This is a genomic window from Stenotrophomonas sp. P5_A9, from assembly GCF_056400525.1.
This window is the reverse complement of sequence record NZ_JBFULC010000001.1, coordinates 1-112,527: the sequence shown is the minus strand read 5'-3', so window position 1 is coordinate 112,527 and position 112,527 is coordinate 1. Positions and strand designations below refer to the sequence as shown.

Annotated in this window: 107 protein-coding genes and 1 pseudogene (1 of these 108 only partly in view); 49 read left to right on the top strand and 59 right to left on the bottom strand. The window is 67.9% G+C overall.

Translation table 11 applies throughout. The annotated features are described in order from the left end of the window. Together AC1DR7_RS00540 and AC1DR7_RS00535 are read left to right on the top strand one after the other, a co-directional pair. Positions 1-224 carry the 3' end of a SapC family protein gene (locus tag AC1DR7_RS00540; protein ID WP_457319453.1) on the top strand. It extends 535 nt beyond the left edge of the window, so only the last 224 of its 759 coding nucleotides appear in the window; its start codon lies off the left edge, out of view; it ends in the stop codon at positions 222-224. Positions 225-404: 180 nt separating this feature from the next. Continuing rightward, positions 405-3,134 (top strand): TonB-dependent receptor, encoded by a 2,730-nt coding sequence (locus tag AC1DR7_RS00535; RefSeq protein ID WP_478052557.1) that lies wholly within the window; start codon positions 405-407, stop codon positions 3,132-3,134. 62 nt (positions 3,135-3,196) lie between these two features. On the opposite strand, the gene AC1DR7_RS00530 is transcribed toward AC1DR7_RS00535, so the two are convergent. Both AC1DR7_RS00530 and AC1DR7_RS00525 read right to left on the bottom strand, forming a co-directional pair. Continuing rightward, positions 3,197-3,853 carry a LysE family translocator gene (locus AC1DR7_RS00530; protein ID WP_478051500.1) on the bottom strand — a complete coding sequence of 219 codons (657 nt, stop codon included), beginning with the start codon at positions 3,851-3,853 and terminating at the stop codon, positions 3,197-3,199. Between the two features lie 78 nt (positions 3,854-3,931). Then, positions 3,932-4,744: a helix-turn-helix domain-containing protein gene (locus AC1DR7_RS00525; RefSeq protein ID WP_478051501.1), complete on the bottom strand. Its 813-nt coding sequence runs from the start codon at positions 4,742-4,744 to the stop codon at positions 3,932-3,934. 157 nt (positions 4,745-4,901) lie between these two features. On the opposite strand from AC1DR7_RS00525, the gene AC1DR7_RS00520 reads away from it, so the two are divergent. Together AC1DR7_RS00520 and AC1DR7_RS00515 are read left to right on the top strand one after the other, a co-directional pair. Continuing rightward, on the top strand, positions 4,902-5,357 hold the full coding sequence (locus AC1DR7_RS00520; protein WP_478051502.1) for an N-acetyltransferase family protein: 456 nt from the start codon (positions 4,902-4,904) through the stop codon (positions 5,355-5,357). A 239-nt stretch (positions 5,358-5,596) separates the two neighbouring features. Further along, positions 5,597-6,010: a hypothetical protein gene (locus AC1DR7_RS00515; protein WP_457319122.1), complete on the top strand. Its 414-nt coding sequence runs from the start codon at positions 5,597-5,599 to the stop codon at positions 6,008-6,010. A gap of 12 nt (positions 6,011-6,022) precedes the next feature. On the opposite strand, the gene AC1DR7_RS00510 is transcribed toward AC1DR7_RS00515, so the two are convergent. The 14 genes from AC1DR7_RS00510 to AC1DR7_RS00445 all read right to left on the bottom strand — a co-directional run bounded on the left by AC1DR7_RS00510 (position 6,023) and on the right by AC1DR7_RS00445 (position 19,052). Then, on the bottom strand, positions 6,023-6,196 hold the full coding sequence (locus tag AC1DR7_RS00510) for a hypothetical protein (RefSeq protein ID WP_457319123.1): 174 nt from the start codon (positions 6,194-6,196) through the stop codon (positions 6,023-6,025). 251 nt (positions 6,197-6,447) lie between these two features. After that, a complete protein-coding gene (locus AC1DR7_RS00505) occupies positions 6,448-7,086 on the bottom strand; it encodes a DUF2968 domain-containing protein (RefSeq protein ID WP_457319129.1) in 639 nt (212 codons plus the stop codon). A 184-nt stretch (positions 7,087-7,270) separates the two neighbouring features. After that, complete coding sequence (locus tag AC1DR7_RS00500; protein WP_457319124.1) at positions 7,271-9,421, bottom strand: TadG family pilus assembly protein; 2,151 nt, start codon at positions 9,419-9,421, stop codon at positions 7,271-7,273. A 4-nt stretch (positions 9,422-9,425) separates the two neighbouring features. Then, on the bottom strand, positions 9,426-9,860 hold the full coding sequence (locus AC1DR7_RS00495) for a DUF3613 domain-containing protein (RefSeq protein ID WP_256774208.1): 435 nt from the start codon (positions 9,858-9,860) through the stop codon (positions 9,426-9,428). Continuing rightward, positions 9,857-10,714 carry a tetratricopeptide repeat protein gene (locus AC1DR7_RS00490; protein WP_457319125.1) on the bottom strand — a complete coding sequence of 286 codons (858 nt, stop codon included), beginning with the start codon at positions 10,712-10,714 and terminating at the stop codon, positions 9,857-9,859. The genes AC1DR7_RS00495 and AC1DR7_RS00490 overlap by 4 nt, the downstream gene beginning before the upstream one ends. Before the next feature lie 5 nt (positions 10,715-10,719). Next, positions 10,720-11,679 (bottom strand): type II secretion system F family protein, encoded by a 960-nt coding sequence (locus AC1DR7_RS00485; protein WP_457319126.1) that lies wholly within the window; start codon positions 11,677-11,679, stop codon positions 10,720-10,722. After that, on the bottom strand, positions 11,676-12,626 hold the full coding sequence (locus tag AC1DR7_RS00480; protein ID WP_457319127.1) for a type II secretion system F family protein: 951 nt from the start codon (positions 12,624-12,626) through the stop codon (positions 11,676-11,678). The genes AC1DR7_RS00485 and AC1DR7_RS00480 overlap by 4 nt, the downstream gene beginning before the upstream one ends. A gap of 2 nt (positions 12,627-12,628) precedes the next feature. Continuing rightward, positions 12,629-13,981, bottom strand: a complete 1,353-nt coding sequence (locus AC1DR7_RS00475) for a TadA family conjugal transfer-associated ATPase (protein WP_256774212.1) — start codon at positions 13,979-13,981, stop codon at positions 12,629-12,631. Further along, positions 13,966-15,252, bottom strand: a complete 1,287-nt coding sequence (locus AC1DR7_RS00470) for a CpaE/TadZ family protein (RefSeq protein WP_478050983.1) — start codon at positions 15,250-15,252, stop codon at positions 13,966-13,968. Before AC1DR7_RS00470 ends, AC1DR7_RS00475 begins: the two co-directional genes overlap by 16 nt. Before the next feature lie 24 nt (positions 15,253-15,276). Beyond that, a complete protein-coding gene (locus tag AC1DR7_RS00465) occupies positions 15,277-16,629 on the bottom strand; it encodes a type II and III secretion system protein family protein (protein WP_478050984.1) in 1,353 nt (450 codons plus the stop codon). 18 nt (positions 16,630-16,647) lie between these two features. Beyond that, positions 16,648-17,682 (bottom strand): Flp pilus assembly protein CpaB, encoded by a 1,035-nt coding sequence (gene cpaB, locus AC1DR7_RS00460; RefSeq protein ID WP_256774214.1) that lies wholly within the window; start codon positions 17,680-17,682, stop codon positions 16,648-16,650. A gap of 28 nt (positions 17,683-17,710) precedes the next feature. Beyond that, positions 17,711-18,199, bottom strand: a complete 489-nt coding sequence (locus AC1DR7_RS00455; protein WP_256774215.1) for a TadE/TadG family type IV pilus assembly protein — start codon at positions 18,197-18,199, stop codon at positions 17,711-17,713. After that, positions 18,196-18,741, bottom strand: a complete 546-nt coding sequence (locus AC1DR7_RS00450; protein ID WP_256774216.1) for an A24 family peptidase — start codon at positions 18,739-18,741, stop codon at positions 18,196-18,198. Before AC1DR7_RS00450 ends, AC1DR7_RS00455 begins: the two co-directional genes overlap by 4 nt. Positions 18,742-18,851: 110 nt before the next feature. Beyond that, positions 18,852-19,052: a Flp family type IVb pilin gene (locus AC1DR7_RS00445; RefSeq protein ID WP_256774217.1), complete on the bottom strand. Its 201-nt coding sequence runs from the start codon at positions 19,050-19,052 to the stop codon at positions 18,852-18,854. Positions 19,053-19,838: 786 nt separating this feature from the next. Between AC1DR7_RS00445 and AC1DR7_RS00440 the strand changes: the two genes are divergently transcribed. The 3 genes and pseudogenes from AC1DR7_RS00440 to AC1DR7_RS00430 all read left to right on the top strand — a co-directional run bounded on the left by AC1DR7_RS00440 (position 19,839) and on the right by AC1DR7_RS00430 (position 26,595). Continuing rightward, a complete protein-coding gene (locus AC1DR7_RS00440) occupies positions 19,839-20,828 on the top strand; it encodes a helix-turn-helix domain-containing protein (protein WP_256774218.1) in 990 nt (329 codons plus the stop codon). Between the two features lie 226 nt (positions 20,829-21,054). Further along, entirely contained in the window at positions 21,055-25,638 is a 4,584-nt protein-coding gene (locus AC1DR7_RS00435) for a YadA-like family protein (protein WP_478052556.1), read from the top strand. A gap of 96 nt (positions 25,639-25,734) precedes the next feature. Then, positions 25,735-26,595: pseudogene (locus tag AC1DR7_RS00430) on the top strand (outer membrane protein assembly factor BamE). Between the two features lie 196 nt (positions 26,596-26,791). Here the strand turns inward: AC1DR7_RS00430 and AC1DR7_RS00425 are convergent. Both AC1DR7_RS00425 and AC1DR7_RS00420 read right to left on the bottom strand, forming a co-directional pair. Beyond that, the gene (locus AC1DR7_RS00425) at positions 26,792-27,307 is read right to left on the bottom strand and encodes a fasciclin domain-containing protein (RefSeq protein WP_457320082.1); all 516 of its coding nucleotides are present in this window, start codon (positions 27,305-27,307) and stop codon (positions 26,792-26,794) included. A 196-nt stretch (positions 27,308-27,503) separates the two neighbouring features. Further along, positions 27,504-27,899, bottom strand: coding sequence for an OsmC family protein (locus AC1DR7_RS00420; RefSeq protein WP_457320076.1), 396 nt, complete (start codon positions 27,897-27,899; stop codon positions 27,504-27,506). Between the two features lie 136 nt (positions 27,900-28,035). On the opposite strand from AC1DR7_RS00420, the gene AC1DR7_RS00415 reads away from it, so the two are divergent. Further along, complete coding sequence (locus AC1DR7_RS00415; protein WP_478076354.1) at positions 28,036-28,581, top strand: DUF4136 domain-containing protein; 546 nt, start codon at positions 28,036-28,038, stop codon at positions 28,579-28,581. Between the two features lie 23 nt (positions 28,582-28,604). Here the strand turns inward: AC1DR7_RS00415 and AC1DR7_RS00410 are convergent, their stop codons facing one another. Both AC1DR7_RS00410 and AC1DR7_RS00405 read right to left on the bottom strand, forming a co-directional pair. Beyond that, on the bottom strand, positions 28,605-30,491 hold the full coding sequence (locus AC1DR7_RS00410; RefSeq protein WP_478052555.1) for a DUF885 domain-containing protein: 1,887 nt from the start codon (positions 30,489-30,491) through the stop codon (positions 28,605-28,607). Between the two features lie 152 nt (positions 30,492-30,643). After that, on the bottom strand, positions 30,644-32,431 hold the full coding sequence (locus tag AC1DR7_RS00405) for an FAD-binding oxidoreductase (RefSeq protein WP_457319222.1): 1,788 nt from the start codon (positions 32,429-32,431) through the stop codon (positions 30,644-30,646). Positions 32,432-32,620: 189 nt separating this feature from the next. Here AC1DR7_RS00405 and AC1DR7_RS00400 point away from each other — a divergent pair, with 189 nt between their 5' ends. From AC1DR7_RS00400 to AC1DR7_RS00370, 7 genes are all read left to right on the top strand, one after another. Beyond that, positions 32,621-33,163 (top strand): hypothetical protein, encoded by a 543-nt coding sequence (locus AC1DR7_RS00400; protein WP_457319223.1) that lies wholly within the window; start codon positions 32,621-32,623, stop codon positions 33,161-33,163. 34 nt (positions 33,164-33,197) lie between these two features. Continuing rightward, entirely contained in the window at positions 33,198-34,685 is a 1,488-nt protein-coding gene (locus AC1DR7_RS00395; RefSeq protein WP_457319224.1) for a serine hydrolase domain-containing protein, read from the top strand. Between the two features lie 71 nt (positions 34,686-34,756). Further along, positions 34,757-35,269 (top strand): hypothetical protein, encoded by a 513-nt coding sequence (locus AC1DR7_RS00390; RefSeq protein WP_457319225.1) that lies wholly within the window; start codon positions 34,757-34,759, stop codon positions 35,267-35,269. A gap of 106 nt (positions 35,270-35,375) precedes the next feature. Further along, positions 35,376-36,209: an alpha/beta hydrolase gene (locus tag AC1DR7_RS00385; RefSeq protein ID WP_457319226.1), complete on the top strand. Its 834-nt coding sequence runs from the start codon at positions 35,376-35,378 to the stop codon at positions 36,207-36,209. Between the two features lie 62 nt (positions 36,210-36,271). Then, positions 36,272-36,688: a DUF2231 domain-containing protein gene (locus AC1DR7_RS00380; protein WP_457319227.1), complete on the top strand. Its 417-nt coding sequence runs from the start codon at positions 36,272-36,274 to the stop codon at positions 36,686-36,688. Further along, positions 36,685-38,001: a PQQ-dependent sugar dehydrogenase gene (locus AC1DR7_RS00375; RefSeq protein WP_457319228.1), complete on the top strand. Its 1,317-nt coding sequence runs from the start codon at positions 36,685-36,687 to the stop codon at positions 37,999-38,001. Before AC1DR7_RS00380 ends, AC1DR7_RS00375 begins: the two co-directional genes overlap by 4 nt. A gap of 287 nt (positions 38,002-38,288) precedes the next feature. Then, positions 38,289-41,099 carry a hybrid sensor histidine kinase/response regulator gene (locus AC1DR7_RS00370; protein ID WP_478050991.1) on the top strand — a complete coding sequence of 937 codons (2,811 nt, stop codon included), beginning with the start codon at positions 38,289-38,291 and terminating at the stop codon, positions 41,097-41,099. A gap of 4 nt (positions 41,100-41,103) precedes the next feature. Here AC1DR7_RS00370 and AC1DR7_RS00365 read toward each other — a convergent pair whose 3' ends face one another. Together AC1DR7_RS00365 and AC1DR7_RS00360 are read right to left on the bottom strand one after the other, a co-directional pair. After that, positions 41,104-41,448, bottom strand: a complete 345-nt coding sequence (locus AC1DR7_RS00365; protein WP_256774371.1) for a response regulator — start codon at positions 41,446-41,448, stop codon at positions 41,104-41,106. 194 nt (positions 41,449-41,642) lie between these two features. Then, entirely contained in the window at positions 41,643-44,198 is a 2,556-nt protein-coding gene (locus AC1DR7_RS00360; protein ID WP_478050988.1) for a TonB-dependent receptor plug domain-containing protein, read from the bottom strand. 308 nt (positions 44,199-44,506) lie between these two features. Here AC1DR7_RS00360 and AC1DR7_RS00355 point away from each other — a divergent pair, with 308 nt between their 5' ends. After that, positions 44,507-45,193: a class I SAM-dependent methyltransferase gene (locus AC1DR7_RS00355; protein WP_457321506.1), complete on the top strand. Its 687-nt coding sequence runs from the start codon at positions 44,507-44,509 to the stop codon at positions 45,191-45,193. On the opposite strand, the gene AC1DR7_RS00350 is transcribed toward AC1DR7_RS00355, so the two are convergent. Together AC1DR7_RS00350 and AC1DR7_RS00345 are read right to left on the bottom strand one after the other, a co-directional pair. After that, on the bottom strand, positions 45,181-45,606 hold the full coding sequence (locus tag AC1DR7_RS00350; RefSeq protein ID WP_478052554.1) for an H-NS family nucleoid-associated regulatory protein: 426 nt from the start codon (positions 45,604-45,606) through the stop codon (positions 45,181-45,183). The genes AC1DR7_RS00355 and AC1DR7_RS00350 overlap by 13 nt on opposite strands. A gap of 73 nt (positions 45,607-45,679) precedes the next feature. Then, positions 45,680-46,939, bottom strand: a complete 1,260-nt coding sequence (locus AC1DR7_RS00345) for an acetamidase/formamidase family protein (RefSeq protein ID WP_457319701.1) — start codon at positions 46,937-46,939, stop codon at positions 45,680-45,682. 219 nt (positions 46,940-47,158) lie between these two features. On the opposite strand from AC1DR7_RS00345, the gene AC1DR7_RS00340 reads away from it, so the two are divergent. Beyond that, the gene (locus AC1DR7_RS00340) at positions 47,159-49,150 is read left to right on the top strand and encodes a PEP/pyruvate-binding domain-containing protein (RefSeq protein WP_457319703.1); all 1,992 of its coding nucleotides are present in this window, start codon (positions 47,159-47,161) and stop codon (positions 49,148-49,150) included. Between the two features lie 4 nt (positions 49,151-49,154). Here the strand turns inward: AC1DR7_RS00340 and AC1DR7_RS00335 are convergent, their stop codons facing one another. The 3 genes from AC1DR7_RS00335 to AC1DR7_RS00325 form a co-directional block, all read right to left on the bottom strand. After that, positions 49,155-49,628: a lysozyme inhibitor LprI family protein gene (locus AC1DR7_RS00335; RefSeq protein ID WP_478051472.1), complete on the bottom strand. Its 474-nt coding sequence runs from the start codon at positions 49,626-49,628 to the stop codon at positions 49,155-49,157. Positions 49,629-49,665: 37 nt separating this feature from the next. Next, a complete protein-coding gene (locus tag AC1DR7_RS00330; RefSeq protein ID WP_256774238.1) occupies positions 49,666-49,971 on the bottom strand; it encodes a hypothetical protein in 306 nt (101 codons plus the stop codon). Between the two features lie 306 nt (positions 49,972-50,277). Continuing rightward, positions 50,278-51,741, bottom strand: coding sequence for an FAD-dependent oxidoreductase (locus AC1DR7_RS00325; RefSeq protein WP_478052568.1), 1,464 nt, complete (start codon positions 51,739-51,741; stop codon positions 50,278-50,280). Here AC1DR7_RS00325 and AC1DR7_RS00320 point away from each other — a divergent pair. Continuing rightward, on the top strand, positions 51,640-52,317 hold the full coding sequence (locus AC1DR7_RS00320; protein WP_478051473.1) for a MarR family winged helix-turn-helix transcriptional regulator: 678 nt from the start codon (positions 51,640-51,642) through the stop codon (positions 52,315-52,317). The two genes, AC1DR7_RS00325 and AC1DR7_RS00320, sit on opposite strands and share 102 nt — an antisense overlap. Positions 52,318-52,462: 145 nt before the next feature. Here AC1DR7_RS00320 and AC1DR7_RS00315 read toward each other — a convergent pair whose 3' ends face one another. Then, positions 52,463-53,155, bottom strand: a complete 693-nt coding sequence (locus tag AC1DR7_RS00315; RefSeq protein WP_457320056.1) for a type 1 glutamine amidotransferase domain-containing protein — start codon at positions 53,153-53,155, stop codon at positions 52,463-52,465. Positions 53,156-53,269: 114 nt separating this feature from the next. Beyond that, positions 53,270-53,875 carry a TetR/AcrR family transcriptional regulator gene (locus tag AC1DR7_RS00310; protein WP_457320054.1) on the bottom strand — a complete coding sequence of 202 codons (606 nt, stop codon included), beginning with the start codon at positions 53,873-53,875 and terminating at the stop codon, positions 53,270-53,272. A gap of 113 nt (positions 53,876-53,988) precedes the next feature. Here AC1DR7_RS00310 and acuI point away from each other — a divergent pair, with 113 nt between their 5' ends. Next, positions 53,989-54,975 (top strand): acrylyl-CoA reductase (NADPH), encoded by a 987-nt coding sequence (gene acuI / locus AC1DR7_RS00305; protein WP_478051474.1) that lies wholly within the window; start codon positions 53,989-53,991, stop codon positions 54,973-54,975. A 14-nt stretch (positions 54,976-54,989) separates the two neighbouring features. Here acuI and AC1DR7_RS00300 read toward each other — a convergent pair whose 3' ends face one another. Together AC1DR7_RS00300 and AC1DR7_RS00295 are read right to left on the bottom strand one after the other, a co-directional pair. Beyond that, positions 54,990-55,361 (bottom strand): response regulator, encoded by a 372-nt coding sequence (locus AC1DR7_RS00300; RefSeq protein WP_457320050.1) that lies wholly within the window; start codon positions 55,359-55,361, stop codon positions 54,990-54,992. Between the two features lie 123 nt (positions 55,362-55,484). Then, entirely contained in the window at positions 55,485-56,549 is a 1,065-nt protein-coding gene (locus AC1DR7_RS00295; protein ID WP_478076353.1) for an SDR family oxidoreductase, read from the bottom strand. A gap of 86 nt (positions 56,550-56,635) precedes the next feature. Here AC1DR7_RS00295 and AC1DR7_RS00290 point away from each other — a divergent pair, with 86 nt between their 5' ends. From AC1DR7_RS00290 to AC1DR7_RS00270, 5 genes are all read left to right on the top strand, one after another. Further along, the gene (locus AC1DR7_RS00290) at positions 56,636-57,016 is read left to right on the top strand and encodes a winged helix-turn-helix transcriptional regulator (protein ID WP_457320046.1); all 381 of its coding nucleotides are present in this window, start codon (positions 56,636-56,638) and stop codon (positions 57,014-57,016) included. A gap of 98 nt (positions 57,017-57,114) precedes the next feature. Continuing rightward, positions 57,115-57,384, top strand: a complete 270-nt coding sequence (locus tag AC1DR7_RS00285; protein ID WP_256774246.1) for a hypothetical protein — start codon at positions 57,115-57,117, stop codon at positions 57,382-57,384. A 223-nt stretch (positions 57,385-57,607) separates the two neighbouring features. Further along, the gene (locus AC1DR7_RS00280) at positions 57,608-57,946 is read left to right on the top strand and encodes a hypothetical protein (RefSeq protein WP_256774247.1); all 339 of its coding nucleotides are present in this window, start codon (positions 57,608-57,610) and stop codon (positions 57,944-57,946) included. Further along, a complete protein-coding gene (locus AC1DR7_RS00275) occupies positions 57,943-58,302 on the top strand; it encodes a hypothetical protein (protein WP_457319061.1) in 360 nt (119 codons plus the stop codon). The genes AC1DR7_RS00280 and AC1DR7_RS00275 overlap by 4 nt, the downstream gene beginning before the upstream one ends. After that, positions 58,289-58,714: a hypothetical protein gene (locus AC1DR7_RS00270; RefSeq protein WP_256774249.1), complete on the top strand. Its 426-nt coding sequence runs from the start codon at positions 58,289-58,291 to the stop codon at positions 58,712-58,714. The genes AC1DR7_RS00275 and AC1DR7_RS00270 overlap by 14 nt, the downstream gene beginning before the upstream one ends. Positions 58,715-58,724: 10 nt before the next feature. Here AC1DR7_RS00270 and AC1DR7_RS00265 read toward each other — a convergent pair whose 3' ends face one another. Then, a complete protein-coding gene (locus AC1DR7_RS00265) occupies positions 58,725-60,104 on the bottom strand; it encodes an aminotransferase-like domain-containing protein (protein ID WP_457319060.1) in 1,380 nt (459 codons plus the stop codon). Positions 60,105-60,294: 190 nt separating this feature from the next. Here AC1DR7_RS00265 and cyoA point away from each other — a divergent pair, with 190 nt between their 5' ends. Genes cyoA through AC1DR7_RS00235 form a run of 6 tightly spaced genes read left to right on the top strand, consistent with a single transcriptional unit; the run spans position 60,295 to position 65,293 of the window. Further along, positions 60,295-61,272 carry a ubiquinol oxidase subunit II gene (gene cyoA, locus AC1DR7_RS00260; protein ID WP_478052553.1) on the top strand — a complete coding sequence of 326 codons (978 nt, stop codon included), beginning with the start codon at positions 60,295-60,297 and terminating at the stop codon, positions 61,270-61,272. Positions 61,273-61,274: 2 nt separating this feature from the next. Beyond that, positions 61,275-63,254: a cytochrome o ubiquinol oxidase subunit I gene (gene cyoB / locus AC1DR7_RS00255; RefSeq protein WP_478051963.1), complete on the top strand. Its 1,980-nt coding sequence runs from the start codon at positions 61,275-61,277 to the stop codon at positions 63,252-63,254. Continuing rightward, a complete protein-coding gene (gene cyoC, locus AC1DR7_RS00250) occupies positions 63,251-63,889 on the top strand; it encodes a cytochrome o ubiquinol oxidase subunit III (protein WP_478076352.1) in 639 nt (212 codons plus the stop codon). The genes cyoB and cyoC overlap by 4 nt, the downstream gene beginning before the upstream one ends. Beyond that, entirely contained in the window at positions 63,886-64,227 is a 342-nt protein-coding gene (cyoD, locus tag AC1DR7_RS00245; RefSeq protein WP_478051962.1) for a cytochrome o ubiquinol oxidase subunit IV, read from the top strand. Before cyoC ends, cyoD begins: the two co-directional genes overlap by 4 nt. Positions 64,228-64,235: 8 nt before the next feature. Then, a complete protein-coding gene (locus AC1DR7_RS00240) occupies positions 64,236-64,727 on the top strand; it encodes a copper chaperone PCu(A)C (RefSeq protein ID WP_457319055.1) in 492 nt (163 codons plus the stop codon). Further along, positions 64,724-65,293, top strand: a complete 570-nt coding sequence (locus AC1DR7_RS00235) for an SCO family protein (RefSeq protein ID WP_457319054.1) — start codon at positions 64,724-64,726, stop codon at positions 65,291-65,293. The genes AC1DR7_RS00240 and AC1DR7_RS00235 overlap by 4 nt, the downstream gene beginning before the upstream one ends. A 58-nt stretch (positions 65,294-65,351) precedes the next feature. Here the strand turns inward: AC1DR7_RS00235 and AC1DR7_RS00230 are convergent, their stop codons facing one another. Then, positions 65,352-66,203 (bottom strand): class I SAM-dependent methyltransferase, encoded by an 852-nt coding sequence (locus AC1DR7_RS00230; protein WP_457319053.1) that lies wholly within the window; start codon positions 66,201-66,203, stop codon positions 65,352-65,354. Between the two features lie 76 nt (positions 66,204-66,279). Between AC1DR7_RS00230 and AC1DR7_RS00225 the strand changes: the two genes are divergently transcribed. After that, positions 66,280-66,693: a helix-turn-helix domain-containing protein gene (locus AC1DR7_RS00225; RefSeq protein WP_457319052.1), complete on the top strand. Its 414-nt coding sequence runs from the start codon at positions 66,280-66,282 to the stop codon at positions 66,691-66,693. On the opposite strand, the gene AC1DR7_RS00220 is transcribed toward AC1DR7_RS00225, so the two are convergent. Then, complete coding sequence (locus tag AC1DR7_RS00220; protein ID WP_478051301.1) at positions 66,659-68,002, bottom strand: Nramp family divalent metal transporter; 1,344 nt, start codon at positions 68,000-68,002, stop codon at positions 66,659-66,661. The genes AC1DR7_RS00225 and AC1DR7_RS00220 overlap by 35 nt on opposite strands. A gap of 146 nt (positions 68,003-68,148) precedes the next feature. Here AC1DR7_RS00220 and AC1DR7_RS00215 point away from each other — a divergent pair, with 146 nt between their 5' ends. Further along, positions 68,149-68,922 (top strand): hypothetical protein, encoded by a 774-nt coding sequence (locus tag AC1DR7_RS00215; protein WP_478052552.1) that lies wholly within the window; start codon positions 68,149-68,151, stop codon positions 68,920-68,922. Positions 68,923-69,071: 149 nt separating this feature from the next. Next, positions 69,072-70,049 (top strand): zinc-binding dehydrogenase, encoded by a 978-nt coding sequence (locus AC1DR7_RS00210; protein ID WP_478076351.1) that lies wholly within the window; start codon positions 69,072-69,074, stop codon positions 70,047-70,049. 107 nt (positions 70,050-70,156) lie between these two features. On the opposite strand, the gene AC1DR7_RS00205 is transcribed toward AC1DR7_RS00210, so the two are convergent. Beyond that, entirely contained in the window at positions 70,157-71,050 is an 894-nt protein-coding gene (locus AC1DR7_RS00205) for a LysR family transcriptional regulator (protein ID WP_457320131.1), read from the bottom strand. 222 nt (positions 71,051-71,272) lie between these two features. Between AC1DR7_RS00205 and AC1DR7_RS00200 the strand changes: the two genes are divergently transcribed. The 3 genes from AC1DR7_RS00200 to AC1DR7_RS00190 all read left to right on the top strand — a co-directional run bounded on the left by AC1DR7_RS00200 (position 71,273) and on the right by AC1DR7_RS00190 (position 73,443). Continuing rightward, entirely contained in the window at positions 71,273-71,737 is a 465-nt protein-coding gene (locus AC1DR7_RS00200; protein ID WP_457320133.1) for a (R)-mandelonitrile lyase, read from the top strand. Between the two features lie 96 nt (positions 71,738-71,833). Then, complete coding sequence (locus AC1DR7_RS00195; RefSeq protein ID WP_457320135.1) at positions 71,834-72,490, top strand: SDR family oxidoreductase; 657 nt, start codon at positions 71,834-71,836, stop codon at positions 72,488-72,490. Positions 72,491-72,522: 32 nt separating this feature from the next. Next, positions 72,523-73,443 carry a M14 family metallopeptidase gene (locus AC1DR7_RS00190; protein ID WP_457320137.1) on the top strand — a complete coding sequence of 307 codons (921 nt, stop codon included), beginning with the start codon at positions 72,523-72,525 and terminating at the stop codon, positions 73,441-73,443. A gap of 106 nt (positions 73,444-73,549) precedes the next feature. On the opposite strand, the gene AC1DR7_RS00185 is transcribed toward AC1DR7_RS00190, so the two are convergent. After that, positions 73,550-74,410, bottom strand: coding sequence for a LysR family transcriptional regulator (locus tag AC1DR7_RS00185; protein ID WP_478051298.1), 861 nt, complete (start codon positions 74,408-74,410; stop codon positions 73,550-73,552). Positions 74,411-74,653: 243 nt separating this feature from the next. Between AC1DR7_RS00185 and AC1DR7_RS00180 the strand changes: the two genes are divergently transcribed. Then, on the top strand, positions 74,654-75,025 hold the full coding sequence (locus AC1DR7_RS00180) for a DMT family transporter (RefSeq protein WP_457320139.1): 372 nt from the start codon (positions 74,654-74,656) through the stop codon (positions 75,023-75,025). Then, positions 75,022-75,342, top strand: coding sequence for a DMT family transporter (locus AC1DR7_RS00175; RefSeq protein WP_478051297.1), 321 nt, complete (start codon positions 75,022-75,024; stop codon positions 75,340-75,342). Before AC1DR7_RS00180 ends, AC1DR7_RS00175 begins: the two co-directional genes overlap by 4 nt. Before the next feature lie 7 nt (positions 75,343-75,349). Here AC1DR7_RS00175 and AC1DR7_RS00170 read toward each other — a convergent pair whose 3' ends face one another. Beyond that, positions 75,350-76,174, bottom strand: coding sequence for an isocitrate lyase/PEP mutase family protein (locus tag AC1DR7_RS00170; RefSeq protein ID WP_457321875.1), 825 nt, complete (start codon positions 76,172-76,174; stop codon positions 75,350-75,352). Between the two features lie 198 nt (positions 76,175-76,372). On the opposite strand from AC1DR7_RS00170, the gene AC1DR7_RS00165 reads away from it, so the two are divergent. Beyond that, positions 76,373-76,660 (top strand): EF-hand domain-containing protein, encoded by a 288-nt coding sequence (locus AC1DR7_RS00165; RefSeq protein ID WP_478052551.1) that lies wholly within the window; start codon positions 76,373-76,375, stop codon positions 76,658-76,660. 10 nt (positions 76,661-76,670) lie between these two features. On the opposite strand, the gene AC1DR7_RS00160 is transcribed toward AC1DR7_RS00165, so the two are convergent. The 3 genes from AC1DR7_RS00160 to AC1DR7_RS00150 form a co-directional block, all read right to left on the bottom strand. Then, entirely contained in the window at positions 76,671-77,819 is a 1,149-nt protein-coding gene (locus tag AC1DR7_RS00160) for an MFS transporter (RefSeq protein WP_478051295.1), read from the bottom strand. A gap of 11 nt (positions 77,820-77,830) precedes the next feature. Continuing rightward, complete coding sequence (locus AC1DR7_RS00155; protein ID WP_478051294.1) at positions 77,831-78,607, bottom strand: DeoR/GlpR family DNA-binding transcription regulator; 777 nt, start codon at positions 78,605-78,607, stop codon at positions 77,831-77,833. Positions 78,608-78,770: 163 nt separating this feature from the next. Beyond that, positions 78,771-79,679, bottom strand: coding sequence for a LysR family transcriptional regulator (locus tag AC1DR7_RS00150; protein WP_256774272.1), 909 nt, complete (start codon positions 79,677-79,679; stop codon positions 78,771-78,773). 101 nt (positions 79,680-79,780) lie between these two features. Between AC1DR7_RS00150 and AC1DR7_RS00145 the strand changes: the two genes are divergently transcribed. Beyond that, entirely contained in the window at positions 79,781-80,542 is a 762-nt protein-coding gene (locus tag AC1DR7_RS00145) for an SDR family NAD(P)-dependent oxidoreductase (protein ID WP_256774273.1), read from the top strand. A 135-nt stretch (positions 80,543-80,677) separates the two neighbouring features. Continuing rightward, entirely contained in the window at positions 80,678-80,989 is a 312-nt protein-coding gene (locus AC1DR7_RS00140; protein ID WP_256774376.1) for a DUF3817 domain-containing protein, read from the top strand. Positions 80,990-81,206: 217 nt separating this feature from the next. Here the strand turns inward: AC1DR7_RS00140 and AC1DR7_RS00135 are convergent, their stop codons facing one another. The 5 genes from AC1DR7_RS00135 to atpC form a co-directional block, all read right to left on the bottom strand. Next, positions 81,207-81,539: a thioredoxin family protein gene (locus AC1DR7_RS00135; RefSeq protein ID WP_478051292.1), complete on the bottom strand. Its 333-nt coding sequence runs from the start codon at positions 81,537-81,539 to the stop codon at positions 81,207-81,209. Beyond that, positions 81,511-81,993 (bottom strand): flavodoxin, encoded by a 483-nt coding sequence (locus AC1DR7_RS00130; protein WP_457322073.1) that lies wholly within the window; start codon positions 81,991-81,993, stop codon positions 81,511-81,513. Before AC1DR7_RS00130 ends, AC1DR7_RS00135 begins: the two co-directional genes overlap by 29 nt. A gap of 12 nt (positions 81,994-82,005) precedes the next feature. After that, a complete protein-coding gene (locus AC1DR7_RS00125; protein ID WP_256774276.1) occupies positions 82,006-83,046 on the bottom strand; it encodes a ribonucleotide-diphosphate reductase subunit beta in 1,041 nt (346 codons plus the stop codon). A gap of 213 nt (positions 83,047-83,259) precedes the next feature. Continuing rightward, positions 83,260-85,635, bottom strand: a complete 2,376-nt coding sequence (locus AC1DR7_RS00120) for a ribonucleoside-diphosphate reductase subunit alpha (protein ID WP_478051329.1) — start codon at positions 85,633-85,635, stop codon at positions 83,260-83,262. Positions 85,636-86,015: 380 nt separating this feature from the next. Further along, positions 86,016-86,477, bottom strand: coding sequence for an ATP synthase F1 subunit epsilon (atpC, locus tag AC1DR7_RS00115; protein WP_256774278.1), 462 nt, complete (start codon positions 86,475-86,477; stop codon positions 86,016-86,018). Between the two features lie 226 nt (positions 86,478-86,703). On the opposite strand from atpC, the gene AC1DR7_RS00110 reads away from it, so the two are divergent. From AC1DR7_RS00110 to AC1DR7_RS00080, 7 genes are read left to right on the top strand one after another with little or no spacing between them, the layout of a single operon-like run. Continuing rightward, positions 86,704-87,906: an MFS transporter gene (locus tag AC1DR7_RS00110; RefSeq protein ID WP_478076350.1), complete on the top strand. Its 1,203-nt coding sequence runs from the start codon at positions 86,704-86,706 to the stop codon at positions 87,904-87,906. Beyond that, positions 87,903-89,081 (top strand): isochorismate synthase, encoded by a 1,179-nt coding sequence (locus AC1DR7_RS00105; protein ID WP_457318481.1) that lies wholly within the window; start codon positions 87,903-87,905, stop codon positions 89,079-89,081. Before AC1DR7_RS00110 ends, AC1DR7_RS00105 begins: the two co-directional genes overlap by 4 nt. A 16-nt stretch (positions 89,082-89,097) precedes the next feature. After that, the gene (locus AC1DR7_RS00100; RefSeq protein WP_478051327.1) at positions 89,098-90,750 is read left to right on the top strand and encodes a (2,3-dihydroxybenzoyl)adenylate synthase; all 1,653 of its coding nucleotides are present in this window, start codon (positions 89,098-89,100) and stop codon (positions 90,748-90,750) included. Beyond that, positions 90,750-91,385: an isochorismatase family protein gene (locus tag AC1DR7_RS00095; RefSeq protein WP_457318479.1), complete on the top strand. Its 636-nt coding sequence runs from the start codon at positions 90,750-90,752 to the stop codon at positions 91,383-91,385. The genes AC1DR7_RS00100 and AC1DR7_RS00095 overlap by 1 nt, the downstream gene beginning before the upstream one ends. Next, positions 91,382-91,648, top strand: coding sequence for a phosphopantetheine-binding protein (locus AC1DR7_RS00090; RefSeq protein WP_457318478.1), 267 nt, complete (start codon positions 91,382-91,384; stop codon positions 91,646-91,648). Before AC1DR7_RS00095 ends, AC1DR7_RS00090 begins: the two co-directional genes overlap by 4 nt. 17 nt (positions 91,649-91,665) lie before the next feature. Next, the gene (locus AC1DR7_RS00085) at positions 91,666-95,580 is read left to right on the top strand and encodes an amino acid adenylation domain-containing protein (RefSeq protein WP_478054400.1); all 3,915 of its coding nucleotides are present in this window, start codon (positions 91,666-91,668) and stop codon (positions 95,578-95,580) included. Further along, the gene (locus AC1DR7_RS00080; RefSeq protein WP_457318477.1) at positions 95,577-96,338 is read left to right on the top strand and encodes a 2,3-dihydro-2,3-dihydroxybenzoate dehydrogenase; all 762 of its coding nucleotides are present in this window, start codon (positions 95,577-95,579) and stop codon (positions 96,336-96,338) included. Before AC1DR7_RS00085 ends, AC1DR7_RS00080 begins: the two co-directional genes overlap by 4 nt. A gap of 92 nt (positions 96,339-96,430) precedes the next feature. Here AC1DR7_RS00080 and AC1DR7_RS00075 read toward each other — a convergent pair whose 3' ends face one another. The 14 genes from AC1DR7_RS00075 to AC1DR7_RS00010 all read right to left on the bottom strand — a co-directional run bounded on the left by AC1DR7_RS00075 (position 96,431) and on the right by AC1DR7_RS00010 (position 111,598). Beyond that, positions 96,431-97,990, bottom strand: coding sequence for a thioredoxin family protein (locus AC1DR7_RS00075; protein ID WP_457318476.1), 1,560 nt, complete (start codon positions 97,988-97,990; stop codon positions 96,431-96,433). 121 nt (positions 97,991-98,111) lie between these two features. Continuing rightward, positions 98,112-98,747: a response regulator transcription factor gene (locus AC1DR7_RS00070; RefSeq protein ID WP_256774287.1), complete on the bottom strand. Its 636-nt coding sequence runs from the start codon at positions 98,745-98,747 to the stop codon at positions 98,112-98,114. Further along, on the bottom strand, positions 98,740-99,798 hold the full coding sequence (locus AC1DR7_RS00065; RefSeq protein ID WP_478052549.1) for a sensor histidine kinase: 1,059 nt from the start codon (positions 99,796-99,798) through the stop codon (positions 98,740-98,742). Before AC1DR7_RS00065 ends, AC1DR7_RS00070 begins: the two co-directional genes overlap by 8 nt. A gap of 83 nt (positions 99,799-99,881) precedes the next feature. After that, a complete protein-coding gene (locus AC1DR7_RS00060) occupies positions 99,882-100,619 on the bottom strand; it encodes an MgtC/SapB family protein (protein WP_457319299.1) in 738 nt (245 codons plus the stop codon). Next, positions 100,619-103,378 carry a magnesium-translocating P-type ATPase gene (mgtA, locus tag AC1DR7_RS00055; protein ID WP_457319300.1) on the bottom strand — a complete coding sequence of 920 codons (2,760 nt, stop codon included), beginning with the start codon at positions 103,376-103,378 and terminating at the stop codon, positions 100,619-100,621. The genes AC1DR7_RS00060 and mgtA overlap by 1 nt, the downstream gene beginning before the upstream one ends. Positions 103,379-103,388: 10 nt before the next feature. After that, complete coding sequence (locus AC1DR7_RS00050; RefSeq protein ID WP_457319301.1) at positions 103,389-103,688, bottom strand: hypothetical protein; 300 nt, start codon at positions 103,686-103,688, stop codon at positions 103,389-103,391. A gap of 298 nt (positions 103,689-103,986) precedes the next feature. Then, positions 103,987-104,619, bottom strand: a complete 633-nt coding sequence (locus AC1DR7_RS00045) for a DUF2894 domain-containing protein (protein ID WP_457319302.1) — start codon at positions 104,617-104,619, stop codon at positions 103,987-103,989. Further along, entirely contained in the window at positions 104,609-105,256 is a 648-nt protein-coding gene (locus AC1DR7_RS00040; protein ID WP_256774293.1) for an OmpA family protein, read from the bottom strand. Before AC1DR7_RS00040 ends, AC1DR7_RS00045 begins: the two co-directional genes overlap by 11 nt. Beyond that, complete coding sequence (locus AC1DR7_RS00035; protein WP_457319303.1) at positions 105,253-107,661, bottom strand: DUF802 domain-containing protein; 2,409 nt, start codon at positions 107,659-107,661, stop codon at positions 105,253-105,255. Before AC1DR7_RS00035 ends, AC1DR7_RS00040 begins: the two co-directional genes overlap by 4 nt. A 10-nt stretch (positions 107,662-107,671) precedes the next feature. After that, the gene (locus AC1DR7_RS00030) at positions 107,672-108,367 is read right to left on the bottom strand and encodes a DUF3348 domain-containing protein (protein WP_457319304.1); all 696 of its coding nucleotides are present in this window, start codon (positions 108,365-108,367) and stop codon (positions 107,672-107,674) included. Positions 108,368-108,452: 85 nt separating this feature from the next. After that, positions 108,453-109,064 (bottom strand): DNA-3-methyladenine glycosylase, encoded by a 612-nt coding sequence (locus AC1DR7_RS00025; protein WP_478052129.1) that lies wholly within the window; start codon positions 109,062-109,064, stop codon positions 108,453-108,455. A gap of 53 nt (positions 109,065-109,117) precedes the next feature. Next, positions 109,118-110,095 (bottom strand): prolyl aminopeptidase, encoded by a 978-nt coding sequence (gene pip, locus AC1DR7_RS00020; RefSeq protein ID WP_478052548.1) that lies wholly within the window; start codon positions 110,093-110,095, stop codon positions 109,118-109,120. Positions 110,096-110,153: 58 nt separating this feature from the next. Further along, complete coding sequence (locus tag AC1DR7_RS00015; RefSeq protein ID WP_457321893.1) at positions 110,154-110,837, bottom strand: hypothetical protein; 684 nt, start codon at positions 110,835-110,837, stop codon at positions 110,154-110,156. Between the two features lie 80 nt (positions 110,838-110,917). After that, a complete protein-coding gene (locus tag AC1DR7_RS00010) occupies positions 110,918-111,598 on the bottom strand; it encodes a response regulator (RefSeq protein ID WP_478051802.1) in 681 nt (226 codons plus the stop codon). Between the two features lie 382 nt (positions 111,599-111,980). Between AC1DR7_RS00010 and AC1DR7_RS00005 the strand changes: the two genes are divergently transcribed. After that, the coding region (locus AC1DR7_RS00005) for a hypothetical protein (RefSeq protein ID WP_478076349.1) at positions 111,981-112,527 on the top strand (547 nt) is incomplete at its 3' end.

The following is a 112,527-nucleotide window of genomic DNA, read 5'->3' as shown; positions in this document are numbered from 1 at the left end:
TGATCGAGCGCAGCATCGATGTCACCCTGAACACCGGTGAGCAGATGTCGGTCAACGGTTTCCACGTGGTCGACGTGGAAAAGCTGGCCAAGTTGCCCGACGACGTGGTGCTGGCCTGGCACCGCAACGGCTACCTTGCCCTGGTCCACCACCACCTGAGTTCGCTGGCCCGCTTCAATGCGCTGGTCCAGCGCCAGAGCCTGCAGAGCGCTGCCAAGGCCTGATTGCCGCAGCAACGTGGTGCAGAAAGAGACGGCGGCCGCAGGGCCGCCGTTTTCGTTATATGCATATCCCGGGCGGTCATTTCCCGGGCAGGTCCCCATTCAGCAGACTGGCCCGCCCTCCGGACCCCCTGCGGCAATGGCTTGCCCGCACCGGAGCGACTCTCCCAATCTGGAACCTGCATGTCTCTGCTCCGTCGTCCGTTGCGCCTGCGCCCCCTGGTCGTGTCCCTGTTGCCCCTGCTCGGAATCAGTCCGCTGGCGCTTGCCGCCGACGGCGCCGCCCCCACTGAACTGGAAGCGGTGAAGATCACCGGCTCGCGCATTCCGCGCGCCAGCGTGGAAGGGCCGTCGCCGGTCACCGTGATCACCCAGGAGCAGATCGAGGCGCAGGGCTACCGCAGTGCCTTCGAGGCGCTGAGCGCACTGACCGAAAACACCGGCAGCGTGCAGGGTGAGGATTTCGGCAACACCTTCACCCCGGCCGCCAACACCATCAACCTGCGCGGCCTTGGCCCCAACCGCACGCTGGTGCTGGTCAACGGCCGCCGGCAGTCCGACTACCCGCTGGCCTACGAAGGCTCGGTCAACGTGGTCAACCTGGCCAACATCCCCAGCGCGCTGATCGACCGCATCGAGGTGCTCACCGGCGGTGCGTCGGCGGTGTACGGCTCGGATGCGATTGCCGGCGTGGTCAACATCATCCTGAAGAAGTCCTACGAAGGTGTGGGCATCAACGTCAAGGCCGGCACCACCGAGCAGGGCGGCGGCGACAACCAGCGCCTGCAGGTGGTCGGCGGCAGCTCGACCGACCAGTGGGACGCGATCTTCGGCCTGGAGATCGCCAACCGCAAGGCGATCTACGGCTCGCAGCGCGACTTCATGGACTCGCTCACCGACGATCCGCGCGGCGTGACGCCGCTGGCCACGGCGGTGGCCTACCGTCGCAACGCCAGCACCGGCACCTACATCGATCCCGGCCTGGCGGGCTGCGATGCCAGTGCCGGGTTGTATGGCGGCAGCGTGTTCCGCGCGCAGAACCCGCGGCAGGGCGCGTACTGCGGCAGCAACGAGGCCGCGGCCACCTTCTGGACCGTGCAGACCGAGAAGCGCAACATCGATGCCTACAGCGCGCTGACCTGGCACCTCGACGACCGCCAGGAGCTGTTCGCCGACGTGGCCATCGGCACTGCGCGCATCTACAACAACACCCGCGCGCCCAGCTGGACCTCCTCGCGCAACTATTTCTACAACCAGAACAGCGGCCAGCTGGAAAGCTGGTATCGGCGTTTCGCGCCGGAAGAAATCGGTGGCGTGCAGCGCAATGCCAACCGGTTCCTGGAAACCTCATGGTCGTTCAACGTGGGCGCACGCGGCAGCCTGGGCGGCTCGGACTGGGACTACGAAGCGGCCTACAGCCGTTCGCGTTACGAAAACCGCACGCGCCGCCCGGTGCTGCTGGCCGGCATCAACGACTACCTGCTCGGGCCGAAGCTGGGCACCCGCAGCGGCGTGGACGTGTATGCCCCGGACCCGGCGCGGCTGTACCAGCCGTTGACCCCGAACGAATACGACGATTTGTCCACCACCCAGGAAAGCCGCAACGCCGCGTGGCTGCAGGCGGCCACCTTCAGCGTCAATGGCCAGCTGTTCGACCTGCCCGGCGGACGTGCCGCGCTGGCGGCGGTGCTGGAAGCAGGCAGCCAGGGTTACAACAACCGGCCGGACCCGCGCCTGGCCACTGGCGAGTTCTGGAACACCAGCGCCGGCATCCCGGCCGGCGGCGAGCGTGACCGCTATGCGGCCGGCGTGGAACTGCAGTTGCCGCTGCTGGAGCGCCTGACCGCTACCGTGGCCGGTCGTTACGACCAGTACCGCGCGGCCGGCGACCACATCGGCAAGGCTACCTGGAGTACCGGCCTGGAGTTCCGACCGTTCGACACCCTGCTGCTGCGCGCGAGCGCGGCGACCAGTTTCCGTGCGCCGGACATGAACTATGTCTTCGCCAGCGAAACCCGCGGTTACAACCCGGGCATGACCGACTACTGGCGCTGCCGCAGTGCCGGCCAGGCCTATGACGACTGCGACTACAGCGGCCTGTCCATCGACTACACCAGCGGTGCCAATCCGCAGCTGCAGCCGGAGACGGCCAAGTCCTACGGCGCGGGGTTTGTGTGGTCGCCCTCGCCGAATGTCGACTTCACCGCCGATTACTACGACATCCGCATCGACCAGGAAGTGACCAATCTGGATTCCTCGCGGATCCTGCGCGACGAAGCCGATTGCCGGCTTGGCCAGACCGTGGGCGGGGAAGCGCGCGACATCAACTCGGCACAGTGCCAGGACGCGCTGTCGCGGGTGATCCGCAACCCGGCCGACGCCGCGGTGCAGCCCAACCAGGTGGTGCGCGTGTTGATCAACCCGATCAACGCCGCGTCCGAGTCGGTGCGCGGCATCGACCTGAAGGCGAACACGCGCTGGGATGCCGGCCGATACGGCCAGTTCTCCGCGCGCCTGGCCTACTCGCTGGTGATCGATCACGAATACCGCCAGTTCGCCGAGGACGAGGCGACCGACCAGCGCAATTCGCTGGATTCCTACCAGTGGCGCAGCAAGGTCAACGGCAGCGTGACCTGGGCGATCAACGACTGGACCGCCACCCTGTACGGCATCCGCTACGGCTCGCTGCCCAAGACCGACGGCAGTGGTCGCATCGCGCCCTACATGACCTACAACGCCAGCGTGTACCGCAAGCTCAGCGACAACGCGAGCGTCGGCCTGATCGTCAACAACCTGCGCGACAGCCGTCCACCGGCAGACAGGAACGGCGGCGGCTGGCCGTTCTACCCGGTGGGCAACTACGATCCGTACGGTCGCCAGCTGTGGCTGGAGTTCGATTACCGGTTCCTGTGATCGAGGCCATGACGTAACCCCAGGAAAGGCCCGGCATCTGCCGGGCCTTTCTGCACGCAGGGTCAGCGCGGGTGCGCCAGCCATGGCCATCCCAGCGACACCAGGATCGACACCGACAGGGCGATCAGGACCACGCCGGTCGTCCGCTCCAGCCACGGCAGTGCGCGCGCGAACCGGCGCAGCACCGCCGGGTGCCCGATCACCGTAGCGACCAGCAGGTCCCACAGCAGCACGACGCTGAACATCCAGCCGGCATAGAACAGCTTTGCGCCGGTGCCGGTGGCCGGTCCCTGCAGCATCGCGGCGAGGGTGGCGTAGAACAACGCATTCTTCGGGTTCAACAGGGCCGAGAGCGCACCCAGTCCGGCGGCTTTCCACCAGCCGCCGGCAGAGGCGGTCGCGCCGGCCTGCGCCGTGCCACGCAACTGCACCAGCCCACTGCCGCCGGCATGTCGCAGAAACACCGCGCCCAGGTAGATCAGGAATGCGCAGCCCACCAGCTGCACCGCGATGAAGGCTGCGCTGTCGACGCGCAGGATGGCCAGGCCGGCGAACGCGGCACCGATGAACACGCCATTGCCCAGCGCGATGCCTGCGCAGGCACCGCTGGCCGTGCGCCAGCCGCGTGCGATGGCCGTGCGCGCGACCAGAAAAAAGTCCGGCCCGGGCGAGAGCAGGGCGAGGAAGTGCACGCTGGCGACAATCAGGAACTGTTCCATTCAATCCGGTACAGGCAGGCTACGGGCGGCCAGTGTGGTGTTCGCGGCCGGTCCGGTATTGAACGTAATTGCGCGTTCTCAGCGCCGATAGTGGCCGGGCGTGGTTGCCGCATGTGCCTTGAACACACGCTGGAAATGGCTCTGGTCGGCAAAGCCCAGGCCGTGGGCGACGCTGGCCATTGCTTCCCCGTCGCGCAGTTGCTGGCGCGCCTGCCGGATGCGCTGGTCCATCTGCCAGGCATGCGGGGTCAGGCCGGTGGCGCGGCGAAAGGCGCGGATCAGTTGATAGCGGCTCATGTGGACCGCGGTCGCCAGCTCGGCCAAGGGGGGCGTACGCGACAACTGCCCACGCAGCTGCGCCATCGCCGGCTGCAGGCGGTGATGCAGTGACGCCGCGTCGGACCCCAGAGCAACGGGCGTACCCGGTGGCTGCTCAAGATCGCCGACGAACGCGATCAGTGCGGCGTCCTTTTCTTCGACCGCCGCGTCGGAGAACAACAGGGTGTTGAGCGTGCAGTAGTCGCGATAGCGGCTACGGTCGTCCGAGACGTGGACCACCCCAAGGTGTCGGGTCGATGGCGGCGGCGATGATTCGTCGCGGAGACTGCCCAACCAGTCTGCATCGAGATGCAGCATCTGGTAACTCCAGGCATGGCCGGGCATCGGATTGCAGGCGTGCACACAGCCAGCGGGAACGGCGACCACGCTGCCCGCCTGCAGCACCCGGGAGCCACTGGACGCGCCGCTGAAGACGCTGCGCCCGGCATCCACCGCGCCGATGGAGAACGTGTCGTGGCTGTGTGGTCGATAGCAGGCGCGACTGTCGCAGGCGCGGCGGCTCTCGACATGGGGCAGTGACGGATCACGCCAGAATTCAGTGGTGGGACGCATGCGGGGTTCCGTGACGCGAGAGGGGCAGCCTGCTCAGGATGCCATGGCTGGCAGCGGCATCGCAGGCCCGCGCGCGGCGCATTGCGACAGTGAACCGGCTGGAACGCGTCATCTGCGCTATCGTCCGCGTTCGAATGACCCGCCAGGAGGCGCCAGCATGCCCATCACTTACCGCACCGCCGTCGCCGATGACGCTGCCCACTGCATCGACCTGCGCGGGCGCACCCGCGAGAACGCCTTCTCGGTCGCGCAGCTGGCCGCGTTGGGCATCACCGTGGAGAGCTGGGCGGACGGCATCGCGCAGGGTGCGTTCCCCGGCCACGTGGCCGAGGCCGATGGGCACATGGTCGGCTACTGCTTCGGCGATCGCGACACTGGCGAGATCATCGTGCTGGCGCTGCTGCCGGACTGGGAAGGCAAGGGCATCGGCAAGGCCTTGCTGGCACGAACGGTGGAGGACTTCCGCGGCTGGGGTTTCGAGCGCCTGTTCCTGGGGTGCGCGGCCGATCCGGCGGTGCGCTCGCACGGCTTCTATCGTCACCTGGGGTGGCGGCCGACCGGGGAAATCGATGATCTGGGCGATGAGGTGCTGGAGTACCGGGTCGCAGGGTGAGCGGCGCGATGTTCGACGTCGGGTAGTCCGCGTGTCGTGGTAGGTGCATGGCTTGCAGCGGATGGAATGCCACGTGGGTCGCGGTAGCTGCGGTGCGTGCGCAGGATGCTGGCGGCAGGTCAGGGAGACTGCCGATGCCATCGCGATCCACCGCACTACCGACGCTCTGTTTCTGGCTATGGGTGTCTGCCGTGACACCTGCTGGTGCAGCGACACCGGCGCCCACGCCCACGCCAGAGGTGCAGCAGATCCACAAATGCCGCGTCGATGGCGTGGCCACGTTCCAGCGCCATGCATGCGCCGCCGGCCAGGCCGAACAGGCGTGGGAGGTCGATGTGGTGCCAGCCGAACGCCGGCATGCGGCCCGGATCGAGGCGATCCGGCGCGAACTGCAGGCGCGCAAACGTGCACTGGACGCACAACGCGCACCGCCGCACCACCACCGCCATTCACGCACGCGGCACCGCGACGGTGCCGCGCCGAAGCGACGCGCGCGGGCACCGCCCGGCGCAGTCATCTCGCTGCATCATCGGCCGCAGGCCTGCGCAACTGCCCGACGCCAGCGCGAGACGGCGTATATCAGGGCGGGGATGAAACGCAGCTTCGCGCTGAGCCGGCGCATGGACGACCGCGTCTACCGCGCGTGCCGTTGAGCGGCCGCTTGCTCAGGGCGTGCGTTGCGCCGGCCGGGACATCAGGTAGTGCGCCAGCGCATCGAAGGCAGGCAGGGTCGTCGGATCATTGGCCGCGTTGCCTGCGATGGGGTGCGAGCCGAAGCGGGCAATCACCACCTTGGCGGCCGGGTCGGGCCAGGTCGCGAAGACCGGCGTTGAAGCCACCGCCGGCGAACGGCGTGCCGGTGGAATCGACCGTGTAGTAGGCGTCCTGCTCGGCGCCCAGGTGTTGCCAGATGCGCTCGGACAGCAGCGTGGAGACCGGCTTGCCGGTGCGCCGGGCGATGACCCAGCCGAGCGTGTCGGAACGGGCTGCATGGATAGGGTGTTGCAGGGGAAGGCGACGGACACGCGGGGAAACGCGGCAGTGGCGCGCGTTCGGGGCAGGCTCCCTGCGATGCAGGGAGCCGCCTGGCTTACGGGTTGCCGGTCTCGCCAGCCGGTGCCGGGGACACCGGGGCGCTGGCCTCCGGCGGCGGCAGCGACAGCTCCGGGTTGCCCTGCTGGGCCTGCAGTGCCTGGATGCGCTGGTTCAGGGCGTCCAACTGGCTGTGGGTGCTGCGCAGGTCGGTGCTGAGCGACACGGCCTGCTGCTTGGCCTGCTGGATCGAGCTGCTGACCTGCAGCGATTGCTGGCGCTGCAGATCGGCTTCCTGCTGCAGGCTGCGCAGGCGCTGTTCGTTGTAGGCGACCAGGTTTTCGGTGTAGCGCTTGCCGGCTTCGAGGCGGGTGGTGTCGATATACACCTGGGCCAGTTCCTCGGTCTGCTGCACGAAGGTGCGGTAGACCTTTTCGGCGTTGTCGACCGAGTCGGTCTTGATGACGCGCCAGAAATCCTTGTCGTGGAACAGCGCGGCGTAATACTGCAGCGTGGCGGTATTGAACAGCAGGCTCGCGCCGTAGCTGCCGTTGTAGGTGGTCCGCAGCTCGGTGAGCTGCTGCGAATCCATCAGCTGGCGCAGTTCGTCCACGCTGTTGCGCACCACCGGCGCGCTGCGCGCCGGTTCAGCGGGCTCACCCTTGGGCGCGCGCGCGGCCAGTGCCTGCGGCACCATGCTCAGCGACAGCAACACCAGACTGCCAGCCAGGATGGTCCGGCCGGTGGATACAACCCCTTTTCTCGCTCGCATCATCAGGCCGTCCAGAATGGCTCAATCGGTGAAAGTTCGTCTGTGAAATCCCAGTCCCCACAGAAGTCTAGCATGCAGCCCGTGCCGCGCCGACAGCGCTGCGCCAGGCTTAATAGACCAGCTGGGCCGGGTTGCACTGCACCGCCTGCAGGTGCACGTCGGTGCGTCCCAGTTCCAGGCCCAGCACCAACGCGAGGGTCTGGGTGAGGAGGGTACCGACGCCGTTGAGCAGCGGCTTGAGCAGGCCTTCCAGCACCGGCCGCAGCAGGGTGCACAGCAGGCCGCTGCAGGCCACCGCGTTGGTGCCCGGGTCGATGATGCTGCCGCTGCCCTGGTGGGCGTCGAGCATGCCGTTGGGCGCGGTTTGCAGGTAGGAGGCCAGGTTGCTCTTGAGGCAGTTGTTGTAGCTCAGCAACACGCTGACCAGGCCGCTGCAGCGGTTGATCGCCAGGCCACCGAGCAGCGTGCCGAGCAGACCGTCGAGCACCCCCAGGCCCTGTCCGGTCACCACCGCGCGATACCCGTCCCAGGCCGCGCCGTCTTTGTAGCAGGTGGTGAGACCCAGCGGTGGGCAGGCGTAGGGCACGCCCTTGGCGACCTGCCAGTCGCCGAAGGGCTCGATGCCCTGCGCAACCGAACCGTTGCGCAGCAGGGCGATGGTTTTGTCCACGTCATAGCGGGCATTGCCCGTATTGGCGGCCTTGAGAAACTGGTCGGCCAGCTGGGTGGCGGTATCGCCATTGCCCATGCCCTTGGCGGCCGGGTTGAGCATGCCGCTGAGCACGCGCAGCAACTCGCGCACCAGGTCGGTGACGGCATTGCCGATCTGCGCGCCGTTGATCCAGGTCGACCTGGTTTCGCCCGGCGACAGGGTCACGGTTTCATCATGGGTGAGGGCGTTGAGCTTGATCTGGTCGTTGATCAGCGGCGCGCCGAGCAGGGTGAGCAGTTGTTCGTTCTGCAGGCTGGCATCGCAGACATTGCGGGTGGAGAACCTGGCACTGTCGGCCACCTTGCCGACGCAGGCGCGCAGCACCGAGGATTCGACCCGGATGCTGGCGGTGACCGGCTGCGCGGCGCATTGCAGGCTGGTCAGGGTGCCCATTGCGTTGGTGACGTCGGCATATACGGGCAGGCGCAGGCGGATGCCGAGCAGGCCCAGCACCTTGCCGATGCCCAGCAGCAGATTGTTGCTGTCGATGTCCAGGTTGACCCGCACCTGCGCGTTGTAGGCGCGCGTGCCGACCCCGCCGATCGCGATCGACGGCGGCTCGATGATGGCGGCCTTGGCCTGGACCAGGCCGAGCACGTTGAGGTTGTTGACCGCTACGCCCTTGCCGCTGTTGGCGATGCTGATGCTGGTGGTGATCAGGTCCAGTGCGTTGACCTCGGCCTGCAGCGCGGCCGAGGCCGGGCCGTCCGGGGCGACGATGCTGCCGAACAGGCCGCTGCCCTCGGCGTTGCTGCCCAGCTGCAGGTTGAGCTGGTTGATATCCAGCTTGGCCGCCAGTGCGTCCTTGAGCGCGCGCAGGTCCACATGGGTCACCCCGCTCTGGCTGAGCACGCTGGCGGTGGCGTCGAGCAGTTGGCCCAGCGATACCTTGTGCGCGGCCAGCAGGGCGTTGAAGTCGCCGATGCTGATGTTGGCATCCACTGGAATGCCCAGTGCATTGAGCAGGCCGCCGGGGGTGATCCTGGCCTGGGCCAGGCCGTCGTAACCGAGCAGGGTGGTCTGGTCCAGATCGACGCCGACCAGTTTCAGGACGCCGCCCAGCGGGGTGTTGCCGTTGGCCCGCAGCAGCTGCGAGCCGACGCTGAACACCGCCAGCGGTGGCGCCCGCGTGGCGACCGCCTGCGCGCGCACCTGCGGCAATCCGCCGGTCTGGCCGAAGAACGGCAGCACCGGGCGTTCGGCACTGACCTTGACCGCGTTGACGGGCGCGCTGGCGGCGCTGTCGACGAAGTGGTCGGCGGTGGTGTGGGTGGGATTCCAGTCGCCGCAGCGCACGTTGAGCGTGCCGGGGAAGCGGTTGGCCTGCACGGCGTTGCTGCGCGCGGCGCTGTTGTCGGCGCGGTCGGCGCTGCACAGGTCCAGCCGCTGCGCGCCGGCCAGCGCGGAGAGGTCGGCGATTTTCTGCACATCGCGCTTGGCCCAGTACAGATAGCCGATTTCGACCAGGCCCAGCATCGTCACCAGGCCGAGCATCACCAGCATCATCGTCACCGACATGCCACCGCGCTGACGGGCGTGGGTATTCATGGGGTCACTCTCCGTTGCCGTCACCAGTGACCTGTTTGCGCACGCTGGTGTCGAGGAACTCCGGGATGGGGTGGGTGAAGCTCTGCAGGTAGCGTGCGTAGCTGAGCGAGGCCTGGTCGCCGAGCATCGGCAGGTGCGCGCCGGCATGGCTGCCACGCGCCTGCAGCTGCAGCAGCGCACGGGTGGTGTCGCCGATCTGCGGTCGATCCGGTATCGGCAGTGGCAGCGGGTCGGTCGGGGGCAGGGGCGGCAGCAGCGGTTCGTACGGGGGCGGTACCGGTGGTGCGGGCGGTGTCGCGGCCATCTCCGTGCGAGGCGGAGCGGTATCGCCCAGCATCTGACCGGTCAGCGGGCGTTGCTGGGCGCCGGCCACGGTACAGGCGAGCAGGCACGTAGCGGCCAGGGCGATACGCAGCGCAGGGGGAGCGAAGGCGGTCATGGCGTGCTCTCGGTGGCGAGGTCGATGCCGCCGAAGCGTTCCAGCATCGACGGGGCAAGGCGGGCATCGGCGCGTGGCGTGCGCGGTGCACCGGCGGCAACCGGTGTGCGCGTGCGCGGCACCTCGGCGATCGTGACCGGTGTTGCGGTGGCAGGCGGCGCACTGGCGATGGGTGCCATCCGCAACTGCTGGGCCAGACGCTGCACTTCGTCGCGTGCGCCCTGCGGCAGGGCAGCGCTGCGCATGATCTGCTCGGCCATCGCAGTGTCGTTGCGCAGCAGTGCCCATACCGCCAGGTTGGCGTTTGCTTTTACATTGCCCGGGGCCAGCTCGGCCGCCTTGGCCAGGGGCTCGCGCGCCTGCCCGAGCTGCCCGGCGCGCAGCCGTGCAAAGCCGAGGTCACCGAGGTAGTCGGTGTTGAGCGGTTGCAATTGCACGGCACGCGCCAGGCTTGTTTCGGCCTGGGCAGCATCACCGGCCCGTGCGGCGATCAGGCCCAGGCCGTGCCAGGCGGCGGCCCCCTGGGGACCATTGGTTAGGCTGGTATAGATGGCCCGTGCGGCCTCCACCTGCTGGGTTTCACGCAGGCCATCGGCCTGCAGCAGGCGCAATGCAGGCGTGTCGCCATAGCGTTGGCGGTAGGCGTCCACGTGCGCCAGCGAGGCGAAGTAGGCGCCCTGGCGCTGCATCTGGCCGATCAGGTCCAGGTACATGCGCTTGTCGTCCTGCGGGGGCGATTCCAGCGGTGCCAGACTGAGCGGATCGGGACGGTAGGCGTTGTGCGCCGAGCCGCAGGCGGTGCATGCAGCCAGCGTGATGAGCAGCAACCAGCAGTGACGCGGTTGGATCGGCATGGTCTTCATCCCAGACGGTTCACGGCATTGGCCAGGGCGATGATCGCCGGGCCGGACAACACCAGCATCAGTGCCGGCAGCAGGGTCAGCATCATCACCACGGTCATCTTGACCGAGAGCTTGCCGACCTTTTCCTTGAGCGTTGAACGGCGCTGTTCGCGCAGGCGCACGCTGAACTGGCGCAGCGGCTCCTGCACCGCGCCGCCGTGTTCGTGCACCTGCAGCATCAGCTGCACCAGGCTGCGCAGGTCTTCGTCATCAAACGACTCGGCCAGCCGCCGCAGCGATTGCTGACGTGTGCGCCCGTGCATGTAGGCGATATTGGCCTGGTGGATTTCGCGGCCGAGCACCGGGATGGCGCTGCGCAGTTTGTCGCCGAGGGTCTGCAGACTCTGGTCCATGCTGAAACCCACGCCCTGCAGCAGGCGCAGCAGGTCGATCAGCAACGGCAGCTCGGCCGACACGCGCTTGCGCAGGCGCGTGGCCCAGGCACGCAGCGCGAACTTGGGCAGCAGTACGCCGACTCCCAGCGCCACGATCATCACCACGATCCGGCTGAGGCCGTCGCCGCTGTAGAAGGCCATGGCCAGCAGCAGGCACAGCACGGCCAGCAGCAGGCGCAGCGCCAGGAAGGTGGCCGTGCCGGCGCGGGTATGCCAGCCGGCCTGGTCGAGCAGCAGGCGATCTTCCGGGGCCAGCAGGGCCGCTTCGAGGCGGCCACCGTTGAAGCGCTCGCCCAGCGTGGCCAGCCACGCCCAGCCGCGCGGACCGGTCTCCGGCGCGGGCGCCGCTGTGGTCGGGCTGGCGGGTTCACGCGGGCCGGCGTCGCGGTTGCGCAGTGCGCTCTGCAGCGTGGCGGCCGTGCGGTTCTGCTGGCCCGTGAGCCACAGCCCGGCCACGCCCAGCAGGCCCAGCCCGAGGGCGAGCAGCAGCAACGCGGCGATCAGCAAGGTGCCGGCGCTCATAGCGAACGGGCCAGGCGATACAGCAGGAAGCCGCCGATCAGTTCGAGCAGCAGGGCCGCACCGAGAATGCGGTGGCCCAGCGGCACCTGCAGCATCGGCTCGAAAAAGTCCGGACTGACAATGGCCATCAGCAGCGCCGACAGCGGCGGCAGCAGGCCGAGCACCCAGGCCGACATGCGCGTTTCGGACGTGGTGGCCATCAGCTCCTGGCGGGCCTGGTCCAGGTCGCGCATGAAGTCGCTCATGCGCTGCAGGATCTGGTCCGAGCGCCCGCCGATGCGGATGCTCACCCCGAGCACCACGGCGAGTACGTCCAGCACGTCCAGCCGGTAGGGCTGCGCGGCCTGGCTGAGGGCGCGGTCCAGGTCCAGGCCACTGCGGGTGCCGGACAGGGTGTCATCGAGCAGACCGCGCAGCGGCATCGGCACCTGCTGGCTGGCGGTCTGGAAGGACATCTGCAGGCTGTTGCCGAGCCCGGTCAGGCGCACCAGGTTGTCGAGGAAGTCCGGCAGCTGTCGCAGCAGGCGGCGTTGCAGGCCGAGGATGCGGCGCGACACCCACAGCCCCAGCAGCAGCGCATACAGGCCGAAGGCGATCGGCCACATCCAGGCGGTGCCGATGCGTGCTGCCGCCAACCAGGCCAGCGCGATGCCACCCAGCAGCCAGAGGATCGGCAGGCGCCAGCCCGGCCGCAGCCCGGCACGTTGCAGCAGCGCATCCCACGGCAGCGCGTCGGGTCGCGCGGTTACGGTCGGCAACGGCGCTGGGTTGGCCGGTCGCGTCGGCATGCCGGCCAGTACCGGCGTGGCCGGGTTGGCGGCCAGGCGCTGTTCGGTGTGCTGCAGCGAGGCGCGCTGGCGTTCGCGGCGGCCCGCGCCCCACCACAGCTCGACGGCTACCGCCACCAGCACCAGCGCCGCACTGCACAGCAGCAGCACCGTGACCATGCTCAGTAAGCTCCGTCCAGTGCTTCGCGCAACTGGCGCCGGAACGGCTCGAGCTTGTGCGAATGCGGATGGAAGCCCAGCCCGACCCAGCGGTCGTGTTCCTTGCCGTCGGCGTCGAGCTGGATTTCGTGGCGGAACATTTCCTGGGTGCTGATCAGGTTGTCGCTGACGCCGGTGATTTCCGTGATCGACACCAGCACGCGTCTACCGCTGCCGAGGCGGGAGATCTGCACGATGAAATCGATGGCGCTGGCAATCTGCCGGCGCAGGCTGTCCTCGCTGCCCTGGAAACCGGCGAAGCCGGCCAGCATCTCGATGCGGTACAGGCAGTCGCGCGGGGAGTTGGCGTGGATGGTGGCCATCGAACCGTCGTGGCCGGTGTTCATCGCCTGCAGCATTTCCAGCACTTCGGCCCCACGCACTTCGCCGACCACGATCCGGTCCGGGCGCATGCGCAGGCTGTTGCGGACCAGGTCGCGGATGCTCACCGCCCCCTGGCCATCGGCACCGCCGATACGGCTTTCCAGGCGCACCACGTGCGGGTGGTTGAGCGAGAGTTCGGCGGTGTCCTCGACGGTGATTACGCGCTCGTCGCCCGGTACGTAGCTGGCCAATGCGTTGAGCAGCGAGGTCTTGCCCGAACTGGTGCCGCCGGAGACCAGGATGTTGCAGCGGCCCAGCACCATCGCGTGCAGCAGCGCCTGCATCGGGCGGTCGAAGGTGCCCATGCGCAGCAGTTCGTCGGGAGTGAACGGATCCTTGCGGAACTTGCGGATGGACACCATCGGGCCATCCACCGCGAGCGGGGAGATGATCGCGTTGAGGCGGCCGCCGTTGGGCAGGCGCGCATCGACCATCGGGTTGGATTCGTCCAGCCGCCGCCCCAGCGGGGCGAGGATGCGGCGCAGGATGCGCAGCAGGTGGCTGTCATCGCTGAAGCGCTGGGTGGCGCGTACCAGGCGCCCGCCCTGGGAGACATGGATGTCCTTGTAGCCGTTGATCAGGATGTCTTCGATGCTCGGGTCATGCAGCAGGTCGTCGAGCGGACCGAAGCCGGTCAATTCCTTGACCAGTGCGCCGGCCACCACCTCCATCTCGGCCTCGTTGACCGGGATGCGCCACTCCTGCACGAAGATCGCGGTCTGGGTGTGCACGTAGCGCGCCACGGTGTCCGGGGCCCACGCATCGATGTCGATGCGCTCGTCCTCGATGCTGTTGAGCAGGTGCTCATGCGCGGCGACGAGCACTTTCTGGTACTCGTCGGACTGCGCGAACGGGGGCGGCGCCGTGTCCACCGGGGCGATGGCCTCGGCGCGYGCATGCAGGGGGGCGAACGGGGTCACTTTGTCTTCCATGGGAGACCACTCAGGCGGAGGACGAGTTTTTCCCGCCACCCGCGCGGCAGGGCGTCGGCAACGGCCGGGTCCAGTCGCGCCAGCAGGGGGGTGAGGGCACGCAGGTAAGGATCGCGCGGCGCATCCTGAAGGAGCAGGTGGCCGTGGTTGGCGCTGCTGCGCAGGCGGTGGCAGTCGGGCAGGGTGGCCAGCAGCGGCACGCCGAAGCGTTCTGCGATCTGCGCCGGTGCCAGCCCGCCGGCTTCGTCGTGGCGGTTGATCACCAGGTGCAGGCGACCATCGCGCGCGCCCAGCGCTTCGAGCTGCTTGAGCGCCAGGTCCAGCGACACCAGTGTGCCGATCGCCTGGTCGGCGACGAGCCAGATGTCATCGGCGCTGTTGAGCAGCGAGCGCGGGATCTGTCGCACGGGTGCGCCGCCAAGATCGCACAGCACCGTGTCGAACACGCCGCGCAGGCGCTGCACCAGCACGGCGGGATCGGCGATGGGGCCGGTATCGCTGCCGGCCGGTTGACCGAGCAACGCCAGCCCACCCGGATGTCGGGTCATCGCGGTGCGGGCGAGGGTGGCGTCGATGCGGTTGGCGTTGCGCAGCGCATCGTCGTAATGGAACTGGCTGTCCAGATTGAGGTACAGCGCCGCGTCGCCCGCCGGCTGGCCCAGGTCGAGCAGCAGCAGGCTGTTGTCGTGCTGCGACGGATCGGGGTCGGTACTGGACGTGGCGCCGGGATGGCCGAGCTGTTGCGCCAGCACGCCCACATGGGCGGCCAGGGTGCTGCTGCCCACGCCGGCGCGTACACCCAGCACCAGCACCAGCCGCGCCTTGTGCGCCGGTTCGGGCGCCACGCTGCGGACCGGCGCGCTGCCGCCGGCGCGGCGCAAGACGGCATCGATGTCGGCGGTGGACGCCTCCAGGTCGAGGATGTCGCGCACGCCTGCGCGCAGCGCGGCCACTACGCCATCCAGCTGGTCCGGGGCGGTGGAGCCAACCGCCACCAGTGACAGATCGGGCAGCGTGCGTTGCAGATGCCGGGTCAGATCGGTGGTTGCGGCCGCCTGTTCGCGGCGGAAATCCAGCAGCACGATGCAGGTGCCGTTGCGCCGATACACATCCAGCGCGAGCGTCGAGCCGCGGCTGTCTTCCCACTCCACGCGGGTGCCGACCGGCAGCTTGGCGCCGAGCGCTGCCAGCAGGTCACGGTTGGGGGCGACCAGCACCAGGGTCATCGGCGGCGCCATCGGGTGCAACAGCGGGATCGAGGCGGAGGACATGCGGGGCGGGCTCCTGGCATCGGCTCAGCGCGAGAAGCCGGGCAGCTGGTCGGACGAGGCCGGGCTGAGCAGCCAGGCACCCCACACCGGCAGGTTCGGCTTGGCTTCGCGGTCCCCCGGCAGCGGTACCACGGTGTCGCGGGCCAGCGGTTGCACCAGGCGCGGGGTGACGATGATCACCAGTTCCTTCTCCTCGCGTTTGTAGCTCAGGCTGCGGAAGAACGCGCCGATGATCGGCAGGTCGCCCAGCAGCGGAATCTTGTCGACGTTGGAGCTGACGGTGTTGCTGACCAGTCCACCGATCACGAAGGTCTCACCATCGCCCAGTTCCACGGTGGTGTCGGCGCGACGGGTGGTGATGGAGGGGATCTGCACACCGTTGTAGGAGACACCCGCAGCGTAATTGAGGTCGCTGGCTTCCGGGGCGACCTTCAGCGCGATCCGGTTCGGACCGAGCACGGTCGGGGTGACGGTCAGGCCGATGCCGAACGGCCTGAAGGTGACGGTGGTGGTGCCCAGACCCTGGGGTTCCAGGATCGGCAGCTCGCCACCGGCCAGGAAGCTGGCGCTCTGACCGGACAGGGCGACCAAGGTGGGTTCGGCCAGCACGCGCGCCATGCCGTTGCTCTGCAGCAGGTCGATGTTGGCATCCCAGCCATGGGTGAGCGACTTGAACACCAGCCCGAACGCAGAGGACAGCGGGTTGTTGACCACCGGCACGTCGGGGTCGGTGCCGACCGGGGCGACGCCGGGCAGGGTGCCGCCGGGCCGGGTGATGCCATAGAAGAAGCCATTGTTGCGGTTGGCAAAGCTCATCCCGATCTGCCGCAGCACCGACTTGTTGAACTCCACCACCTTGACCTCCACCTGGACCACACCGCCACTGGCAATCGTGGACGCATCGGCGAGCTGGCCGTCCTTGCCCAACGCCATGCTGGCGGCCTTGCGGGTCTGCTCATGGTCCAGCAGGTCTGCCGCACTCCCTTGCAGCAGACCCTGGCCATCCTGCAGCGTGAGCTGCAGGTCTTGCGACGGCGGCAGCGCCCCCTGGACCGCGCTGCGCACATCGATCTGCATCCGTTGCGGCTCGCTCTGCTGGCGGCGCCACACCAGCAGGGTGGTGGTGCCTGGCGCCTTGCCCACCAGCAGCGCCTGGCGCTTGCCGCTCAGCATCACCACGTCGGCCACGCTGGGATCGGCGATGGCCACCCGCTCCAGATCGGCCGGCAGCGTCCACGGCCGTTGCTCGCGCGTCTGCAGGACCACATCGGCGTTGGCCATGCCCAGCACCGGGCAGGTGCCCAGCAGCAGCGCCAGCAGCAGGCGCGCCGGCCAATGACGTGAGGTGCGGTACAGACGGGCATTGCAGGGCGTCATGGAGTCTCTCGGTCGGGCTCAGGGCGAGCGGCTGTGGGAGGAAACATCGCCGCGGATGATTTCGACACCGCGATCCAGGCGCGGGGTGGCCCGCGGTGCGCTGGCACGGACCGGCATCGGCGCGCGCGCGGCGTGCGTCGCGCGGCCGGCCAACGCGTCGCTGTCGATGCCGGCGTAGGCATCGTTCTCCGGCGACTGCAGCGCCAGGCGTTGTTCCGGGCTGAGCTCGCGTCGCGCGTCGAGTACGCCGCCGGGCTGGGCGAACAGGCTCTGGTCGGGCTGGCCGACATCGGCCGGATTGCGCAGTGCCAGGAACAACCGGCCCTGCTGCGCACCCAGCAACAGGCGGTTGGCCTCGGCCACCGGCACGGCCAGCACCGCGCTGCGGATGGGCGCGTTGGTGCTGTTGCCGCTGTTGCTGCCACTGGACGCGGACGCTCCCTGGATGTCCTGTGCGCGGCTGTCGTTGGCGCCCGGTGCGGCGTCGTTGGCCGCGGTGCTGGGCTGGCCAGGCGCGCTGTCGGCGGCGCCGTAGCTGAGCACGCGCAGCCGCGACAGCAGCAGCCGTGCCTGCGCCTGGCCGTCGGTGTTCATGCCCGGCGGCGCGCGCAGGTTGAGGAACACATCGACATAGTCACCGGGCAGGATGCGGTTGCCGGCGGCGACCAGTTCGTCCACCGGCACCGCCAGCGCGCGCTCACCCGGATTGAGCCGGAGGGCATAACCCTGCGCCATCAGCGCGCTGTTCAAGGCGGTGCCGGCGGCGATATCACGCACCGGCACCGCGCCGGAGGCGTCGGCGATGTTTGCGTAGCCACCGACCGGTGCCTGCGGGGCCGCGCCGATGCGCAGGTCCGATGCGGCGATCGGGCGGCCGGCGGGCAGGCGGGTAGCGGCTTCCACCACCGGCCAGTGCTGCGGCTGGCCATCCACCTGGGGCGCTGGCGCGGCCACGCTCTGCGCCGGACGCCGGCTGACCAGAAACGCCACCAGCGCCAGCACCAGCGCCAGCGCGATCAATGCGACAGCGGCGATGCGGGTCAACTTGAGCATGCAGACTCCGGGCAAGGGGCGCGTCGCATCACGGCGTGCCCAGGTCGAGCTGGGCCACCGCAGTACTGCGGATCGGCTGGGTGATCAGCCAGCCGTAGACGCGGCCGGTGCCGGGCAGGAAGGGTTTGCTGCTGTAGTCGTAGCTCACCGACACCTGGATACACTGCGCACTGGCCAGCCCTGCGCAGGGCGCCGGTGCGGAGACCACGATCGGCGGCGCGCCGGCGGTACTGCAGTTGGCCGGTTGGCCGGCGAAATTCAACAGCCACTGCATCGAGCGCTGTGCGGCCTGACAGGCGGCGACCCGGCGCTCGCTGGTGCTGGCATAGCGCAGCGAGGCGCGCGCGCCTTCGGCCGAGGCCAGGGCCAGGGTCTGCTGGGCGGCCATGATCATCACCCCGGTGTAGGTGAGCATCAGCAACGGCACCAGGCCCAGGATCAGCATGAAGGCGAATTCGATGGTGACCACGCCGCGCTGTCGCGCGCGGTCGGTGCGATGGAGGGTATGGCGGCTCATGGGCCTGCTCCGTAGGTGCTCCAGGCGATGAAGCCCAGCGTGGTGAAGGCAAGGTAGGCCGCGTACGGAATGCCGACCCGGCCCTGTCGCGAGGCGTGGATGCGGCGAGCCGTCGGGCGCGCCTGCCAGTGCTGCTGTGCGCGTGCATGCAGCCATTGCGCACGCAACGGCAGCGTGGCGCGCAGGCCGGGCGCGAGGAGCACGCACAACGCATGCGCACCGGCCATCAGGCTGCTGATCACCCAGATCGGCAGCAGCGCCGGGGCGCCCAGCAGCAGGCCAAGTACGGCGAAGTACTTCACGTCGCCGGCGCCCATCCAGCCCAGCAGGTAGAACGGCAGCAGCGCTGCCAGACCCACCACCAGGCCGGCCAGATGCGTGCCTGGGAACGTGCCCGCGCCGCTGCCCCATGTCCACAGCAGCCATCCCAGTGCGGTCGCGCCGACGCACGACAGCCAGCGGTTGGACACGCGCCGCGCATACAGGTCGCTGATCGCGACCTGTGCACTCAGCAGCAGGGCCAGGACGGGCAGCAGTGACATCCGATGGGTCCTCCGTGATAGCGCATCGAACCGGGGAACAGCGGTAAACCGTTGGCATCGCCGCAGGCGCACAGCCTGCAGTCGCAGTGCTTGCGGGAGCGCGGCGCCGATCAGCCGGTCGACGGGGCGCTGCCACCGCCGGCGCTTTCAACCAGTGTTTTGAGCTTGGCGAACAGCGAGGTGAACATATCGCTGAGGCCGGTCTTCGCGGCGACCACCAGGACGCCGGCGATCACGGCGGCGAGGATGCCGTATTCGAGCGCGGTGACGCCGTCTTCTTCGGCGAGGAAACTGCGGATGGAGGCTTTCATGACGGTCTACTCCCTGTTCCGGTCAATCAATGGGACTGCCTGCGTATGGATGGGGGATCTCCGGCTCCGCCGGATCCATCCTGTGGCCTGCGCGCTCCGTGCGCAGGAAGCGGCCGCGCCTGCGGCCGCAGGCCTACTTGGGCATTGCCAGGCAGGCCATGTGCGGGAAGGGCGGAGCAGGCAGCGTCGCACCGCGCGGCGTCTTCGCCAGCGCATGTTGATTTGGGAACAGCGTCACATCCCTGAGCGTCTGCATTGCTTCCCCCTGTCGTGCATACCCGGTTTCCGCCATGGAACTGCCGGGATGCGTGCCTGCCGGAAAGTCCGGCGCGATCAACAGTATTCAATTCAATCATAGGCAGCGATGCGTTCGACTTTAACCGCTGCGGCTCGCCCTTTATCCATGCGTGGGCGTTGACCAACATTTAATGTTTATAAAGTGAAAGAGGTGTGTTTATAGCGTGATGAGGGGGTGATGAGGGATTTCTGGCGCGTAGTTTAGACCGTTCCAAGCTGTTTCAAGGCGTTTTCTTCACGCGCAGAGCCCGCTGCGGCGGTGGGTTTACCTTCCGGCGAGTTCATGCATACTTGCCGAAAATGCGCATCGATAATCGGGCGTCGACCCGCGCGCAATATGCAGGAAGGACATTTCATTGTTTCCCGTTGCCGCGCTGGCGGCCGGTGGCGGGTTTATGCAGGGCATTGGCCGAGGACATTCAGGACGAAACGGGCGCAGCCGGTTTGACCGGCGTCGCGCGCATCCAGGCGCAAGGGGGCATCACTGTCATGGTAGATGGTGTAGTGGACGACAACGGCGACGGCGCGCTCAGGCCTTATGACCTGGCCACGCTGAGCGGCGTGCTGCGCGTCTGCGACCTGGAGATGGTCCTGCTGGACGGCAACGGTCCGCGCGCGAGCCTGCATTCGCGCGTGCACGACGAGGCCCTGTTCTGCACCGCGCAGTGCGGCTTCCATTTCCGTGGGCGCTTCATGCTGCCGCAGGACTGGTGCCTGCTGGGCTTCATCCACGCCACCGAGGAAGGTCAAAGCTGGTGCCACGGCATCCCACTCAGTGCTGGCATGGCCGTCACCGTGCTGCCGGAGGGCATCAGCGAGTTCACGCTTAGCGCGGGTACGCATCTGAGCCTGCTGCTGGCGCCGATGCAGCGCGTGCAGCGCAAGCTGACCGAACTCAGCCTGCGCAACACGTTGCCGTCGGGGCAGGCGCTGTCGCTGTTCAACGTGGATTGCGCACCTGGCGGGTCGGCGCTGCCGCAGCGCTATGCCGACCTGCACGAACACCTGGCCCAACCGGGCGGGCTGCTGCCTGCCGATGCGGTGGAATCGGTGTTGCACGCGCACATCCATGCACTGCTGGGCGCCGGCAGCGAGGACCGGCCATCCAATACGCGCGCCCGCCGTGCGCATTACCTGATCGCGCAGCGCGCCGAGAATTTCATGCGGCTCAACCTGCGTCGCTATATCTACATGCATGAAATCTGCGACGCCGCAGGCGTCAGTGAGCGCGCCCTGCGCTACGCTTTCGAGGACTTGTTCGGCACCTCGCCAAACCGCTATCTGTCGATGCTGCGCCTGTGCGCGGCCTGCCGTGGGTTGTCGATGGCAGACTCGAGCCGCAAGTCGGTCAAGGCGGTGGCGCTCAGCTGTGGCCTGTGGGATCTGTCGCGGTTTGCCGACAACTATCGGCGCGTGTTCGGCGAGCTGCCGCGCGACACGCTGATGCGTGCGCCGGCCCAGATCGGTAGCCCCGCCTGATCGTTTCACCCCTTTGCCTGCGCTGCCGCCGCCCGCCATGCACGTTTCCGGCAATCTGCCGGAATTGCGCATGCCGCTGCCGGTTATCGTTCTTGTCTTGCCGGAACGCACGCATGTGCTGCCGGAATGAAGTGCCCCGCCGATGACGTGGCGACTGTAATGACATCCAAGTGCCGCAAGGCATGGCTGATGCAGTCCACATCGTCCGTACACGGGGGAATACCTGATGAACCGTATTTTTCGACTGGTCTGGAGCCACCGGCTGAATGCCCTGGTGGTCGTCTCCGAAGTGGCCACCTCACGCGGCAGCCTGGTGGCCGGCCCCGTCGTGGTGCATCTGAAGGTCCCGCTCTCCCTGCTGTCGATGGGCCTGGCACTGGCCCTGTGCAGCGGCACGGCACTGGCCAGTGAAAGCCAGACCCGCAGCGACCTGGATGCCCTGACGGCCAAATACGCGCCGCTGCCGGTCAAGGTGGATGCGGACACCGCGCTGGCAGCGGTGGTGCGTACCCGCGACAGCTCCCCCGCGCTCAGCGCCGATGCCAATGTCAATCTGAACCTGGGACTCGGCAAGGCCGCCGGTGGGGCGAACGCGTTGTTGGGTGTGCAGGTTGGCAGCAGCGTGCAGGCGGCACTGCCGCGGCAGGTCGCCGTGCCGGGCGCGACGGCGACCGCCGCGACCGCGCTGGGGGTTTCGGTCGGCGGCACGCCGGTCCTGAAGCTCGACAACGGCGTCCATGCGGCGGTGGCGGTGGCGCCGAAGCCGTCGGTGCAGGCCAAGTCGACACTGACCACGAGCGCTACCGTGGACACGCTGAAGCTGGAGGACGCAGCGAGCGCTGGTGCGGCCGCGACGGTCGACGCCGGCACGGGTCATGCGCTGGCCGCGCAGGTCGATGGCAAGGCGCACGTGGACACGAGCGTGGCGATCGGCGCCCGCGAAACCGTCAGCGCTGGCGTGGACGACGCGGTCAACGCGACCCTGGTGACCGGCGTTGCCGGTGGCGTGAAGGTGGATGCGCTGGCGCATGCGGTGGTCGATGCCGACCGCAACCAGAAACTGGTGGATGCCAACGCGGGCCTGATGCAGACCAGCGCGTTGACGCTGTCGCCGACCGCAGCCTCCGGCGGTCTCCTCGGCGGGGTGGGCGACCTGCTCGGCGGCGTCGGCAACACGGTGGGCAATGTCGTGGGCGGGGTCACCGACACGCTCGGCAACGTCGTCGGCGGTGTCAGCAATACCGTCGGCAATGTGGTCGGTGGCGTGGGCAACACGGTCGGCAACATCGTCGGCGGCGTAGGCGGGGTGATCTTCCCGGCGCCGACCTCGCTGCCGCCGGGGCATCCCAAGGCACCGGCACCGGCCGATCCCAATGCCGGGCTGATCATCGGCACCGGCGGCCTGGTGGGCTCGCTGTCCAAGCTGGTCGGCCCCACCGCGCAGGGCCTGCTTGGTGGCGATGGCTACGTGCGCAACGGCAACCTGGCCGTCAACAGCGCCAATGTCATGCAGACCTATTCGGTGACCAACGTACTGGGTCTGCCGGTGGTGAACCTGACCCCAGCCGGCACGCTGCTGAACGGGCTGGGCGGCGCCGCCACCGGTGGCAGCTCGCACCTGACCCTGATCGGCGGTGTCACCTCCGACAGCTACATCTACAACATCAACAACGGCAATCCCAACGGCCTGCTCGGCCTGTTGCTGCCCGACCAGGCGCCGGGCTGGTCCAACAAGTGCGTGGACCTGCTGGTGGCCAGCATCGATTGCTGGGCGGTCAACGCCGCGCAGGATTACCAGGTGCTGGTCGGCGACGGCGCTTATGCCAATGGCTCGCGCGAAGTGGTGATCGGTGCGAATGCGCGCCACGAGCTGGCGCAGGTGGATGCCAACGTGGCCTTCCCCGGGGCGGGGCAGAACGATCCGAACGACCCCACCGGCGTGCCCACCGCCGACTACGCCGCGCGTATGGGCCACTCGGTGGTGGTCGGCGACAGCGCCAAGGGCACGGCCAACGGTCAGGTGCTGCTGGGCGCGGAGGCGACCTCCACCCAGGCCAACAGCGTGGCACTGGGCTACCGCACGGTGGCCAACCGCGGCGCGCAGGCCAGTTACAGCGCGTATGGCCTGAACACGCCGCAGATCTCCGCAGGCGAAGTCTCGGTCGGTTTTGCCGGGGGCGAGCGCCAGATCACCAACGTGGCGGCCGGCAGCCTGGCCACCGACGCGGTCAACGTCGGCCAGTTGCAGGGTGCGATCAACCAGATCGATGCGCTGGACGGCTTCGCGGTGACCTACGACGACGACGGCGCCGGTGGCGCCAACTACCGCCGCATCACGCTCGGCGGCGGCACCGGGACCACCACGCTGGGCAACCTGGCCCCGGGCGCGATCGGGGTGGCCAGTACCGAAGCGGTCAACGGCGCGCAGCTGTTCTCCAGCAACCAGGCGATCGTCGACTACTTCGGCGGGCTGACCGCGTTCGACCCGGCCACCGGCGCCTGGACCGCGCCGAGCTTTGCGATCACCACCGTGTCCAACGGCGGCGCGATCGCCCAGGGCGTGTACGACAACGCCACCGACGCGTTCTCGGCGGTGGACGGTTCGCTGGTCAACCTCAACAGCCAGATCACCGATATCCGCAACGGGGTCGGCAGCAAGTACCTCAAGGTCAATTCGATCGGGCTGGCCGCAGCTGCGGCCGGGCTGGACAGCATCGCGGTGGGGACGGGCGCCTCGGCGACGGCCGCCAACGCCATCGCCGTCGGTGCCGGTGCCGTGGCCGACCGCGTCGGTACGGTGTCCGTGGGCGCGGTGGGCAGTGAGCGCCAGGTGGTGAATGTCGCCGCCGGTACGCTGGCCACCGACGCGGCCAACATGGGCCAGTTGCAGGCATCCGAGCAGGGCGCACTGCGCTATGACGAAAACCCCGACGGCAGCGTCAATTACGCCAGTGCCACGCTCGGCAATGGCACCGGCACCACCCGTCTGGGCAATCTCAGCGCCGGTGCGGTGACTGCAGTAAGCACCGAGGCCATCAACGGCGCGCAGCTGTTCAATGCCAGCCAGGCGTTGGCCACGCATCTGGGCGGCGGCGCGGCGGTGGACGTCAACGGCGTGCTCAGCGCGCCCACCTACACGATCAACGCGGTGTCCAGCACGGGCCAGGTGACGGCGGGTGACTATAGCGATGTGGGTACGGCCTTCGACGCGGTCAGCCAGTCGCTGGCCAATGTCGCCGACCAGACCGACGCGGTGGACAAGCTGGCGGTGAAATACGACGTCGATGGCGCCGGCAACGCCACCGACACGGTCACCCTGACCGGCACCGGCGGCGGTGCGGCGGTGGCGCTGACCAACCTGGCCGACGGCAACGTGCTGGCCGGCAGCCGCGATGCGGTGACCGGCAACCAGCTGTTCCAGACCAACAACGCGATCATCGGCTACTTCGGCGGCACCACCAGCTTCGATCCCGCCACCAACCTGTGGACCGCGCCGACCTTCAGCATCTCCTCCATCGCCACCGATGGCAGCGTGCTGAGCAACGACTACAGCAACGTCACTGTTGCCTTTGCCGCCGTCGACGATTCGCTGGTCAGCCTCAACACCCGCATCAGCCAGATCCAGCCGGGCGCGGCCAACCCGTTCGTGCAGGTCAACTCGACCAAGACCGCTGCCAGCGCGACCGGCGCCAACAGCGTCGCCATCGGTCCGGTGGCCTCGGCCAGCGGCAGTGGCAGCACCGCCATCGGCGATGGCGCCAGCGCCAGTGCCGACAACAGCGTCGCGCTGGGCGCCGGCTCGATGGCCAGCGTGGGCGCGCAGAGCGGCTACACCGCTGCGTATGGCGCGGCCGGTGGCAGCAACTCGGCAGGTGAAGTGGCGGTGGGCAGCACCGGTGGCGAACGCAAGGTGACCCACGTGGCCGATGGCTCTGACCGCTACGACGCGGTCAACGTCGGCCAGCTGCAGAACGGCGTGACCTACGCCATCGACCAGTCCAAGGCCTACACCGACACGCAGATCAACAACATCAACAACGGCACCTCGGGCATGTTCCAGGTCAACAACAGCAACAACCTGGCCGCGCCGGCGGCGACCGGTGCCAACGCGGCCGCCGGTGGCGTCGGCTCGACCGCCGCCGGGGCCAACAGCACCGCATTGGGCAATGGTGCCAGCGCGCAGGCCAGCAACACGGTGGCGCTGGGCGCGGGATCGGTGGCCGATCGTGACAACACGGTCTCGGTCGGCAGCGCCGGTGCCGAGCGCCAGATCACCCACGTCGGCGATGGCAGCGCCGCCACCGACGCGGTCAACGTGCGCCAGCTGCAGGCCTCGCAGCAGGGCACGATCCGCTACGACACCACCGTCAACGGCGCCACCAACCTCAACAGCGTCACCCTGGGCAGCACCAGCACCGGGCCCACCACCGTGCGCAACGTCGCTGCCGGTACCGCCGGCACCGATGCGGTCAACGTGGACCAGCTGCGTGCGGGGATGAACCAGAGCCTGGACTGGTCCAAGGCCTATACCGACGAGCGCTTCGATTCGTTCGACCGCAACCTGCGCCGCACCGATGACCGTGCCTCGGCCGGCGTTGCCGCCGCGATGGCGGTGGCCGGGTTGCCGCAGCCCTATGAAGCCGGCCGCAGCATGGCCGCGGTCGCCGCCGGCAGCTACAACGGCGAATCGGGCGTGGCGGTGGGCATCTCGGGAGTGTCCGAAGGCGGTCGGTGGATCTACAAGGTGGCCGGTACCACCAACAGCCGCGGCGAAGGCGGTGTCTCGGTCGGCGCCGGCATCCAGTGGTGATGCCGGAATCGCGAGCACTCTGCAGTGATCGTTCCCGGTGACCGCCGTCGGCGGCGCCGGGGATTCCAGCGCGGCTCCGCGCACAAGGGGGAATCCATGTCCGCAGCATCCAACACCCATGACCCGGCGCCGTTGCTGCGGTCGCTGTGGTTGTGCCTGGCGGTGCTGCTGTTCAGCGCCTGCGCCAGCGGCGGCAAGCACAAGCAGGTGCTCAGCGCCGAGACGATGCCCGGCACGCAGGACGGCGAGGTGGCCTTCCCCGATCCGGGGCGCGCCACGCTCAAGGAAGGCCTATTTGTCGACCTGGACAACCTGCGCCTGTTCGCGCGCGGGATGAGCAAGCGCCAGCTCCACACGCTGTTGGGCACGCCGCATTTCGGCGAAGGAATGTGGGGCGTGCGCGAGTGGAACTATCTGTTCAACTTCCGCAGCACACCAGGTGGGGACTACTTCACCTGCCAGTTCCAGGTGCACTTCGACAGCAAGGGCATCGCCCAGGCCGGCTACTGGAAGCCGCAGGCCTGCGCGGCGCTGCTGCAACCGCCGGAACCCCCGCCGCCGCCGCGTCCGGCACCGATGTCGGCCGAGCCGGTGCGGCTATCGGCCGATGCGTTGTTCGGTTTTGATAGTGCGGTGCTGACCGATGTGGGTCGGCGTAGCGTGGAAGGATTGCTGCAGCAGGTGCGCAGCGCCAGCCAGACCCGGACCATCCAGGTGCTGGGCTACACCGATCGCATTGGCAGCGACAGCTAAAACCTGCTGCTGTCGCAACGGCGTGCAGATGCGGTTCGCGATGCGCTGGTGCAGGGCGGGGTGCCCGCTGCGGCGATCATTGCCGAAGGACGCGGCAAGTCCGACCCATTGGTGCAGTGCATGCAGGGCGACCGCCAGGCGGTGATCGCCTGCCTGGCACCGAATCGCCGTGTGGAAATTTCTGGTCTGGTGCAGCCCCGCTGAGCCGTTGCGCGGCCGGTGGCCGCGCGTCCTCCCCCCGTCTGGCTCCGGATGGATGCGGTTGGTCCGCATCGATCGGAGCGGCTTTTGACCTGGCTCGTCGCCCCCGCGGGATGTCTCCCCCGTCATCGCACTGGGGCGGCGGGCCAGGTCACCCTCTGGATGAACCTGCCCGAGCCCCCGTGCCGTTGCGTGACGGTTACGGCATCAGCACCTTGTCGATCACGTGGATCACGCCGTTGCTCTGACGCACATCGGCGATGGTGACGTGCGCGGTGTTGCCCTTGCTGTCGGTGACGGTGATGCCCTTGCCGACCTGGCGAGCGGTCAACGCTTCACCCTGCACGGTGGTCAACGACGCCTTGCCGCCGCCTTGCTTGATCTTGGCCAGAAGCGCGGTGCTGTCCACGTTGCCCGGCACGACGTGATAGGTGAGCACCTTGGTCAGGTCGGCCTTCATGTCCGGCTTGAGCAGGCCGTCGACGGTGCCCTTGGGCAGTGCGGCGAAGGCAGCGTTGGTCGGGGCGAACACGGTGAACGGGCCCGGGCCCTTCAGTGTTTCCACCAGTCCAGCGGCCTTCACTGCGGCGACCAGCGTGGTGTGGTCCTTGGAATTGACGGCGTTGTCGATGATGTCCTTGTTGGCGTACATCGCCGCACCACCGACCATCGGGTTGGCGGATTTGGTGGCCATCGTGGTAGCGGGCTTGGCCATCGGCGCCTGCGCGAACGCGAGCGGGGCGGTGGCGGTGGAAAGGCAGGCAAGCAGGAGCAGACCGGTGAACGAGGATTTCATGTGCTTCTTCCCGACAGTGGCGTCCAAGTGACGCATCGGTATCTACGCGGGGAGCGACGCACCGGATGCAGTGCCACGCACATTCTTTTTTGTGTGACGGGCAGGTGAGGGCGCTTCAGCCCTCACCACGTGCGCTGGTGATGGTGGCGCCTTCGCGCATCACCAGGGTCACCGGGGTCTTTTCGACCACCTCCAGCAGGCGCTGCCACTGCGCATCACTGAGTGTCGCGCTGGCATGCAGGATGCGATGCACCACCAGCTTGCCGGCCGCATCGCGCGCGGACGACAGCTCGGCGCGGAACTCGCCCAGCACCCAGCCTTTCTTTTCCGCATACATGCGCAGGGTGATCGCGGTGCACGCCGACAGCGCCGCCAGGTACAGATCGAATGGCGCCATGCCGGCGCCCTGGCCGCCGAGCGTGGCCGGCTCATCGGCGATCAGCTCATGGGCACCACTGTGGATGCGGTGGCGGTAGTTGCTGCCGTCGGTAACGATCTGGACCTGTGCCATGCGGGATGCCTGCCGGGAGCGGTGAGAGGCGCAGGATGGCATGAGCACGGCTCACGATGCCATCACGGCCCTGCTCGCATCGTCAGGCCGTTGCGACCGGTGTGAACCGTATCCTTTTCACCAAGGAGCCTGCGTCATGAAAGCGTTCGCCATTGCCGTCCTGGCCAGTTCACTGGTCGCCTGCGCCTCCACGCCGACGGTCAACACCGACTACGACAGTGCCGCTACCTTMGCCTCCTACACAACCTACTCGTGGGCGATCAAGCCCCAGGCCAGCTCACCGCTGGTGCAGCAGCGCGTGGTGGCGGGCATCAATGCCCGTCTGCAGGCCAAGGGCCTGCGCGAAACACCGCAGGGCGGTGACATCGCCCTCGCCGCGCACATCATGACGACGCAGCGGCAGACGTTGGACACGTTCTACACCGGCAGTGGCATGGGCGGTTGGGGCTGGCGCGGGGGCTGGGGCGGCGGCATGGGCAATGCGACCACCACCGTGCGCACCTATCAGGTAGGCACGCTGGTGGTAGACATGTTCGATACCCGCACCCAGCAGGCGGTGTGGCGCGGCACCGCCAGCGGCACCGTGCCCACTTCGCCGGCGAAGGTCAACGCGGCGATCGAAACCGGCCTGGACAAACTCTTTGCCGCCTATCCGCCAGGGGCGACGGCCCCGCGTCGATGACGGCGCGGTGGTCGGCCGCCGGACTACGGCGCCCGTTTGGGATCGCCGCCACCGGCGGCGATCCAGGCATCCACCGCCTGCGCCACCACGGTCATCGGCATCGCGCCGTTGCCGAGGATCAGATCGTGGAAGGCGCGGATGTCGAAGCGGTCGCCGAGTTGCGTACGCGCTTTCTCGCGCAGCGCAAGTAGCCGCAGCTGGCCCATCTTGTAGGACGAGGCCTGGCCCGGCTGGACCAGGTAACGGTTGATCTCCACGCGTACATCGCCGGGCGTCATGCCGGTCTTGTCCTGCAGGTAGGTGGCCGCCTGTTCGGGCGTCCAGCGCTTGCGGTGCAGGCCGGTATCCACCACCAGCCGCACCGAGCGGAACATTTCCGCCTGCAGGCGGCCCAGGTCGCCGGCCGGGTCATCCTTGTAGATCCCGGTCTCGGCCATCAGCTGCTCGGCATACAGCGCCCAGCCCTCGCTGAAGGCGCTGGGATTGAGGCTGCGGCGCAGCAGCGGCAGGTCGGTCAGCGTCTGCCCGATCGAAATCTGGAAGTGATGGCCCGGCGCGCCCTCGTGGTAGGTGAGGGTAGGGATGCTCCAGCGCGTGTTGGAGTCGATGTCGCCCAGGTTGATGAAGAACGTGCCCGGCCGCGAGCCGTCCATCGCCGGTGGGTAGTAGTAGCCGCCCGGCGAGGTCTTCTGCATGTGCGTCGGCACCGGCTGTACCACCAGCTTCTGCGGCGGCAGATGGCCGAACCAGCGCGGCAGGATCGGGTCCAGGTCACGCAGCCGCTGCTCGATGTCGCCCAGCAGTTCCCTGCGGCCGGCATCGCTGTCGGCGTACCGGTAACGCGGATCGTCGCGCAGCTGCTGCACGCGCGCGGCCACGCTGCCCTCGCGCAGGCCGAGCTGGGTAAGCCGCGCATCCATCGCCTTTTCCACGCGCGCCACTTCATCCAGGCCGATCTGGTGGATCGCATCGGCGTCCAGGTCGGTGCTGGTGTACCAGCGCAGCGCCGCATCGTAGTAGGCCTTGCCCTGTGGCAGCGCCCACACGCCCTTGTTGCCCAGGTGCCTGGCCTGCAGCGCCTGCACATCGGCCAGCAGACGCTGGTAGCCGGGGTTCACCGAGGTCTGCACGGCCATGCTGGCCTGCGCGAGCAGTTCGGCACGCCGCGCCGGTGCGATTGCCGCCACTTTCTCCAGTTTGCGTTGCAGCGACTGCACCCACAGGCTGTCCTTGGGCGCGGGCGCCAGCAGCGTGCGGAACTGCTCGGCCGCGCCCTGCAGCGCCACCTCCGGCGGCACCACGCCCTGCGCGGCCTGCATGTCCACGTTGGCGCGCACCTGGTCCAGCTTGGGGCCCATCGCCTGCAGCCGCGCGATGTAGCTGCGGGCGCTGGCCTCGTCGGTGACCGCGTGCTGGTTGTCCATGAACTGCGGCAGGTTCACCGGCAGGCTGAACAACTGGTCCACCGCGTAGGTGCTGCCGCCCACCGGCAGCCACGCGGCCGCCCACGGCACCGCCATCAGGTCGATCTGCGCCTGGTAGAACCAGCGCGCCAGGCCGTCGCTGAGCTGTTGCTGCGGATCCAGTGGGGCGCCGTGCCAGTCCTTGATCGCGGCGAGGTTGTCGGCCAGGAAGCGCCGGTTGACCTCACGCTGGGCCAGCGACACATCGGTGAGCTGGCTGGAGAAGTCGGCACCGTCGCCGCTGATGCCCAGCATCGTGCGCAGTTCCGGATCGGCATTGATGGCGGCCATGGTCTGTGCATCGAGCAGGCCATTGAAGGAAACGGCAGCAGGTGTACCGGCAATGGCGGGGGCCTGTGCCTGCGCGGCCGGCACGGTCAACGTGAGAGGTGAGGCCAGGGCGACGGACAGCAGCAGGGGCAGGGTGGCAGGCTTGTGCGCAAACACGAGCTATCTCCGGTGGCGGGCGGTGTGCGCGCAGGCTACGCCAGGCGCGCAGGCCGCGCATCTGCGACGGGTCACGCGGTCGCCGGGGCGGGCGGGCGCACATTGCCGTGCTACGACCCGCCCCGCCATACATGCGCGCTTTATCGGCACCGTCAACCCGCGCGTCGCTCGAAACCATCGCTGCTCCATGCCTCGCTGTCCACGCCGTGATGGATCACGAACAGGCCGTCCGGATCGTAACGGCGCTTGGCTGCCAGCAGGCGCGGGTAGTGTGGCCCCCAGAACGCCTGCTGCCAGTCTTTCTGGAAGTAGTCACACTCGGACACATAGGTAGGCGCCTGCGGCGCCACCGCGCTCAAGGCTGTATAGGCGCGGCTCACCCGTAGCGCGCCATGGCGCGCCTCCGGCGCGTTCACCGCCCCGCCGCAGCCGGGGTACACCGGGCCGCCGGCGTTGCCGATCAGCGCCAGTGCGAAGGCATCCAGCACCGCCGGATGGGTGGCGGTGGCAGCGCTGGCGGCGAGGGCATCGGCCGGTGCGCCGAACAGGCCCTTGTTGCAGTGCAGGCCCACGTCCATATGTTCGGCCGCTGCGCAAAGCGCGTCGGCGGCGTTCTCTATGCGGTCCTCGCCAAGCAATGCCGAGGGCAGCCATGCCGAGGCGTAGCCGTGCAGGAACCAGCCCACCTGGCCCTGGTCGCCCTTCCACAGCATGTGCGTGGGCGGCGCGCCGTCGCGGGTGTCTTCGGCGATGATCTGCGGTGCGTGCTGGCGGAAGAAATCGGCATTCCAGAAATCCCGCGCCGGCATTGCCAGTGCCTGCAGCGGCTCTCTGACGGTGTAGTCCGCACGTGCCTGGATCCACGCCAGCAGCGGCTGCCAGGTTGCTTCGGCCGTCTCGCGGTCCAGCCCCTGGAACACCATCGAGATGGACAGCACGCGCTCGCCGCCGAAGGTAATCTGCTCCCCCCAGTGCGGATTGCACAGGGCGTCGCGGTAGAACCGCAGCACCTGCGCGGCCAACGCGCGCCATGCCGTTTCGGTGCCGGCCTGCACTTTGAGCGAGATCCCGCCGAAGGTGCGCGGCAGCGCATGGGTTTTGAGGGTCATGCGGGTGACGATGCCGAAGCTGGCCGCGCAGCCGCCCTTCAACGCCCAGAACAGCTCCGGTTCGTGGTCGGCGTTGACCACCCGGACCTCGCCGTCGGCGGTCACCACCTCCGCCTCCAGCAGGCTGGCGGCGGCCGTTCCGAACGCCTTGGAGAAACTGCCGAAGCCACCGCCGGTGACCAGGCCGGTGACCCCCACCGAGGTGCAGCCACCGCCCTGCACGTAGCGCCCGCCTTGGGTGGTGACCGCATCGTAGGCATCGATCCACATCGCCCCGGCGCCTACGCTCACCGCCGGCTGGGGCGCAGTGCCCGGCCGCGCGCCCTGCGGCACGAAGGCATCATGCAGCTGCACCTGCTTCATCGCCCGGGTCCAGACCAGCAGCGAATCCGGCGCGCAGGAGGTGCCGTGGTAGCTGTGGCCACCGCCCTTGACCACCAGCCGCAGCCGGTGCCGCCGCGCGAAGTTGACCGCGGCGGCAACGTCGGCACTGTCGCGGGCGGCCACCATCTGCGCGCTGGGGACCGAACGCCACGCCCCGAAGTAGCCGCTGGTCTGGGTCAGCCCGGGCTGGTCGCCGATGTAGAACGGATTCTGGATCTGCGCCATGCCCTCGGCACGGGTGGCCGCATCGCCGAGGAACGGCGACTGCGGCACCGACAGCCGCCCGCCGACGGCGCGCGACAGCTGCTCCCAATCGGTGGCGGCCGGCCAGCCCACGCCGCCGGGACGCGCCCGGGCCCATGCGTTGGCCGGCGCGGCAGCGGCTTTCAGCACCAGCGGCAACAAGGGAAGGGCCAGGCTGGCCTTGAGGCAGTCGCGTCGTTTCATCGGGGGCATTCCTTCGGTCGTGGCCAGTGGCGATGGCAGCCACTGTGCGCGCCGAAAGGCCCGCCGCCATTGGCGTGGGGATGAAGGCAGGGACAAAGGGATGAGTGGTGGCCGGGGAGGGACGGGGCTCGGGTATGCTGTGGGGCGCAGCGCGGGGAAGGCGTTGCGCCACCTACCGACGGATGACCGATGGCTATCGCTTTGATCGCGTTGCTGCTGATGGAGCTTGTTCTCCAGATGGCCTGGAATCGCCTGTACTTCGTCTGTGGGATCACCCTGTTCGACCGGCGCATCGCCGCCCCGGCCGACGCCCGGGCGCGGCTGACACCGGGCAGCCTGGAGCGAGACCTGGCGACCGGGCAGGGGGCGACGCTGGCGTTCCGTCGATTCCCCGATGGTCTGGTCGCGTTCCGCGGCAGCTTCGGGTTCGCCCAGCGCCGCTACTATCCGCTGATGCGCGGCCTGATCGTGGTCGATGCCGAGCGCAACCAGGTGCGCGTGCTGGGGCTGTGCAGCTGGTTCCCGGTGGCGTTTGTGCTCGCGCTGGTGCCCATCATCGCGCTGCGGCCAAGCGCTGCACCGTTGCTGCTGCTGCCGGTGATTTTCGTGATCGGCTATGTCATCCAGAAAAAGCAGTTCCTTGCCGTGGTGGAGGCCATACGCGCGCAGCTGGATGACACGCCCATGGACGTGATCATGGCCGAGCGGCTGCAAGCGCGACGGCCCCACTGATGCGCCGCTTGCACGCCCTCCCGGCGCACAGGATATGAAACCCATCTCGACTGTACTGGGCGCGCTGTTGCTGACGCTCACTGCCTGCGCCGGGGTTGACACGCGCGCCGCCGCGTCAGCGGAGCCGGCGGATGTCCAGGCGCGCATCGACCGTGTCGAGCGCGGCCTGTCCACGCCGGTGACGGTCAAGGGCGTGCCCCCGGTGAGCTGGTCGCTGCGCGAGCGCATGGCCTTCCATCACGTCCCGGCGGTGAGCATCGCGCTGGTCAACCACGGCAAGGTCGAGTGGGTCCGGGCGTATGGGGTGCTGGACGCCGCCACCGCCCGGCCTGCAAGCCCGGCCACGCTGTTCCAGGCCGGTTCGGTCAGCAAGGCCGTCACGGCGATGGGCGCATTGCATCTGGTCGAGCAGCACGCGTTGTCGCTCGATGCGCCGGCCAACGATGCCCTGCGTGCGTGGAAGATTCCCGACAACATATTCACCCGCACCGCCCCGGTCACGCTGCGGCAGCTGCTCAACCACTCGGCGGGTATGACAGTGCACGGTTTCCACGGCTACGCGCCGGGGCAGGCGATTCCATCGCTGCTGCAGGTGCTTGATGGAGCGCCGCCAGCCAACTCTGATCCGATCCGGGTGGACGTCCCCCCGGGCACGCGGTGGCGGTATTCGGGCGGCGGCTTCAGCGTGGTGCAGTTGATGATGACCGAAGCCGGCAAGGCGCCGTTCGACCTGCTGATGCAACGCACGGTGCTTGGGCCGCTCGGCATGCGCGACAGCACGTATGCGCTGACCCTTCCGCCAGCGTGGCAGGACCGGGCGGCGACGGGGCACCGCAGCGATGGCAGCGCCGTTCCCGGGCATTGGCAGATCTATCCCGAGTCCGCAGCGGCAGGCCTGTGGACCACCGCAGCGGACCTGGCCAGGATCGTGATCGAGGTGCAGCAGGCGCAGGGGAGGCAGTCGGGCAAGGTGTTGTCCAGCGCCATGACCGCTACGCTGCTGACCCGTGGCCTGGGCGAATACGGGCTGGGCTTCTACGTCGAACCGCTTGGGGCAGGGACCAGTTTCAGCCATAGCGGCGGCACCGACGGCTTCCGCGCGCAACTGTATGGCTACAGCCATACCGGGCAAGGCGTGGTGGTGTTGACCAACAGCGACAGCGGCGCGGCGCTGATCGCCGAGCTGCTCGGCAGCATCTCGGCCGAGTACGGATGGCCCGAGTTCGGCCGGATCGAAAAGACCGCGCTGGCCCCGGATGCGGCCCTCAACGCGGCGGCCGCCGGCGCCTATACGCTGGAGGATCAACCGGCCGCCATCATTGCCGAGGGGGATCGCCTCTACTTCCAGAGCGATCTGTTCGGTGCGCAGCGCATGGAACTGTTTGCCGAATCGCGTACGCGCTTCTTCATGACCGCACAGGACATGAGCGTGGTGTTCAAGCGCGGCGAGGACGGTTTGGTTGCCGGCTTCGACCTGCTGCGTGGCGCGAACACCTATGTGGGTACGCGCCATCGGCCGTGACCGACGGTATCGCAGGTGCGTAGAATTGGCTGCTGACCTTACCGTTGCCGCGTGCAGAGGACGCCGGGTACATGAATCGTTCCGTACGCGATGGCGAGCGTCGCACCCGCCTTGCCGCAGCGATGCACGCCGCCGGCTGCACCCAACCCAAGGATTGGGTGCGCAGTGAGCTGGGCGAGGACATTCCCCAGTTCGCCCGTTTCCTCATGCTTCGTGACGTGCACCGGCTTGCCGATGCGGTGGATGACACCTTGACCGAGGCCCTGTACGACCAGCCCGAGCTGCAGCACACGCTGGATGCGTTGCGTGCCGCGGTGCCGTCGGCATCGCTGCACGCCTTGCTGCTGGCCTATGGCAAGGCACTGGGCAACGGTTTCGTGATGGCCCTGGATCAGGGGCCTGCCGCGCCGGAAGAAGGCATGCCCGGCTGGCAGCTAATGGAAACCGATGCCGACGGCGCGCCGACCGGACGCCGGGTGGAAGGCCTGCACGAGGACTATCTGGATTTCGACACGTCCTACGAGCGCCTATCCGTCGATGGGTATCTGCCATCTTCCTCAAAACTCGAGGATGGCGATGCGTAGGACGCTGGTGGGCGTGCTGTTTTCCCTGATGTCATTGGTCGCAGCCGCAGCCGCGGCCGTTGCGGGTGAGGGGCCGGGCTGGGTGCCGCCTGCAGGATCGGAGCAGGTGCCGCTCTGGCCCAATGGCGCGCCGGACCGGCCGCAGGCACGGCCCGCGCCCGAATCGGTATCCACGGTCAGGACGAAGACCGGTCACGACTATCTGGCCATCGCCAACGTGAGCGAGCCGACCATCACGGTGCTGCCGCCCAAGGGCGCCAACACCGGTGCGGCGATCCTGGTTTTCCCCGGTGGGGGTTTCAGCATCCTGGCGATGGACATCGAAGGCACCGAGATCTGCGACTGGGTCACCGCGCGGGGCATGACCTGCGTGCTGCTCAAATATCGCGTGCCGGGCGGCAACCATTACTGGAACAAGTCCTGCAACTGCCACATCACCCCGCCGGTGCCGTTCGCGTTGCAGGATGCGCAGCGGGCGATCCGGATGCTGCGTGCCCGCGCGCCCGGGTTGGGCGTGGACCCCCACAGGATCGGCGTGATCGGGTTCTCGGCAGGCGGCTATCTGGTCGCGCAGACCAGCAACATCCTCCAGCCTGCTTACCGGGCGGTCGATGCGGTGGATGAGATAAGCAGTCGCCCGGACTTCGCCATCGCCCTGTATCCAGGGCACCTGTGCCGCGCAGGGGACACGCTGGACCCCGGCCTGCCTGTCACCGATCAGGCGCCGCCGACCTTCCTGCTGCAGGCCTGGGACGATCCTGTCGACAGCATTTGCAACAGCACGGTCTATGCGCGCGCGCTCGACGCGGCCGGCGTGCCCACCGAGGTGCATCTGTTTGCCAAGGGTGGGCATGCGTTCGGCATGCGCCCTACCGGGCATCCGGTATCGTCATGGCCGACGCTGGTGGGGACCTGGCTCAAGGAAATCCAGGTGCTCTAACCTCACATCCTTCATCACGCGCAGGTGGCACCATCGACCGACCCCTAGTTTCGGAGGCTGCCGTGAACTCAACCGTCGTCCTGGCCCGCCCTTGGGCCATCCATCCCTTCCACGCCGCCGTGCTGGGCGGCGTGCTGCCGCTGTTCCTCGGCGCGCTGCTGGCCGACTACGCCTACTGGGGCACGTACCAGCCGCAGTGGAGCAATTTCGCCGCGTGGCTGCTGGTCGGCGCGATGGTGATGACCACGCTGGCCCTGGTCTGCGGCATCGTCGGGCTGGTTCGTGGCCGTCGCAACCTTGGCTATGCCGTGGTCCTGGCGGTCACCTGGGGCGTTGGCTTCGTCAACTGCCTGCAGCACGCCCGCGATGCGTGGGCGGTGATGCCGGCCGGGCTGGTGTTGTCGGTGATCGGCACCGTGCTGGCATTGGTGGCGACGTGGATCGGGTTTTCCAGCCTGCGCGTGGGAGGTGCACGATGAACCGTCAGATGATCAAAGGGGTATCGGTATCGGTGTTGGCGGCGGCATTGGCTGCCTGCGGCGGCCAGGCGCCCCAGCTCCATCAGATCGGGGGTACGCCCGAGTTGCCCGAGCCGCACCGTGGGCTGATGCCGGACATGACCATCGCCACGCCGTCCGCCTGGGGCGACCGGATGCCGACTGTGCCCAAGGGCTACCGCATCGCCGCGATCGCCACCGATCTGGCCATTCCGCGCCAGACCCTGGTGCTGCCCAACGGCGACATCCTGGTGGCCGAAGGCCGTGGCGGCAACGAACCGGCGCTCAAGCCCAAGGACGTGATCGCCGGGAAGATAAAGGCCAAGGGCACCACGCCGGTCAAGGGCGGCAACCGTCTGACCCTGCTGCGCGACGCCGATGGTGACGGTGTGTATGAGATGAAGACGGTGTTTGCCGACAAACTCAACGCGCCCTATGGCCTGGCGCTGATCGGCAGTGCGCTGTACGTGGCCAATCAGGACGCGCTGGTGCGTTTTGACTATCAGGCCGGTCAGACCAAGGCCGGCGCAGCGCCGGTGAAGGTCACCGACCTGCCGGCGGCGATCAACCACCACTGGACCAAGTCGCTGGCCGCCAGCGCCGACGGCCGCTATCTCTACGTCGGCATCGGCTCCAACAGCAACATCACCGAACGCGGCCTGGACGTTGAAATCGATCGTGCGCAGGTCTGGCAGATCGACGCGGCGAGCGGCGCACATAAAACGTTTGCCACTGGCCTGCGCAATCCCACCGCGCTGGCGATCCAGCCCGGCACCGGCGCGCTGTGGGCGGTAGTCAACGAGCGCGACGAAATCGGCCCCAACCTGGTGCCCGATTACCTCACCTCGGTGCGCGAAGGCGCATTTTACGGCTGGCCGTACAGCTACTGGGGCAAGAACGTGGATCGCCGCGTGATGCCGCAGAACCCGAAGAAAGTGGCCTCGGCCATCGCACCGGACTACGCCCTGGGATCGCACGTGGCCGCACTCGGCGTGTCGTTCTCCGCCCCGGCGATGGGCGCGACGTTCGCCGATGGCGCCTTTGTCGGTGAGCACGGCAGCTGGAACCGCGACCCGCCGGCCGGCTACAAGGTGGTCTTCGTTCCCTTCAGCAATGGCCGTCCGGCCGGCGATCCCATCGATTTCGCCACCGGCTTCCGTGGCGATGACGGCAAGACGCGGGGCCGCCCGGTCGGGGTCACCGTTGATCCGCGTGGTGCGCTGATCATTGCCGATGACCTGTCCAACACCATCTGGCGGGTGACACCGGCAGCAGGGGCGGCAGCGCCGAACTGAACCTGACAGGATGTCGATGCGTCAATGTGCACGCATTGACGCGGCGTTGCCACAATTGGCGTAAATTGCTGACCGAATTGCGACGGGCGCTGTAGCGCCCGTCGCCTCATGTCCGCGTGCCTGCAACGCCTTCGCTCAAGATCCGGTGCCTCAATGTTGTCTGCCCCCTCATTCCCAGTGGTGCGCACGTGCGCGGTGTTGGCGTCGTCATCGGAGCGCTGCGCGTGAGCGCTGCGTTCGGGCGCTTCCCGGCCGGTAACGGTGTCGTCGCCGAGCGGGTGCGGGCGATGGACTGGCACGCCACCCCGGTCGGTGCGGTCGAGACCTGGCCCAGCGCGCTGCGCAATGCGGTCAACCTCATGCTGGCCTCGCCCGAGAGCATGTACGTGGTGTGGGGTGATGCACTGACGTTCTTCTTCAACGACGCCTACAGCCCCATCCTGGGCACACGTCTGGAAGGCGCGTTGGGTGCACCGCTGCGCGAGTTGTGGGCCGATGCGTGGGACGCCGTGCGGCCGCCGATCGAGCGCGCCTTCGCCGGCGAGTCCTCGCGCTTCGAGAACATGCCGGTGGTCATGGCGCGGGGCGGTGTTCCCGAAGACACCTGGTGGACCTTCTCCTTCTCACCCATCTACCTGGATGACGGCAGCGTCGGCGGCGCATTCTGCGTCACCAAGGAAGTCACCCAGGCCATCGTCGCGCAGCAACGGCTTGCCCAGGAGAACCAGCGCCTGATCGCGCTGTTCGACAAGTCGCCGATGTTCATGGCGTTCCTGAGCGGTCCCGAGCACCGCATCGAGCTGGCCAACCCCGGGTACGAGCGGCTGGTGGGCCATCGTGACGTACTCGGCAAGTGCATCCGCGATGCGCTGCCGGAGGTGGTGGAGCAGGGCTTCCTGCCATTGCTGGACCAGGTCTACCGCACCGGCCAGCCGTATACCGGCAGCGAAGTCATCTACGATGCGCCGCTGGCGACCGATCCGTCCAGCGGCCGACGCCAGCTGGACATCGTGTTCCAGCCGGTGCTGGGCGAGGACGGCAGTACCGCCGGCGTGTTCGTGCAGGGTCTGGACATCACCCCGCACATGGAGCTGCAGCGGTCGATGCGCGAGGTGGAAGCGCGCAACCGCCAGATCATCGACAGCGCCAGCGACTACGCCATCGTCGCCTCCGACCTGGAAGGCCGGGTGACCCTGTGGAATGCCGGCGCCGAGCACCTCTTCGGCTGGAGCGAGGCGGAGATGCTTGGCCGCAGCGTCGAGGTGATCTACACGCCTGAAGACATCAACGCCGGGCGCCTGAAGCACAACCAGCAGATCGCCATCGACGCCGGCGGTGTCAGCGGCGAGCGCTGGCTGCAGCACAAATCCGGTGCGCGCTTCTGGGCGAACGGATCGATGACGGTGTTGCGCGGTGAGGACGGCGCGGTGCTGGGCTTCGTCAAGGTGCTGGGCGATCGCACCGAACAGCAGCGTGCCGGCATGGCGCTGGCGCACAGCGAGCGACGACTCGGCGCGCTGGTAAGTGCCTCTTCGCAGTCGCTGTATGCCACGTCCGCTGACTGGCGCGAGATGCGGCCGATCCTCGGTGCCGGTGCCTCGGCCGAAATCCTGCCCGTCATCACCGGCTGGCGCGAGGAGCGGGTGCATCCGGACGATCGCGGTGCGCTGGAGGCGGCCATCGCGCTGGCGATGGGCCAGCGCCAGCCACTGCGACTGGAACACCGCGCCCTGCTGCCCGACGGCAGCGTGCGCTGGGTGTTGATGCGCGCGGTGCCACTGCTGGACGATGCCGGCGAGGTGACCGAGTGGTTCGGTACCGCCTCGGATGTGACCGAGCGGCGACAGGCCGAACAGCAGCTGCGCCAGCTCACCCTGACCCTGGAAGAGCGCGTGCAGGCGCGCAGCGCCGAACTGCAGGTGGCCGAAGAGCGCCTGCGACAGAGCCAGAAGATGGAAGCGGTGGGGCAGCTCACCGGTGGCCTGGCGCATGACTTCAACAACCTGCTGACTGCCATCTCCGTTGGCCTGGAACTGCTGGAACTGCGCATCGAGCAGGGACGCTTCGACGATATCGGACGTTACCTGGAGATGGCCCAGTCCAGCGCGGCGCGGGCCACCGCGTTGACCCAGCGCCTGCTGGCGTTCTCGCGGCGGCAGACGCTGGCGCCCACGCCGGTGGTGGTCGAAGACAGAGTGAGCGAGATGCTCGATATCATCTCGCGCACGCTGGGGCCGTCGATTTCGATTACCACCGACCTTCAGTCCTCGCCGTGGGCGGTGCTGGTGGATGCGCCGCAGCTGGAAAACGCGCTGCTCAACCTGTGCATCAATGCGCGCGATGCGATGCCCGAGGGCGGCCCGCTGGCGATCCGCACGGCCAACGTGGCACTCGATGACGTCGTAGCGGCGCAGTTGGAGGTTCCGCCCGGCGACTACGTATGCCTGTCGGTACGGGATGCCGGCAGCGGCATGGAGCCGGCAGTGATCGCCAAGGCGTTCGAGCCGTTCTTCACCACCAAGCCGATCGGGCAGGGCACCGGCCTGGGGTTGTCGATGATTTACGGCTTCACTCGCCAGTCCGGCGGCCAGGTGCGCATCGACTCCGAACCCGGCCACGGCACCACCGTGCACCTGTACCTGCCGCGTTTTGCCGGTGAGGCCGCCGAGCACAGCGCGCAGCCGGCGCCCGATGTCGGTGAACACGACCGCGTGGCAAACGTGGGCACGGTACTGGTCGTGGAAGACGAGGACGCGGTCCGCGCACTGGTCACCGAAGTGCTGGCCAGCTCGGGCTATCGCGTGCTGGAGGCGCCGGAAGGCGGCCGCGCCATCGAAACCCTGCAATCCGATGAGAGCATCGACCTGCTGGTGACCGACGTTGGTTTGACCGGTGGGTTGAACGGCCGGCAGGTGGCCGACGCCGGGCGCCAGGTGCGCCCGGGCCTGCCGGTGCTGTTCATCACCGGCTATGCCGCCTCCGCTGCCGTGGGTGCGGGGCAATTGGAGGCGGGCATGGAAGTGCTGACCAAACCGTTCACCGCTGCCGAACTGGAACGCCGGGCGCGGGCGTTGCTGTCCACCGAAGGCGCGACGTGAGTGCCTAGATGAGTTCGTGCACCGTGCCCAGCAGTTGCTTGAGCGTAAAGGGTTTCCTCAGCAGCTTCATGTCACCGCAGAGGAAGTCCGGACGGGCCCCCGCGGTACCGGCGTAGCCGGTCACCAGCAGGATCGGCATCGTCGGGTGGAGCGCGTTGGCGATCTGGGCGAGGTCGCGACCGTCCATGCCCGGTAGTCCCACATCGGAGAGCAGCAGGTCAAACGGGCCCTCGGTCTTCAGGCAGTGCAGGGCGGTTTCGGCATCGGCAGTGGGCAGGACGTCGAAGCCATCATCGCTGAGGATGTCCCGGGTCATCTCGCGGATGGCGGCATCGTCTTCGACCAGCAGTACGCGGCATCGTTCGTGAGGAGAGGGCAATGAAACCTCCAGCAGTGGTCGGGTAAAGCATCGGCCAGCGGATGCGGAGGTTCAGAGTAGCGCCATGTCGCGTTAGTCTGCCGTGCATCAATCGGGAAGGTGCTGTCATCATTTCGCGACGGGGCCCAGCGTTCAGGCCCCGCCGCAGTGTCCGGCCTGCTGGCCTAGAACTTCCAACCCACGCGTGCGTAATAGAAGCCGCCGTTGAATCCATAAGGCGAATGCACCGGATACTCGGCACCGGCCACGCCCGACCACGGGTTCTTCGACGGCACGCGGTCGAACAGATTCTGCGCGCCCAACTTGATGTACATTCCTGACGCGAATGCCCAGCCCACCTCCGCATCGACGAGCATCGCGCTGCCACCGTAGATCGGCAGGCCACCGTCGGCGGCGGAAATCACGCCGCTGTCGAGGTGGTCTTCGTACCAGCTGCTGTAGTAGTTCAGGCGCAGGTTGGCGTGGAAGATCTGCCGTTGGTGGTGGATGCTGAAATATCCCTTGGTGCGGGGCAGCGACTTCTCCAGTTTGTAGACCCGCGCGGCATCGATGAAATCGGTGTCGTAACGGTCCACCTCGGTGCGGTTCCAGTTGGCGGCCACGGCGTAGGTGGTGACGCCGCCGAAGTGGTTGCTCTTGTAGCTGGTGACCAGATCGGCGCCGGTGGTGGTGGTATCGAAGGCATTGCCGAAGTAGGTCACCTGCGAGATCGATGCTGCTTCCGGATTGCCGCCGGCCACCAGCGCCGCGCGTTCTTCCGGGGTCACCACGAAGCTGGTGCTGAGCGCGATCCGGTCCTTCACCTTGATCTGGTAGCCGTCCAACGTCACCAGCCAGTCGCCACGGGTCCAGACCGCACCCAGTGACACGTTCCGGGATTCCTCCGGGGTGAGCGGGCGGGCGCCCTTGAGCTGGGCGATGGGATTGGTCGGCGGCAGCGTGGCGATGTCTTCCAGCGCGGTGCCACCGAACACGGTGCTGATCTGGCTGATGTTGGCCTGGCCGGGCGTGGGCGCACGGAAGCCGGTGTTGTAGGCGCCGCGCAACGCGAATGCCTCGTTGACATCGAAGCGTGCGGTGAACTTGCCGGTGGTGGTGCTGCCGAACGAATCGTAGTCCTCATAACGCAGTGCGCCGGCCAGCAGCAGGCGCTCGGTGAGCTGCGCCTCGAGGTCGGCATAGGCGGCCCAGTTGCGGCGATCGAAGGTGCCGGCGGTGCGCGTGCTGAAGCCATTGAAGCCGTTTGAACCCAGCGCGAAGCCCTGTTCGGTCAGCGGCCCGATCGCGGTCGATGGACCGTCGCCGGGACTGATGGTGAAGCTCTCTTCGCGCCATTCCGCGCCCAGCGCCAGACGCAGCGGCTGGGCGGTGAACGTGGTGGCGATATCGCGGCTCACATCGACGTTGAGGTTCTTTTCGGTCTGGGTGTTTCCACCCGGGCGGAAGGACAGGCCCTGCGGCTGCGCCGGGCCCAGCGAGGCATTGACGGTGTTGTAGATGACAAAGTCGATGTCGTTGCGGCCCCATGAACCACTCACATCCCAGTACCAGTCACCCCAGAGGCCCTTGGCCCCGGCCACCACCGACGCGTCTTCCAGCGAGCCACCGAAGCGCGGGGTGAAGCCGCCCGGCAGGGTGGACAGGAAGGTGAAACAGTTCGACGGCAGCGCCGCCACCGCCGCGCTCACCGAACTGTACGGCAGCAGGTTGCCGCCCCCGTCGCGCAGTGCGATGCCCGGGCAGGCACCGGCACCGCTCAGATTGCCAACCAGCAGGGTGTCGCCGCCATCGTTGGAGTACACCCCCGAGCGCGCGGTGGGGTCGCGGTAGTAGAAGCCGCCGTCGACCTTGCGCTTGGCGTAGTTGCCGAACAGGTAGAGGTCCACGCTGTCGGTGGACAGGCCCAGGTTGGCCACCACATTCAGATCGTTGTTCACCTGCGGCGAGCCCCAGGTCTGCGCCGGTTGCCCGACGCCAGGGTAGCCGGCGGCGATGGCGGCCGCGGCATCGTCGCGTTGCACGCTGCGCGAGGTGTCGTCCGCCTTGCGCCATTCGGCGGTAAGCGTGGCAAAACCACGCGCGGTCAAGGGCAGGCCGATCTGCGCCGCGTACTGCGTGGTCAGCCCGTCACCTTGGTAGTACTTTCCGGTGAATACCTCCGCGCTGCCGCCTTCGCGCAGCTTCTTCAGGCCGAAATTGATCACCCCGGCAATCGCATCCGACCCGTACTGTGCGGCCGCGCCGTCACGCAGCACGTCCACCTGTTCCAACGCCAGCGATGGAAATACCGACAGGTCCGGGCCCTGTGCACCGTCGGACAGGCCGTGACCGAGGAAGGTGATCACCGCCGCCCGGTGGAAGCGTTTGCCGTTGACCAGCAGCAGGGTGTTGTCCGGCGGCAGGCCACGCAGGTTGGCCGGACGCACCAGGCTGGCGGCATCGTCGATGGGAATCGTGCTGACGTTGAAGGAGGGGACCAGCACCCGCAACTGGTCGAGCGCATCGGTGGCGCCCTGGTTGCGGAACTCTTCCCCGCTGATGATGTCAATCGGCACTGCCGAGGACGACACCGTGCGCGGCTTGGTACGACTGCCCAGAACCGAAACCGTCTCCAGGGTAGCGGCGTCCGCCGTGCCTGGGGGTGTGCTGTCCTGTGCCGTCGCAACGGAACTGGAGAACAGCAGGGTGGTGGCCAGCGCCACGTGTACTGCAGATGCCAATGGCGAAATTGCTTTCGGAGCGTGAACACACTTGCCAATGCTGTCGTTCATGCGTGCACCTTGCAGTCGGAGTGTTGGAGGTACCGTTCTCTTAGTGGGTCATCCCATGGGTTCTCCCTGCGCGGCAGGGGATCTGCTGCGCTGCAGCAATAATTAACAGAAGTTAAATGCAGCTGCAACACGGGTGTGCTGCATGCGCCGGCCGGGCGGTGCGTCGTACGAACGTCCCCCCGTGCTGCGGGGCGGACGACTGGCATAAATGTAACTGTCACTGTTACATTAAACGCCATCTTCCGCCGTAGGCCGTCATGTCCTTTTCCGATCCCGATGCGGTAGCGCGCTACGCCGACACGCTCGTCCGTCAGGTACCGGGTGTGCAGGCGCTGCATCAGATGGCGCACGTGCTGCTCGCCGAGCGGGTTCCGCAGGCGGGCAGGGTGCTCGTGCTTGGTGCAGGCGGAGGGATGGAACTGCGCGTCTTCGCCGAGTGCAGCCCCGACTGGCACTTCACCGGCGTGGACCCGTCCGCGGAGATGCTCGCGCTGGCCACGCGCGTGCTGGGCAGCCTGTCCCCGCGCGTCGAACTGATCCAGGGCTACATCGATGCTGCGCCCGTCGTCGCGTTCGATGGCGCCACGTGTCTGCTGACACTGCACTTTCTATCGCGCGAAGAACGCCTGCACACCCTGCGCGAACTCCGGCGCCGCCTGAGGCCGGGCGCACCGCTGGTGGTCGCCCACCACAGCGTGCCCCGCGATCCGGATGAAAAGCGCGTGTGGTTCCAACGCTGGGCCGCGTTCGTCACCGCCCGCGGCATCGGCGGGGAGAGCGCCGAAGCACGCGCCGAGGCGATTGCCAGCAGGCTGCCCACGCTCGCGCCGGAAGAAGAGGTGACGCTGCTGGAGCAGGCCGGTTTCGAGCGGCCCGCGCTGTTCTACGCTGCGCTGTCGTTCCGCGGCTGGGTTGCCTACGCCGTGCAGGATCAGCCGGGGTAGGTGGGGAAACGCTCGTCGGGGTGGTGCTTCTTCCACTCGGTGTGGGCGACGGTGCCTTCCCAGGCGATGAACGCCTTCGGCGGACGCCCGCGACCTGTCCAGGTCTCACCGCTATAGGGCAGCCAGAAGCGTGGCGGCAGGTCTTCGCGAGGCGGTCTGCTGGCCTTGACGCGCTTGGGCAGGGCGGTCCGTGCGGGCGCTGCGTCGGCGCCGATGATCGCGCGGATCCTGGCTTGCTGCTCCGGGCTGAAGTCTTGGTAGCAGGCCTTGAGCAGCAGCGTCACGCGGTCGTAGGCTTCCCGGGTGGCGGCACGCAGCAGCGCCGGATCGTCCATGCTTGATCGCGCCAGCAGATCGTCCAGGGCAACAGGGAGTGATGAGGCGGCTGGAGCACCGGGGGACGTGCGCGGCATGGAATTCCGGGGTGAAGAGTTGGCGAGTGGGGCACGATAGCAAATGCACGTGTACACATCGCCAATTCCCTTGTCAGTGGCTTCGGCGTGCCTGCCCATCGGCGGGCTTGGCCGGCGCAGGGGCAGGCAGACGCCGCAATACTGCCTTGTCCACCTTGGCGGCAACACCAACGCTGCGCCCGGCCAGGTTGGCCACGTGATATTGCACCGCCACGCCCAGCACCTGGGTCGCCTCGGACAGGTTCAGCCCGTAGGCCTGGCGCAGCCACTGCAGCATGCCCGACGTCGCCAGCCGCAGCGCGTCGTCGCTGGAACCGCCCTGGCCGAGCGTCATGACCTGGGTGGGCGATTCGACGCGCGGGGTGGCGATCGACTGTTGCTTCACCAGCGCCACCTTTACCACCACGTCCAGCGAGGTCTCCAACGCCCACTGCGTGGTTTCGCCATCGCCCTGCAAGGCGTGCCCGTCGCCCAGATACAACAATGCACCGGGCTGCTGCACCTGCAGGTAGACGGTGTTGCCTTCGACGACGGTATTGAAGTCCATGTTGCCGCCGAAATCGCCGGTATCGCCGGTGGAAAATGCCGGGTAGCCGAAGCCGGGGGCGACGGCGAGCCCGCCCAGCATCGGCTTTACCGGAATCTCGAATTGCTTCAGTGCCCCGGTGGCACCGTCCGGGCGGGCGATACCCTTCGCGCGGTCCAGCGTCCAGCGCACCGGTTTGCCCAGGGACGCGCTTTCGGCCGCGACCCGTGGGGTCTTCAGCCGCCCCACCACACCATCCAGGCTGTCGGCGTAATCGCGGTTCAGCTTCAGCGAGGTCAGCGTGATCGCCAGGGTGTCGCCCGGTTCTGCACCGGCCACGAAGAACGGGCCCACCTGCGGATTGCCGAACAGCGCTCGGGTAACGCCGTTCTCGTCGACGCCGCCGGAGTCCAGCGTACGGGTCTGCACCGAATCGCCCGGTTGGATCACCAATACCGGCGCGCGATCCGCGCTGAAGGTATTGGAATAGTCCGTTGGCGTGAACACATGCAACTGCGGGGTGGTGGAGGCGGGCGTTGGCACGCGCCATGCCTTGAAGGCGTGGGTGGCACGCACGGCGCGGTTGTTGGTGTCGGGTTGGTCGCTCTGGCCCTGCATGCGTTCGCCGTCGATGCGGCCGGTGAAGTGATACACCTGTCCGTCGCTATCGGTTGCCGTGAACTGCAGGGTGTCGCCGACCCGCGTGCCTTCGATCCGATCCGCATCCAGCCTGCCCTGGATGCGCTCGCCGCGGGTGTCCAGCTGCAGGGTCTGATGATTGTTGTTGCCCCATAGGTCGGTTGTCACGATCCATTGTTCGGCGGCACGTGCGTTGAGTGGCAGGACAGCCAGCAACAATGGAAGCAACTTGGAGGGCGTAAACACGGCGTGTGGCATCCGCAGGGCCCGCAAGGGCGTATGCCGCAGCCTATGCGCTTGCCCACCGGCGACACAGTGTCGAAGGTAACCCGGCGCTGCCCGGTGGAGTCGCTTATGATCGCCCCACTTCATTCCCGCGGCGGCGTCATGGATCGAGCCCGTTCCCATCCTGCCTGGCGACAGCACCTGTGGGCGTTGCTCTCCACGCTCACGCTGCTGCTGTGCTGCGCCGTGCCGGCCTTGGCGCAGACCGCCCGCAAACCCTCGCCGTACGAATACCGCCCGGGCAGCGATAGCGCGCCTGTGCAGCCGACGACCGGGCCGGACTCCCTCGCGCGCATCGACACCCGCGCGCAGTTCATGCAGCTGGCCCGTGTCTACAACGCCGGTACGGCGCTGGAGATGCCGCATCTGATCTTCGTGATCGACCGGCAGAATGCGGCACGCATCTACTACATCAATACGCCCCGCTTCGCGCTGCACGAGCAGTTCGTGCGTCGCCAGGGACTGCTGCGTTCGTTGGACAAGGCAACCCTCAACGCGCAGTACCGTGATCCGCAGCGACGCTTTCTGTTCGGCACGTTGAGCTGGCAGAAGGACCTGCCGGGCTACACCTACGAGTTCTGGGAGGGTGACAGGCTCACCGCGTCCCTGCTGCGGCAGACCGACACGGTGCTGCGGGCCTCGTTCGGCGAGCCCATCCGCTTCAAGACCAACTCCACCCAGCACGAGCAGCTGGCCAGCGGCATGGGGCTGGCCTACGTCAGCCAGGAAGCGTTGTTGCGTGAGCAGCGTTTCCTGCCGTTGAACACCGGCCGCGCCGAGGGCCGGCTGCGGATCGTGCGCACGGAGGCGCAGCTGCGCACGCTGGCGCCGCAGGACATCCCGGTACTGGACGAGGTGCCCATCGCATTGACGCCGGTAGCAGGGCTGGTGACCCAGCGCCCGTCCACGCTGCTGTCCCACGTCAACCTGCTGGCCAAGGGCTGGGGCATCCCCAACGTATATGTGCGCGACGCGCAGCAGGCGCTGCGCCAATATGACGGACGCTGGGTGGCGCTGGAGGTCAGCAACAACGACTACCGGGTAACGCCACTGACGCGGCCGGCAAGGGCGCCCTCGGCCCCTGCGGCGCGCCCGGCGGCGCGCAACCTGCCACGCCCGGACCTGAGCGTGGTCGCGCTCAAGCCCTTGGCGTCGCTGCGTGCGCGTGACAGCAGCCACTGCGGGGTGAAGGCTGCCAACCTGGGCACACTGAAGACGGCGCTGCCCCCGGCGGCGCGCGTACCCGATGGCTTCTGCATTCCGTTCTCGCACTATCAGGCGATGATGAAACGGCTGCAGATGGCCGAGCGACTACAGCAGCTGCAGCGTCGCCCGGGCTTCAGTGCCGACCCGGACATCCGCCGCGATGCGCTGGCGGCGCTGCGTGCGGAGATCAGCAATGCCAGGCCCGATCCGGCGTTCGTCCGCGCCCTGGACGCGCAATGGCAGGGGCAACTGAAGGGGGCCGCGGTGTTTGTACGCAGCTCTTCCAATTCCGAGGATCTGCCCGGCTTCAGTGGCGCCGGCCTGTACACCACCGTCCCCAACGTGACGCGTGCCGATGCCCTGGCCAAGGCGGTGCAGACGGTCTGGGCATCGGTCTACAACTTCGAGGCCTATGAAGCGCGCGCGGCGGCGGGGCTGCGACAGGACGCGGTGGCCATGGCGGTGCTGGTTCAGCGTGCTGCGCCTTCGGACAGTTCCGGAGTGATGATCACCCGCGATCCCTTCGACGCCGCCCGCCGCCACATCACCTACATTTCGGCCAAGCGCGGGCTGGGAATCCGCGTGGTGGAGGGCAAGCGCCAAGCCGAACAAGTGATGTATTCGAACTGGTCCAAGGCGGTGCAGGTCCTGAGCCGGTCGGCCGAAGATACCCAGCTGGTGGCCAAGGCGGGCGGCGGCGTCCGCGAAGTTCCCATTACCGGCTCACGCCAGGTGCTGACCGATGCGCTGATCGTGCGGTTGGCCAACGTCGGGGCCGCTACCAAGCAGGCGCTGGGCGGTGTGGACCAGGACATCGAGTGGGCCGTGGTCGGCGATGAGGTGCTGATGCTGCAGTCGCGGCCCTATGTGGATGGACGCGGGCGATAGTGGGCTACTGGCTCATCGGATAGGAGCCGGCACAGACGTCGCCTTCTTCGACACCGGTAATCCATGCCTGCAGTTGTTTGATCCGGTCGCGCGTGAGCTGCTCATACTCGCCGCTCTGGCACATCGGCAGCACGCTGCCATAGTCGGCCGGACTCGGATACCGCGCTGCGATCTGCGCATCACGGAAGACGATCCAGGCGCGCTGCGATGCCTTCAGTTTGTCCAGGAACACCTTGTCCTGGGCATTGGCGGCCAACACCTTCGCGTAAACGCGGTTGAGTTCGGCATCGGCCGAGTGCGCGGTGAGGCTGGCGCATTGGTTGAGTCCGGCTTGGGCTTGATTGGGGCTGTCGCAGGCCATGCCATCGGAGGTGCGCGCGGGTGCGGCTGGCGTGGAGGGCCTTTTTCCCTGGGCGTGCGCCGATGCCGCCAGGCAGAGGGAAAACGCAAGAGTGAAAAGCATCGCAGGACCTTTCATTGGCGTCGCTCCAGGCCAGATAGAACAGAGGGACATCTCAGCCGCTGTAGCCTCGGATGCGCATGCATTTCTTGATCAGGTCCGATTTCTCCATCCCGCGCACGACACCGTCTCCGACCGCGTCTCCCGTGCTTTTGGGCGCTCGCCCATCGCCGGTCGTGGCCTTGGAGGCGTCGTAGTCGCACTCGGCCAGATCGTGCTGCTTCTGCGACTCGCTCGCGCCGGGCTTGCTCCAGCCCTTGATCTGGGCAGTACCGCATCCAGTGAACATCACGGCGCTGCAAAGCAGCGCGACACCGCGGAGTGCGTTGGTATCCATGGCGATCTCGGTGGATTGGGTCATGGCGGGGCTGGCCACGGCGGCATTAACGGGCGCGACGGGTTAAAGCCGCGTGAGCAGGGGGACGGGGCTCATCCATCGCCCCTGGACGTGCTCCAGGCGCTCAGCAACCAACACCCGCTATTGATCGCCATCGGCGCGCCGTACCGTGGGTGTCACGCAACGGAGATCAGGATGTCCGTGTTCCGTTGCCGCCAAACGCCAATGGTCTACGCCAGCCAGATTCTGCATGACGATGAGGTGCCGTACTGCAGTGCTGGCGACCGGTGCCCAGCCTGAGGCGCTGTAGCAGGTGGCCGATAGCGGACGTCAAGGCGAATACGCGTCAAGATGGTTGGCAAGGCGGTCGATACTGTTCGCATCGACCACCGCAGCCACATAGCCATCGGGCCTGATCAGCACCCACTCGCCAGGCGCCATTCCGTAGGCATCTTCAACGTGTCGATCCGTATCGCGCAGATCGCCCGCCGGGCCGAAGACGTGCACCTGCAAGCCGCTACGCACTGGTGCGATGGCGCGATCGCTCGCGTAGCCCAGCAGCGTCCAGTGCGTGCCGCGCAACACCTCGAACAGCCGCACGGGCTGGCCACCAGCACCCAGCAACGGCGCATCCGGGGCGCGGTCGCCTGGCGTGATGCATCCCGTGCGAAACGCGCCCGCGAGCGATAGAGACGACGGCCGATACCCGAGGTCCAGCTGCTGCACCTCGCGCCCGCGCCGGTTGTCGCCGCGCTGGGCGTCATCCAGCAGGCGGGTGGCCAAACCCAGCATGGACGCTGCAATGGGGCGACGTTCTTCCTCGTAGGTGTCCAGCAACGCCGCCGGCGCGCCCTGCAGCACCGATGCCAGCTTCCAGCCAAGGTTGTACGCATCCTGCGCGCTGGTATTGAGGCCTTGGCCGCCGGTCGGAGGGTGCGTATGGGCAGCGTCGCCGACCAGGAACACGCGGCCGATGCGGTAGCGTTCGGCAAGCCGCGCGTGCATCCGGTAGGCCGACGCCCACGAGACGTCTTCAACGACGAGGTCGGTGCGACCGGTCCGCTCGCGCACCATCGCCGCCAGCCCGTTCACCGACAGATCCACCTCACCGTCGAGCGGCACCGGCGCCTGCAGTTGGAACAGGGCGGTTCCCATCAGCGGACACAACGAAATGCGGCGCGCCATGTCGTCCTCGTTGAACGTGTGCCACGCATCGCGCGGCAGCCCCTGCAGCACGATGTCGGCCACCACCGCGCGCACCCCGAGGGTCTTGCCGGGGAATCCAATATCCAACGCCTGGCGTACGAAGCTGCGTCCGCCGTCGGCACCGATCAGATACCGGGCGCGCACGGTCTGCTCGCCCGACGGCGTAGCAAGGTGGACGCTGACGCCATCACCGTCCTGCTCGAATCCCACTACCGCGTGGCCAAATTCGACGTGATGCCCCAGTTCTGCCAAGCGGTCGCGCATCACCGCTTCGGTCAGGAACTGCGGCACCATCAGCGGCTGCCGATAAGGCTCGGCCGGGGTTGCCGGCGACGCCTCCAGCACGAGGGCATCGGTGCTGCTGCCATCGGCATGGTGGCTGCGCGACACGGGGTAGGGCCCGCCTGCGGCGAACAGCCGGTCGATGATGCCCATGTCTTCGAAGATCTCCTGGCTGCGCGGCTGGATGCCCTTGCCGCGCGAGCCATGGAAGGGCTGCTCGCGCTGCTCCAGCAGCCGGAACGCCACCCCACGGCGGGCCAGTTCGATGGCCAGGGTCAGGCCGGCGGCACCGGCGCCGCAGATCACTACTTCAAGGGTGTTGCCCATCGTCTCTCTCCAGGTATGTGTAATATGCACTTACTTGGAGGGGATGCTATGCCGTCGAAAAACAAGGTGCAAGATACACATATTTCGCCGGACCTGAAGGCGCTTCACCTCGCCATGGTCGGCATTGCCAGCGTCATGAACCGCCCGCGCAACGACGAGCGCCTGCTCCAGGAGGCGGGAGTGAAGCTGGACCAGGCCCTGTTCCGGCTGCTGGTGATGATCGAGCGGGTGGGGCCCATCGGGGTGGTGGACCTGGCTGATCGCCTCGGCCGCGATTACACGACCATCAGCCGACAGGTCGCCAAGCTGGCGGCGATGGAACTGGTCACCCGCCGCGGCAATCCGCAGGATCGCCGCATCCGTGAGGCGACCATTGCACCAAAGGGCAAGGAAATGACCGATCGCCTGGACGCGGCGCGTGAGCGGATCGGACGGCATATCTTCCAGTCGTGGGCGCCGCAGGAGGTGGCGGACCTGGTGCGTTTGATGGACCGGTTTGCCAGTGCGCTGGAAGCGCAGGAACATGAGACGGGCAAGCAGGCGCCGGGCCGTTGAGCGACGTTCGTCGCCGAGCCGACCTTGAGGTCCGCTGCAGCGGGGTGGCGCAGGCCGTTCGAACGCGGGCGTAGCACTGTGAGCAGTCGGTGCCGCTCCCAGTCCAGGTGTCCGGTGCCGCACACGCGGCACCGGCCCAATCGCCTCAGCGCTTCGCTTCAGCACCCACCTGCTGCATCAGCACCGCCGCCGTCTCCGACGACGATCCCGGGTTCTGCCCGGTGATCAGCAGGCCATCGCGCACCACATACGAGCCCCAGTCCGGCCCCTTGGAGTAGTCGCCGCCGAGCGCCTTGAGCGTGTCCTCGACCAGGAACGGCACCACCTTGGTAAGACCGACGCCTTCTTCTTCGGTGTTGGTGAAGCCGGTGACCTTCTTGCCGTCAACGAGCGGCGTGCCATCGGCGGCCTTGACGTGACGCAGCACGCCCGGGGCGTGGCAGACCAGGGCGACCGGCTTGCCAGCGGCGATGAACGATTCGATCAGCGCGATGGAGTGGGTGTCTTCGGCCAGGTCCCAGAGCGGGCCATGGCCGCCGGGATAGAACACGGTGTCGAAGTCGGCCTGGTTGATGCTGTCCAGGCGGACGGTGTTGGCCAGTTGCGCATTGGCATCGGCATCGGCCTCGAAGCGACGGGTCAGCTCGGTCTGGAAATCGGGTTCGTTGCTCTTGGGGTCGAGCGGCGGCTGGCCGCCGTTGGGCGAGGCCAGCACGATCTCGGCACCGGCGTCCTTGAAGGTGTAGTAGGGCGCGGCGAGCTCTTCGAGCCAGAAGCCGGTCTTGCGGCCGGTGTTGCCGAGTTGGTCGTGGGAGGTAAGAACGATGAGGACTTTCATGGTGGTGCTCCTTGGGGGTCGATGCGGGATGGGGAGAACAGTAGACCGGTCGTCTAGTAAACGGGTGTGAAAAAAGCAGGTCGCCGATGAATCGCCTGCTGCGTGGCCTTCCCGTCAATGGGAGGGGTGGAGAATCCTGCGGGTGGTGCGCGCTGCGTCGTCGAACGGCTGGGTGTGGCGGACGATCTTGACCATCAGGCTGGCACCCAGCCAGAGCTGATACAGGCTCTGCGCCACGCCATCGGCCGGGTCGTCGGGCGCCAGCGAACCGTCGGCTACGCCGGCGGTGATCGCATGCGCCATCCGTTCGATGATCGCGGCAGTGCCGCGTTTGAGTGACGCCCGCATGCTCTCGGACAGGTCGGCAACCTCGGCACCCAGCTTCACCGCCAGGCACTTGCCTTGGCACTCTTCGAAGGATTGGTTGTCCCGCCACGCCTGGAAATACGCGTCCAGCCGTTGCGCACCGGTCTGGCCGGTCTGGCGGAAGATGCGGTCCATGTCGGCGAGGTAGGCGGCGAAGTACTCCTCGAGCAGGGCTTCCCCAAAGGCGTCCTTGGACCCGAAGTAGTGATAGAACGAGCCCTTCGGCACGCCGGCCGCGGTCAGTACCTCGTTCAGGCCGACGGCGGAAAACCCTTTGCCGCCCATGATCCGCTGGCCGGTGGCCAGGATCTTGTCGCGGACGTCGCTGGTGTCGATGGCGGGTGCAGGGCTCATGGGATGGACTGTACTCTCCATTAGACCGGTCGTCTAGTAATTCTTGAAGCGGCCTTCGACTGGATGCCCGGGCGATTTCACCGCACAGTGGAAGCACCCCCCCGGAGACCGCCATGACGTTCAATGCCCTGCTTGCCCGCAAAACCGGCGACACGATTGCCACTGACATCGTGGCCCTGGAAGAGCACGACCTCATGCCCGGCGACGTTACCGTGGCCGTGGCGTACTCCACGGTCAACTACAAGGACGCGCTGGCATTGTCGGGCCGCTCGCCGGTGATCCGCAGCTTCCCGTTGATCCCTGGCATCGATCTGGCCGGCGTGGTCGAGACCTCGAACTACCCCGGTATCGCGCCCGGCGATCGCGTGCTGGTCAACGGCTATGGCTTGAGCCAGACCCACCATGGCGGTTATGCGCAGAAGGCGAGGGTGCCCGGCGAGTGGCTGGTGAAGGTACCCGATGCCTTCAGCGCCCGGGATGCGATGGCGATCGGCACCGCTGGCTACACGGCGATGCTGTCGGTACTGGCCCTGGAGCATGGCGGGGTCACCCCGGACAGCGGCGACATCCTGGTGACCGGCGCCAACGGCGGCGCGGGCTCCATCGCCATCGCACTGCTGTCGGGGTTGGGCTACCGCGTGGTGGCGTCCACCGGCCGCCTGGAAGAATCGGCGTATCTCAAGGAACTGGGCGCGGCCGAGATCATCGACCGCCACACGCTGTCCGCGCCGGGTGCACCGATTGCCAAAGAGCGCTGGGCCGGTGCCATCGACGCGGTCGGTAGCCACACCCTGGCCAACGTGCTGGCGCAGATCCGCTATCGCGGTGTGGTCGCCGCGTTCGGGTTGGCGCAGGGGGCCGACCTGCCGGGCTCGGTGCTGCCCTTCATCCTGCGCAACGTGACGCTGGCGGGCATCGATTCGGTCAACGCACCGCTGGCGGCACGCCGGCAGGCGTGGGCGCGTCTGGCCACCGATCTGGATCCTGCCAAGCTTGCACGGACCACCCAGGTGATCGGACTGGCGCAGGTGCCGACCATTGCCGCGCAGGTTCTGGAAGGGCGCGTGCAGGGCCGCACGGTAGTGGACGTCAATGCCTGATCATCCGGCCCGGCTCAGGCCAGGTCGCGTACCGAACCCAGCACTTCTTCGGCGGTAAAGGGTTTGCGGATCAGGTTCACGCCGGGGTACAGAAAGTGCGGGCGATCGTCTATTTCGCCCGCATAGGTGGTCATCAGCAGGATGGGCATCGTCGGATACAGCCGGCTGGCGCGCTTTGCCAGGCTCCAGCCATCCATGCCCGGCAGGCCGATGCTGGAGAACAGCAGATCGAACGACGTCGCGCCGGTCAGGTGATCCAGCGCGGATTCGGCGTTGGCGGTGGACACGACGTCGAAACCGTCCGCATCCAGGATCGTGGTGGTCCTGGCGCGGAGGGCATCGTTGTCCTCGACAAGCAGGATGCGGCAAGGGGACGGATGTGGCACGGTGGCTGCCTCGCGGGAAACGCATGCGGCGGGGGCCACACTTCGTCACCGAGGGTAGTGCGGACGGGCGTTAGTCCGTCGTGCATCCGGTGCCACGGATCCGTTACCCCATGCCGCGTCCGACTACGGAATCAGCCGCTGCGCGCGCAATCGCTCGAACAGCGCGAAGAACGCATCGTCGCTGGGCTGGTAGTCCAGGAAGCCCATCCGTCGGCTCTTGGACATATCGGTGACCACTTCCAGTGGCCGGCCCAGGTCGGCGTCGGTGTGCCACGGCGAGATCAGGCGATGGATGTCCTGCTCGACCAGCCCATGGGCGGCCGCCAGCGCCGACCATGCGGCGGCATCACCGGCCATCTGCTGCTCCAGCGGACGCACCTCGCCGGTGAAGGGGGCCGGCTCGAGATCGAACCACGTCGCGATCCGCGACCACATCCAGCGCCAGCGGAACACATCGCCATTGACCACGTTGAAGGCCTGGTTGGCGGCGGCGGGCGTCTGGGTTGCCCACAGCAGGTGTCTGGCGAGCAGACCTGCATCGGTCATGTCGGTCAGCCCGTCCCACTGTGCGGGCGAGCCGGGGAAGTAGAACGGACGCCCGCTGCGCTTGCACAGCGTGGCGTACACCGCCAGCGTCGTGCCCATGTTCATGGCATTGCCCACCGCCGCGCCGATCACCGTGTGCGGGCGATGCACGCTCCAACTGAAGCCGTCGCGCGCTRCAGCGGCAAATACCTCGTCTTCCTGTGCGTAGTAGAAGTTGTCCACCGCCAGCCGTGGCTGTTCCTCACGGAACGGCGTCTGTGGCAAGGCACCCTGCGCATAGGCTTCAAACGGCCCCAGGTAATGCTTCAGCCCGGTGACCAGCGCGACGTGCCGCACGCTGCCGGCCGGCCGCAACGCGTCCAGCAGGTTGCGCACCATCGCCGCATTGACGCGGATATTCTCGGCCTCATTGGCCTGGCGCGACCAGGTGGTGATGAATACATGGGTGGGTGCCAGCGCTGCCAGTGCCGCCTGGGTGGACGCGGCGTCATGCAGATCCGCGGCGACGCCCTGCGCGCCCTTGGGCAGCTGGTCTGGACGGCGGGCCAGTCCGTGGACCTCCCAGCCGGCGTCCAGCAGCCGCTGGATCAATGCACTGCCCACGATGCCGGTCGCCCCGACTACCAACGCTTTGTTCGTCACGATATGGCCTTTTCATTCTGTTTCAGGCGCACACAGTAGGATAGGCGCGCACCGCACGAAAGAAGGCACCAAATGGTAACCACGCGATGAAAACCGGCACTCCCGACGAAGAATGGCGCGAGGATTGCGCCCCGCGGCGGGTGCTGGAGCTGTTCAGCACCAAATGGACCTCGATGGTGCTGCACACCCTGGCCGTGCGCCATGCAGGCGCCGCGCGCAGCAATGCGCTGCACCGCAGCCTGCCGGCGATCTCCAAGAAAATGCTGATCCAGACCCTGCGCGAAATGGAAGCCGCAGGCATCGTGCTGCGCACCGAATTTCCCACCGTGCCGCCGGCAGTGGAGTACACGCTGACACCGCTGGGCCGGCAGCTGGTGGAGCCGATCGAGCTGATCTACGACTGGGCACGGCGCAATGCCAGCGCGCTGGATGCCCTGCAACCGCGCACCACCTCACGCCGCCGGTAGTGCCACGCCACGCGTGGCAGCCCTGGACAACGGCGCCAGACCCGCCCGGATCGCGGTATATTTCGCGCCCTCCCCATATTCAGCCCTGAGCTTCCGTCATGACCACGCCCCGGAAACACTACAAACACCCCGCCGAATCGGACATCGGCCACGGCACGATTTACCTTGAGGCACAGGGCGATGTGATCGTGCGGCAGGTCGAAAGCTACCGCAGCGTGCTGGTCTGGGCCGACAAATCCGGGCAGGCCGATGCGCGCTTCCCGATGTCCGATCAGCCTTTGTCCTGGCTGGACCTGGATTCGGATGACAGCATCACCGCCACCGAATTCGAAGCCGTCTGGAAGCGCGCCAAGGCTGTTTCTGGTTGAGCTGAGCGTCACTGCGCGCGGCTTGGGCAGCTCACCGCCCGCACCGGTGACCGGTCTTGTCGTCCCGGCGTCATTGCTTGTAGAGTCGGCTCTCGCCGAGGTCTGGATGACCTGCGGCAGGGAGCCGGTAGCGCCCAGCGCAGCCGGAAATGGAAAGGGAGGTCCGGGCCGGCGCGGCAGCGTGGACCGGAGAAGCAGGCGCACTGCGCCAAGGGGGCTTCGAATGGCGTTGTTCGGGTTTTTCGTACTGTTCCTGGTGTGCATGGGTCTGGCCAGGATCGTCAATGCGACCCGCGGGCGGCTGACCGTCAACGGTGCGGCGATCCATCTGCTGCTCACGCTGGTCTTCGCCGTTTTCATCGTCGTGATGGCGGTGCGCGCGGATCTGCAGCCCGGGGCATTCGGCTATGCGCTGGGGTACAACCTCGGGCCCGCGTTGCTGGTTGGCGTGCTGGCCGCGCACTACGTTTTCAAATTCCGGGGCGAGAAGGCGAACGAAGCGCGCGTCCGCCGGTTGCGCGAGCAACGCCTGCGTGCGGACGCAGGATGGGCGGATCCTTGAACAGTCAGCAGTTTGTTGAAGCGATGGAAGCCCACGTGCGGGACGCGGCGACAGAGGCGACGATGAGCACGCTCGAATCGCCGCCCGGAAGGCGACCTTCGCTGGCGGTTCGCGAACGCGCCGCCTGGTATGGCGGGTTGTCACCGCAGGACCAGGCGCACGTGCGCAGCGTGGTGCGTGAGGCCGCCGGAGCAACGGTGTTCGGGCTGCTGACGGTGTTGGACGGTGCACGCATCGTTGACGAAGAAAAGGGACGGTTCGAGCTGTTCTATACGGGCCGTGAACGGGCGCTGCTGAACCCGGAGGGCATCGACCTGCACGATCTGCTTCGGGGGCCGGCCGATGAAACTGGGTGAGCTCACTGCCTTCGGCCACAACGTGGCCGACTCGTTGGCCAGTGGCATGTGCTTCATGATCGGCTTATACACGCTGGATATCTTTGCGGAGGCCGCCGCCTCGCGAGAGGGCGAAATCGTGGTGAATTTCCTGACAGGGGAAGCCGCGGGCAGCCCGGCCTCGGCAGGGATAAAGCATGCCACTGGCCAATTCGCGCAGCGACTGCCCGAGTTGGCTTCGCAGCACGGTTTGGATATCGGCCAGATCCGCGTTCTATCCGCGCGATTTGGTACGGACAAGGTCGCAGGAAGGCATTTCCAGGTATCGGTCGAAACCGCAGACGGTCGCCGCTCCATGGACCAGTACGTGGGCAGCCCCGGCAGGCGTTACAGCCGAGCGCGACGGTCTCGCGTTGCACCCGGTACGGACTGACACAACCGGCTTATACCGTCCAGCCGCTCCGGCCTGCAGCCACGTGCATCAACTGATCCAGCTGCCGCAACGCCCGGTGCAGTTCCTGCCGGCTCGCAGCCGCCCCCAGCGAGATCCGCACCGCATCGTGGATGGCCACGCCGTCGGGCGTGAACGCCGACGACGGGGCGATGCCCAGCCCCTGCAGGCGCGCTGCATGGGTGAGGCTGGCGGCGGTCCACTGTGGCGGCAAGCGGCACCATGCGTGCACGCCGGCGCAGTGCTGCAGGAACGTAGGCGACAGCGCCGACCGCGCCAGGTAGCGGCGCTCGGCGGCTTCGTTCTGCACCAGCCTGAGCAGGGCAGTAGCCGAGCCATCCAGGATCAACTGGGTGACCAGGGCATTCATCAGTGGCGGTGCCATCAGGTTGACTGCGCGCAGCGCGTCCAGCACGCCCTGGCGTGACACGCCGTCGGGCAGGTGGACGAAGCCGGTGTGCAGGCCCGGGCTCAGGCACTTGGACAAGGTGGAGATGTAGCAGGTGTGCCGCGGCGCCAGCAGGGCGAGCGGGGCAGGGGCATCGTCGACCAGCAGCCAGTACGGGTCGTCTTCGATGAGGCGCAGATCCTGTGCGCGCAACACGTCAGCCAGCGCTCTCCGGCGCGCTTCGGGCACGGTATGGGCGGTGGGGTTCTGCGCGGTCGGGTTGAGGTAGACCACCTTCGCGCCGGTGGCCCGCGCCTGCCGACGCAGCGCATCCGGGCGCATGCCGTGTTCGTCGCATGCCACTACCTGGAGCTTGCGTTGCAGTACCCGCGCCGCATGCAGCAGGCCGGGATAGACCCGCGGTTCGCACAGGATCGTGTCGCCGGCCTCGGTGAGTGCCAGCAGCAGCGCCGACAATGCAGCCTGCGCGCCTTCGGTCACCACCAGCCGATCGCTGTCCACCTTGCCCAACATCGGTTTGAGCCACTGCTGCGCGGCCAGATGATCGGCGCGGCTGCCGCCGCCGACGTGGTAGGTCATCAGGTTGCCGGCATCGCTGCGGGTGAGCACCGTGGACAGGCCACGCCGCAGCATGTCGGCCACCTCGCCGCCGGGCGGGGTCGGCGGCAGGTTCATGCTCAGGTCCACAAGTTGGTCCAGCGCCACCTGGGGTGGGGCGACGAACGAGCCCAGTGGTCCGCGTGCGTCGATCAAGCCACGCTTGCGCGCCTCGTTGAACGCGCGGGTGACCGTGGTGAGGTCCACGCCGAGGTCGTTGGCCAGTGCGCGCTGCGCGGGCAGGCGTTGGCCGGGACGCAGCGCGCCGGACCGCACGGCGCGTTCGAGCGCCTGCACGATACGCAGGTACACCGGCCCGTGCCCGTCGGCGATGAGGCTGCTCCACGCGGGGCTGTCGGCTTGCATCGGCGCATCTTACGCCGCGCCGCGCAGGCGCCTGCGACAGTGTGTCGCATCATGTATGGATCATGTCGTTGCCTAACGTACGCGGCTGCGGCGGGCACCCCCCATGCATATCGGTCATGCAGGGGGTTGTCCGCCACTTTTCATGATCCGGGCCGCCCGGCCCGGCACTGCGTTGGAAGGGCCGTCCCGCATGATCCCCGTTACTCAACCTGCTCGCCGCGCCCCGTTGGCCGGTCGAGCCCGCGCCGGACGCTGGTCCGGCCTGGCAGCGCTGCTGCCCCTGCTCACCGGGTGCACCTCCCTGGAGCTGTTCAATCCCATGGGCAGCATCGCCGAACAGGAGATGCAGCTGATCCTGGTCTGCACCGGCCTGATGCTGCTGGTGGTGATTCCGGTGATCCTGCTCACGCTGTACTTCGCCTGGCGTTACCGTGCGTCCAACACGAATGCCACCTACGCGCCCGACTGGTCGCATTCCACCGCGATCGAGGTCGTCATCTGGACCATCCCGTGCCTGATCATCGTGGTGCTGGCGGTGCTGATCTGGAAGAGCACCCACGCGCTGGACCCGTACAGGCCGATTGAATCGGACAAGGCGCCGCTGCGTGTGGAAGTGGTGGCGTTGAACTGGAAGTGGTTGTTCATTTACCCCGACCACAACGTGGCCACGGTCAACGAGCTGGTGATGCCGGTCGATACGCCGGTTGCGTTCAAGCTGACCTCCGAGTCGATGATGAACGCCTTTTTCGTGCCGCAGCTGGGCAGCATGGTCTACACCATGGCCGGCATGCAGACCCGCCTGCACCTGATCGGGCACACCCCGGGCACCTACGCGGGAATGTCCTCGGCTTACAGCGGCGCCGGCTTCTCGGACATGAAGTTCCCGGCACGGGTGGTCACCGAAGCCGATTTCGCCCGCTGGCTGGCGCAGGCCCGCAGCAGTGGCGACCACCTCGGCGCCACCCGCCTGGCCGAACTGGAAACGCCTACCCACGGCTCGCCGCTGCTGCACTTCGGTGCGGTGGATACCGGGTTGTTCGACAGCATCGTGCGTCGCCACGGCGGCATGCCCGATGACGAGATCTGCCTGCCGGGCGAAGCACCCGGGGCGAAAACCCAACTGGTGAGCCTGGCCGCGCCTGCCGCCAGCCGTACCGCGGAGAACTGATTGTGCTTGGAAAGTTGAACCTCGAAGCGATTCCCTACCACGACCCGATCATCATGTCGGCACTGGCCGGGTCGCTGCTGCTCGGCGTGGCGATCATCGCGGCGATCACCTACTTCAAGAAGTGGGGCTACCTGTGGACCGAGTGGATCACCTCGGTGGACCACAAGAAGATCGGCGTGATGTACATCCTGCTGGCCCTGGTCATGCTGGTGCGCGGCTTCGCCGATGCGCTGATGATGCGCGCCCAGCAGGCCATCGCCGCCAATGACAGCGCCGGCTACCTGCCGCCGGAACACTACGACCAGATATTCACCGCGCACGGGGTGATCATGATCTTCTTCGTGGCGACCCCGCTCATCGTTGGCCTGATGAACATCGTGGTGCCGTTGCAGATCGGCGCGCGCGACGTGGCCTTCCCGTTCGTCAACTCGCTCAGCTTCTGGCTGTCGGCGGTGGGCGCGGTGCTGGTGATGCTGTCCATGTTCGTCGGCGACTTCGCCGCCACCGGCTGGGTGGCCTATCCGCCGCTGTCGGGCATCGAGTACAGCCCCACGGTGGGCGTGGACTACTACATCTGGTCACTGCAGGTATCGGGCATCGGCACCACGCTGACCGGCCTGAACTTCATCGTCACCATCCTCAAGATGCGGGCGCCGGGCATGGACCTGATGAAGATGCCGGTGTTCACCTGGACTGCACTGATCACCAACATCCTGATCGTGGCGATCTTCCCGGTGCTGACCGCCACCCTGGTGCTGCTGAGCATGGACCGTTACTTCGGCATGCACTTCTTCACCAACGATGCCGGCGGCAACGCCATGATGTACGTCAACCTGATCTGGATCTGGGGCCACCCGGAAGTCTACGTGCTGATCCTGCCGTGCTTCGGTGCGTTCTCCGAGATCATCGCCACCTTCTCGGGCAAGCCGCTGTTCGGCTACCGCTCGATGGTGTACGCCACCTGTTCGATCGGCGTGCTGTCGTTCTTCGTCTGGCTGCACCACTTCTTCACCATGGGCTCGGGCGCGAACGTCAACGCGTTCTTCGGCATCATGACCTCGATCATCTCCATCCCCACCGGGGTGAAACTGTTCAACTGGCTGTTCACCATGTACCGCGGCCGCATCCGTTACCACTCCTCGACGATGTGGACGATCGGCTTCATGGTCACCTTCGCGCTGGGCGGCATGACCGGTGTGATGCTGGCCATTCCGGGTGCGGATTTCGTGTTGCACAACAGCCTGTTCCTGATCGCGCACTTCCATAACGTGATCATCGGCGGCGTGGTGTTCGGCTGCCTGGCCGGTATCACCTTCTGGTTCCCGAAGGCGTTCGGTTTCACCCTCAATGAGCGCTTGGGCAAGGTGTCGTTCTGGTGCTGGCTGGTTGGTTTCTACCTGGCCTTCATGCCGCTGTACGTGCTGGGCTTCAAGGGGATGACACGGCGCATGAACCACTACGCGGTCGAGGGTTACCAGCCGTGGTTGATCGTGGCGGCCATCGGCGCACTGGTGATCGCCGCCGGCATCGCGGCGATGTTCATCCAGTTCTACGTGAGTGTCCGCGACCGCAAGGCCAACCTGGACCTCACCGGCGACCCGTGGAATGCACGCAGCCTGGAGTGGGCCACATCCTCGCCACCGCCGTTCTACAACTTCGCCACGCTGCCCTCGATCACCTCGCTGGAGCAGCACTGGGACGACAAGCAGCAGGGGCGCGCCTGGCAGCGCCAGGCCACGTACGAGGACATCCATATGCCGCGCAATACCGCCGCCGGCGTGGTGATCTCGGTGTTCAGCCTGGTGCTGTGTTTCGCCCTGGTCTGGCATATGTGGGTGCTGGCGGGGATCGGCCTGATCGGCGTGATCGCCACCTTCGTGCTGCGCTCCTATGACCGTGACGTGGACTACTACGTGCCCGCCGCCGAGGTGAAGCGCATTGAAGACGCGCACTTCGCGCGCATGGAAGGAGCCAAGGCATGAGCGGCGATACCCTGACCGCTGCCACGCAGCACGGCCCGCTTGCGGCCGGTCATCACGACCACGGCCACGCGCACCACGACGACGGCAGCAAGACCATCGTGGGCTTCTGGATGTACCTGATGGGCGACTGCCTGATCTTCGCGGTGCTGTTCGCCACCTTTGGTGTCCTGCTCAACGGAACGRCCGATGGCCCCAGCGGCAAGGAACTGTTCAAGCTCGGCTTCGTGCTGGCCGAGACGGTCCTGCTGCTGCTCAGCAGCTTCACCTTCGGCGTGGCGATGCTGGGCATGCAGGCGGGCAAGCGCAACCAGGTGGTGGGCTGGCTGGCGATGACCGGCCTGCTCGGCGCGGGCTTCATCGGCATGGAGCTCTATGAGTTCGCCGAGCTGATCCATGAAGGTGCCACCCCGGATGTGAGCGCCTACCTGTCGGCGTACTTCACCCTGGTGGCCACCCACGGCCTGCACGTCAGCTTCGGCCTGCTGTGGCTGGCGATCATGATCCACCAGGTGCTGAAGTTCGGCCTGGATGGCGTGGTCCGCCGCCGGCTGGCCTGCCTGAGCCTGTTCTGGCACTTCCTGGATCTGATCTGGATCTGTGTGTTCACCTTCGTCTACCTGAGGGAGTTTGTATGAGCGCGAACGCGCCTGATGCCGATCACGGCGGCGGCCATGCCACCTTGAAGGGCTATATCCTCGGCCTGCTGCTGTGCGTGGTGCTCACCGGCGCCTCGTTCGGCGTGGTCATGACCGATCTGGTGCCGCAGCCACTGCGCCTGACCGCCATCGTGGTGCTGTGCGTGGTGCAGCTGGTCGCCCAGCTGGTGCTGTTCCTGCATATCGGCGCAGGCCGCAGCCAGCGCGAGAACACCGGCATCTTCCTGTGCACCGCCTTCCTGATCGCCATCGTGGTGGCCGGCTCGCTGTGGGTGATGCACAACGCCACCCAGAACATGATGCCGATGCAGCTGTGAGCAGGGCCATGAACCGATGGGTGTCCTGCCTGGGGATCGTCATGGCGCTGAGTCTTGGCGCGGCGCGCGCAGGCAATGCAACGACTGCGCCACGCGCGCGTACCGCCGTAGTGGCCAGCCACGCATGGATCCGTCTGCCGCCGCCGGCTGCCAACGTGGCCGCGGGCTACGTGCAGCTCTACAACCACGGCAGGAAAGACCGATTGCTGGCAGCCACGGCCACCGGCTTTGGCCAGGTGCAGATCCATGCGATGCGCATGGACGGTGAGCTGATGCGCATGCAGGCGCTGCCGGAGGGGCTGGTGCTGCCGGCCGGCAAGGTCACCGCGCTGCAGCCCGGCGGCTACCACCTGATGTTGATGATGCCCACGCGCCCGCTGCAGGAGGGTCAACCGGTACGGGTGCGCCTGCAGTTCGCCCGGGACGGTGAGCAGCAGGTGGATTTCGTGGTGCGTGACGGCAGCAGTGCACAGCTGCACGGGCATGGGGCAGGGCGATGAGGCGCGGTTGGCTCGGCGGCGCGTTGTGCCTGGCCCTTCTGGCCGGCTGCAGCGGGGGCCAGGCACCGATCATGGGCCAGGCCGCGTTGGAGTCGGTGGCGCTGCACAGCAGCGATGGCCGCACGCTGTCGATCAGCAGCTTGCGCGGCAAGCCCACGCTGCTGTTCTTCGGTTTCTCCCATTGCCCGGAAGTGTGCCCGCTCAGCCTGGTCAAGGCGGTGCAGGTCAAGCGCCAGCTCGGGCCGCTGGCGGAGCACCTGCAGGTGGTGTTCATCACCGTCGATCCGCAGCGCGACACCCCGACCCACCTGCGCGAGTATCTGGCCGCGTTCGACCCGGCGTTCATCGGGCTGGCGGGGGACGAGGCGGGCACGCGTGCCGTCGCCGAAAGCCTGGGCGTGAGCTACCAGCGCGTCGGCGTGGGCGAGGCGGCCACGTTCGAGCACACCGCGTCGTGGTTCCTGCTCGGTGCCGACGGCAAGCTGCAGGAGGTGCTCGGGTACGCACTGACCGAGGCGGAGATGGCGGCCAAGGTCCGCACGCGGCTGACGCCCACCCGCACGTGAGGCGACGCGGATGAGCGCGCCAGGGTCGGCACGCGCACCGCGCACGGATGCGATCCTGCTACTGGCCACGGCGCGACGGATGCGCGAGCGCCCGCACCTCCCAACACGCGGCAACGAATCGCACCCTGTCCCCCACCACGAACGGCGCAAACGCCTCGTCCATCGCCTGCAATACCCGTGCATGCAGCGCCGGTTCGATGTCCGCGCTGCGCAGCGCCGACCCGACCGGGCCCAACAACGTCACATAGGCAGGCAGGTCCGCGGCGGCGATCTCGCAGGCAACATCCTGCGCAACAACGTCAATGTTCTGCCATCCGGCGTCGGTGACAATGCCGACCACCCGGTCCCGGTCCGCAAACGCGAACTGCCCCGGCGCATCGGCAACGCGTGCGGGGAACGTCAACAGGTGAGCAGTGGCGCGCTCGGCGGCGGTCATGAACGGGTTTTCCGCGGCGCTGCGCCAGGCGATCGCATGCAGGCCGCCACCGTCGCGGGTCGCCTGGCGGAGGTTGGAGAAGGCCATCACCGGGTCATCGAAGAACATCACCCCGAAGCGCGACACGATCCGGTCGAACGAGGCGGGCAGCAGCGCAAGCCGCTGTGCATCGCCCACCCTGAAATCCACCGGCAGTGCTGCGGACGCAGCGCGCGTGATGGCGCGCGTGATCAGCGGGGTGGAAATGTCCACGCCGGTGCAGTGGCCGCCGCTGCCCAGTCGCGTCGCAATCTCCAGACTTGCCGCGCCGGTGCCACAGCCCACGTCCAGCACCGTTGCAGGTGAATCGGTCGGTATGGCCTGTGCCAGCTGTGTGGCGAACGGGGCAAACATCTGGTCCAGGATCCGTTCCGCCTTTACCCAGGCGTGACCGGCGGGGCCGTTCCACAGGGTGTGTTGTGCGGTGTCGGACATGAGGGGCTCGTTCTGGGCTTGCCAGCAGGGAAGGGAGCCTGCACTCTGCCACTTCAAGTGCGCTTGAGGTCAAGCAATGCGCGAACTGGATATCGCCGAGGTGGCGCGCCGCGCGGGGCTGGCGGCGTCGGCACTGCGCTATTACGAAGAAAAGGGGCTGGTGCAGCCGATCGGCCGACGCGGGTTGCGCCGGGTGTACGCCGAAGAGGTGCTGGAGCGGCTGGCGTTGATTGCGCTGGGCCGGGCTGCGGGCTTGTCGCTGGAGGAGATCGCGACGATGTTGGCCGCGGACGGCGGCACGCGCATCGACCGCGCGCGACTGGTGGCCAAGGCCGACGAACTGGACCTGGCCATCGTACGCATGGCCGCCATGCGCGATGGCCTGCGCCACGCGGCGGCTTGCCGGGCCAGCAGCCACCTGGACTGCCCGCGTTTCCGTGCGCTGCTGCGCGGGGTCAGGCCAGCGTATCCACCAACAACTTCACGTTGAGCACGATGATCACCGCCCCGATCAGCCACGCCAGTGCGATCAGCCAGCGCGGCGCCACCAGCGGCCCCATCTTGGCCTTGTCCGAGACCAGGCGCACCAGCGGCACCACCGCGAACGGCAACTGCATCGACAGCAGCACCTGGCTCAGCACCAACAGGCGCGCGGTGCCCTGTTCGCCATAGATCGCGGTAACGATCACCACCGGCACGATCGCGATGCCGCGGGTGATCAGACGCCGCGCCCAGGGCGGAATGCGCAGCCGCAGGAATCCTTCCATCACGATCTGCCCGGCCAGCGTGGCGGTGACCGTGGAATTGATGCCCGAGGCGAGCAGGGCGGCCGCAAACAGGGTGGACGCCAGCCCGACGCCCAGCATTGGCGCCAGCAGTTCGTAGGCCTGTTCGATCTCCTGCACATCGGTGCGTCCCTGCGCATGGAATACGGCAGCGGCGAGGATCAGGATCGATGCGTTGATGAACAACGCCAGCATCAAGGCAAGGGTGCTGTCGGTGACCGCCCAGCGCAGCGCGCTGCGACGGCCTTCCTCGGTGCGCGGGTAGGCGCGGGTCTGCACGATCGACGAGTGCAGGTACAGGTTGTGCGGCATCACCGTGGCCCCGATGATGCCGATGGCCAGGTACAGCGCATGCGGATGGGTGACCACTTCCGCGCGCGGAATGAAGCCGGCAAGCACGGCCTGCAGCGGTGGCGCCGCCAGTGCGATCTGGATCGCAAAGCAAGCGAAAATCACCAGCAGCAGCGCGATCACGAACGCCTCCAATGCCCGGAATCCCCGGTTCATCAGCCACAGCACCAGCACCACATCGATGGCGGTGATGATCGCCCCGGCCACGAGCGGGATGCCGAACAGCAGCTTCAGCGCGATGGCGGTGCCGATCACCTCGGCCAGGTCGCAGGCGATGATCGCGATCTCGCACAGCAGCCACAGGGTCAGGTTGACCGGTCTGGAATAGTGGTCGCGGCAGGCCTGGGCCAGGTCGCGCCCGGTGGCGATGCCCAGCCGCGCCGACAGCCCCTGCAACACGATGGCCATCAGGTTGGAGAGCAGGATCACCGACAGCAGGAGATAACCGAACTGCGCGCCGCCGGCGATGTCGGTGGCCCAGTTGCCCGGGTCCATGTAGCCCACCGAGACCATGTAACCCGGCCCGAGGAAGGCCAGCAGCCGAAACCACCAGTGCCCATCCTGCGGCACCGCGACGCTGGCGTTCATCTCGCCCAGGCTCGGGCTGTGCCCGCTGGAGGAGGGCCAGGCAGGCGCGGTGGGTGGGCGGCGTTGGATGTCCATGGACCGCAATATAGCAAAGGCTATCTTAGTAAGTGATTGCAATGACGGGCCGTTTGATGGTGCGATCCGGCCATGCGACCAGGGCGATGCCACCCCCTTAACCGTTAACCGCGTATCGTCACCGCTCTTTGAGTTGGAGTGGATGCATGCGTTGGATCGTGTTGTTGGCCGCCTTGGCCATGCCGGTGGTGTCGTGGTTTTCGCAATCCGGTGCGTTCGGCCCGACCAACGGTGCGATTTCCGACCGTTATCCGACCCTGCTGGTCGCAGCGGGCTATGCGTTCGCGATCTGGGGCCTGATCTTCCTGTGGGACGTGGCGTTCGGGCTGTGGCAGCTGCGCCGCCGCAAGCCGGACCTGGTCGGCGTACGTGGCTGGGCGGCCACCGGCTTCGTGCTCACCGCGGTGTGGATGCCGGTGTTTTCCAACCAATGGTTCCTGTCGGCGCTGGCGATCATCTGGGCCGCCCTGGTGTGCCTGATTGTCGCGGCGGTCCGCGCGGCACCGCCGGAGGCCAGCGCCGGGCAGCGTGCGTGGGCGGCCTATCCGCTGGCATTGCATGCCGGCTGGTTGTCGATGGCGGCCTTCCTCAATACGGCGCAGGTGATCGTGGCCTACGAGTGGCTGCCGACCGCGGACATGTTCACCTGGAGCGTGGTGCTGCTGGCGGCGGCCACGCTGCTGGCGTGGTCGGTCAACCAGCGCCTGCGGGGTCATTTCGCCTATCCGGCCGCCGTGGTGTGGGCGCTGGTGGGTGTGTATGTGAAGCAGTCCGGCTGGCGCCTGCCCGGCGCCGATACGGTGTCGGTGCTGGCGCTGGCAGTGGCCGCGTTGCTGGTGCTGCAGACCCTGGTGCTGCGCGCACGCGCCTGGCGCCAGCCGCGCGCGGCGGTGGTGGCTGCGCATCGGCACCGCCGCTGAGGCGGGTCCCGCGACGCTTCCATGACGCGCCGCCGGGCACGCTCCGGTGACCGTCAACACCATAACGCCGAGCAATGCCCGGCAACCTTCTTCAACAACGTAGGGCCGGCCTTGCCCGGCAACCTAGATCCAGCAACAGGAGAAAACACATGCGCGCTGCATTGCATGAAACATTCGGTGATCCCACGGCGGTGCTGCACGGCGGCGACGCGGCAATGCCGCAGCCGGGCAAGGGCGAGGTGCGCATCCGCACCGTCCTGGCCACCATCCACAACCACGACCTGTGGACCGTGCGCGGGCAATACGGCTACAAGCCGACGCTGCCGGCCATTGGGGGCAGCGAAGCGACCGGCGTGATCGATGCGCTCGGCGAGGGCGTCGACGGCCTGAGCGTCGGGCAGCGGGTCAGTGCCGCCTCGGTGCATGGCACGTGGGCGGCGTATTTCGTGGCACCGGCAAAAATGGTGATTCCGATGCCCGAGGCGATCAACGACGAGACCGCCGCGCAGCTCATTGCGATGCCGTTGAGCGCGCTGATGCTGCTGGAGTTCCTGCAGGTCAAGCCGGGCCAGTGGATCCTGCAGAACGCAGCCAATGGCGCGGTCGGCAAGGCACTGGCGATGCTGGCCAAGGCGCGGGGCGTGCACTGCGTAAACCTAGTGCGGCGTGATGCGGGCGTGGCCGAGATGGACGCGTTGGGCATCGAGCACACCGTGTCGACTGCACAGTCGGACTGGATGGCGAAGGTGCAGGCCAAGACCGGCGACCAGCCCATCGTCGCGGCGGTGGATTCGGTTGGCGGCCGCGCCAGCAGCGAGTTGATGACCCTGCTCGGTGATGGCGGCACGCTGGTGTCCTTCGGGTCGATGACTGGCGAGCCGATGCAGCTCAACTCGGGCGATGTGATCTTCAAGCAGGCCACGGTGAAGGGCTTCTGGGGCAGCAAGGTCAGCCAGGCGATGGCGCCGGAAGACAAGCGCCGCCTGGTCGGCGAACTGCTGCAGCTGGCCGCACGCGGCGGGCTGAGCCTGCCGGTGGATGCGGTATTCGGCCTCGATGACGTGGCTGCCGCGGCCAAGGCCAGCCTGGAGCCGGGCCGCAACGGTRAGGTGCTGCTGCGCCCGTGAACCGCGCGTAGAGCCGACCGTTGGTCGGCTGTCACACCGTCACGGAACCCGACGGAGAGCAGCCGACCAACGGTCGGCTCTACGTGGCAGCCGACCAACGGTCGGCTCTACGGGTTGGCGCGCAGCGCCTGGATCACCACGCGCATCGCGCTGGAGGACTGCCGGCGGCTGGGGTAATAGGCGTAATACCCGTCGAACACATCGCACCAGTCCTCCATCACCCGCAGCAGGCGGCCGGCGCGCACGTGCTCCAGCACCATGTCCTCGGGCAGGTAGGCCAGCCCCGCGCCCGCCAACGTGGCGCGCAGCATCGCGCTGCTGCCGTTGAAGGTCCATTGGCCGGCCACGCGCACGTTGACCTCCTGGCCATCCTTCTGCAGGTCCCACACCATCAGCCCGCCGTGGGTGGGCAGGCGCAGGCCGATGCAGTCGTGCGCGCCCAGATCGTCCGGTGTCCGTGGCGCCACATGACCGGCGAAGTAGGTCGGGCTGGCCACGATCGCCATCCGCTGCGGCCCGCTGATCGGCACGGCGATCATGTCCTTGGCTACGCGCCCGCCCAGGCGGATGCCGATGTCGTAGCGCTGGGCCACGATGTCGGCCAGGCCGTAATCGACCGTGAGTTCGACCCGCAGGTCCGGGTAGTTGGGCAGCACCGCGCTCAGCCGCGGCCACACGATGCTGTTGGCGGCGTGTTCGGCGGTGGTGATGCGGATGGTGCCGGCGGGGTGGTCGCGGTAATCGGTGATCGCCACCAGCTCGGCCTCGATCTCCTGCATGCGGGGCGCGACCGTGTCGTACAGGCGCTCGCCAGCTTCGGTCATCGACACGCTGCGCGTGGTGCGGGTCAGGAGGCGCACGCCGAGACGTTCTTCCAGGCCGCGCATGGTGTGGCTCAGCGCAGACTGGGACACCCCGAGCTGGGCGGCCGCGCGGGTGAAGCTGCGCTCGCGCGCGACGGTGAGAAATACCTGCAGGTCGTTGAAGTTCTCTCGGGCCATGCAGGCGCTCCGGCGGGCGTGCGATTCACGTGCGGTCATGATGGGCGCGCACCACTGGTGAACGCAAGGCGTCACTGCTGGCGAATTGATGAGGAGGCCTCATGACAGCATGCCAGCTGCGCGGGGAAGTCCCTGGCCGTTGCGGGGCTAAAGTGGCACCTCCTGCCGCCGCCGTGCGAACACCCGCGCAGCGGATCCGCTTCCCGTCCTGAGGAGACTTCCATGGACCTGTTGAGTACCGCCCTGTTGTCGATGGCCGCCGTCGCCACGCCCGACGCGCAGGCCCCGATCCAGATCGCCCGCGCCGGCAGCACCGCCTCGGCCGCCGGCCCGGCCGACTACTTCACCGGCACGGTGCGCATCGATGCCCCGTTCCAGCGGCCCGCACCGGCGCGCGTGGGTGGTGCCACGGTCACCTTCGAGCCCGGCGCGCGGACCGCCTGGCATACCCATCCGCTCGGCCAGACCCTGATCGTCACCGCAGGCGTGGGCAGCGTGCAGGAGTGGGGCAAGCCGGTGCAGGAGATCCGCCCGGGCGACATCGTTTGGATCGCACCGGGGGTCAAGCACTGGCATGGGGCCAAGGCCGACGTGGCGATGACCCATATCGCCATCGCCGAGGCCGTGGACGGCTCGCCGGTGACCTGGATGGAGCAGGTCAGCGAGGCGCAGTACGCCGGCGGCTGACAGGGGCAGGCGTACTACGCGCGGACCGCCGCCGCACGGGTCGGTCACGCGCCGGTCGCTACCCTGTCCATCTCGATACATGACAGGAGCACGCCGTTGACCAAGGTCTTCATCGTAGGTGCCGCCGGCAAGGTCGGCCGCCATCTGGTCGAACAATTGGCCGCCCGTGGCCATCAGCCGCTGGCCATGCATCGCCGCGCCGAGCAGGCGGCGGAACTGACCGCACTGGGCGGCGTGCCGGTGCAGGGCGACCTGACCGGGATCGACGCCGCCACGCTGGCCACGCAGATGCGCGGGAGCGAGGTGGTGGTGTTCACTGCCGGCGCGGGTGGCGCGGGCATGGAGGTGACCAATGCCATCGACGGCCGTGGGCTGGAGCTGGCCGTGCAGGCCGCGCAGCAGGCCAACGTGAAACGCTTCCTGCTGGTGTCCGCATTCCCCGAAGCCGGGCGCGGCGAGGCACTGGGCGAGGGCTTCGAGAATTACATGACGGTCAAGAAGCGCGCCGATGTCTATCTGGCCGCCAGCGACCTGGACTGGGTGATCCTGCGCCCCGGCACGCTCAGCGACGCGCCCGGCACGGGGCGGGTGACCCTCGGCCCGGCCATCGCCTATGGCGACGTACCGCGCGAGGACGTCGCTGCCACCCTGGTCGGGTTGGTGGAGCATCCGGCGCTGCGTCATCGCATCATCGAACTCACCCAGGGCCATGTCCCGGTCGATGAAGCGCTGGATCGGCGTGGCGTAAAATGACCGGCCCGAACCGCAGTACAGACGAGCACGCCATGACCGACGCCCCGTTCTATCCCATCGGCACCCCCGGCCAGCCTTGGGGCGCCGATGAAAAGGCGCAATGGCGCGCCCGCCAGGTGCCGCAGCGTGTGTACGCCGATGACGTGCTGCCGCTGCTGGAGGCCCTGCGTAGGGACTTCGACGTCACCCAGTACGGCACGCTGGAGTACCCGCCGCACCAGTACCCGCTGTTTGCGGTGCGCAGCCGCGATTGGAACCCGCAGTTGCCCAGCGTGCTGGTCACCGGTGGCGTGCACGGCTACGAAACCAGCGGCGTGCAGGGCGCGCTGCAGTTCCTGGCCACCCGCGCCAAGGACTATGCCGGCCGCGTCAATGTGCTGGTCGTGCCCTGCGTGAGCCCATGGGGGTATGAGCGCGTCCAGCGCTGGAACGCCGATGCGATCGATCCCAACCGCGCGTTCGTGGCCAACAGCCCGGCGGCCGAATCGGCCGCACTGATGGCGCTGGTCGAACCGTTGCGTGACGGCATGCTCATGCACATCGACCTGCACGAAACCACCGACAGCGACGAAAGCGAGTTCCGCCCGGCGCTGGCCGCGCGCGACGGCAAGCCGTTCGAGCCGGGCCTGATCCCGGATGGCTTCTATCTGGTGGACGACAGCGAAAACCCGCAGCCCGCGTTCCAGACCGCGGTCAACGCGGCGGTGGAGCAGGTGACCCACATCGCCCCGGCCGACGACCGCAACGAAATCATCGGCTCGCCGGTGGTCGCCCCCGGCGTGATCGAGTACCCGCTGAAGAGGCTCGGCCTGTGCGCCAGCATCACCGGCGCGACATACACCACCACCACCGAGGTCTACCCGGACAGTCCGCGTGCCACCCCGCAGCAGTGCAACGACGCGCAGGTGGCGGCGGTGTGCGCGGCAATCGACTACGCGTTGGCGCATCGCTGAGGCAGGCTTGGGGCCTGCAACAGGCGACGCGTCCCGACGCCCCCTGCTGCCTCCGGCGATGGTCAGCGAGGCTGCCGGATGCCTCGATTGATGGAGGCATCATCCTTCACGTCGGCAGCAGAAACTGATCCAGCAGCCACAGCGCCGCCGGGCCGAGCGGGGTATCGCGCGACCACACCGCATCGGCACCGATCAGGCGCGGCCAGCCCGGCAGGGGCAGTTCCACCAGTTGGTCGCGGCCATAGCGGCTGACCAGGTCGCGCGGCAGCTCGGCCCAGCCGAAGCAGTCTTCGGCCATTTCCAGCACCATCAGGTAGTCCGAGGCCGCCCAGATGCGCCCACGTGCGTGGCCACTGCACCGCGCATCGCCGCTCAGGCAGATCTGGCGATGCCCGGCCAGATGCGATTCGTCCGGCGTGGCGATCCGGGTCAGCGGATGGTCGCGCGCCACGAATACCGCCATTTCCGCGCGCAGTGGCAGCGACCGCACCGCCAGCGCGGATGGATACTGCGCCTGCTGCGGTACCAGCCCGAGCTGGGCGCGGCCACGTTCCACCACGTCGAGGACGTCGTCGCCTTCGGCATCCAGCCACTCCAGCTCGATGTCCGGGAAGCGCTGCTCGAACCGGCGCAGCAGGTGCTGGTCGGGGTTGAGCTGATAGATGTCGGAGAACACCAGGGTAAGGCGTGGCTCGACCGCGTCGCCCAGGCGGATGCTGAGGTGCTCCAGGCGCTCGGCGGCGGCGAGGATCTCCTGCACGTGGCCGAGCACCTTGCGGCCATCCTCGGTCAGCTGCGGGTAGCGACTGGTGCGGTCGAACAGGGTCAGGCCGAGGTCGGCCTCCAGCGTGGCGATGCCGGTGCTGATGGTGGACTGGGTCTTCTTGAGGCGCCGCGCAGCGGCTGAGAACGAGCCCAGGGCGGCGGCTTCGACGAACGCGCGTAGGGATTCCGGGCTGTAGCGCATGGACGTATCGCCTGTATCGATGGATTCCATCTTTGGACTGATGGAATTGACGATGATACTGATCGCGTCATTGGGCCGCCATTGCCTGACCGTTTGTACCGGGCAACGGTCGGCACCCACCAGCCCATCCACGGCCGGTGCCTGCAGGCGCGCCACCGACGCACGCGTATCCGCCACCCTGGCAGATGCCCCGGTACCCGGCCCTTCGTCGGTGCGCGCCGGCCCAACATCAAGGAGCTTTCCATGCACACACACGTGCATTCGCAACCCCGTGCCCGTGGCGGTCTGATCGCCTGGGCCTGCCTGACCCTCGCGGTCGTCGCCGAAGTGGTCGGCACCTCGTTCATGGCCGACGCGGCGCGCCATGGCGGTTACCTCGGCTATGCGGTGATGGCCGTGGCGCTGGCCATTTCGTACTACTTCCTGGCGCTGTCGGTGCGCGGCATCGCGGTCGGGGTGGCTTATGCGGTCTGGGAAGGCCTTGGCCTGACCCTGTTGACGCTGGTCGGCATCGTCGTGTTCAAGGAGAGCCTCTCGGTGCAGCAGATGGTCGGCCTGCTGATGGCCGCCGCGGGTATCGTCTGCGTCACCCTGGGCGAAGCACACACGCCATGAACCTCACCGCCTTTCTTTTCGTGCTGTGCTCGGCAGTGATCGACATCGCCGCCAACATGATGGTCGCCAAGTCCGATGGCTTCCGTAAGCCGGCGTGGGGTGTCGCTGCGATCTTGCTGGTGTGGATCGCCTTCGCGCTGCTCGGCCAGGCGCTGAAGACGATGGACCTGGCCACCGCCTATGCGATGTGGGGTGCGGTCGGGGTGATCGGCACGGCGATCTGCGGGCGCGTGCTGTTCGGCAACCGGCTGCGCCCGATCGGCTGGGTGGGCATTGCGCTGGTCACCGGCGCGGTGGTGGTGCTGTCCAGCCACTGAAGTGCGCTCAGCGGAACAGTTGGTTCAAGGTGGCCCCGGATGCCGCATCGGCGAATCCGTCGAAGCGGCCTTCGTCCATCAGCAGTTGCGAGGCGCGCATCATCCCGCCCCAGGCGACCCGTGCCATCGCGCCACCGACGCTGACCCGGCGCACACCCATTGCGGCGATGTCCTGCAGGGTGAACGGTACGGCGGCGCCGACCAGCAGATTGACCGGCTGCGGCGCCACGGCGTTGACCACCGCTTCGATCTGTTCGCGGGTGCTGATGCCGGGTGCGTAGAGACAGTCCGCGCCCGCGTCGGCATACGCGCGTAGCCGGGTGATCGCATCGTCCAGGTCGGGGCGGCCGACGAAGAAGTTTTCGGCGCGGCCGATCAGCAGCACATCTTCACCGGACTGGTCGATCGCCCGGCGTGCCGCGCGTACCCGTGCCACCGCGTCCTCCAGCGTGCGCAGCGGATGGGCCGGGTCTGGCCCGGCATCTTCGATGGAGATACCCGCCACCCCGGTGGCAATGGCGCGGGTGACGTTGCTGCCGACCTCATCCAGCGTGCCGAAGCCGTCGCCGAAATCGGCATTCAGCGGCAGCGGCGTGGCGGCGGCAAGGGTGTGCAGGTGGGCGAGCGTTTCATCCAGCGACACCGTGCCATCGGCCTGCGCCTGGCTCCAGGCATGGCCGGAACTGGTCGAAGCCACTGCCTGGAAGCCCAGGCTGTGCAGGTAGCGTGCGCTGCCCGGATCCCACGGGTTGGGCAATACGAAGCAGCCGTCGTCATGCAGCGCACGGAAGGCCGCGCGGCGCGGGCGGGGATCGAAGGACGGTGCGGTCATGGCGCGTATCCGGCAGGCGGTGAGCCGATGGTAACGCCACCGTTGGTCAGCCCCGTGCTGATCCACGCGGCCGTGCTGGTCGCCGTGTTAAGCCGCCGTGGGAATGCCCGGCGCTGCGTTCACGCCCAACGACTGGCGGGCAGGTCCAGCCTTGCGCAGGCGCCGGATCATCCGTCGCCACGACCTGGGAGAACACTGATGAACCGGATGGCACAAAGATCGCGCTGGCTGCTGACGATGCTGCTGTTGGCAGGCATCGCCGCGAACGCCGCTGCCGCGCCGACAGCCAGGGCGCCCGCGCCGCTGCCTGCGTTCGAGGCGCTGGACAAGGACAAGGACGGCATCGTTACCCTGCCGGAGGTGAATGTGTATCCCGATGCCATTGCCGCGCGCCTGCGCAAGTGCGACGCCGACAAGGACATGAGGATCAGCCGCGACGAGTACGCCAAGTGCGAGCACGCCGCCCATGCTGCCGGCGCCAAGTGACACCGTTGGCTCAGGCCTTCACCCAGCGCGCCACCAGCCCGATCAGCAACAGCGCAGCGGCGACCAGGCAGAACGCGAATACCAGGCTGCTGCCGTGGGCGACGAAGCCGATCAGCGCCGGTCCGGCCAGTACGCCGGCATAGCCGAGCGTGGTGATGGCCGGAATCGCCAGGCTTTCGGGCATGGCTTTCTGGTTGCCGGCCATCGAGAACAGCGCCGGCACGATGTTGGCGCAGCCCAGGCCGATCAGCGCGTAGCCGAGCAGCGCCAGTGGCAGTGCCGGGGCAAAGGTGACCAGCGCGAAACCGCCGGCGGCGACCAGGCTGCCCAGCAGGATCGCGCGGTGCCGTCCCAGCCGTGCCACCACGCCATCGCCGACCAGCCGCGTTACCGTCATCGCGATGGCGAAGGTCATGAAACCCAGCCCGGCACGCGCGGGGTCGACCTGCTGCACTTCATGCAGGAATACCGCGCTCCAGTCCAGCATCGCGCCTTCTGCCAGGAAGGCGACAAAGCACAGCACGCCGATGCCCAGCACCACGCCACGCGGCACGGCAAACACCGGCGCGCCCGACGGCGCCTTGTCATTGCGCCAGAACGGCAGCGAGACGCCCAGCAGCGCCGCCATCACCGCCGACCCCAGCAGGCATACCAGCCACGGCGGCAGATGCAGGGCCAGCAGCGCGGTCATCGCCGCCGCGCCGACGGCGCCGCCGATGCTGTAGAAGGCATGGAAGCCGGACATCATCGGCCGCCCACTGTCCCGCTCGACCATCACCGCCTGGATGTTCATGGTGCAGTCGCAGGCCCCCACGCCGGCGCCGAACACGAACAAGGCCAGACCCAGCGTCCATGGCGAGGGCGCGATGGCCAGCAGCGGCAGGCTGGCAATCACCATGATGAGGGTGGCGATCATCACCGCGCGGCAGCCATGGCGTGCGGCGAACATGCCGGCCAGCGGCATCGACAGCAGCGAGCCGGCGCCCAGGCACAGCAGCACCAGGCCAAGCGAGCCTTCATCCAGGCCGGTGCGGGATTTGGCGAAGGGCACCAGCGGCGCCCACGCGGCGGTGGCGAAACCGGGCAGGAAGAAGGCGGCGCGGGTGGCGTGCTGTTCGGTGCGTGTGCCGACGAGCGTGGAACGTGCAAGCGTGGACATCGGGAGCGGGCTCACTCTGCGCGGGCGTGGTGGAGATCGACGCCGCGACGCGCGAACGCCTCGGCCTGGGCCGACGGTGCGTCGGCTTCGAGCACCAGGATGTCGATCTGCTCGACCCCGCCGATGCGATGCGCGGCCTGTGCCCCGAGTTTTTCGTTACTGGCCACCACCACGCAGCGGCTGCTCGCGGCAAGCATCGCGCGCTTGAGCGCAGCCTCTTCGCCGTCCACGGCCCAGATCCCGGCTTCTGCATCCACTGCGCAGGTTCCGATGAAACACACGTCCACCCGCAACGCGGCGATCGCTTCCAGCGCCTGTGCACCGACGGCCGCGCCGATACGCCGGTCCAGCCGGCCGCCGATCAGGCTGACCTCAATACCGTTGCGTGCCATCAGCAGCACCGCGATATCCGGTGCGTTGGTGATCACCCGGATGCCGTGCTGGTCGGGCAGGCAGGCGGCGATGGCGCTGTTGGTGGAACCGGCGTCGAGCAGCACCAGCTCGCCCGGGCGGACATGCGCGGCGGCGGCACGCGCGAGGGCCTGCTTCTGTTCGCGTTGCTGGGCATGGCGGTCGGCCAGTGGCGGGAACGCCGGTGCGGCGGGCAGGGCGCCGCCGTACACCTTGCGACACAGGCCCTGGCTGGCCAGATCACGCAGGTCGCGGCGGATCGAGTCTTCCGACACGCCCATCTGCACGGCCAGCGGCGCGGAGAACACGCGGCCTTGTTCGCGCAGCAGGCGCAGGATGGTCTGTTGGCGTTCGCCGGGCAGGGCTTCGGGGGTCATGGAACGACTCGCGGGAAATGAAACGTGCAGGGAAGATTGTTCAAACCGGCGAAAACGGGCATCGTTCGTTGCGCAGAGGACTGAGTATACGGAAACGTGCGCGATAATGCGTACAAACGTGCATTCTATCGTGCATGAATGTTCACGCCCGTCCGCCGTTGCGCTAGTCCTCCCGCGACAGTTCCGGCTGGATCACCCCGGCCACCCAGTCCATGAATGCAGTCACCCGTTGTGGCAAGTGGCGGCGCTGCGCGTACAGCAACGTCACCGGCATCGGCTCGGCGGCCAGCTGCGGCAGCACTTCCACCAGTGTGCCGGCGGCCAGCGCCTGGCGCACCCCGAGACGTGGCACCTGGATGATGCCCAGCCCGGCCAGCGCGGCGGCGCTGTAGCCCTCGCCGCTGTTGACGGTGATCGGACCGCGCATCGGCAGGTTCCGGTAGCCGGCACCGTCGGGATACTCGAAGCCCGGCGAGCGTTGGCCGAGCGTGCCGACGTAGTGGATCAAGGCGTGATCGGCCAGGTCTGCCAGTTCGCGTGGGGTGCCGTGCGTGGCCAGATACGCCGGGCTGGCGCAGTTGACGATCCGCATCAGGCCCAGCGGGCGGGCGACGAGCGTGTTGTCGTCCAGGCTGCCCACCCGCAGCACGCAGTCGAAGCCCTCGCGGACCAGATCGACGCGGCGGTCGGTGCCGCTCAGTTCGATCTCCAGGCCGGGATGCAGGGCCAGGAAACCGGGCAGGTGCGGGATCACCAGCTGCCGGGCCAGGCCGCTGGACATGTCCACCCGCAGCCGCCCTTTGAGCTGGCTGGTGTCGCGGCGGAACATGCCCTGCAGCTCTTCCATGTCGTCGAGCAGGTCGCGGGCGCGCTGCTGGAACTGCGCGCCGTCGGCGCTGAGCTGGACGCGGCGGGTGGTCCGGTGCAGCAGCTGCACGCCCACCTCGGCCTCCAGCCGCTGCACCGCCAGCGACACGCTGGCCTTGGGCAGGCCGAGGCTGTCGGCGGCGCCGGTGAACGAGCCGAGTTCGGCGACGCGCAGGAAGCTGCGCAGCTGGTCGAGGCGGTCCATGGATTGTTATCCAATATTGAACAGTCAAATCAGGATCGCGTGATTTATGTGGCCCTGCAAGATCAATAGGCTGTACCCACCCCCAACGCTGGAGAATCCACATGAGCAGCTCGCCCCGTATCGTCCTCATCACCGGCGGTAGCCGTGGCCTGGGCCGCAATGCCGCCCTGGCCCTGGCCGCCGACGGCGCGGACATCGTGTTGACCTACCGCAACCAGGCCGATGCCGCGCAGCAGGTGGTGGCGCAGATCGAGGCGCTGGGCCGGCGCGCGGTGGCCTTGCCGCTGGATGTGGCCGACAGCGGCAGCTTTGGCGCGTTCGCCGACCAGGTGCGGCAGACCCTGCAGACCCTCGGCGCCCGCCATCTGCAGGGCCTGCTCAACAATGCCGGCGAAGGTCTGTATGCGAGCATCGCCGACACCACGCCGGAACAGTTCGACCACGCGGTGGCGGTACACCTGAAGGGGCCGTACTTCCTGACCCAGGCGCTGCTGCCGTTGATCGCCGATGGCGGGCGCATCCTCAATGTCTCCAGCGGATTGGCGCGCTTCTCGCTGCCGGGCAGTTCGGCCTACGCGATGATGAAGGGCGGCATCGAGGTGTTCACCCGCTACCTGGCCAAGGAGCTGGGCGCGCGTGGCATCAGCGCCAACACGCTGGCACCGGGCGCGATCGCCACCGACTTCGGCGGCGGTCGGGTGCGCGACGACGAACACGTCAACGGCATGGTTGCCTCGATCACGGCGTTGGGGCGTGCCGGTCAGCCGGAGGACATCGGCCCGGTAGCGGCGGCGCTGTTGTCGCCGAGCACCGGCTGGATCAATGCACAGCGGGTGGAGGCGTCCGGCGGCATGTTCGTCTGAAGGATGCGGGCGTGCGCGTTGCGTGCGCCCGTTTTCGTTGCGGTGGTTCTGCAAACGGGTCGCATTCGCAGTTCGCGGCTATCATGGGCATTCTGTCCGTGCCGAGCCGAGTCTGATTTGAACGCTCCTCTTCCGATGCGCCCGATGGGCCGTGTATTTGCCACCGTCGCCTTCATCGAAGCATTGACCTGGGCCGGGCTGCTGATCGGTATGTACTTCAAGTACCACGCCGCCGACCCGACCCCGGTCGGCGTCCGCGTGTTCGGTCCACTGCATGGGTTTGCCTTCATGGCTTACGTCGTGGTGACGGTGCTGGCCGCGGTGCGGCTGCGGTGGCCATGGTGGGCGGCGGGCCTGGCAGTGCTGGCCGCGGTGCCGCCGTTGGTGACGCTGCCGCTGGAATGGTGGTTCAAGCGGCGCGGGTTGTTGAGCCGTCGCCCGGCCTGATGCTGGTCCCCGGCGCCGGCTTGGGGCGAACCTTGGTCGACTGCACGCATCGGGTCACCCTGCGGTGGCGACATGACGGGGGGCGCAGACCGGTTTGCTGATCGCAGGCGCGGACTGCGTTCGTGGGTCCTGCGTGCAATGCGCGTTGCGCCGGTATCGGCGGTGGTTTGGGAACCGACCGTGCCGGTGATTGGACGGGCGGCCACCTTCTCCTGTCTCAGGAGGGCATCACCGACGCCAACGCCTCGCCGATCTTTCCGGGGGACTGATAGCCGGCCAGCCGTGCGACTTCACGCCCGCCACGGATCAGCAGCAACGTCGGTGTCTGGCGCAGGCCGAGGCTGCGGAAGAACACTTCGCCGATGGTTTCCAGCTTCACCTTGAGCAGCACGACACCCGCCGCGCGGGGCGAACCGGCGACGCTGGCCAGCGACATGTCCAGCATCCGGCAGCCCGGGCAGTCGTCCTTGTGAAAATCGACCAGCAGAACAGGATGTTCGCGCAGGGCGGCACGGTAGTCGTCAGCGGTGGTGGCGTGCAGGGTCAGCATTGGAAGGCGTCTCGAAATGGGCCAGCACACGGTCGGCCCAGCGGTGAATGGTCTGGGTGTCGTCGCTGCCGTGCGGCATCTGCTCGATCTCCAGCACCGGAAGTGGCGAGCCGAAAAAACGGGCCAGCCGGTGCGCGGCGCCACAGTAGAACTCCAGGCCCCACTGGGTTTCCCCGGTACCGAACACCGCCACGGTTTCGCCGGGCGGCAGCCCCGGTCCGTCGCGCAGCGTGGCCACGAACTGCTTCATCTCGGCAGGCGTGCGGCCGGCGTTGTCAGTCCAGCAGCCCAGCAGCAACCCCGCATGCGGCTGGGCAAGGGCATCGTCCACCGGGTCGCTGTCCACGTCCAGGCAGCGCACCGCATGACCTCGCTCGGTGCAGTAAGCAGCCAGCAGCCGCGCCACTTCACGGGTGTTGCCGCTCAACGATGCATAGGCAAGCAGGAGGTTCATGGCCGCGCGTTCCTACAGATCGTCGAAGCCGTTGTCCGCATTGGTCTTTTTGTAGCTGGCGTTGCGCATCTCGAAGAAGTCGGTCTTGGTTTCGGTGAAGTTGTCGGCGTAGGCCTTGATCCACGGCATCACGTTGACGCTGGTATCGCTGTAGAGCTTCTCGATGCCGAGCATGCCGGCCATCTTGTTGGCGCGGTATTTCACGTAGCGGATCATCTCGTCCACGTCGATGCCGTCGATGCCGTCCAGCACCTCACCGGTCCAGCGGGTCTCCAGCGCGATGGCATGCTCGAAGGCGTCGTGCACGTAGGCGGTGAGTTGATCGCCCTGCAGCTGCGGGTTCTCGCCGATGATGGCGCGGATCAACTCGCTGATGAACTTGGTATGGGCCAGTTCGTCGCGGTTGATGAAGCTGATGATCTTGCCGGTGCCGGTCATGCGGTTCTGCCGCACCAGGTTGTAGAAGAACGCGAAGCCCGAATAGAAATTGATGCCTTCCAGGATCGAGGACTGGATCAGCGAGCGGATGAGCGTTTCGGCGGTCTTCTCGCGCATGAAGTCGTCATAGGACTGCATGATCGGCTGGTTGCGCGCCTGGATGGTGGGGTGGGTGCGTGCGATCTCGAAGACCCGGTTCTGGTCGGCCAGCCCGGCGATGGAGGCCAGCACGTAGCTGTAGCTCTCGTTGTGGATCACCTCCTGCTGGCCGATGATCGCCGCATTGGCGTGCGCGGCCGGGTCGGTGATGTATTCGGCGACGTTGTAGATGAAGCGGGTCTGCGGCGAATCCAGCGTGGCCAGCAGGCCGATGATGGAATCGTAGGCGTTCTTTTCGCGCGCGCTGAGCTCGCCGTACCCGCGCGCGTCACCCTTCATGTCGACTTCGTCGGGGATCCAGAAGTTGGTCGACAGCTCTTTGTACGCCCGGTAGAAGGACGGGTAGGGGATGTCGTTCCAGTTGAGGATGCCGCTGGTGCGGCCGTTGATGATGCCGGTGGAGCGGTTGGGGTGGCGCGGTTCGAGGATCTTGATGCGTTCGAGCGGTGTTGCCATGGGGGTGTCCTGGTTGTCGGTTACGTGCGTTTGCCTGGTTGCCGGCCAGCGGCCGGCACTACCGTGGACGGGCTGTGCCTGGTTGCCGGCTAGCGGCCGACACTACCGCTGACGGGCTGTGTCTGGCTGCCGGCCAGCGGCCGGCACTACCGTTGACGGGCTGTGCCTGGTTGCCGGCCAGCGGCCGGCACTACCGCTGACGACCTGCGGTCGTCAGCTGCCACACCAGTCGCATTCGGTGATGTCGATGTCGTTGGAGCGCACGTAATACGTGGTTTTCAGGCCTTCGCGCCAGGCGCTCATGTGCAGTGCGAGCAGGGTGCTGGCGCGGATGGTGCTGGGCACGTAGAGGTTGAAGCTGATCGACTGGTCCACGTGGCGCTGGCGGCGTGCGTTCTGGCGGATGCTGGCGAACTGGTCCAGGCGGTAGGCGCCCTTTTCGTAGTACGGGTAGGTGTCCAGGGACAACCCGGGGGCGGCGACCGGGCGGCGGAAGTCCTTCTTCTCTTCGTAGTAGAACGCGCCGTATACCGGGTCGATCGAGGCGCTGGAGCCGGCGATCTGCGCGGTACTCATGTTCGGTGCCACCGCCAGCAGCCAGCCGTTGCGCAGCCCGTGCACGCTCACCTGCGCGGCCAGTTCCTGCCAGGCGGGGCTGTCGTAGCCGCGGGCACGGAAGTACTCGCCGGTCTGCCAGTCGCTGCCAAGGAAGGCGCTGTAGCGGCCCTTCTCTTCGGCCAGACGCATGCTGGCCTGGATGGCCAGGTAGTTGATGCGCTCGTAGAGGCTGTCGGCGTAGTCCTCGGCCTGCGCGTCGTTCCAGTCAATCTGCTTGAGTGCCAGCAGATGGTGCCAGCCGAAGGTGCCCAAGCCGATCGCGCGGTACTTGCGGTTGGTGATGGTGGCCTGCGGAACCGGCAACTGGTTGAGGTCGATGACGTTGTCGAGCATGCGTACCTGGATCGGCACCAGCCGCTCAAGCACGTCGCTGGACAGCAGGTCCGGCGCGGCGGTGACCGCACGACCAAGATTGATCGAGGACAGGTTGCACACCACGAAATCGCCGGCCTGGCGGGTGGTGACGATCTGGTCGCCACTGATCATTTCCTGCATCAGCCGGGTCGGACTCATGTTCTGCAGGATCTCGGTGCACAGGTTGCTGGAGTACACCGTGCCGGCGTGCTTGTTGGGATTCATCCGGTTCACTTCGTCCCGGTAGAACATGAAGGGGTTGCCGGTTTCCAGCTGGCTGACCATGATCCGCTTGAACAGGTCGATGGCCTTGATCGTGCGACGGCTGATGCGTTCGTCGGCGACGACCTCGGCATAGCGTTCGCGGAAACTGCCCTGGCCGCGCTGCTCATCGTGGACGTCCTGCAGGTACCAGCCCTTGATCCGCTTCACTTCGTACGGATCGAACAGATACCAGTCGCCGCGCCGTTCCACCGCCTCCATGAACAGGTCCGGCAGGCATACCGAGGTGAACACATCGTGCGCGCGCAGGCGCTGGTCGCCGTTGTTCAGGCGCAGGTCGAGGAAGGCCTCGATGTCGCGATGCCAGACGTCCAGGTACACCGCGATGGCGCCCTTGCGCTGGCCGAGCTGGTCGACGCTGACCGCGGTGTTGTTGAGCTGCTTGATCCACGGCACCACGCCGCCGGAGGAGTTGGCCACGCCGCGGATGGCCGCGCCGGCCGAGCGCACGTAGCCCAGGTAGGCGCCCACGCCGCCGCCGTGCTTGGATACGCGGGCAACATCGGTGTTGGAGTCGTAGATGCCCTGCAGGCTGTCGTCGACGGTGTCGATGAAGCACGACGACAACTGCCCGCCGACCTTGCCGGCGTTGGCCAGGGTCGGGGTGGCCACGGTCATGTACAGGTGCGACAGCGCCCAGTACGCCTCGTGCACCAGGCGCATGCGCCGTGCGCGGGTGCGGTCGCCGCTGAGGTGTTCGTTCTGCATCAGGTACAGCGCGATGGTCAGCCAACGCTCCTGCGGCAGCTCATAGACCGCGCGCGAGTGGTCGGTGGCCAGGTAGCGCGTGGCCAGCAGGTACAGCCCGTTGTAGGCGAACAGGAGGTCGCGGTCTGGCTCGATCATGCGCCCGGCCTCTTCCAGTTCCTCCTTGGAATAGGCCTTGAGGATGTCGATGGAGTACACGTTGCGGTCGGCCAGGCTCTCCTGCAGGCCGACGTAGGAACCGTACTTGAGGCTGGCATCGTAAAAGCGATTCTTGCTGGCGCGCTTGTACAGCCGGCGCAGGTACAGCCGTGCGGCGAAGTGCTCCCAGTCCGGCGCGACCAGGTCGATGCGCGACTCGGCCTCGCGGATCAGCAGGTCGACCAGTTCATCGGCAGCGAGCTGTTCGCGGCGGTGCACCAGTGCCAGCACGGCCCGCTGGTAGTCGGCCAGGTCCAGCTGCGGAAATTCTGCGTGTACCCCCTGGATGGAGCGCAGCAGTCGCGGCGGGTCGAAGGGCATGCGGCGGTTGCCGCCTTCCTTGGTGATCCACAGACCATCGCCGCCGAGCGGGGCGGTGTGATCGAAGGAGGCGGAGGGTGCGGAGAGCGGGGTGTCGTCGTTGATCATCGGAAATCCATGCGGTGCGCAGTTGTCGCGTCGCGATACAGGCATCGCGACGGCCGGGCGGGCGTCATGGAGGCAGGGGGATCATCCCCGGATGTGTCCGGGCAACGCTCTCGCAACCAGGCGCCGTTCGGGTGGTCACGCCCTGCGACCGGAGCGGTCTGCGGGGGCGCGACGAGGAACCGGGCCTGGCGGAAGCGGGGAGCCGATGAACACAACATAGTGTGGGTCTGCCTCATCGTCAACATCATATGTTGGGTTGATGACGCGCCGGACGTGACCAAACGCCGCAGCCGTGCGGGCGGGGCGCCACCTGAAAAAACGCCAGCACGCAGGGGCCGACCGTGGGTCGGTTCACGGCGTCCCTGCCGATGGCGCGGGGGCTACTTCCAGGGCAACGCGCGCAGTTGCTGTCCCCGTTGCCAGGCCAGTTCGGCATGCACCTTGGCGTTGTCCGGATTGGTTAGTTCGGCGGCCATTGGCGAGGTGGCGGCCTCGCGTGCGGCGCGGGCGCGGGCGTCGTCCAGGTTTTCGCTGCGAAGCCCCAGATCGGCCAGCACGATCACCTTGCCCGGCTGCACTTCGACATGTCCGCCGGACACATAGACATGCAACGGCGGCTCGGCGGCGAGCGGAAACACCGAGACCATGCCTTCGCGCAACGTGGCCAGCAGCGGTGCGTGCTGCGCCAATACGCCAAAGCGACCCTCGCTGCCGGGCAGGCTGATCTCGCGCACGTCGCCGCTCCAGATTTCGCCGGTGAGGCTGATGATCTGTACCGACAGCCCCTGCGCGATATCGGCGACGATGCCGGGCAGGGCGGTGATGGGGGGAAGTGACGCCATTGCAGAGTGCCGGGGTGGGGTGGATCCAGCTTAGTCGGGCCGATGTGTGTGCGGGTTGATCGCCGTCAATGTGCTGAACGCCGCATCACCCTGTGCGGGCACCTGCGAATGCGACCTGTTATCATTTGAATGGATAGCCAAGGCGACCTTGATCGCCCAAGCCGATCGATTCGACGCGCCGCGCCGCCGCGCCGCGCGCCCTTCCTCTGATTGGCGGTGGTGGTCCATGCGTGAGCGTTCGGTAGTACCCGGTTTACCGGCCCTGGTGTTCGCCGCCCTGACCGGCACGATGGCGATGATGGCCTTCGTGGCGGTGGTGGGCCCGGTGGTGCGTCTGCTGGGCCTGGCCGAATGGCATGCCGGCTTGTCGGTGACCGCCGCCGGCGTGTTGTGGATGCTGTCCGCACGCCGTTGGGGCACGTTGAGCGACCGGATCGGGCGCAAGCGCGTGCTGCTGATCGCGCTGGCCGCTTACGTGGTGATCTACGTGGTCATGGCGGTATTCGTCGATGCCGCGCTGGCCCGGCCGCCGGCGCTGTGGCTGTCGGTGGTGGTGCTGGTGGGGACGCGGGCGCTGGTGGGGTTGTTCTACGCCGCGGTGCCGCCCACGGCAGCGGCGATGGTGGCCGATGGTGCCGCGCCCGGGCAACGCGCTGCGGCCATGGCCAAACTCGGCAGCGCCAATGCGCTGGGCATGGTGATCGGGCCGGCCGCTGCGGGCTGGATCGCCTTCCATCAGCTGTCGTTGACCTTGTATGTCGCCGCGTTGCTGCCGCTGCTGTCGCTGGCGGTGATCGCGTGGCGGTTGCCGGCCGACGCGCCGGTGGCCGCGACGGCGGCGACCGGACCGCGTCAGCGCCTGGGCTGGACCGATGCACGCCTGCGCCTGCCGATCCTGGCGGTCTTCGCGGCGATGGTGTCGGTGACCATCGCCCAGGTGACGGTTGGATTCTTTGCCATCGACCGGTTGCAGCTGTCGCCGACCGATGGCGCGCAGGCGGCTGRCCTGGCCCTCACCGCCGTAGGGGTGGGCCTGATCCTGGCGCAGGTGTTGGTGATGAAGCTCGGCGGCGTATCGCCGCGCCGCTGGATCGCCATCGGCGCGTTGATCTCGGCGATGGGCTTTGCGTCGGTTGCGCTGGTGGATGCGCGCTGGGAACTGTTGTTGGCGTACGCCGTCGCGGCGTTCGGCATGGGCTTCGTGTTTCCGTCGTTCCAGGCGCTTGCCGCCGATTCGGTGCAGGCCCACGAGCAGGGCGCGGCGGCGGGCACGGTGGCGTCGGTGCAGGGCCTGGGCATGGTGATCGGGCCGATGCTGGGCACGCTGCTGTACCAATGGCGGCCGAGTGCACCGTATGTGCTGGTGGGCGTGCTGCTGCTGGTGCTCTCCATCGCGGCAATGCGCCATCGCATGGCGGTGACGGCATGAACGACAGCCTGCAGGCGCGTGCGCAGCGCGACGAAGACGGCGGCGGCGTGGACGAGGCGGCGGCCACGGCGCAGTTCCTGCTGCGCGCGCCGCTGCGTTCGCTGGATGCGCGCGGTTGCCGCGCACGCCTGCCCGGTGGTGGTACCGCCAGCCTGGCCGCGCGGGTCGCCGCGTTCTTTGCCGCGCCGCATGCCGGACTGCCGTTGCTGGTGGGGGCGCTGCCGTTCGACCCACAGGCCGACGATGCGCTGCATCAGCCGGAGTGGCTGGCGCCTGCGGCGGCACTGCCGGCACCGCCGGTGCCGCGTTTTTCCGGCAGTGTCAGCGCCGAGCCGAGCGCGCAGCACTATGCCGATGCCGTGCGCCAGGCGTTGACCCGGTTGCAACAGCCCGCGCCGGACCTGCACAAGGTGGTGCTGGCGCGCAGCCTGCACCTGCACAGTGGGCAGCCCATCGCACCGCGCGAGCTGGCCGCGCGACTGGGCCACGATCCGAGCGTGGCCACCTATCTGGTGCCGCTGCCGATCGACGGGCCGGAGCCGCCCGCCTGGCTGGTCGGCGCTACCCCGGAGCTGCTGGTGTCGCGTCGTGGCACGCGGGTGCTTTCGCATCCGCTGGCCGGATCGGCGCGGCGCAGTGCCGATCCCGCGGAGGATGCGCGCACCGCGCAGGCCCTGCTGGGCTCGGCGAAAGACCACGACGAGCACCGCCACGTGGTCGAGGCCATCGTCACCGCGCTGGCGCCGTGGTGCACTCATGTCGAGGCCGATGCGCGCCCGTCGCTGCATGCCACTGCGACGATGTGGCATCTCGGCACGCGCATCGAGGCGACGCTGAGCAATGCCGCCACGCCGGTGGCCGCATTGGTGGCGGCCCTGCATCCCACTCCGGCGGTGTGCGGCACGCCACGCCAGCTCGCGCTGGATACGATCTGCGCCTTGGAACCGGTGCCGCGCGGTTTCTACGCCGGCGCAGTGGGCTGGACCGATGCCGACGGCGACGGTGACTGGTACGTGGCGATCCGCTGCGCGCGCGTGCAGGGCCGGCAGGCGCGGATCTATGCCGGGGCCGGGATCGTCGCCGACTCCGAGCCCGCATTGGAAGTGGCCGAAACCGCCGCGAAATTCGGCGCGCTGTTGAACGCCCTCGGCGTCGACCACGTGCCTTCTGCATGAGTCAATGGAGTTGCTGATGAACGACGTGGACGAATCTGCGCTGATGCCGCTGTGCCAGACCTGGCCGGCGGCGCTGGTCGCCCGCTATCGCGCTGCGGGTTACTGGCGTGGCGAAACCTTCCCTGGTTTCCTGCGTGATCGCGCCGCACGCTTTGCCGACGACATCGCGGTGGTGGCGGGCGGGGTCCGCCTGAGCTACGCCGGGTTGTGGCAGGAAGCCGGCCGGATCGGCGCGGGCCTGCTCGCTGCCGGACTGGTGCCGGGCGACCGCGTGGTGGTGCAGCTGGGGAATGTTCCCGAAGTTGTGACGGTGGCCTGCGGGCTGATGCGTGCCGGATTGATCCCGGTGTACGCGCTGCCCGCGCATCGCATCACCGAGGTGACCCACTTCGTGCGCAAGGCGCAGGCACGCGGTTACGTCGCCGCCTCCGGCCATGACGGCTTCGATTACCGCACCCTCGCACGTGAACTGCAGACCGCGGTGCCGACGCTGCAGCATGTGCTGATCGTCGGCGACGCGGCTGAGTTCAGTGCCGTAGCGGCGCTGCAGGGGGACGTCTCGCAGCTGCCGGCCGATCCGGACCCGCAGTCGGTCGCGTTCCTGCAGCTGTCCGGTGGCAGCACCGGGTTGTCCAAGCTGATCCCGCGCACGCATGACGACTACATCTATTCGTTCCGTGCCAGCAACGGCATCTGCGGTATCGACCGCGACAGCGTGTACCTGGTCGCGCTGCCGGCCGCGCACAACTTCCCGATGAGCTCGCCCGGTTTCTTCGGTGCGTTGTACGCCGGTGCGCGGGTGGTACTCAGCCCGGGACCGGGACCGGATGTAGCGTTTCCGTTGATCGCGCGCGAAGGCGTCACCTGTGTGGGTCTGGTGCCACCGTTGGCGCTGCTGTGGGCCCAGGCCGCCGGGAGTACGACGCATGATCTGTCCAGCCTGAACGTGCTGCAGGTGGGCGGCGCCAAGCTGGTGCCGGAAGCGGCCAGGCGCGTGATCGATGCGTTGGGCTGCCAGTTGCAGCAGGTGTTCGGCATGGCCGAAGGGCTGGTGAACTACACGCGGCTGCACGACCCGCAGGACGTGGTGGTGGGCACGCAGGGCCGACCGATCTCGCCCGACGACGAGGTACTGGTGGTCGATGACAACGGCCATCCGGTCGCCGAGGGCGCCGTCGGCCATCTGCTCACCCGCGGCCCGTATACGATCCGTGCCTACCACAACGATGCGGCGGCCAATGCGCGCTCGTTCACCGAAGACGGCTATTACCGCACCGGTGACAGGGTGCAGCAGCTGGCCGGTGGCTACCTGGTGGTGCAGGGCAGGGCAGGTGACCACATCAACCGGGCCGGCGAGAAGATCTCCGCCGAAGAGATCGAAGACCATCTGCTGGCGCACGCCGAGGTGTTCGATGCGGCGGTGGTGTCCATGCCCGATCCCTACCTGGGCGAGCGCAGCTGCGCATTCGTGATCGCACGAAATACCCCGCCGACGGCAGCCAGCCTCAAGGCCTGGGTGCGTGGACGTGGCCTGGCCGCGTTCAAGGTGCCCGACCAGGTGGTGTTCGTCGAGGCGTTCGGCACCACGGCGGTCGGCAAGATCAGCCGTCGCGAACTGCGCGCGCAACTGCGCGAACGTTACATCCAACAAACAGGAGGACCGCGCTGATGGCGCTGCCGAGGATTGCCGACTATTCCCCGCCGCTGGCCAACGAGCTGCCGTCCCCGCGCGGTGCCTGGCAGCCGCGCAGCGAGCGCCTGGCGCTGCTGGTGCACGACATGCAGCAGTACTTTCTGGGTGCATTCAACGCCGACGCGGCACCGTTGGCGCCGGCCGTGGCCAACACCGCCCGCCTGCTGCGGCACTGCCGTGCCCGCGGCATTCCGGTGTTCTACACCGCACAGCGGGGCAACCAGGATCGCCGCGACCGTGGCCTGCAGGCCGATCTGTGGGGGCCGGGCATGCACGCCACGCCGGAACACGAAACGATCCTCGCTGCGCTGGCCCCGGCGGCGGGCGACCACATACTGGTCAAGCACCGCTACAGCGCGTTCCAGCGCAGCAACCTGGAAACAATGATGCGTGCGCGCGGCCGCGACCAGTTGCTGGTCACCGGCGTGTACGCGCATATCGGCTGCGCGGCGACGGTGAGCGAGGCCTTCCAGCGCGATATCGAAGCCTTCATCGCGGCCGATGCCGTGGCCGATTTCTCCCGTGCCGATCACGATATGGCGATGCAGTTGATCGCGCGGACCTGCGGCGTGCCCTTGACCACCGACCAGCTGCTGGAGACCCTGGCATGAGCCCCGATACGCGCGCAGTCGCCCTCGACCTTGAACGCATGCGCATCGATGTGGCCGGCATGCTTGGCGAAGCGCCGGAGACCATTGGCGATGAGGACAACCTGATCGACCTGGGGCTGGATTCGATGCGGGTGCTGGGGTTGGTGCTGGCGTGGGGCGAGAGCGGGATCCCGCTGGAGTTCAGCCATCTTGCCGAGCACGCCACGCTGGCCGGCTGGTGGGGCGTGGTGCAGCGGCTGCAGGCCAGCGCCGACCGCGCATGAACGCACGCGTGGACCAGGTGCATGAAGCCGCGCAGCGTTACCCGCTGACCGAGGCGGAGACCGGCCTGTGGTATGCGCAGCGCCTGGCCGACGCGCCGGCCGCCTTCAGTACCGCGCATGCGGTGTGGGTGGAAGGCGCCCTCGACGTCCGTAGCTTCGTTGCCGCGGCGGATGCTGCCGCGCACGAAGCAGAAGCGCTCGCGCTGCGCTTCAGCGTGGGCGACGATGGCCAGCCGCAGCAGTGGCATGACCCGGACCACGTGCCCGCCATGCGCGTGGTGGACCTGAGCTTGCAGGCCGATCCTGCCGCCGCGGCACGCGCGGCGATGGACCAGGACCGGTTGCACGCGGTGGACCCTGCGCGTGACCGGCTGGCGCAGCACTGCCTGTTCGTCCTCGGCACCGACCGGTACGTGTGGTACCTGCGCGTGCATCACTTGGCCACCGATGGCTACGGGATGGCGCTCTTCAGCGAGCGGGTCTGCGCCCTTTACGGCGGGAGCCGTGGGGAACATCCCGGGCTGGCTGCATTTGCGCCCGTGATCGCCGAGGACGCCGCCTACGCAGGCAGTGAGCGGCGTGATGCCGATGGCGCGTACTGGCGTCAGTACCTGTCCGGCGCGCCTGCGGCGGAAGGGCTGACAGGCATTGCCGCTGCCGCCGCCGCAGATGCGCTGCGCCTGGTCAGCGACGTGCCGCACGCGTTGCGCGCTCGCGTGCAGGCCGTCGCGCAGCAGATCGGGCAACCGTGGCCGGACCTGCTGAGCGCGCTGACGGCTGCGTACTGCCGCCGTTTCAGCGCGCTGGACGAGGTGGTGCTGGGCGTGCCGTTCATGGGACGGCTGGGCAGCGTGTCGGCACGGGTGCCGGCCATGGTGATGAATGTGCTGCCGCTACGCGTGAGCGCGGCCGATGACAGCGTTGCCGGCTTTGTCCGCACGGTCGCGCGTGACCTGCTGCGCGGCCGCCGTCACGGCCGCTACCGTGGCGAACAGCTGCGCCGCGACCTGGGACTGATCGGTGGCCAACGCCGCCTGCACGGCCCGATGGTCAACGTGCAGCCGTTCTATCGGCCGCTGCCGCTGGCGGGTGTGCAGACCCGGCTGGAGGTGCTGGGTACCGGTCCGGTGGACGACATCACGTTCGGATTCCGGGGGGATGGCAGCACACTGCTGGACCTGGAAATCGAAGCCAACCCAACCCTTTACGACGCCGCGCAGGTAGGTGCGCATGCCGATCGGCTGCTGCATTTCATCGCCGCGGCACTGGACGTGCACGAGCGCGACGGGCGCATGGACGATATTGCCCTGGCCACCCCGGCCGAAGCGCAGCGCTATCTATACGAGGTCAACGCGACCGCGCAGGCCCTGCCGGACATATCGCTGAGCGCCTTGCTGACGAACGCGATGCAGACCCACCCGAGGGCCATTGCGCTGGCGTTCGCGGGCCAGACGATGCGCTACGCCGCGCTGGAACGCCGCAGCCGGGCCCTGGCGTTGCAGTTGCAGGCGCTGGGCGCGGCGCGCGAGTCGCGGGTGGTGATCGCATTGCCCCGTTCGCTGGATCTGGTCGTGGCGCTGGTGGCCGTGCTGCGGGCGGGCGCGGCCTACCTGCCGGTCGACCTGGCCCATCCCGATGCACGACTGGCGCGGATACTCGCGTCCGCGCAGCCGGTCTGCGTCCTGGCAGAGGCCGAGGATGCCGCCCGTTTCCCCGGCTTGGCGGTCTTGTCCCCGCAGGCGTGGAACGATACGGACGACGCCACACTGGTCGATACGGTGCACCCGCAGGACGCGGCCTACGTCATCTACACCTCCGGCTCGACCGGGGATCCAAAAGGCGTGCTGATCGAACACCGCGCCATCGTCAACCGGCTGCAATGGATGCGCGGTCACTACAGCGTCGGCAGCGACGAGCGCATTCTGCAGAAGACCCCGGCGACCTTCGATGTGTCGGTCTGGGAGTTCTTCCTGCCGTTGCTGTGCGGGGCCACGCTGGTGATCGCCGCGCCCGAGGCACACCGTGATCCGACCCTGCTGGCCACGCTGATCCGCGAACAGGCCATCACCACCGTGCATTTCGTGCCCTCGATGCTGGATGCATTCCTCGCGGTTCCTGCCGCGCAGGGCCTGACACTGCGCCGGGTGTTCACCAGCGGCGAAGCGCTGGAGCCGTCGTTGCGCGATCGCTTCCACGCCACCGTCGATGCGGAACTGCACAATCTCTACGGGCCCACGGAAGCCGCCGTGGACGTGAGCGCATGGCCCGCCAGCCGCGACGATCGCTCCCACCCGGTGCCGATCGGTCATCCGGTCTGGAACACGCGGCTCTACGTGCTCGACGCGCAGCTGCGTGCGCTGCCGCCCGGCGTACCCGGCGACTTGTACCTGGGCGGGGTGCAACTGGCACGCGGCTACCTCGGCCGCGACGATCTCACCGCCGAACGCTTCCTGGACGATCCGCACGTGGCCGGCGGCCGGCTGTACCGCAGCGGCGATGTCGCCCGGTGGCGCAGCGACGGCGCGGTGGAGTACCTGGGCCGCAGCGATCACCAGGTCAAGCTGCGCGGTCTGCGCATCGAGCTGGGCGAAATCGACGCCGCGCTGCGTTCGCAGCTCGGGGTGACCCGTGCGGAAGTGCTGCTGCGTGAGGACCGGCCGGGCGAGCGCCGCCTGGTCGGCTACGTCTCTGGCGAGGGCCTCCACATCGACCGCATTCGTAGCGGCATTGCCGCACGCCTGCCGGACTACATGCTGCCCAGCGCGCTGGTCGTGGTCGAGCAGTGGCCGGTGACCGCCAACGGCAAGCTTGATCGCAACGCGCTGCCCGCGCCCCCGCTGCACGCGCAGGACGGCCGTGCGCCGTACACGGAAACCGAGCAGGTATTGGCCGCGCTGTTCTCGCAGGTCTTGGGGCGGGAGGCGCCGATCAGTGCCGACGCCGACTTCTTCAGTCTCGGCGGCGATTCGCTGTCCGCGGTGCACCTGCTGCTGGCCATCCAGCACCGTTGGCAGCGCGACCCGGGCCTCGGCGCGGTGTTCGCCCACCCCACCGTGGCGGGCCTGGCCGCACTGCTGGACGCGCCCACCGCCGAGACCGACGATGGCTTGGCGCCCTTGATCCGCCTGGCCAGTGGCGAGCCGGGCAGGGCACCGTTGTTCGTGGTGCACCCCGCCGGTGGCATCGCCTGGAATTATCGTGACCTCGCCCGCGCCCTGCAGCCGGCCCGCGACGTCCACGGCCTGCAGTCGCCCGCACTGGACACCGCACAGCCGCTACCGGACAGCATCGACGCGCTTGCGGCCAGCTATGTGGATCGCGTGCTGTCGGTCCAGCCCGAAGGCGCCGTCCACCTGCTGGGCTGGTCGGTGGGCGGCATCATCGCCCAGGCCATGGCAGTTCGCCTGCAGGCCGTCGGTCGTCAGGTGGGCGAGCTGGTGCTGCTGGATGCCTACCCGAGCGAATGCTGGCGCGCCGAACCCGCGCCCGACCCCGTGGCCGCGCTGCGCGCATTACTGGCCATTGCAGGACACGACCCCGATGCGCATCCCGAGCTGGACAGTCGCGCGCGCATTCTGGCGTTCCTGCGCCGTGGCGACAGCGCGCTGGGCAACTTGCCCGATGCGGTACTGGATGGCGTGGTGCGTGCGGTCACCGGCACCAATGGTCTGATCCGCGAACATCACCATCGTCCCTACACCGGTCGCCTGCGGCACGTTCGCGCTGGCCGCGACCACGCCGCGCGACCCCATCTTCAATCCGCGCTGTGGAACGCGCATGCAGGGCAGGTGGATGCGCTCGAACTGCCGTTCCTGCATGCAGAGCTGACCGGCCGCGATGCCGTGGCCCAGCTTGCGCCGTGGCTCTCCACCCATCTGCAGCGCTGGGATACGCCCCCGGCAAGTGCGCTACCCAAGGAAACGTCCGCATGAAACTGACCGGATTCGACGGCACCCTCGCTCTGGTTACCGGCGCGGGCGGCGGGATCGGCGCGGCACTGGTGCAGCTGCTGCTGGACAGCGGCAGCGTGGTGATCGCCACCGACCTTGCGGTGCCGGTGCTGCCTTCGCACGCCAACCTGCATGTGCGGTCGCTGGATGTCACCGACGCGGCGGCCGTGAACGCAGTGGTCGCCTGGGCCGAGACCACGCTCGGCCCGATCGGCTTCGGCATCAACGTTGCCGGCGCGCTGCAAGTGGGCACGGTGGACCAGATCGACGACGCGCAATGGCGGCGTGTTTTCGCGGTCAACGCCGACGGGGTGTTCCATGTCTGCCGTGCGTTGGCGCGGGTAATGACGCCGCGTCGCAAGGGCGCCATCGTGACCGTCAGCTCCAATGCCGCCGGTGTTCCGCGCCACGGCATGGCGGCCTATGCCGCTTCCAAGGCCGCAGCCACCATGTTCACCCGGTGCCTCGGGCTGGAACTGGCCCCGCATGGCATCCGCTGCAACATCGTCGCGCCCGGATCCACCCTCACTGCCATGCAGACCGGCATGTGGGAGGACGCCGACGGCGCCCAGCGCGTGATCGACGGCAGTCCCGATACGTACAAGACCGGCATTCCGCTACGGAAACTGGCCACGCCGGCGGACATCGCCCAGGCGGTGATGTTCCTGCTCTCCGAGCAGGCCGGCCACATCGCCATGAGCGATCTGTATGTCGACGGTGGCGCGGCGTTGCGAGGGTAAATAGCGGCCCTGCAGCATGGCAGGGGCGAGAGCCGGCCAGCGGCCGGCACTACCGGTCAACGCGTTTCTCCGTGGTCGCCTGTTGAGGCTGCTTATCCCTTGAGCCAGCGGTCGCAGGCGGCGCTGGCATCTGCGCCCGGCGCGGCCTTCGCGCACGTCTCGCCCATGCGCGCCTGCAGGCGGCCCAGCGTGTCCTGGCCGTGGTGGACGCGGCTCCAGGTCTGCAACGTGCCCGCCAACCGCTCGAAGCGCTGCCGCGTGCGCTGGTGGTACCCGGCCGGCTGCGCATCCAGTTCGGCGATCACCTGCGCGGTCGCCTGTTCGATTGCCGCGTTGTCCTCGGGGCGCAACCGCACCAGCCCCTCCACATACAACACGCCCCACTGCACCCGCGTCGCCGGTCCCTGCGCGCCGTCGTAGGCCTTGCGCAGCCAGTCCAGCGCCGCGTCCTTGTCGCCGCGCGCCTCGGCCAGTTCAGCCAGCTCGGGCATGTAGTAATACGGCGTCTGGCTGCGATCCAGCTCGGCCAGCAGCAGCGTTTCCGCCGCTGCGTCGTCGCCGACCTCACGCAGCACGTACACCGCTGTGCTGATCGTCGCCTGTCGCTCGTGAGGGGTCCTGGCCGCCGCGTCGGCCGCGGCAACCCGCTCATGCGCCTTCTCGGCCAGTGCCGCCGGCACCCGCGCACCGGCATGCTGCTGCTTGAACAGGCTCAACTCCGTGATCACGCTGGAGAGCCGCGCATCGGCCGCGTTGTCCTGGGTGGCATCGGCACGCTCCAACGCGGCCAACAGCTGCGCGCCCAATTGCTCGCCCTGTTCGGGCGTCGCCGCCGCACGTGCCACCAGCGCCGGACCCTGGTAGCCGAGTAGATCGCGATTGGCGCGCACCTCGGTGGGCGCCGCCAGCACCGTAGTCAGCAGCGCACGGGCCTGCTCGCGTGCCTCACTGCCGGGAGCCGCCTTGTCCTTGCCGTTGGCCTCCGCGCCCAGGGCGAGCAGGGCGAAGCGTCGTTGCAACGCCGGTGCCGGCGCGGCCTTGGCCAACTGCCGCAACAGCACCGCCGGGTCGCGCTGCCCGGACAGGCGGTTGGCATCCACTTCCCAGCCGTAGTCGCCCAGGATGCGCCAGTCGTCTTCGGACACCCGCTGCGGCGACACCACCGCCACCCGCAGCACATCGGCCACGGCGGTGCGTCGCTTGGCCGCCAGGGTGAGTGCGCGGGTCAGCTCGGCACTGTCGTTGCCGCCGGCCAGGCGGGTGATTTCGTGGCGCTGCGGATCCAGCACGATCAGCGTGGGATACCCGCGCACGCCGAACTGCTCGCCCAGCGCCTGCGCGCCGTCCAGGTCGCCGTCCAGGTACACCGGCACGTACTGTCGGGTGAGCGCGATGAAGGCCGGATCACGGAACAGGGTCGCCTTGAGCTTGTTGCACGGCGGGCACCACACCGCGCCCCAGTACAGCAGCACCGGCTTGCCGGACTGGCGCGCATCGGCAAAGGCGTCCTCCACATCGCCATGCCGCCAGGCGATTTCCTCGGCGGCCGGCGCCGCTTCCGCAGACGCTACCGGACTGGCCGAAGGGGGCTGCTGGCACGCGGCAAGCGCAGTGCACAGGGCGAGCAGGGCGAAGGGCAGGGAAACGCGCATCGGCAGGATCCAGCAGGGGAGAGGTGCCGCAGGCGCGGCCAGCCTGCATTCTAGGAAGCTGCCGGCCCGTGCAGCGGGGCCGGTTCATGCCGATTGCTTATCTGCCCAGTCGCGGCGGTGATCAGCCCGGCCCCAACCGGTCGTACATCCGCACCAGATCGACCAGGGTGCGGGCCTGCATCTTGCGCATCACGTTGGCGCGGCGCACCTTCACCGTGATCTCGCTGACGCCCAGTTCGCCGGCGATCTGCTTGTTGAGGCGGCCGCGCACCACCCCATCCACCACGTCACGTTCGCCAGCGGTAAGCGCAACCCAGCGCTGGCGCAGGATGTCCAGCGCCTCCTCATCACGGCGGCGCAGACGGTCGCGCTCGATGCCGAGGTGGATCGCATCCAGCAGTTCCTGGTCACGGAACGGCTTGGTCAGGAATTCAATGGCGCCTTCCTTCATCGCGGCCACGCCCATGGCGATATCGCCGTGCCCGGTGATGAACACCACCGGCAGCGTCAATCCATGGCTGGCCATCTGCCGATGGAACTCCAGCCCGCTTTGGCCCGGCATGCGCACGTCCAGCACCAGGCAGGCTGGCGCATCCTGGCGCGGGTGCTGCAGGAAGGCGGCGATGGAATCGAAGGCGCGCACCTGCAGCCCCATCGAGGCCAGCAGGTCTTCCAGCGCGGCACGCACCGAATGGTCGTCGTCGACCACGTACACGATCGGTGCCGGCTCGCCGGCCGGTGCAGCGGGCTTAGCCATGGTCGGCCCCGGCATCGACCGGAAGCTCGAACACGAAACGCGCGCCACCGCCTTCGGCAGGCTCGGCGCGGATCCGGCCGCCGTTGGCTTCCAGGATGCTGCGGCTCAGGCTCAAGCCCAGCCCCAGCCCCCCCGACTTGGTGGTCCAGAACGCATCGAACACGCGCTCCGGTGCTTCCAATGGCAGCCCGCTGCCGTGGTCGCGCACGCTCAGTGCGACGCGTGCGTCATCCACGCGGAGACTACGCAGCGTCAGACGACGCCCACCGGCGGGAATCCCGGCCATCGCATCGACCGCGTTGAGAATGAGGTTGCCGATCACCTGCTGCACCTGTACACGATCCCCGAATACCAGCGGCAGTTCGTCATCGAACTGGGTGTTTACCGCCACCGCGTGCTGCTCCAGCTCGCTGCGCGACAACGCCAGCATTTCCAGCACCGCCTGGTTGAGATCGAAGCCGCGTCGTTCCGGGCTGGCACCCTGGGTCAAGCCACGGATGCGTGCGATCACGTCACTGGCGCGGTGCGCGTCGGCGAGGATGCGGGCCAACGTCTGCCGCGCCTTCTCCACGTTCGGCGGCGCCTGCGCCAGCCAGCGCTGGCTGGCTTCGGCACTGCTGGCGATGGCGGCCAGCGGCTGGTTCACTTCATGGGCGATGGAGGTGGTCAGCTCGCCCACCGTGGAGGCGCGCGCAACGCGCAGCAGACGCGCCTGCGCTTCCTGCACGGCGGCCTTGGCCGCTTCCATTTTCAGTGACAGGTAGGTGGTGATGACGATCACCAGCATGCCGATGGCCGAGTTGACCAGACCGATGCGGTAGGTGCCGAAGCGGGTCAGGAAGAAGCTCAGCCCGGTCAACGCGATGCAGATGGCCGCCAGCAGCACCAACCCGCGGGCACTCATGACCCGCGATGCAGCCAGGATCACCGCCGCATAGAAGCACGCGGCGGCCACGGCGTAATCGGTCAGCGTGTCGGCGGCGAAGATCGCGGCCATGACCACGCCCAGGCCGAGCAGGGCCAGGGTATGCCGCGAAGGCGAAGAGGGCATCGGAACGACTCCCGTTGGTACAGGGTGGAGCGCCGCAACAAGCGGCGCGCGGAGCATAGCATCGGTACCGTGGTGGGCCGGTGTCAGTCCTCCAGCGTGGCATTCCAGAAGCCCTGCAGCACGCCGGGCGTGGTCGACAGCGTGGCCAGCACGGCATCCAGCTCATCGGCATCCACCGCCGTCGCATACAGCACGGCTTCGATTTCCACGTCGCGGTCGCCGAACGGCCGCGGCTCCACTGCCCGTACCGGGTAGTGCGCCTGCTCCAGCAGCACCAGCAGCTGGTCCAGCACCTCGGCCTGCCGGTCACGCTGGCAGATCACCGTGACCGCGTAGGTAGCCTCGCCGGACGCTTCCTGCAGCGGTTGCCGCTGGATGCGGTTGACTACCGGCCGCAGCAGTGTGTTGGCGGCCAGTACAAACAGCGCGGCCAATACCGCCTCGGGCAACAGCTTGATCCCGGCACAGGCGCCCACCGCCGCCGAGCCCCACAGCGTGGCGGCCGTGTTGAGCCCGGATACCTGCGCACCGTCCTTCATGATCGCCCCGGCGCCGAGGAAACCGACGCCGGAGATCACGTAGGCCACCACATGCAGCGGCGAGGGCGGCCCGCCGTACATGTCATGGAAGCGCACGGCCAGATCGACGAACACCGCCGCGCCCACCGCCACCAGCGTATTGGTGCGCAGCCCGGCCGTGCGCTGGCGCAGCTGGCGCTCCAGGCCGATCGCCGAGCCGAGCACGAAGGCGGTAGCCAGGCTGATCAGCGTGCTGACCGTGGCCCCGGCATTGAACGGCGGCAGATGCGGATTGAGATCCATCACTGCCACCCGTAACGACGGATGTAGACTTTCTTCAGCAGCGTGGTCAGCACCGCATAGCCGAACAGGATCGCGACCAGGAACGGCCAGTAGCCCGGCGGCAGCGCCTGCAGCTTGAAGTAGCCGGCCAGCGGGCTCATCGGCAGCAGCACGCCGATGGCCATGATCAGCCCGGTCATCACCAGCAGCGGCGGGGCGGCAATGCTCTGCACGAACGGCACCTTGGGCGTGCGGATCATGTGCACGATCAGGGTCTGGGTGAGCAGGCCCACCACGAACCAGCCCGACTGGAACAGGCTCTGGTCGGCCACGGTGCGCGCGTCGAACACGTACCACATCAGGGCAAAGCAGCTCAGGTCGAAGATCGAACTGATCGGCCCGAAGAACACCATGAAGCGACCGATGTCCGCCGGGTTCCACTTCAGCGGCTTGCGCACCAGCTCTTCGTCCACGTTGTCGAACGGAATGGCGATCTGCGAGATGTCATACAGCAGGTTCTGCACCAGCAGTTGCAGCGGCAGCATCGGCAGGAACGGCAGGAAGGCCGAGGCCACCAGCACCGAGAACACATTGCCGAAGTTGGAGCTGGCGGTCATGCGGATGTACTTGAGCATGTTGCTGAAGGTGCGCCGGCCCTGGATGACGCCTTCTTCGAGCACCATCAGGCTCTTCTCGAGCAGGATGATGTCGGCGGCCTCCTTGGCGATGTCCACCGCGCTGTCCACGCTGATGCCGATATCGGCCGCGCGCAGGGCCGGCGCATCGTTGATGCCATCGCCGAGGAACCCCACCACCTTGCCCTGCGCGCGCAGGGCACGTACCAGCCGTTCCTTGTGCAGGGGGGTGAGCCGGGCGAACACACGGTGGCGGGTGAGTGCGTCGGCAACGGCGGCATCGTCCATGCGTTCGATCTGCGGCCCGGTCAGGATCGCATCGGCGTGCAGGCCCACCTGGGCGCACACCCGCGCGGTGACCAGCTCGTTGTCGCCGGTGAACACCTTCACCTCCACGCCGAGCGCCGCCAGGGCCTGCAGCGCCTGCGCGGTGGATTCCTTCGGTGGATCCAGGAACGCCACATAGCCGAGCAGGGTGAGGCCCTGTTCGTCGGCCTGCGAGTAGACCTGCTGGGTCGCCGGGGTTTCCTTCATCGCCACCGCCACCACGCGCAGGCCCTGTTCGTTCAGCTCCTCGGTGGTCTGCCGCACCCGGGCCAGCCGCGCCGCGTCGAGCGGCAGGTCGCGGCCGTCTTCGCGCACGGTGCTGCACACCGCCAGCATCTCTTCCACCGCGCCCTTGCAGATCAGCTCGTGGTGGTCGTCGCGCTCGGACACCACCACCGACATGCGGCGGCGCTCGAAGTCGAACGGAATCTCATCGACCTTGCGGTAGTCCTGCGCCAGGCGCAGCTCGGTCTGCAGCTCCACGTGCTCCAGCACCGCGCGGTCGAGCAGGTTGCTCAGCCCAGTCTGGAAGTGGCTGTTGAGGTAGGCGAAGGTGAGCACGTCCTGCGAGTCGTTGCCGAACACATCGGTATGCCGCTCCAGCGCGATCCGGTCCTGGGTGAGGGTGCCGGTCTTGTCGGTGCACAGCACTTCCATCGCGCCGAAGTTCTGGATCGCATCCAGCCGCTTGACGATCACCTTGCGCCGCGACAACAGCACCGCGCCCTTGGCCAGGGTGGAGGTGACGATCATCGGCAGCATTTCCGGGGTCAGCCCGACCGCCACCGACAGCGCGAACAGGAACGCTTCGGTCCAGTCGCCCTTGGTCACGCCGTTGACCAGCAGCACGAACGGCACCATCACCAGCGCGAAGCGGATCAGCAGCCAGCTGACGCTGTTGACGCCGGCCTGGAAGGCGGTGGGCGCCCGCTCGGTGGCGGTGCTGCGCTGGGCGATGGTGCCAAAGCAGGTGCGGTTGCCGGTGGCCAGCACCACCGCCGTGGCCGTCCCGGACACCACGTTGGTGCCCATGAACAGCAGGTTGGGCTGTTCCAGTAGATTGGCCTGGGCCACATCGGGCACCGCGAACTTCTCCACCGGCAGCGACTCGCCGGTCATCGCCGCCTGCGCCACGAACAGATCCTTGGCCGTGAGCACGCGGCAGTCGGCCGGGATCATGTCGCCGGCCGAGAGCACGATGTGGTCGCCGGGGACCAGTTCGCGGATCGGAAGCGAGCGCTGCTGCGCCGGCCGCCGGCTGTGCAGGTGCGCGCCGAAGTACTGGTCGGCCACGTCGGCCGCCTCGGTCCCCGCCGAACGCCGCAGCACGCGTGCGTTGTTGCCGACCAGCGCCTTGAGCCGCTCGGCGGCGCGGTTGGAACGCCCTTCCTGGATGAAGCGGATCAGGGTGGACAGCACTACCATGGTGCCGATCACCACGGTGGCCTTGAGGTCCTCGGTCAGCCAGGAGACCGCCGCCAACAGGGTCAGCAGCAGGTTGAACGGGTTGCGGTAGCACTGCCACAGATGGCGCCACCACGGCAGCGGCTTTTCGTGATCGATTTCGTTGGGGCCGACGCGGTCAAGGCGCTCGCCGGCCTCATGCATGCTCAGTCCATCGGGATGCGAATCCAGCGCGGCCAGTGCAGTGGCCAAGGGCGCATGCGCCAACCGCAGCAGGCCATCGCTGAAGTCCACCGGCACCGATGTCGCCGCACCGCGGCCGATGCCCGCCTCGGGCAGGGCACGGCGACGGAACAGGCTGCCGGCGCGGCGGCTGCGCAGGAAGGCATCGAACCATGCGTTGAGCAGGGTCATGGGGAACTCCTCAGGCGTGCTGCGCGCGGGCGACGGAAAACGTCACCATCGGCAGCGAAAAACGGGGATTGCCGCGCGAGCACAGCGGCTTCATGGCGGTACGGATCGGCGCGGGCAGGTGGCGCAGCACGCTGACGCGCTCGACGATCGGCAGCAGGCTCAAGGCGTCGGCGATGATCCGCGCCGAGCCCAATGCCAGGGCACGGGCGAACAGCGGTGCGCCGTGCTGCAACAGCTGGCTGCGCAGCGCGGCGACGTTGCGCTCACCGATCAGGCGGCGCAGGGTGATGTAGAGGATCTTGTAGTTCATCGGAAAGCCTCCGGGCAGGCAGCGCCCGTCGGCTTCCAGTGACTCAGTCGAGCCGAAGCCGCCGGCCGGACGCCGGGGTGAAACAGGGCAGTGGGTGGATCAGGGGCGCGTGGCGCCCGGCAGGATCGGGATCCATGGGGAAATCCGGTAGCGGAAGGGCGGATCCGGGGCGACGCACTGCGCCGAACCGGTGCGCGTATTGTCCGCACCGCACGCCCGCAGGCCTAGATGCCCGTGGGTTCGCCGCGATATACCTTGGTATAGGGGTGCGATGCCGGCCGTCGGCCGACCGCGTGGATCAGGACTTGGCCGGGCGTGCGCGACGCGGCTTGGGAATGCGGCCCACGTCCCGCGCCGGCGCACTACTGCGTGGCTGCAGCGGTTCCAGCCAGGACAGGTTGTCCACGTAGGCCAGGAAGTGTTTCAGGTAACCGGGCGAGATGTCGCCCATCAACGTGATCGCGCGATGCACCAGCACCGCCGAGTTCAGCGGACCGCCATCGCTGGGTGCGGCCGCCAGCGATTGGCGTACCTGGCTGCGGCTGCGCACGGTGGCCCACAGCGCACGGAATTCGTCGATCGCCGGCAGGGCAGGGTAAGCGGTTGGGGCCGTTTGCGCGCCGCTGGACGCGTCGGGTGTGGACAACACGCGCGGGCGGGCGGCAAGTTCCGCGACCAGATCGGCCAATGGCGCCGCGCGCAGCGGCGCTGCGACGACGCCGCGCCGGGAAGCGCGCGGGAGCGCACTGGCGTAGGCCGCCACGCGGTCGGACAAGCGTTGTTCCAGCAGCGTGCGCGCGGTCCCTTGCGCACGCGCCGCACGTGCCTGCAGGGCATCGAGCACCGCGAACGCGACCGGGTCGTGCCGGTCCAGCTGTTGCTGGCGCCACTGTTCCAGCCGCGCGCGCGGATCGACCGGCTTAGCCGCCATTGCTGGCCTTGGCCGGCCTGGGCCGCGGAATCGGCGCCATTTCAACACGCCGGTTGCGTGCACGCCCGTCCTCATCGGCATTGGAGCCGACCGGCTGCTCGGCGCCGAACGCGGCGGCAAACACCGCAGAGGCGGGCACGCCTTCGGCGATCAACGCGCGGGTCACGGTAAGCGCGCGCTCGGCCGACAACGCCCAGTTGTCGGCGAACTGGCGATTGCCTTCGCGCACCTGGCGGTCGTCGGTGAAGCCACTGACCATCAGGATTTCCTCGCGCGAGGACAGATACTCGGCCAGCGGCGCGGCCAGGCTCTTCAGCAGCTCGCGGCCTTCCGGCTGCAGCTGGTCGGAATTGAGCGCGAACAGCACGCTGCCGCGGATGCCGATGCGGCCATCCACCAGTGTCACCCGGCCGGCCGCGAGCGGCACCGCCAGTGCCTGCTCCAGGGTCTTGCGCCGCGCCGCTTCGGCCTGACGCTGCTTGACCTCATGGTCCAGGCGGGTGGACAGCTCCAGTTGCAGCGCCACCACGCCGACCAGGATCAGCACGAACGCGCCCAGCAGCACCGACATCAGGTCGCCGAAGGCGGCCCAGATCGGTGCACCGGACTCGCCGTCGACCTCGATCTCATCGCTCATGCGCTGGCGGCCTTGCCAGTGCCCCGGCGTGCGCCGAGCTGCTGCAGTTCCTCGATGATCTGCTTCTGCGACAGCACGCTGAGGTCGATCACCTCGCGTGCCTGGCCCACGTAGTACGCCAGCTGCTCGTCGCTGCGTGCCAAGGATGCATCCAGCGCGGTGCCGATCTGCTCCAGGCGCTGCCCGAGATCGGCGCTGGCGGTGCCGAACACCTGCATCGCACCGCCGAAGGCATCGGCCAGGCTGGCCACTTCGACCGCGCTGCCGGTGACCTGCGCGGCCACCTCGCCGAGCTTGCCGGTTTCAACCGCCAGGTGCTCGGTGAAGCGGCTGCCGACCCGTTCAAGCAGATCGGCCGAGGTGGTGACCAGCGCGTCCACCGCCGTGCGCTGCTCGGTCGAGGCGTGGTTGACCGCATCCAGCAGGGTTTCCAGCGTGGCCAGCAGACGGCTGCGCTCGTCCAGCATCGCGGTATCGCGGACCATGCTGTCGGAGAGTTTCTGGCGCAGTTCGGCGACCACGTCGGCGGCGGCCTTGGGCGCCTCGGAAGCCACCTGTACGAGACGCGAGATCTCGGCGATGGTGTCGCTGGCGTGGGCCTGGGTCTGCGCGCTGATCTGCTGCGCAGTGCTTGCCAGGGCATCGCAGATTGCCTGCTGGCGCTGCGCGACCTGCGCGCTGGTCTGCGACCACTGCTCGCCCAGCGTGACGGTCAGCGCTTCGAACGCGCCGCTCCACTGTGCCAGGCGCTGGGCATCGCGGGATTCCAGTGCGTCCTGCAACGTATGCTGCGACTGTTGCATCGCCTCCACCAGCGCGGCGGCCTGGGTATCGAAGGTGCCGGCAACCGCTGACAAGGCCGTCTGGTTGCGTTCGGCCAGCGCGCTGCTGGTGGCCTGCTGCTCGTCCAGCGCGGCACGCCACAGCGCCGCGGTCTGCCCGCTGCTCTGTTCCAGCCGGTTGGCGAGGGAGTCGACCAGCGCGGTGGCACGTGCATCGTGCTGGTCGGTCAACCGCTGCAATGCCGCGTCGAGGGCGGCAACCAGGCTGTCGTTGGCCTGCTGCTGCGCGTGCTGGGCGGTTGCCCAGCGTTCGGCCGTGGCGTCCAGGCGGGACGCCAGCGCATCGGCCAGGTCGCTGGCCTGGCGCGCGTGTTCCCCGGTGAACTGCGCCAGGCTGTCGCGCAGCTCGGCGGTGAGCGCCTGGTGGGTCCGCTGCTGCGCGGTCTGCGCCGCACTCCAGTGCTGCACGTTGTCGGCCATGCGCTCGGAGAGTGCATCGAGCAGGCCCACCGCACGCTGATCGTGCTGGGCGCTCAGCTGCTCCAGCGCAGTGCGCAACGCCTCACTCGACTGCTGGTTGCTCTGCTGCTGGGCGGCCAGCGCGGCGCGCCAGGTCTCCGCGTTGGCGGCATGGTTGGCTGCAAGGCCGGCGTTGAGCCCGCTCAACTGCTGTTCCACCGCAGCGCCCACGTGCTGCTGCAGTGCGCGGGTATCGCCGGCAATGGCGGCCATCGTGTCCTGCATGATCGGTTGCAGCGATTCGCCGACCGCACGGGCACTGGCGGCCATGCTGTCCTTGAGCGCCAGCTCGACCGCAGCGGCCAGGCGTGCGTGTTCGGCGTCGGCCTTGGCGTGGAAACGCTCCTGGCTGTCGAGCAACTGCTGCTGGGTCTGGGTGCTGCGTTCCTCGATCGCCACGGTCAACGCATGCAGGCGCTCGACCAGGGCCGGCATCAGCTCGGCCTGCGCCTGCGCCATGCGGAAGGCCTCGGCACGCTGCCAGCCCTGCGAATGCGGGTGCAGGCTGGTGGCGATCTGCGCATCCAGCAGTTGCACGGTCTGCAGGCGCTCGCGCCGGCACAGCGCGGCCAGCAGGCCCAGCATCGCCGAGGTCGCCACGCCGGCGATCGAGGTGCCGAAGGCCACTGCCAGCCCTTCCACTGGCGCGCCCAGTGAGCCACGGATGGCCTGCAGGTCGGTGGCGCTTTCCAGCGCCAGACCGGTGCCGCGCAGGGTGGCCATCATGCCGAGCAGGGTGCCGAGCATGCCCAGCAGCACCAGCAGGCCCACCAGGTACGGCGTCAGTACCGGAGCGGGCAGGGCGATGCGCTCGCCATCCACCCGCAGCCGCACCGCGTTGCGCAGCCCGTCCGGCACCCGCGCCAGCCAGCCGGCCAGGTCGGCCTGCGCCGCGCCCGCGTCCGCGACCGCGACCGCCCGGCCAAGACCGAGCGTGGCCTGGCGATAGCGCAGTAGTTCCAGCGCACCGGCGCAGTAGCAGGCCACGATCACCGCCGCGACCGCGGCACCGACCGGATTGCTGCCCAGGTAACCCGCACCGATCCAGCACGCCGCCAGCAGGCCGGCAAGGAAGACAACGAAATAAAGACTAGTTCTGAACATGACGTCCCAGTTATCGGGGGCGAAGCGCTGCAAGCAGGCCTTCGATCGGTTGAAAACGAACATCCAGTTCGGCCAGCAGCACGTCCTGCATATCCTGGTGGAAGCGCGCCAGCCAGCCATCGCTGGGTCTGGACGGCGCCGCTTCCTCGGTGTCGCCTGCGGTCGGCGCTGGCAGCGCCGACTCGCGCAGGCGTTCAAAATGCTGTCCCAACAGCGCCGGCACCGCAGCCAGCAGGCTCTGCTCGCGCGGGCTCAGGGTCTGTTCCATCACCGCATCCACTTCGGCCAACCGCGCCAGTTCCGGCGAGAGGTGACCGAGCATGTCGCGCAGCCGGCCGCGCAGGCGCCCGGTGGAGGCCTGCATGGACCGCTGCAGGTTCACGCAGTGCTGGCGATGCGCGGCATAGTCATCGGCCAGGGCGCGCTTGCCCTCGGCCGGGGCCATGATCGCGGCGATCAGCACCGCGCGCACCCGTTCGCATTCGGCCTGTTCGGCACTGTCGAACACCGGCGCATCCGGCGGTACCGGCGGCAACCGTCCATCCAGCGCCCGCGACAACGCTACCGCCCGATTCCAATCCACCCATTGGCTGAGGCGATCGGAAATATCCGGGCTGGAGGTGGGCAACGGTCCGTCGGCAAACCCCGCCAGCAGGCGGATGAAGGCCGGTCCGGGCACCGACGGTCGGTAGGGGGCTTTCGCCATGGTTCCGGCTAAAAACCATGAATTTTACACCGGAATGACGATTTGCCTGTCTGAACGGGATCGGCGGGCGCCCCGTCGCGGGCCGTCAGCCCTTGCCCGTGCTGGCGCTGCGACGTCCCGACACGTGGGCGTTTCCCGGCACATGCCAGCGCCAGGGCAGCGCCACCGCCTTGCTGATCCCGATCCGCGGCCCCACCACCGGCGCGTCCGGCGGGTTCATCCCATCGCTGACGATGCGCACGCCCCGGTCATTGCGCACCAGATCGGCACCGTCCAGCGCCTTGGTGATGCCCATCGCCTGCGACAGCCGGCCTGGGCCACTGGCCAGATCGGCATCGCGGCGGATGGCCGGCCGCGCGGCACGGACCAGGTCGAGACCGTCCACCGGCTCCAACGCACGCAACAGAACGCCCCAGCCTTGCCCGACCTCGCCACAGACCGCATTGCTGCCCCAGTGCATGCCGTAGCTGAAATACACGTAGAGGTGCCCGGCCTCGCCGAACATGGTGGCCGTGCGCGCGGTCATGCCGCGATAGGAGTGGGCTGCCGGGTCTTCGCTGCCCGCATACGCTTCCACCTCGACGATGCGGCCGGCGCGGCCGTCGTCGCGCACCAGCAGCTTGTTCAACAGGTCCGGGGCGACCTGGGTCGGGTGTCGCTGGTAGAACGTACGGGGCAGGGTGATCCAGGGGTTCATGTCATTTCCTGCAGGTCGATTTCAGACGCATCACCACCACGCGTCACGACATCTCAACGTTGAATCGAATGCGCCGATGGCCCGCTGATCTGGTCGGCGAAATCGTCCGTCGCACGCACCAGCGCGTCGGCGGTGGCCGGTTCGGTAGCGCCATGCCCGGACAACACCATCTCCAACCGGGCCTCGGGCCAGGCACAGGCCAGGTCCCACGCGCTGCGGGCGGGGCAGATGATGTCATAGCGCCCCTGCACGATCACACCCGGCAGGTGGCGGATGCGGTCGATATCGCGCAGCAGCTGGCCATGCAGGAGAAACGCGTTGTGGCGAAAGTAATGCGCCTCGATCCGGGCCTTGGCCAACGTGTCCAGCGGATCGGCAGTGGAGACAGCATCGACGTCGTGTACCAGCGTGGCGGCGTTGTCCTCCCACCCCAGCCACGCTTGTGCGGCGGCGATCTGCGTGGACAGGTCGTCGCTGTCCAGGCGCTTCCAATACGCGGCAATCATCGCCCCGCGCTCTGCTTCCGGAATATGTGCCTCGTACCGTGCCCAACGCTCGGGAAACACCCAGCGCGCCCCGCCATCGGCCTCGTTGAACCAGCGGTTTTCCTCGGCGCGCCCCAGGTATACGCCGCGCACGATCAGCCCGGTGGCGCGCTGCGGATGGGTCTGTGCATAGGCCAGCGCCAGCGTCGACCCCCACGAACCGCCAAACACCAGCCAACGCGCGATGCCCAGGTGCGCACGTACCGCTTCGATATCGGCGACCAGGTGCGCGGTGGTGTTGTCATGCAACTCCCCGAACGGCGTGGAGCGGCCACTGCCACGCTGGTCGATCAGTACGATGCGATACCGCGCCGGATCGAAAAACCGCCGGTGGGTTGGCGACGCGCCCGCGCCGGGGCCACCGTGCAGGAATACCACGGGGATGCCGTCCGGCGTACCGCATTCCTCGACATGCAAAGTGTGCAGGCCATCCACCGGCAATGCGAACTCACGGTAGGGGGAGATGGCCGGATACAACGTACGCATGGGACGTCCTCGGGGGCAGGATAGGGCAGCATAGCGGCCCTCCCCGCCGCGGTCATCCTCAGCCCTTCGTTACCCAATGCACCGCCGCGAGCGCCGTTGCCAACCGCTGCTTGGCAACGTCGTTGGTGAATGGCGGCGTGCCTGGCGGGTCGTAGACGTCCGGACGGGTGCCGGCAACGATCAGGTCAATCGCATAACACGCCCCGTTGTGCACGGCGCGGTAGCTCTCCGCGGAGACGTAGTGGCTCATCGCCGCATCGCTGGCGGTGAAATGGGTGAAGCGCACTCCGCCTATCTCCGCCGTGTCCGACGGGCCGGTCGCCTCGTCGGGCGCGACGAGGCAGGCGGCGATGTCGGCTGCCGTATCGCTGCGGCCGATCCGCATTTCGGCCGAGGTGACGTCATTGGAGCCATCCATCACGACGGCGACAAGCGGCGTCCCGATGCTGCCCGCCGCCGGATACAGTTTCCAGGCATCCAGCGTCAGGTAGCTGCGCTTGAAATCATGTTCGACATGCGTGCCGGGAACCGCGCGGACCGCGATGCCCGGTACCGGCTCGGCAAAACCATCGCCGGCCTGGGTTCCGGGCACCGACGCTGCCGGGCCCGTATCTGCGGGCGGGGCGTCTGCGGCGGCCATGGAGGATGACGCGGTGACGACCACCGCCGGTTGCGGACTGCACGCGCTGACCATGGCTACCCACGCCGTACCCAGCACGAAAAATTGGACTGCCTGCTTCATGATCGACTCTGGTTTCCATTTACGCCGCACCAGAGCGTGCGCCAGCCCGCGTTAACGCCGCGCCATCTCGCGCACGGGCGCTATGCGGCCGACTGCAACGGCGCAGGCGGCGCCGGGCAGGGTGCCATGGCAAGCCTGTGCTCGCTGGCAAACGCATACAGTTCCGATTCGGCGCGGATCCCCAGCTTGTTCATCGCCGAAATGCGCTGCCGACTGATCGTGCTGATACTGCGATCCAGGCGTGCGGCGATCTGGGTGATGCTCAGCCCGGAGGCATACAACCGCAGCACCTCCAGTTCCTTCGGCGACAGGCAGGCACACAGCGAGCCGGTTTCTTCGTCGCCGTTGCAGAGCTCGGCGCGCAGCGAACTGCAGACATAGGCCGAACCGTTGAGGACCTCGTCGATTGCCCGGGGAATGTCCAGCAGCGAGCAGGCCTTGTCGATCACCCCGCGCACGCCGTTCTTCATCGCCATCCGCAGCGTCGGTACGTTGGTGAACATCGTCATCAGCACCACCGGCAACGCCGGGTGCCTGCGGTGGATCATCGCCAGCATCGCCTGACCGTCCGGCGCGGCGCCGCCGGGCATGGAAAAGTCCGTCATCAGCACGTCGCAGGGCGCACGCTCCAGCGCGCAGAGAAGCTCATCGGCGCAGGCGGCCTCGGCCACCACGCGGTAACGGCCCGCACCTTCCAGCAAGGCACGAACGCCCAGGCGGACAACGGGATGATCGTCGGCGATGATGACGCGGATGGGCACGGTGGAACTCCTGGCGGACAAGCGTGGAGAACGGCACGGCACCCTGCCGATCGCCCGTATCGCGATTCAGGCGGCCTGCACCCTGTTCTGAGCCGAAAGTCTGTGCACTTTGATTGTTGTTGTATATACAAATAGTGCGAAAGGGGCACTGCATCTTTTGAACTGATGAAGTGTGGCGCGCAACGCATACCAATACTTGCAAACACCTGCGGCGGCGACCGTTTTCACAGTATTTGCATGGCGCGATCGAGGGGCCGGATGGTCTCCTAGAACCCCGTCGGCTGGTGACCGCCCAGCGTCACCGGCCAGGCATCCGCTCCCACACGAAGATCCCCATGATGTTGTCCGTTTCATCGTCCGCGGCCGCGGCAAGGCACGCGGTATGAGCCGCTTTCGCCGTGTGCCGTTCGACGTCGAACCGACACTTCCCTCCGCTGCGCCACAGCCGCTGCTCTTCGTGCAGGCGCTGCGCCGACGCCTGATGCTCGAACGCAAGCAGCAGGACCCCATTCATTGCGCTGCGATCATGTCCAGGGGCAAGGTGCTGTGCTGGCTGGACACCGAGCACAACCTGGGCGTGCTGGCCGAGCCGTCGGCGATGTCGATGGCCCTGTTCCAGGCGGCGCTGGTGGGTCCGCAGCCCACCCTTGAGCTGCTGCCCGTTGCGCGCAGCCTGTTCGATGCGCAGGCGGCTCGATCCCGACCGGTGGCATTGCGTCCGCTGCTCTGGCAAGCGGGCCTGCATGCAGCCGGCGATGGTGCCCCGTTGCCACCGCTGCAGGACGACACCTGCCTGCGACTGCGTCGCTGGCCGGATTTCCGCGTACTGGCGCACCGTCACGACGACTTTCGGATCTGCGCGTTGATGATCCGGCATGCGCTGGATGTGGGTAGCTGCAGTTCGATCCTGGGCCTGCCCCGTGTGGAGG

What these genes read in the sequence shown, in the direction of transcription:
- AC1DR7_RS00485 (WP_457319126.1), bottom strand. Translation starts at nt 11,679, where the DNA reads ATGAGCGCCGGCACCTTGCTGATCGCCGCGTTGCTGCTGCTCGCCCTC.
- AC1DR7_RS00390 (WP_457319225.1), top strand. Translation starts at nt 34,757, where the DNA reads ATGAATCGTTCCGTACGCGATGGCGAGCGTCGCACCCGCCTTGCCGCA.
- cpaB (WP_256774214.1), bottom strand. Translation starts at nt 17,682, where the DNA reads ATGCTCAAGTTGACCCGCATCGCCGCTGTCGCATTGATCGCGCTGGCG.
- AC1DR7_RS00265 (WP_457319060.1), bottom strand. Translation starts at nt 60,104, where the DNA reads ATGCAAGCCGACAGCCCCGCGTGGAGCAGCCTCATCGCCGACGGGCAC.
- AC1DR7_RS00100 (WP_478051327.1), top strand. Translation starts at nt 89,098, where the DNA reads ATGAACGACGTGGACGAATCTGCGCTGATGCCGCTGTGCCAGACCTGG.
- AC1DR7_RS00065 (WP_478052549.1), bottom strand. Translation starts at nt 99,798, where the DNA reads ATGCCCTCTTCGCCTTCGCGGCATACCCTGGCCCTGCTCGGCCTGGGC.
- AC1DR7_RS00050 (WP_457319301.1), bottom strand. Translation starts at nt 103,688, where the DNA reads ATGAACTACAAGATCCTCTACATCACCCTGCGCCGCCTGATCGGTGAG.
- AC1DR7_RS00340 (WP_457319703.1), top strand. Translation starts at nt 47,159, where the DNA reads ATGGATCGAGCCCGTTCCCATCCTGCCTGGCGACAGCACCTGTGGGCG.
- AC1DR7_RS00045 (WP_457319302.1), bottom strand. Translation starts at nt 104,619, where the DNA reads ATGGCGGCTAAGCCGGTCGATCCGCGCGCGCGGCTGGAACAGTGGCGC.
- AC1DR7_RS00330 (WP_256774238.1), bottom strand. Translation starts at nt 49,971, where the DNA reads ATGACCCAATCCACCGAGATCGCCATGGATACCAACGCACTCCGCGGT.
- AC1DR7_RS00480 (WP_457319127.1), bottom strand. Translation starts at nt 12,626, where the DNA reads ATGGTCACGGTGCTGCTGCTGTGCAGTGCGGCGCTGGTGCTGGTGGCG.
- AC1DR7_RS00315 (WP_457320056.1), bottom strand. Translation starts at nt 53,155, where the DNA reads ATGAAAGTCCTCATCGTTCTTACCTCCCACGACCAACTCGGCAACACC.
- cyoD (WP_478051962.1), top strand. Translation starts at nt 63,886, where the DNA reads ATGAGCGCGAACGCGCCTGATGCCGATCACGGCGGCGGCCATGCCACC.
- AC1DR7_RS00280 (WP_256774247.1), top strand. Translation starts at nt 57,608, where the DNA reads ATGGCGTTGTTCGGGTTTTTCGTACTGTTCCTGGTGTGCATGGGTCTG.
- AC1DR7_RS00285 (WP_256774246.1), top strand. Translation starts at nt 57,115, where the DNA reads ATGACCACGCCCCGGAAACACTACAAACACCCCGCCGAATCGGACATC.
- AC1DR7_RS00090 (WP_457318478.1), top strand. Translation starts at nt 91,382, where the DNA reads ATGAGCCCCGATACGCGCGCAGTCGCCCTCGACCTTGAACGCATGCGC.
- AC1DR7_RS00025 (WP_478052129.1), bottom strand. Translation starts at nt 109,064, where the DNA reads ATGAACCCCTGGATCACCCTGCCCCGTACGTTCTACCAGCGACACCCG.
- AC1DR7_RS00375 (WP_457319228.1), top strand. Translation starts at nt 36,685, where the DNA reads ATGAACCGTCAGATGATCAAAGGGGTATCGGTATCGGTGTTGGCGGCG.
- pip (WP_478052548.1), bottom strand. Translation starts at nt 110,095, where the DNA reads ATGCGTACGTTGTATCCGGCCATCTCCCCCTACCGTGAGTTCGCATTG.
- AC1DR7_RS00335 (WP_478051472.1), bottom strand. Translation starts at nt 49,628, where the DNA reads ATGAAAGGTCCTGCGATGCTTTTCACTCTTGCGTTTTCCCTCTGCCTG.
- AC1DR7_RS00230 (WP_457319053.1), bottom strand. Translation starts at nt 66,203, where the DNA reads ATGTCCGACACCGCACAACACACCCTGTGGAACGGCCCCGCCGGTCAC.
- AC1DR7_RS00520 (WP_478051502.1), top strand. Translation starts at nt 4,902, where the DNA reads ATGCCCATCACTTACCGCACCGCCGTCGCCGATGACGCTGCCCACTGC.
- AC1DR7_RS00420 (WP_457320076.1), bottom strand. Translation starts at nt 27,899, where the DNA reads ATGGCACAGGTCCAGATCGTTACCGACGGCAGCAACTACCGCCACCGC.
- AC1DR7_RS00060 (WP_457319299.1), bottom strand. Translation starts at nt 100,619, where the DNA reads ATGGATCTCAATCCGCATCTGCCGCCGTTCAATGCCGGGGCCACGGTC.
- AC1DR7_RS00465 (WP_478050984.1), bottom strand. Translation starts at nt 16,629, where the DNA reads ATGACGCCCTGCAATGCCCGTCTGTACCGCACCTCACGTCATTGGCCG.
- AC1DR7_RS00310 (WP_457320054.1), bottom strand. Translation starts at nt 53,875, where the DNA reads ATGAGCCCTGCACCCGCCATCGACACCAGCGACGTCCGCGACAAGATC.
- AC1DR7_RS00105 (WP_457318481.1), top strand. Translation starts at nt 87,903, where the DNA reads ATGAACGACAGCCTGCAGGCGCGTGCGCAGCGCGACGAAGACGGCGGC.
- AC1DR7_RS00175 (WP_478051297.1), top strand. Translation starts at nt 75,022, where the DNA reads ATGAACCTCACCGCCTTTCTTTTCGTGCTGTGCTCGGCAGTGATCGAC.
- AC1DR7_RS00130 (WP_457322073.1), bottom strand. Translation starts at nt 81,993, where the DNA reads ATGAACCTCCTGCTTGCCTATGCATCGTTGAGCGGCAACACCCGTGAA.
- AC1DR7_RS00355 (WP_457321506.1), top strand. Translation starts at nt 44,507, where the DNA reads ATGTCCTTTTCCGATCCCGATGCGGTAGCGCGCTACGCCGACACGCTC.
- AC1DR7_RS00240 (WP_457319055.1), top strand. Translation starts at nt 64,236, where the DNA reads ATGAACCGATGGGTGTCCTGCCTGGGGATCGTCATGGCGCTGAGTCTT.
- AC1DR7_RS00035 (WP_457319303.1), bottom strand. Translation starts at nt 107,661, where the DNA reads ATGTTCAGAACTAGTCTTTATTTCGTTGTCTTCCTTGCCGGCCTGCTG.
- AC1DR7_RS00095 (WP_457318479.1), top strand. Translation starts at nt 90,750, where the DNA reads ATGGCGCTGCCGAGGATTGCCGACTATTCCCCGCCGCTGGCCAACGAG.
- AC1DR7_RS00190 (WP_457320137.1), top strand. Translation starts at nt 72,523, where the DNA reads ATGACCGACGCCCCGTTCTATCCCATCGGCACCCCCGGCCAGCCTTGG.
- AC1DR7_RS00030 (WP_457319304.1), bottom strand. Translation starts at nt 108,367, where the DNA reads ATGGCGAAAGCCCCCTACCGACCGTCGGTGCCCGGACCGGCCTTCATC.
- AC1DR7_RS00495 (WP_256774208.1), bottom strand. Translation starts at nt 9,860, where the DNA reads ATGACCGCCTTCGCTCCCCCTGCGCTGCGTATCGCCCTGGCCGCTACG.
- AC1DR7_RS00405 (WP_457319222.1), bottom strand. Translation starts at nt 32,431, where the DNA reads ATGAAACGACGCGACTGCCTCAAGGCCAGCCTGGCCCTTCCCTTGTTG.
- AC1DR7_RS00185 (WP_478051298.1), bottom strand. Translation starts at nt 74,410, where the DNA reads ATGCGCTACAGCCCGGAATCCCTACGCGCGTTCGTCGAAGCCGCCGCC.
- AC1DR7_RS00525 (WP_478051501.1), bottom strand. Translation starts at nt 4,744, where the DNA reads ATGCGTCCCACCACTGAATTCTGGCGTGATCCGTCACTGCCCCATGTC.
- AC1DR7_RS00440 (WP_256774218.1), top strand. Translation starts at nt 19,839, where the DNA reads ATGGTAGATGGTGTAGTGGACGACAACGGCGACGGCGCGCTCAGGCCT.
- AC1DR7_RS00270 (WP_256774249.1), top strand. Translation starts at nt 58,289, where the DNA reads ATGAAACTGGGTGAGCTCACTGCCTTCGGCCACAACGTGGCCGACTCG.
- AC1DR7_RS00140 (WP_256774376.1), top strand. Translation starts at nt 80,678, where the DNA reads ATGCGCCCGATGGGCCGTGTATTTGCCACCGTCGCCTTCATCGAAGCA.
- AC1DR7_RS00135 (WP_478051292.1), bottom strand. Translation starts at nt 81,539, where the DNA reads ATGCTGACCCTGCACGCCACCACCGCTGACGACTACCGTGCCGCCCTG.
- AC1DR7_RS00155 (WP_478051294.1), bottom strand. Translation starts at nt 78,607, where the DNA reads ATGACCCCCGAAGCCCTGCCCGGCGAACGCCAACAGACCATCCTGCGC.
- AC1DR7_RS00400 (WP_457319223.1), top strand. Translation starts at nt 32,621, where the DNA reads ATGGCTATCGCTTTGATCGCGTTGCTGCTGATGGAGCTTGTTCTCCAG.
- AC1DR7_RS00040 (WP_256774293.1), bottom strand. Translation starts at nt 105,256, where the DNA reads ATGAGCGATGAGATCGAGGTCGACGGCGAGTCCGGTGCACCGATCTGG.
- AC1DR7_RS00370 (WP_478050991.1), top strand. Translation starts at nt 38,289, where the DNA reads ATGGACTGGCACGCCACCCCGGTCGGTGCGGTCGAGACCTGGCCCAGC.
- atpC (WP_256774278.1), bottom strand. Translation starts at nt 86,477, where the DNA reads ATGGCGTCACTTCCCCCCATCACCGCCCTGCCCGGCATCGTCGCCGAT.
- AC1DR7_RS00445 (WP_256774217.1), bottom strand. Translation starts at nt 19,052, where the DNA reads ATGAAAGCCTCCATCCGCAGTTTCCTCGCCGAAGAAGACGGCGTCACC.
- AC1DR7_RS00075 (WP_457318476.1), bottom strand. Translation starts at nt 97,990, where the DNA reads ATGCGCGTTTCCCTGCCCTTCGCCCTGCTCGCCCTGTGCACTGCGCTT.
- AC1DR7_RS00145 (WP_256774273.1), top strand. Translation starts at nt 79,781, where the DNA reads ATGAGCAGCTCGCCCCGTATCGTCCTCATCACCGGCGGTAGCCGTGGC.
- AC1DR7_RS00165 (WP_478052551.1), top strand. Translation starts at nt 76,373, where the DNA reads ATGAACCGGATGGCACAAAGATCGCGCTGGCTGCTGACGATGCTGCTG.
- AC1DR7_RS00125 (WP_256774276.1), bottom strand. Translation starts at nt 83,046, where the DNA reads ATGGCAACACCGCTCGAACGCATCAAGATCCTCGAACCGCGCCACCCC.
- AC1DR7_RS00160 (WP_478051295.1), bottom strand. Translation starts at nt 77,819, where the DNA reads ATGTCCACGCTTGCACGTTCCACGCTCGTCGGCACACGCACCGAACAG.
- AC1DR7_RS00500 (WP_457319124.1), bottom strand. Translation starts at nt 9,421, where the DNA reads ATGAATACCCACGCCCGTCAGCGCGGTGGCATGTCGGTGACGATGATG.
- cyoA (WP_478052553.1), top strand. Translation starts at nt 60,295, where the DNA reads ATGATCCCCGTTACTCAACCTGCTCGCCGCGCCCCGTTGGCCGGTCGA.
- AC1DR7_RS00395 (WP_457319224.1), top strand. Translation starts at nt 33,198, where the DNA reads ATGAAACCCATCTCGACTGTACTGGGCGCGCTGTTGCTGACGCTCACT.
- AC1DR7_RS00450 (WP_256774216.1), bottom strand. Translation starts at nt 18,741, where the DNA reads ATGTCACTGCTGCCCGTCCTGGCCCTGCTGCTGAGTGCACAGGTCGCG.
- AC1DR7_RS00220 (WP_478051301.1), bottom strand. Translation starts at nt 68,002, where the DNA reads ATGGACATCCAACGCCGCCCACCCACCGCGCCTGCCTGGCCCTCCTCC.
- AC1DR7_RS00215 (WP_478052552.1), top strand. Translation starts at nt 68,149, where the DNA reads ATGCGTTGGATCGTGTTGTTGGCCGCCTTGGCCATGCCGGTGGTGTCG.
- AC1DR7_RS00015 (WP_457321893.1), bottom strand. Translation starts at nt 110,837, where the DNA reads ATGAAGCAGGCAGTCCAATTTTTCGTGCTGGGTACGGCGTGGGTAGCC.
- AC1DR7_RS00470 (WP_478050983.1), bottom strand. Translation starts at nt 15,252, where the DNA reads ATGTCCTCCGCCTCGATCCCGCTGTTGCACCCGATGGCGCCGCCGATG.
- AC1DR7_RS00455 (WP_256774215.1), bottom strand. Translation starts at nt 18,199, where the DNA reads ATGAGCCGCCATACCCTCCATCGCACCGACCGCGCGCGACAGCGCGGC.
- mgtA (WP_457319300.1), bottom strand. Translation starts at nt 103,378, where the DNA reads ATGACCCTGCTCAACGCATGGTTCGATGCCTTCCTGCGCAGCCGCCGC.
- AC1DR7_RS00505 (WP_457319129.1), bottom strand. Translation starts at nt 7,086, where the DNA reads ATGGTGCCGCAGGCACTGGCCGCGCGCGCGCCCAAGGGTGAGCCCGCT.
- AC1DR7_RS00290 (WP_457320046.1), top strand. Translation starts at nt 56,636, where the DNA reads ATGAAAACCGGCACTCCCGACGAAGAATGGCGCGAGGATTGCGCCCCG.
- AC1DR7_RS00205 (WP_457320131.1), bottom strand. Translation starts at nt 71,050, where the DNA reads ATGGCCCGAGAGAACTTCAACGACCTGCAGGTATTTCTCACCGTCGCG.
- acuI (WP_478051474.1), top strand. Translation starts at nt 53,989, where the DNA reads ATGACGTTCAATGCCCTGCTTGCCCGCAAAACCGGCGACACGATTGCC.
- AC1DR7_RS00120 (WP_478051329.1), bottom strand. Translation starts at nt 85,635, where the DNA reads ATGATCAACGACGACACCCCGCTCTCCGCACCCTCCGCCTCCTTCGAT.
- AC1DR7_RS00530 (WP_478051500.1), bottom strand. Translation starts at nt 3,853, where the DNA reads ATGGAACAGTTCCTGATTGTCGCCAGCGTGCACTTCCTCGCCCTGCTC.
- AC1DR7_RS00180 (WP_457320139.1), top strand. Translation starts at nt 74,654, where the DNA reads ATGCACACACACGTGCATTCGCAACCCCGTGCCCGTGGCGGTCTGATC.
- AC1DR7_RS00235 (WP_457319054.1), top strand. Translation starts at nt 64,724, where the DNA reads ATGAGGCGCGGTTGGCTCGGCGGCGCGTTGTGCCTGGCCCTTCTGGCC.
- AC1DR7_RS00170 (WP_457321875.1), bottom strand. Translation starts at nt 76,174, where the DNA reads ATGACCGCACCGTCCTTCGATCCCCGCCCGCGCCGCGCGGCCTTCCGT.
- AC1DR7_RS00535 (WP_478052557.1), top strand. Translation starts at nt 405, where the DNA reads ATGTCTCTGCTCCGTCGTCCGTTGCGCCTGCGCCCCCTGGTCGTGTCC.
- AC1DR7_RS00425 (WP_457320082.1), bottom strand. Translation starts at nt 27,307, where the DNA reads ATGGCCAAGCCCGCTACCACGATGGCCACCAAATCCGCCAACCCGATG.
- AC1DR7_RS00435 (WP_478052556.1), top strand. Translation starts at nt 21,055, where the DNA reads ATGAACCGTATTTTTCGACTGGTCTGGAGCCACCGGCTGAATGCCCTG.
- AC1DR7_RS00080 (WP_457318477.1), top strand. Translation starts at nt 95,577, where the DNA reads ATGAAACTGACCGGATTCGACGGCACCCTCGCTCTGGTTACCGGCGCG.
- AC1DR7_RS00225 (WP_457319052.1), top strand. Translation starts at nt 66,280, where the DNA reads ATGCGCGAACTGGATATCGCCGAGGTGGCGCGCCGCGCGGGGCTGGCG.
- AC1DR7_RS00350 (WP_478052554.1), bottom strand. Translation starts at nt 45,606, where the DNA reads ATGCCGCGCACGTCCCCCGGTGCTCCAGCCGCCTCATCACTCCCTGTT.
- AC1DR7_RS00150 (WP_256774272.1), bottom strand. Translation starts at nt 79,679, where the DNA reads ATGGACCGCCTCGACCAGCTGCGCAGCTTCCTGCGCGTCGCCGAACTC.
- AC1DR7_RS00070 (WP_256774287.1), bottom strand. Translation starts at nt 98,747, where the DNA reads ATGGCTAAGCCCGCTGCACCGGCCGGCGAGCCGGCACCGATCGTGTAC.
- AC1DR7_RS00320 (WP_478051473.1), top strand. Translation starts at nt 51,640, where the DNA reads ATGGAAGGGCTGCTCGCGCTGCTCCAGCAGCCGGAACGCCACCCCACG.
- AC1DR7_RS00200 (WP_457320133.1), top strand. Translation starts at nt 71,273, where the DNA reads ATGGACCTGTTGAGTACCGCCCTGTTGTCGATGGCCGCCGTCGCCACG.
- AC1DR7_RS00490 (WP_457319125.1), bottom strand. Translation starts at nt 10,714, where the DNA reads ATGCCGATCCAACCGCGTCACTGCTGGTTGCTGCTCATCACGCTGGCT.